General features: G+C 68.0%; 107 protein-coding genes and 2 pseudogenes (1 of these 109 cut by a window edge). 54 read left to right on the top strand and 55 right to left on the bottom strand.

What is annotated here, in order from left to right; genetic code table 11:
* The 5 genes in view from dprE2 to BMZ18_RS05020 are tightly spaced (at most 49 nt apart) and all read left to right on the top strand, a layout consistent with a single transcriptional unit that may run on beyond the window.
* Positions 1–18: the final stretch of a decaprenylphospho-beta-D-erythro-pentofuranosid-2-ulose 2-reductase gene (gene dprE2, locus BMZ18_RS05000; RefSeq protein WP_068104228.1), read on the top strand. 747 nt of this gene lie to the left of the window's left edge; 18 of the gene's 765 nt are visible here — the last part of the coding sequence; the start codon falls outside the window, past its left edge; it ends in the stop codon at positions 16–18.
* Positions 15–1,928 carry a galactan 5-O-arabinofuranosyltransferase gene (locus tag BMZ18_RS05005; RefSeq protein ID WP_082894952.1) on the top strand — a complete coding sequence of 638 codons (1,914 nt, stop codon included), beginning with the start codon at positions 15–17 and terminating at the stop codon, positions 1,926–1,928. The genes dprE2 and BMZ18_RS05005 overlap by 4 nt, the downstream gene beginning before the upstream one ends.
* Positions 1,925–3,697 carry a hypothetical protein gene (locus tag BMZ18_RS05010; RefSeq protein ID WP_082894951.1) on the top strand — a complete coding sequence of 591 codons (1,773 nt, stop codon included), beginning with the start codon at positions 1,925–1,927 and terminating at the stop codon, positions 3,695–3,697. Before BMZ18_RS05005 ends, BMZ18_RS05010 begins: the two co-directional genes overlap by 4 nt.
* A complete protein-coding gene (locus BMZ18_RS05015; RefSeq protein ID WP_082894950.1) occupies positions 3,694–6,948 on the top strand; it encodes an arabinosyltransferase domain-containing protein in 3,255 nt (1,084 codons plus the stop codon). The genes BMZ18_RS05010 and BMZ18_RS05015 overlap by 4 nt, the downstream gene beginning before the upstream one ends.
* Before the next feature lie 49 nt (positions 6,949–6,997).
* On the top strand, positions 6,998–10,330 hold the full coding sequence (locus BMZ18_RS05020) for an arabinosyltransferase domain-containing protein (protein ID WP_082894949.1): 3,333 nt from the start codon (positions 6,998–7,000) through the stop codon (positions 10,328–10,330).
* Positions 10,331–10,520: 190 nt separating this feature from the next.
* On the opposite strand, the gene BMZ18_RS05025 is transcribed toward BMZ18_RS05020, so the two are convergent.
* The 5 genes and pseudogenes from BMZ18_RS05025 to BMZ18_RS05045 form a co-directional block, all read right to left on the bottom strand.
* Complete coding sequence (locus BMZ18_RS05025) at positions 10,521–11,156, bottom strand: Fic/DOC family protein (protein ID WP_074921814.1); 636 nt, start codon at positions 11,154–11,156, stop codon at positions 10,521–10,523.
* Between the two features lie 18 nt (positions 11,157–11,174).
* Positions 11,175–11,360, bottom strand: a complete 186-nt coding sequence (locus BMZ18_RS05030) for an antitoxin VbhA family protein (RefSeq protein ID WP_068361921.1) — start codon at positions 11,358–11,360, stop codon at positions 11,175–11,177.
* A gap of 208 nt (positions 11,361–11,568) precedes the next feature.
* Positions 11,569–13,113 carry an acyl-CoA carboxylase subunit beta gene (locus BMZ18_RS05035; RefSeq protein ID WP_068361918.1) on the bottom strand — a complete coding sequence of 515 codons (1,545 nt, stop codon included), beginning with the start codon at positions 13,111–13,113 and terminating at the stop codon, positions 11,569–11,571.
* The gene (gene pks13, locus BMZ18_RS05040) at positions 13,110–18,257 is read right to left on the bottom strand and encodes a polyketide synthase Pks13 (RefSeq protein WP_068362022.1); all 5,148 of its coding nucleotides are present in this window, start codon (positions 18,255–18,257) and stop codon (positions 13,110–13,112) included. Before pks13 ends, BMZ18_RS05035 begins: the two co-directional genes overlap by 4 nt.
* 143 nt (positions 18,258–18,400) lie before the next feature.
* A pseudogene (locus BMZ18_RS05045) lies at positions 18,401–19,231 on the bottom strand (fatty-acid--CoA ligase); the annotation flags it as partial.
* On the opposite strand from BMZ18_RS05045, the gene BMZ18_RS05050 reads away from it, so the two are divergent.
* Positions 19,197–19,655: a universal stress protein gene (locus BMZ18_RS05050; RefSeq protein ID WP_244516430.1), complete on the top strand. Its 459-nt coding sequence runs from the start codon at positions 19,197–19,199 to the stop codon at positions 19,653–19,655. The pseudogene BMZ18_RS05045 and the gene BMZ18_RS05050 overlap by 35 nt on opposite strands.
* Positions 19,656–19,779: 124 nt before the next feature.
* Positions 19,780–20,277 (top strand): hypothetical protein, encoded by a 498-nt coding sequence (locus BMZ18_RS05055; RefSeq protein WP_074921816.1) that lies wholly within the window; start codon positions 19,780–19,782, stop codon positions 20,275–20,277.
* An 82-nt stretch (positions 20,278–20,359) separates the two neighbouring features.
* Here the strand turns inward: BMZ18_RS05055 and BMZ18_RS05060 are convergent, their stop codons facing one another.
* Entirely contained in the window at positions 20,360–20,980 is a 621-nt protein-coding gene (locus BMZ18_RS05060; RefSeq protein WP_244516414.1) for an RES family NAD+ phosphorylase, read from the bottom strand.
* Entirely contained in the window at positions 20,977–21,501 is a 525-nt protein-coding gene (locus BMZ18_RS20010) for a hypothetical protein (protein ID WP_342028274.1), read from the bottom strand. The genes BMZ18_RS05060 and BMZ18_RS20010 overlap by 4 nt, the downstream gene beginning before the upstream one ends.
* 169 nt (positions 21,502–21,670) lie before the next feature.
* On the opposite strand from BMZ18_RS20010, the gene BMZ18_RS05070 reads away from it, so the two are divergent.
* Positions 21,671–22,537, top strand: a complete 867-nt coding sequence (locus tag BMZ18_RS05070; RefSeq protein ID WP_074921820.1) for a hypothetical protein — start codon at positions 21,671–21,673, stop codon at positions 22,535–22,537.
* A gap of 229 nt (positions 22,538–22,766) precedes the next feature.
* On the opposite strand, the gene BMZ18_RS05075 is transcribed toward BMZ18_RS05070, so the two are convergent.
* From BMZ18_RS05075 to BMZ18_RS05095, 4 genes are all read right to left on the bottom strand, one after another.
* On the bottom strand, positions 22,767–23,084 hold the full coding sequence (locus BMZ18_RS05075; RefSeq protein ID WP_074921822.1) for a histone-like nucleoid-structuring protein Lsr2: 318 nt from the start codon (positions 23,082–23,084) through the stop codon (positions 22,767–22,769).
* 611 nt (positions 23,085–23,695) lie between these two features.
* A complete protein-coding gene (locus BMZ18_RS05080) occupies positions 23,696–24,469 on the bottom strand; it encodes a GAF and ANTAR domain-containing protein (protein WP_074921824.1) in 774 nt (257 codons plus the stop codon).
* Positions 24,470–24,812: 343 nt separating this feature from the next.
* The gene (locus BMZ18_RS05090; RefSeq protein ID WP_212634868.1) at positions 24,813–26,564 is read right to left on the bottom strand and encodes a relaxase/mobilization nuclease domain-containing protein; all 1,752 of its coding nucleotides are present in this window, start codon (positions 26,562–26,564) and stop codon (positions 24,813–24,815) included.
* The gene (locus tag BMZ18_RS05095) at positions 26,561–26,941 is read right to left on the bottom strand and encodes a plasmid mobilization protein (protein ID WP_244516415.1); all 381 of its coding nucleotides are present in this window, start codon (positions 26,939–26,941) and stop codon (positions 26,561–26,563) included. Before BMZ18_RS05095 ends, BMZ18_RS05090 begins: the two co-directional genes overlap by 4 nt.
* 499 nt (positions 26,942–27,440) lie before the next feature.
* Here BMZ18_RS05095 and BMZ18_RS05100 point away from each other — a divergent pair, with 499 nt between their 5' ends.
* The 4 genes from BMZ18_RS05100 (at position 27,441) to BMZ18_RS20295 (ending at position 31,245) form a co-directional block, all read left to right on the top strand.
* Positions 27,441–29,132: a restriction endonuclease gene (locus tag BMZ18_RS05100; RefSeq protein WP_170851452.1), complete on the top strand. Its 1,692-nt coding sequence runs from the start codon at positions 27,441–27,443 to the stop codon at positions 29,130–29,132.
* Between the two features lie 191 nt (positions 29,133–29,323).
* On the top strand, positions 29,324–29,767 hold the full coding sequence (locus BMZ18_RS05105; RefSeq protein ID WP_074921830.1) for a hypothetical protein: 444 nt from the start codon (positions 29,324–29,326) through the stop codon (positions 29,765–29,767).
* A complete protein-coding gene (locus BMZ18_RS05110; protein WP_074921832.1) occupies positions 29,764–30,843 on the top strand; it encodes a hypothetical protein in 1,080 nt (359 codons plus the stop codon). The genes BMZ18_RS05105 and BMZ18_RS05110 overlap by 4 nt, the downstream gene beginning before the upstream one ends.
* Before the next feature lie 9 nt (positions 30,844–30,852).
* A complete protein-coding gene (locus BMZ18_RS20295) occupies positions 30,853–31,245 on the top strand; it encodes a DUF732 domain-containing protein (RefSeq protein WP_083400160.1) in 393 nt (130 codons plus the stop codon).
* A gap of 89 nt (positions 31,246–31,334) precedes the next feature.
* On the opposite strand, the gene BMZ18_RS05120 is transcribed toward BMZ18_RS20295, so the two are convergent.
* From BMZ18_RS05120 to BMZ18_RS05145, 6 genes are all read right to left on the bottom strand, one after another.
* Positions 31,335–31,556, bottom strand: coding sequence for a hypothetical protein (locus tag BMZ18_RS05120; protein WP_074921836.1), 222 nt, complete (start codon positions 31,554–31,556; stop codon positions 31,335–31,337).
* Positions 31,553–32,005 carry a hypothetical protein gene (locus tag BMZ18_RS05125; protein ID WP_074921838.1) on the bottom strand — a complete coding sequence of 151 codons (453 nt, stop codon included), beginning with the start codon at positions 32,003–32,005 and terminating at the stop codon, positions 31,553–31,555. The genes BMZ18_RS05120 and BMZ18_RS05125 overlap by 4 nt, the downstream gene beginning before the upstream one ends.
* Entirely contained in the window at positions 32,002–32,640 is a 639-nt protein-coding gene (locus BMZ18_RS05130; RefSeq protein WP_074921840.1) for a DnaB-like helicase N-terminal domain-containing protein, read from the bottom strand. The genes BMZ18_RS05125 and BMZ18_RS05130 overlap by 4 nt, the downstream gene beginning before the upstream one ends.
* A 134-nt stretch (positions 32,641–32,774) precedes the next feature.
* A complete protein-coding gene (locus BMZ18_RS05135) occupies positions 32,775–32,987 on the bottom strand; it encodes a hypothetical protein (RefSeq protein ID WP_074921842.1) in 213 nt (70 codons plus the stop codon).
* 30 nt (positions 32,988–33,017) lie between these two features.
* Positions 33,018–33,251, bottom strand: coding sequence for a glutaredoxin-like protein NrdH (nrdH, locus tag BMZ18_RS05140; protein ID WP_074921844.1), 234 nt, complete (start codon positions 33,249–33,251; stop codon positions 33,018–33,020).
* 208 nt (positions 33,252–33,459) lie between these two features.
* Positions 33,460–33,690 carry a hypothetical protein gene (locus tag BMZ18_RS05145; RefSeq protein WP_074921846.1) on the bottom strand — a complete coding sequence of 77 codons (231 nt, stop codon included), beginning with the start codon at positions 33,688–33,690 and terminating at the stop codon, positions 33,460–33,462.
* 392 nt (positions 33,691–34,082) lie between these two features.
* Here BMZ18_RS05145 and BMZ18_RS19625 point away from each other — a divergent pair, with 392 nt between their 5' ends.
* Entirely contained in the window at positions 34,083–34,253 is a 171-nt protein-coding gene (locus BMZ18_RS19625; protein ID WP_170851453.1) for a hypothetical protein, read from the top strand.
* 174 nt (positions 34,254–34,427) lie between these two features.
* Here BMZ18_RS19625 and BMZ18_RS05155 read toward each other — a convergent pair whose 3' ends face one another.
* From BMZ18_RS05155 to BMZ18_RS19635, 4 genes are all read right to left on the bottom strand, one after another.
* Positions 34,428–35,387, bottom strand: coding sequence for a DUF4192 family protein (locus BMZ18_RS05155; RefSeq protein WP_074921850.1), 960 nt, complete (start codon positions 35,385–35,387; stop codon positions 34,428–34,430).
* A gap of 46 nt (positions 35,388–35,433) precedes the next feature.
* A complete protein-coding gene (locus BMZ18_RS19630; RefSeq protein ID WP_170851454.1) occupies positions 35,434–35,574 on the bottom strand; it encodes a hypothetical protein in 141 nt (46 codons plus the stop codon).
* A 495-nt stretch (positions 35,575–36,069) separates the two neighbouring features.
* Complete coding sequence (locus BMZ18_RS05160; protein ID WP_083400161.1) at positions 36,070–37,077, bottom strand: pentapeptide repeat-containing protein; 1,008 nt, start codon at positions 37,075–37,077, stop codon at positions 36,070–36,072.
* A gap of 108 nt (positions 37,078–37,185) precedes the next feature.
* Positions 37,186–37,350 (bottom strand): hypothetical protein, encoded by a 165-nt coding sequence (locus BMZ18_RS19635; protein WP_170851455.1) that lies wholly within the window; start codon positions 37,348–37,350, stop codon positions 37,186–37,188.
* A 292-nt stretch (positions 37,351–37,642) separates the two neighbouring features.
* Here BMZ18_RS19635 and BMZ18_RS05165 point away from each other — a divergent pair, with 292 nt between their 5' ends.
* From BMZ18_RS05165 to BMZ18_RS05190, 6 genes are all read left to right on the top strand, one after another.
* Positions 37,643–38,842 (top strand): tyrosine-type recombinase/integrase, encoded by a 1,200-nt coding sequence (locus tag BMZ18_RS05165; protein ID WP_074921854.1) that lies wholly within the window; start codon positions 37,643–37,645, stop codon positions 38,840–38,842.
* A 130-nt stretch (positions 38,843–38,972) separates the two neighbouring features.
* Positions 38,973–40,340, top strand: a complete 1,368-nt coding sequence (locus BMZ18_RS20015; RefSeq protein WP_244516416.1) for a hypothetical protein — start codon at positions 38,973–38,975, stop codon at positions 40,338–40,340.
* A gap of 38 nt (positions 40,341–40,378) precedes the next feature.
* On the top strand, positions 40,379–41,251 hold the full coding sequence (locus BMZ18_RS05175; protein ID WP_074921858.1) for a tyrosine-type recombinase/integrase: 873 nt from the start codon (positions 40,379–40,381) through the stop codon (positions 41,249–41,251).
* A 127-nt stretch (positions 41,252–41,378) separates the two neighbouring features.
* On the top strand, positions 41,379–42,332 hold the full coding sequence (locus tag BMZ18_RS05180) for a LysR family transcriptional regulator (RefSeq protein WP_074921859.1): 954 nt from the start codon (positions 41,379–41,381) through the stop codon (positions 42,330–42,332).
* Between the two features lie 220 nt (positions 42,333–42,552).
* Entirely contained in the window at positions 42,553–43,524 is a 972-nt protein-coding gene (locus BMZ18_RS05185) for a putative oxygenase MesX (protein WP_074921861.1), read from the top strand.
* 31 nt (positions 43,525–43,555) lie between these two features.
* Positions 43,556–44,581 (top strand): methionine synthase, encoded by a 1,026-nt coding sequence (locus BMZ18_RS05190; protein ID WP_074921863.1) that lies wholly within the window; start codon positions 43,556–43,558, stop codon positions 44,579–44,581.
* A gap of 243 nt (positions 44,582–44,824) precedes the next feature.
* Here the strand turns inward: BMZ18_RS05190 and BMZ18_RS05195 are convergent, their stop codons facing one another.
* From BMZ18_RS05195 to prpD, 3 genes are read right to left on the bottom strand one after another with little or no spacing between them, the layout of a single operon-like run.
* Positions 44,825–45,949 carry a bifunctional 2-methylcitrate synthase/citrate synthase gene (locus tag BMZ18_RS05195; RefSeq protein WP_074921865.1) on the bottom strand — a complete coding sequence of 375 codons (1,125 nt, stop codon included), beginning with the start codon at positions 45,947–45,949 and terminating at the stop codon, positions 44,825–44,827.
* Positions 45,949–46,863: a methylisocitrate lyase gene (gene prpB, locus BMZ18_RS05200; protein ID WP_074921866.1), complete on the bottom strand. Its 915-nt coding sequence runs from the start codon at positions 46,861–46,863 to the stop codon at positions 45,949–45,951. The genes BMZ18_RS05195 and prpB overlap by 1 nt, the downstream gene beginning before the upstream one ends.
* Entirely contained in the window at positions 46,860–48,365 is a 1,506-nt protein-coding gene (prpD, locus tag BMZ18_RS05205) for a 2-methylcitrate dehydratase PrpD (RefSeq protein WP_074921868.1), read from the bottom strand. Before prpD ends, prpB begins: the two co-directional genes overlap by 4 nt.
* A gap of 214 nt (positions 48,366–48,579) precedes the next feature.
* Between prpD and BMZ18_RS05210 the strand changes: the two genes are divergently transcribed.
* Positions 48,580–50,013, top strand: coding sequence for a short-chain fatty acyl-CoA regulator family protein (locus BMZ18_RS05210; RefSeq protein WP_074921986.1), 1,434 nt, complete (start codon positions 48,580–48,582; stop codon positions 50,011–50,013).
* Between the two features lie 58 nt (positions 50,014–50,071).
* On the opposite strand, the gene BMZ18_RS05215 is transcribed toward BMZ18_RS05210, so the two are convergent.
* The 8 genes from BMZ18_RS05215 to BMZ18_RS05245 all read right to left on the bottom strand — a co-directional run bounded on the left by BMZ18_RS05215 (position 50,072) and on the right by BMZ18_RS05245 (position 55,218).
* Positions 50,072–50,299 (bottom strand): hypothetical protein, encoded by a 228-nt coding sequence (locus tag BMZ18_RS05215; protein WP_074921870.1) that lies wholly within the window; start codon positions 50,297–50,299, stop codon positions 50,072–50,074.
* Between the two features lie 152 nt (positions 50,300–50,451).
* Positions 50,452–50,664: a hypothetical protein gene (locus BMZ18_RS05220; RefSeq protein ID WP_074921872.1), complete on the bottom strand. Its 213-nt coding sequence runs from the start codon at positions 50,662–50,664 to the stop codon at positions 50,452–50,454.
* Positions 50,661–50,933: a hypothetical protein gene (locus BMZ18_RS05225; RefSeq protein ID WP_074921873.1), complete on the bottom strand. Its 273-nt coding sequence runs from the start codon at positions 50,931–50,933 to the stop codon at positions 50,661–50,663. The genes BMZ18_RS05220 and BMZ18_RS05225 overlap by 4 nt, the downstream gene beginning before the upstream one ends.
* Before the next feature lie 243 nt (positions 50,934–51,176).
* Complete coding sequence (locus tag BMZ18_RS05230) at positions 51,177–52,874, bottom strand: ParB/RepB/Spo0J family partition protein (RefSeq protein WP_083400164.1); 1,698 nt, start codon at positions 52,872–52,874, stop codon at positions 51,177–51,179.
* 139 nt (positions 52,875–53,013) lie between these two features.
* Positions 53,014–53,283 (bottom strand): hypothetical protein, encoded by a 270-nt coding sequence (locus BMZ18_RS05235; RefSeq protein ID WP_139203844.1) that lies wholly within the window; start codon positions 53,281–53,283, stop codon positions 53,014–53,016.
* Between the two features lie 453 nt (positions 53,284–53,736).
* Positions 53,737–53,907, bottom strand: coding sequence for a hypothetical protein (locus tag BMZ18_RS19640; RefSeq protein WP_170851456.1), 171 nt, complete (start codon positions 53,905–53,907; stop codon positions 53,737–53,739).
* The gene (locus BMZ18_RS05240) at positions 53,904–54,236 is read right to left on the bottom strand and encodes a hypothetical protein (RefSeq protein ID WP_074921877.1); all 333 of its coding nucleotides are present in this window, start codon (positions 54,234–54,236) and stop codon (positions 53,904–53,906) included. Before BMZ18_RS05240 ends, BMZ18_RS19640 begins: the two co-directional genes overlap by 4 nt.
* A 31-nt stretch (positions 54,237–54,267) precedes the next feature.
* Entirely contained in the window at positions 54,268–55,218 is a 951-nt protein-coding gene (locus BMZ18_RS05245) for an ArdC-like ssDNA-binding domain-containing protein (RefSeq protein WP_074921879.1), read from the bottom strand.
* Positions 55,219–55,846: 628 nt separating this feature from the next.
* On the opposite strand from BMZ18_RS05245, the gene BMZ18_RS05250 reads away from it, so the two are divergent.
* Positions 55,847–56,659, top strand: a complete 813-nt coding sequence (locus BMZ18_RS05250; RefSeq protein WP_074921881.1) for a hypothetical protein — start codon at positions 55,847–55,849, stop codon at positions 56,657–56,659.
* Positions 56,660–56,690: 31 nt separating this feature from the next.
* Here the strand turns inward: BMZ18_RS05250 and BMZ18_RS05255 are convergent, their stop codons facing one another.
* The 4 genes from BMZ18_RS05255 to BMZ18_RS05265 all read right to left on the bottom strand — a co-directional run bounded on the left by BMZ18_RS05255 (position 56,691) and on the right by BMZ18_RS05265 (position 59,841).
* Positions 56,691–57,089 (bottom strand): hypothetical protein, encoded by a 399-nt coding sequence (locus tag BMZ18_RS05255; RefSeq protein WP_074921883.1) that lies wholly within the window; start codon positions 57,087–57,089, stop codon positions 56,691–56,693.
* 342 nt (positions 57,090–57,431) lie between these two features.
* Positions 57,432–58,259 carry a hypothetical protein gene (locus tag BMZ18_RS19325; protein ID WP_139203845.1) on the bottom strand — a complete coding sequence of 276 codons (828 nt, stop codon included), beginning with the start codon at positions 58,257–58,259 and terminating at the stop codon, positions 57,432–57,434.
* A 235-nt stretch (positions 58,260–58,494) separates the two neighbouring features.
* A complete protein-coding gene (locus tag BMZ18_RS05260; protein ID WP_244516417.1) occupies positions 58,495–59,061 on the bottom strand; it encodes a recombinase family protein in 567 nt (188 codons plus the stop codon).
* Between the two features lie 75 nt (positions 59,062–59,136).
* Complete coding sequence (locus BMZ18_RS05265) at positions 59,137–59,841, bottom strand: TetR/AcrR family transcriptional regulator (protein WP_074921990.1); 705 nt, start codon at positions 59,839–59,841, stop codon at positions 59,137–59,139.
* 204 nt (positions 59,842–60,045) lie between these two features.
* Here BMZ18_RS05265 and BMZ18_RS05270 point away from each other — a divergent pair, with 204 nt between their 5' ends.
* On the top strand, positions 60,046–61,521 hold the full coding sequence (locus tag BMZ18_RS05270; protein ID WP_371828483.1) for an MFS transporter: 1,476 nt from the start codon (positions 60,046–60,048) through the stop codon (positions 61,519–61,521).
* 16 nt (positions 61,522–61,537) lie between these two features.
* Here the strand turns inward: BMZ18_RS05270 and BMZ18_RS05275 are convergent, their stop codons facing one another.
* On the bottom strand, positions 61,538–62,092 hold the full coding sequence (locus tag BMZ18_RS05275; protein WP_032364186.1) for a PaaI family thioesterase: 555 nt from the start codon (positions 62,090–62,092) through the stop codon (positions 61,538–61,540).
* A gap of 242 nt (positions 62,093–62,334) precedes the next feature.
* Here BMZ18_RS05275 and BMZ18_RS20020 point away from each other — a divergent pair.
* Positions 62,335–62,454: pseudogene (locus BMZ18_RS20020) on the top strand (transposase); the annotation flags it as partial.
* Positions 62,455–62,509: 55 nt separating this feature from the next.
* On the opposite strand, the gene BMZ18_RS05285 reads toward BMZ18_RS20020, so the two are convergent.
* From BMZ18_RS05285 to BMZ18_RS05310, 6 genes are all read right to left on the bottom strand, one after another.
* Positions 62,510–63,574, bottom strand: a complete 1,065-nt coding sequence (locus BMZ18_RS05285; RefSeq protein ID WP_032382558.1) for a BtrH N-terminal domain-containing protein — start codon at positions 63,572–63,574, stop codon at positions 62,510–62,512.
* A gap of 46 nt (positions 63,575–63,620) precedes the next feature.
* A complete protein-coding gene (locus BMZ18_RS05290) occupies positions 63,621–64,457 on the bottom strand; it encodes an SDR family oxidoreductase (RefSeq protein WP_032364247.1) in 837 nt (278 codons plus the stop codon).
* Positions 64,458–64,853: 396 nt separating this feature from the next.
* On the bottom strand, positions 64,854–65,594 hold the full coding sequence (locus tag BMZ18_RS05295) for a transglutaminase-like domain-containing protein (protein WP_032370982.1): 741 nt from the start codon (positions 65,592–65,594) through the stop codon (positions 64,854–64,856).
* A gap of 69 nt (positions 65,595–65,663) precedes the next feature.
* Positions 65,664–66,872 (bottom strand): NAD(P)/FAD-dependent oxidoreductase, encoded by a 1,209-nt coding sequence (locus BMZ18_RS05300; RefSeq protein ID WP_032370840.1) that lies wholly within the window; start codon positions 66,870–66,872, stop codon positions 65,664–65,666.
* The gene (locus BMZ18_RS05305; RefSeq protein ID WP_074921888.1) at positions 66,869–68,257 is read right to left on the bottom strand and encodes a cytochrome P450; all 1,389 of its coding nucleotides are present in this window, start codon (positions 68,255–68,257) and stop codon (positions 66,869–66,871) included. The genes BMZ18_RS05300 and BMZ18_RS05305 overlap by 4 nt, the downstream gene beginning before the upstream one ends.
* 29 nt (positions 68,258–68,286) lie before the next feature.
* A complete protein-coding gene (locus tag BMZ18_RS05310) occupies positions 68,287–68,607 on the bottom strand; it encodes a 2Fe-2S iron-sulfur cluster-binding protein (RefSeq protein ID WP_074921890.1) in 321 nt (106 codons plus the stop codon).
* A gap of 110 nt (positions 68,608–68,717) precedes the next feature.
* On the opposite strand from BMZ18_RS05310, the gene BMZ18_RS05315 reads away from it, so the two are divergent.
* Positions 68,718–69,746, top strand: coding sequence for a helix-turn-helix domain-containing protein (locus tag BMZ18_RS05315; RefSeq protein ID WP_074921892.1), 1,029 nt, complete (start codon positions 68,718–68,720; stop codon positions 69,744–69,746).
* Positions 69,747–69,883: 137 nt separating this feature from the next.
* On the opposite strand, the gene BMZ18_RS05320 is transcribed toward BMZ18_RS05315, so the two are convergent.
* The 9 genes from BMZ18_RS05320 to BMZ18_RS05360 form a co-directional block, all read right to left on the bottom strand.
* Entirely contained in the window at positions 69,884–70,738 is an 855-nt protein-coding gene (locus BMZ18_RS05320; RefSeq protein WP_244516418.1) for a recombinase, read from the bottom strand.
* Between the two features lie 257 nt (positions 70,739–70,995).
* Complete coding sequence (locus BMZ18_RS05325; protein ID WP_032364181.1) at positions 70,996–72,162, bottom strand: site-specific integrase; 1,167 nt, start codon at positions 72,160–72,162, stop codon at positions 70,996–70,998.
* A gap of 214 nt (positions 72,163–72,376) precedes the next feature.
* On the bottom strand, positions 72,377–73,582 hold the full coding sequence (locus BMZ18_RS05330; RefSeq protein ID WP_244516419.1) for a TniQ family protein: 1,206 nt from the start codon (positions 73,580–73,582) through the stop codon (positions 72,377–72,379).
* Positions 73,579–74,520 (bottom strand): TniB family NTP-binding protein, encoded by a 942-nt coding sequence (locus tag BMZ18_RS05335; RefSeq protein WP_139203846.1) that lies wholly within the window; start codon positions 74,518–74,520, stop codon positions 73,579–73,581. Before BMZ18_RS05335 ends, BMZ18_RS05330 begins: the two co-directional genes overlap by 4 nt.
* 4 nt (positions 74,521–74,524) lie before the next feature.
* Positions 74,525–76,198, bottom strand: coding sequence for a TnsB C-terminal domain-containing protein (locus tag BMZ18_RS05340; RefSeq protein ID WP_074921893.1), 1,674 nt, complete (start codon positions 76,196–76,198; stop codon positions 74,525–74,527).
* Between the two features lie 833 nt (positions 76,199–77,031).
* Entirely contained in the window at positions 77,032–77,274 is a 243-nt protein-coding gene (locus BMZ18_RS05345; RefSeq protein ID WP_074921895.1) for a plasmid partition protein ParG, read from the bottom strand.
* A complete protein-coding gene (locus BMZ18_RS05350) occupies positions 77,271–77,855 on the bottom strand; it encodes a ParA family protein (protein ID WP_074921897.1) in 585 nt (194 codons plus the stop codon). Before BMZ18_RS05350 ends, BMZ18_RS05345 begins: the two co-directional genes overlap by 4 nt.
* A gap of 586 nt (positions 77,856–78,441) precedes the next feature.
* On the bottom strand, positions 78,442–78,636 hold the full coding sequence (locus BMZ18_RS05355; protein ID WP_074921898.1) for a hypothetical protein: 195 nt from the start codon (positions 78,634–78,636) through the stop codon (positions 78,442–78,444).
* 74 nt (positions 78,637–78,710) lie between these two features.
* Positions 78,711–80,639, bottom strand: coding sequence for a hypothetical protein (locus BMZ18_RS05360; protein WP_074921900.1), 1,929 nt, complete (start codon positions 80,637–80,639; stop codon positions 78,711–78,713).
* Between the two features lie 778 nt (positions 80,640–81,417).
* Here BMZ18_RS05360 and BMZ18_RS05365 point away from each other — a divergent pair.
* Together BMZ18_RS05365 and BMZ18_RS05370 are read left to right on the top strand one after the other, a co-directional pair.
* A complete protein-coding gene (locus BMZ18_RS05365; RefSeq protein WP_170851458.1) occupies positions 81,418–82,302 on the top strand; it encodes an MBL fold metallo-hydrolase in 885 nt (294 codons plus the stop codon).
* Positions 82,299–83,375, top strand: a complete 1,077-nt coding sequence (locus BMZ18_RS05370; protein ID WP_074921902.1) for a GAF domain-containing protein — start codon at positions 82,299–82,301, stop codon at positions 83,373–83,375. Before BMZ18_RS05365 ends, BMZ18_RS05370 begins: the two co-directional genes overlap by 4 nt.
* Before the next feature lie 53 nt (positions 83,376–83,428).
* Here the strand turns inward: BMZ18_RS05370 and BMZ18_RS05375 are convergent, their stop codons facing one another.
* Positions 83,429–83,875: a helix-turn-helix domain-containing protein gene (locus tag BMZ18_RS05375; protein WP_342028275.1), complete on the bottom strand. Its 447-nt coding sequence runs from the start codon at positions 83,873–83,875 to the stop codon at positions 83,429–83,431.
* Between the two features lie 793 nt (positions 83,876–84,668).
* Here BMZ18_RS05375 and BMZ18_RS05380 point away from each other — a divergent pair.
* The 19 genes from BMZ18_RS05380 to BMZ18_RS05470 all read left to right on the top strand — a co-directional run bounded on the left by BMZ18_RS05380 (position 84,669) and on the right by BMZ18_RS05470 (position 103,809).
* Positions 84,669–85,826, top strand: coding sequence for a hypothetical protein (locus BMZ18_RS05380; RefSeq protein ID WP_083400167.1), 1,158 nt, complete (start codon positions 84,669–84,671; stop codon positions 85,824–85,826).
* A gap of 106 nt (positions 85,827–85,932) precedes the next feature.
* Positions 85,933–86,793 (top strand): DUF8176 domain-containing protein, encoded by an 861-nt coding sequence (locus tag BMZ18_RS05385; RefSeq protein ID WP_074921908.1) that lies wholly within the window; start codon positions 85,933–85,935, stop codon positions 86,791–86,793.
* On the top strand, positions 86,790–87,644 hold the full coding sequence (locus BMZ18_RS05390; protein ID WP_074921910.1) for a hypothetical protein: 855 nt from the start codon (positions 86,790–86,792) through the stop codon (positions 87,642–87,644). Before BMZ18_RS05385 ends, BMZ18_RS05390 begins: the two co-directional genes overlap by 4 nt.
* Entirely contained in the window at positions 87,641–89,251 is a 1,611-nt protein-coding gene (locus BMZ18_RS05395; protein WP_083400168.1) for a cutinase family protein, read from the top strand. The genes BMZ18_RS05390 and BMZ18_RS05395 overlap by 4 nt, the downstream gene beginning before the upstream one ends.
* A 48-nt stretch (positions 89,252–89,299) precedes the next feature.
* The gene (locus BMZ18_RS05400) at positions 89,300–90,988 is read left to right on the top strand and encodes a peptidoglycan DD-metalloendopeptidase family protein (RefSeq protein WP_074921912.1); all 1,689 of its coding nucleotides are present in this window, start codon (positions 89,300–89,302) and stop codon (positions 90,986–90,988) included.
* On the top strand, positions 90,985–91,611 hold the full coding sequence (locus BMZ18_RS05405; protein WP_074921914.1) for a hypothetical protein: 627 nt from the start codon (positions 90,985–90,987) through the stop codon (positions 91,609–91,611). The genes BMZ18_RS05400 and BMZ18_RS05405 overlap by 4 nt, the downstream gene beginning before the upstream one ends.
* Positions 91,608–92,267 (top strand): hypothetical protein, encoded by a 660-nt coding sequence (locus BMZ18_RS05410; RefSeq protein ID WP_074921916.1) that lies wholly within the window; start codon positions 91,608–91,610, stop codon positions 92,265–92,267. The genes BMZ18_RS05405 and BMZ18_RS05410 overlap by 4 nt, the downstream gene beginning before the upstream one ends.
* A gap of 107 nt (positions 92,268–92,374) precedes the next feature.
* Positions 92,375–92,662: a hypothetical protein gene (locus BMZ18_RS05415; RefSeq protein ID WP_074921918.1), complete on the top strand. Its 288-nt coding sequence runs from the start codon at positions 92,375–92,377 to the stop codon at positions 92,660–92,662.
* 2 nt (positions 92,663–92,664) lie between these two features.
* On the top strand, positions 92,665–92,955 hold the full coding sequence (locus BMZ18_RS05420) for a hypothetical protein (protein WP_139203847.1): 291 nt from the start codon (positions 92,665–92,667) through the stop codon (positions 92,953–92,955).
* The gene (locus BMZ18_RS05425; RefSeq protein ID WP_074921922.1) at positions 92,952–93,623 is read left to right on the top strand and encodes a DUF8175 domain-containg protein; all 672 of its coding nucleotides are present in this window, start codon (positions 92,952–92,954) and stop codon (positions 93,621–93,623) included. The genes BMZ18_RS05420 and BMZ18_RS05425 overlap by 4 nt, the downstream gene beginning before the upstream one ends.
* A gap of 70 nt (positions 93,624–93,693) precedes the next feature.
* Positions 93,694–94,560: a DUF8175 domain-containg protein gene (locus tag BMZ18_RS19330; RefSeq protein ID WP_074921924.1), complete on the top strand. Its 867-nt coding sequence runs from the start codon at positions 93,694–93,696 to the stop codon at positions 94,558–94,560.
* Positions 94,554–96,047 (top strand): hypothetical protein, encoded by a 1,494-nt coding sequence (locus tag BMZ18_RS05435; RefSeq protein WP_139203849.1) that lies wholly within the window; start codon positions 94,554–94,556, stop codon positions 96,045–96,047. Before BMZ18_RS19330 ends, BMZ18_RS05435 begins: the two co-directional genes overlap by 7 nt.
* Positions 96,048–96,147: 100 nt before the next feature.
* Positions 96,148–97,644: an SCO6880 family protein gene (locus tag BMZ18_RS05440; RefSeq protein ID WP_074921928.1), complete on the top strand. Its 1,497-nt coding sequence runs from the start codon at positions 96,148–96,150 to the stop codon at positions 97,642–97,644.
* 32 nt (positions 97,645–97,676) lie between these two features.
* On the top strand, positions 97,677–99,404 hold the full coding sequence (locus tag BMZ18_RS05445; protein WP_083400169.1) for a putative type IV secretion/conjugal transfer ATPase: 1,728 nt from the start codon (positions 97,677–97,679) through the stop codon (positions 99,402–99,404).
* Positions 99,401–99,739 (top strand): transposase, encoded by a 339-nt coding sequence (locus tag BMZ18_RS05450; RefSeq protein ID WP_139203850.1) that lies wholly within the window; start codon positions 99,401–99,403, stop codon positions 99,737–99,739. Before BMZ18_RS05445 ends, BMZ18_RS05450 begins: the two co-directional genes overlap by 4 nt.
* Positions 99,736–101,727, top strand: coding sequence for a type IV secretory system conjugative DNA transfer family protein (locus tag BMZ18_RS05455; RefSeq protein ID WP_083400170.1), 1,992 nt, complete (start codon positions 99,736–99,738; stop codon positions 101,725–101,727). Before BMZ18_RS05450 ends, BMZ18_RS05455 begins: the two co-directional genes overlap by 4 nt.
* Positions 101,724–102,362: a DUF4913 domain-containing protein gene (locus BMZ18_RS05460; protein ID WP_244516420.1), complete on the top strand. Its 639-nt coding sequence runs from the start codon at positions 101,724–101,726 to the stop codon at positions 102,360–102,362. The genes BMZ18_RS05455 and BMZ18_RS05460 overlap by 4 nt, the downstream gene beginning before the upstream one ends.
* Before the next feature lie 32 nt (positions 102,363–102,394).
* Complete coding sequence (locus tag BMZ18_RS05465; RefSeq protein WP_074921934.1) at positions 102,395–103,147, top strand: hypothetical protein; 753 nt, start codon at positions 102,395–102,397, stop codon at positions 103,145–103,147.
* 143 nt (positions 103,148–103,290) lie between these two features.
* Complete coding sequence (locus BMZ18_RS05470) at positions 103,291–103,809, top strand: hypothetical protein (protein WP_074921936.1); 519 nt, start codon at positions 103,291–103,293, stop codon at positions 103,807–103,809.
* Between the two features lie 41 nt (positions 103,810–103,850).
* On the opposite strand, the gene BMZ18_RS05475 is transcribed toward BMZ18_RS05470, so the two are convergent.
* On the bottom strand, positions 103,851–104,219 hold the full coding sequence (locus tag BMZ18_RS05475; RefSeq protein WP_074921938.1) for a histone-like nucleoid-structuring protein Lsr2: 369 nt from the start codon (positions 104,217–104,219) through the stop codon (positions 103,851–103,853).
* 871 nt (positions 104,220–105,090) lie between these two features.
* Entirely contained in the window at positions 105,091–106,626 is a 1,536-nt protein-coding gene (locus tag BMZ18_RS05480) for an adenylate/guanylate cyclase domain-containing protein (RefSeq protein ID WP_170851459.1), read from the bottom strand.
* 121 nt (positions 106,627–106,747) lie between these two features.
* Between BMZ18_RS05480 and BMZ18_RS05485 the strand changes: the two genes are divergently transcribed.
* The 9 genes from BMZ18_RS05485 (at position 106,748) to BMZ18_RS05525 (ending at position 114,703) form a co-directional block, all read left to right on the top strand.
* Positions 106,748–108,019: a molybdopterin-dependent oxidoreductase gene (locus BMZ18_RS05485; protein ID WP_074921942.1), complete on the top strand. Its 1,272-nt coding sequence runs from the start codon at positions 106,748–106,750 to the stop codon at positions 108,017–108,019.
* The gene (locus tag BMZ18_RS05490; RefSeq protein ID WP_074921944.1) at positions 108,016–108,510 is read left to right on the top strand and encodes a hypothetical protein; all 495 of its coding nucleotides are present in this window, start codon (positions 108,016–108,018) and stop codon (positions 108,508–108,510) included. Before BMZ18_RS05485 ends, BMZ18_RS05490 begins: the two co-directional genes overlap by 4 nt.
* 503 nt (positions 108,511–109,013) lie before the next feature.
* Entirely contained in the window at positions 109,014–109,604 is a 591-nt protein-coding gene (locus BMZ18_RS05495; RefSeq protein ID WP_139203851.1) for a class I SAM-dependent methyltransferase, read from the top strand.
* Between the two features lie 41 nt (positions 109,605–109,645).
* Positions 109,646–111,001 carry a hypothetical protein gene (locus tag BMZ18_RS05500; RefSeq protein ID WP_074922007.1) on the top strand — a complete coding sequence of 452 codons (1,356 nt, stop codon included), beginning with the start codon at positions 109,646–109,648 and terminating at the stop codon, positions 110,999–111,001.
* A gap of 40 nt (positions 111,002–111,041) precedes the next feature.
* Complete coding sequence (locus BMZ18_RS05505; RefSeq protein WP_074921947.1) at positions 111,042–112,103, top strand: NAD-dependent epimerase/dehydratase family protein; 1,062 nt, start codon at positions 111,042–111,044, stop codon at positions 112,101–112,103.
* Between the two features lie 2 nt (positions 112,104–112,105).
* A complete protein-coding gene (locus tag BMZ18_RS05510; RefSeq protein WP_068103251.1) occupies positions 112,106–112,762 on the top strand; it encodes a glycosyltransferase family 2 protein in 657 nt (218 codons plus the stop codon).
* Positions 112,759–113,451 carry a TIGR04282 family arsenosugar biosynthesis glycosyltransferase gene (locus BMZ18_RS05515; RefSeq protein ID WP_074921949.1) on the top strand — a complete coding sequence of 231 codons (693 nt, stop codon included), beginning with the start codon at positions 112,759–112,761 and terminating at the stop codon, positions 113,449–113,451. Before BMZ18_RS05510 ends, BMZ18_RS05515 begins: the two co-directional genes overlap by 4 nt.
* Positions 113,448–113,846 carry a GtrA family protein gene (locus BMZ18_RS05520; RefSeq protein ID WP_074921951.1) on the top strand — a complete coding sequence of 133 codons (399 nt, stop codon included), beginning with the start codon at positions 113,448–113,450 and terminating at the stop codon, positions 113,844–113,846. The genes BMZ18_RS05515 and BMZ18_RS05520 overlap by 4 nt, the downstream gene beginning before the upstream one ends.
* A gap of 416 nt (positions 113,847–114,262) precedes the next feature.
* Positions 114,263–114,703, top strand: coding sequence for a hypothetical protein (locus BMZ18_RS05525; RefSeq protein ID WP_074921953.1), 441 nt, complete (start codon positions 114,263–114,265; stop codon positions 114,701–114,703).
* Positions 114,704–115,343: the final 640 nt, after the last annotated feature.

Here is a 115,343-nt window from a genome sequence, read left to right on the forward strand (position 1 = left end):
CGCAAACTCCCCATTTGACGGTGCGGGCGGCAGCGCCGGCGCGGACGGCTCTCACCGTCGCCGCCGAAGCACTGGCGGCCGTGGTGGTGGCCGCGCTGGTCGTGGCGGTGGGCCTGACGGCCTTCTCCGTGGTGCAGTGGCCGGCGTTCAACTCCTCCAACGTCACTCGGGCCGTCACCACCGTGGGCCAAGTGATCGCGATGGGGATCCTCGCCGTCGCGGTGGTGCTGGCGCGCCGTGACTCGCGGCCGCTGCTGTGGAAGCCGCTGTCCTGGATCGGGCTGTCCGGCTTCGTCACCGTCACCCTCGGCATGCCGCTGGCAGCGACGAAGCTCTACCTGTTCGGCGTCTCCGTCGATCAGGAGTTCCGCACCGAGTATCTGACGCGCCTGACGGATTCGCCGGCGCTGCAGGACATGACGTACGCGGACCTGCCGCCGTACTACCCCGCGGGCTGGTTCTGGGTGGGCGGACGGCTCGCGGACGCGCTCGGCCTCGCGGGCTGGGAGGCGTACAAGCCCTGGGCCATCGGCTCGCTCGCGATCGCGGCCGTGATCGGCCTCGTGCTCTGGTCCGCCCTGGTGCGGCGGGATCTCGCGATCCTCGCCGCGCTGGGCGTGACGGCCCTGATCCTGGCGTACGCCTCGCCCGAGGCGTACGGGGCGGTGATCGCCGTGCTGATCCCCCCGATGCTGGTGCTCGCCTGGGGCGGCCTGCATCGTCCCGGCGCCACCCGCGGCGCCGGCTGGGGCGCCGTCGTCGCCACCGGACTGTTCCTGGGGATCTCGGCGACCGTCTACACGCTCTATCTCGGCTTCACCGCCTTCGCGGTCACGATCATGGCCCTGACGTCGGCAGTCCTGCGCTACCGCGCGACGAGATCCGCACGCGCGGTGCTGGATCCCGCCCTCCGCCTCGTCGTGATCGCGGCGCTGTCCGGGCTTCTCGCCCTCACCGTCTGGGCGCCCTATCTGTCGGCAGCGCTGACCGGCCGCACCGCCGAGTCCGGCACGGCCCTGCACTACCTCCCCGCCACCGGCGCCGAACTGCCGCTGCCGATGACGCAGTTCACCCTGCTCGGCGCCCTGTGTCTCGTCGGCTCCGTGTGGATCCTGGTCCGGCTGAAGGATTCCCGACGCGCACAGGCCCTCGGGATCGGTGTGGTGTCGGTCTACCTGTGGTCCCTGCTGTCGATGCTCGCGACCGTCGCCGGCACCACCCTGCTGGGATTCCGGCTCGAACCCGTCCTCCTCGCCCTGCTCGGCGCGGCCGGGGTGTTCGGCGTGGTCGACGGTGCCCGCGTGCTCTACCTCGTCACCTCCGAATCGCCCCGGGTCCGGACGGCGTCGGTGGCCGTCGCCGTGGTCGGGGCCGTCGCGTTCGCTCAGGACATTCCCCACGTGCTGCAGAACGAGATCACCGTCGCGTACACGGACACGGACGGTAACGGCGACCGCGCGGACCGTCGTCCGCCCGGCGTCGCGTCCTACTACGGCGAGGTGGACGCCGCACTGCAGGCGGCTCGCCCGGGGCCGCGGACCGACACCGTCGTCCTCACCTCGGACACGTCCTTCCTGGCCTTCCTGCCCTACTTCGGATTCCAGGGACTCACCAGCCATTACGCCAATCCCCTCGCCGAGTTCGCGGCGCGGGCGGACGCCATCGAGTCCTGGAGCGAGCTCACCACCCCGGACGAGCTCGTCGCCGCGCTCGACGCCGCGCCGTGGCGCGCACCGGACGCGTTCCTGTTCCGGCGCGGCGCCGACGGCTACACGCTCCGCCTCGCCGAGGACGTCTACCCGAACGACCCGAACGTCCGCCGCTACACCGTCACGTTCCCCGAATCCCTCTTCGACGACCCGCGATTCGACGTCCAGGAGATCGGCCCGTTCGTGCTCGTGGTCCGCGCGTCGGGCGACGCCCCGTGACCGCCGTCGCGGTCGCCCCGTCCGCCGACGACGAGACGGTCGCGTCCCGACGCCGTCGTCCGGACGTCGTGGCCGCCGCGGTCTACCTCGCCCTCGCGTTCGTCGTCCTCGGCAACCAGTGGCGCCATCTCGGCACGGGGTACCTGCGGTACTCCGGTCAGGACCAGACCATGTGGGAGTGGTTCTTCGCCGTCACCGCGAAATCGGTGGCCTCGCTGCAGAATCCGCTGTTCTCGGATCTGCAGAACGCCCCGGCCGGGGTGAACATGATGGCGAACACCGCCATGTTGGGCCTGTCGGTTCCTCTGACTCCCGTGACGCTCGTCGTCGGACCCACGGTGACGTTCGCACTCGCTCTGACGCTCGGACTCGCCACCACCGCCTTCGGGTGGTACTTCCTGTTCTCCCGCACGGTGATTCGCTCACCGCTGGCAGCCGGTCTCGGTGGCCTGATCGCGGGTTTCGCGCCGGGCATGATCAGCCACGCCTCGGCCCACCCCAACTTCACGGTGCTCGGTGTCCTCCCCGTCCTGCTGTTCTGCCTGATCCGGCTGGGGCAGGGCCGGAGCGTGCGTCGACACACCGTGGTCCTCGGTCTGCTGACGGCGTGGCAGGTGCTCCTCGGCGAGGAACCCCTGCTGATCTTCGCCATCGCGGTCGCGCTGATGCTGCTCGCCCACACCGTCGTCGCGCCACGCAGCACGCTCGCCGCGGTGCGCCGGGCCGCCGGCCCCGTCGTCGTCGCCGCCGTGCTCGCGGGCGTCCTGGTCGCCGGTCCGCTCTGGTGGCAGTTCCGGGGACCCCAGAGTTACAGCCACCTCGACCACCAGTTGCCGGGAAACTCGCTCTTGTCGTTCGTCGCGTTTCCTCCCCAGTCGCTGGGCGGGCTCGTCGTCCCGGTGCAGGATGTCGCTCTGAACCCGACGGAACAGAACGCCTACTTCGGCGTTCCCCTGCTGCTGCTCGTCGTGGCGTGCGTCGTCGTGCTGCGGCGTCTGCCGCTCGTCCGCGCCGCGGCCGCGACGATCCTGGTGCTCGCGGTCCTGTCCATCGGAACCGAACTCGCGATCACCGAGGACCCCGTCGCACGGTGGGCTCCGGGCGAGTGGCTCGACCGCACTCCCCTGCTCGAGTCGGTCCTCGAGACCCGATTCGTCCTCGCCGCCGTCCCCCTCGTGGCGATGCTCGTCGCCCTGGTGACCGATCGCGTCCTCGCCGACCGCTCGTCCGGCGGGCGTCGGCGCGTCGGCCTCTGGGCGGGCGCCGTCGCCGTCGCGCTCGTCCCGCTTGTTCCCGTTCCGTTGCCCACGGCCGAGCGCACCCCCGCCCCGACGGTCCTCGCCGACGGCACCTGGCGTGGGCTCGTGGGGAACGACGGCACCGTCGTCACGGTGCCGATCCCGAGCCCCGGCAACGCCGATGCTCTCCGCTGGCAGGTCGACGCCGGCCTCGAGTACCGGATCGCCGGCGGCTACTTCGTCGGCCCCAGCGGAGAAGCCGACGGCGAAGCGAAATACGGTGCCGTCGACCGGCCCACCGCACTCCTGCTCGGCCGGGTCGCGCGGACCGGGGACGTCCCGGACATCTCGGACGTCGATCGCTCCCGCGCGCGCGAGGACCTCGCCTACTGGAACGCCGACGTCGTCGTCCTTCCCGACGACGCCCCGGACGCCGTCGCCCTGCGCCGCACCGTCGCGGCCCTTCTCGACGACCCCGGTGCACGGGCCGGCGACGCCGTCGTCTGGGACGTGCGCGGCGTGCGGGAATGACGGGACGCGAGGGGCCGTCGCCTAGCATCGGGGCCGTGTCGAACGCTGTTGCCGAGCCTCCCTCCACCGTCCACCCGGCAGCACGGTCGGTCCGCACGGCTCGTCTCGTGGCGGTGGTCACAGGCGTTCTCGGCACCCTGCTCGCACTCGTCACCCCGTTCCTGCCGGTCGAGCAGGACGCCGCGACCATCTCGTGGCCGAGCGGCGACTTCGAGTCGGTCTCCGCCCCGCTCGTGTCCTACCGGCCCCTCGCGCTGGACGCGACCATCCCCTGCTCGGCACTCGCCGACGCACCGGCCGACAGCACGGTGCTCGCCACCGCGGCACCGGGTGCGCCCGACGCGCGTCGGGTCGGCCTGGTGGTGTCGACCGACGCCGACCGCACCCTGTCGGTGGTGCTGCGGGACCAGTTGCTGCTCTCGGCCCCGGCCGACGCGCTCGCCGCGTGCGACGCCCTCACCGTCACCTCGACGGAGGACGGCACCACGGTCACGGTCGGCGACCGCATCGGCGAGATCGCCGGTGACCAGCGCCCGCAGACCGTGGGACTGTTCACCACACTGAGCGGTCCGGCGCCCGACGGCACCTCGGCCACGGTCGACGTCGACTCCCGCTTCTCGTCGTCGCCGTCCGCCCTCAAGCTCGTCGCGATGATCGTGGGCGCCCTCCTCACCGTCGCATCCCTGGTGGCGCTGCATCGACTGGACGGCTCCGACGGCCGTCGATCCCGCCGGTTCCTGCCCGCGCACTGGCTCCGCCTCACCGGTGCCGACGCCGTGGTGCTCGGCACTCTCGTCGTCTGGCACGTCATCGGTGCCAACACCTCGGACGACGGCTACCTGCTCAACATGGCCCGCGTCTCCGAGAACGCGGGATACATGGCCAATTACTACCGCTGGTTCGGCGTCCCCGAGGCGCCGTTCGGCATGCCGTACTACGACATGCTCGCGGCGTTGACCAAGGTCTCCACGGCCAGCCCGTGGATGCGCCTGCCCGCCCTCATCGCCGGCATCCTCTGCTGGCTCGTCATCAGCCGCGAGGTCATCCCGCGGCTCGGCCGTGCGGTCCGCACCCGTCCCGTCGCGGTGTGGACGGCGGGCCTGGTCTTCCTCGCCTTCTGGCTGCCGTACGACAACGGCCTGCGTCCCGAGCCCGTCATCGCACTCGGCGCGCTCGTGACGTGGTGCTCGATGGAGCGAGCCATCGCGACGGGCCGGTTGCTGCCCGCCGCGGTCGCCGTCGTCGTCGCCGCGTTCTCGCTCGCCGCCGGCCCGACGGGCCTCATCGCCATCGCGGCCCTGCTCGCCGGATCGCGTCCGGTCCTGCAGATCGTCGTGCGACGACGCCACACGCTGGGTCTTCCGGCGATGATCGCGCCGGTACTCGCGGCCGGCACGGTGGTGCTGGTGGCGGTGTTCGCCGACCAGACCGTGGCCTCCGTGCTCGAGGCGACGCGCGTGCGGTCCGCCGTCGGCCCCAACGTCGCGTGGTTCGACGAGCGATACCGCTGGGATGCGCTCCTCAACATCTCGCCCGACGGGTCGCTCGCTCGCCGGTTCGCGGTGTTCGCCATGCTGCTGTGCCTGGTGACGTGCGTCGTCGTCATGCTGCGCCGCGGCGGTCGGATCCCAGGCACCTCGCTGGGCCCGTCGCGCCGCATCCTCGGCATCGTGGTCGGCGCACTCGCCCTCATGATGTTCACCCCCACCAAGTGGACCCACCACTTCGGCGTCTACGCCGGGCTCGCCGGATCCCTCGCCGCCCTGGGCGCGATCGCCGTCATCTCTGCCACCGAACGCTCACCGCGCAACCGCACGCTGTTCGGCGCGGCGGTGCTGTTCCTCACGGCGCTCGCCTTCACCGGCTCCAACGGCTGGTGGTACGTCTCGAGCTACGGCGTGCCGTGGTTCGACAAACCGCCGTCCATCGCCGGCAAGGGCTTCGCGACGGTCCTGCTGGGCCTGACGGTCCTGGCACTCGCCGTGGCCGCATGGCAGCACTTCCGTGCGCCGTTCCGGCCGCCGCAGCCCACCCGGCTGCGTCGATGGAGCGGAGCTCCGCTGACCGTCGTCGCGGCCGCCGTCGTCCTGTTCGAGATCCTCTCGCTGGTCAAGGGCGCCGTGTCGCAGTACCCGGCCTACTCCGTGGCGCGCTCGAACCTGAACGCCCTCACCGGCGAGACGTGCGGCCTCGCCCGCGACGTGTTGGTGGAGTCCGACCCGAACGCCTCGATGCTGCAGCCGCTGGACCCGACACCGGGCGTCGATCCGCTGGCCGGCACGTCGACCGTCGGCTTCACGCCCGACGGCGTCGCGAGCGACCTCTCCGCGGATCGGGAGACCTCGGGCACCACCGGCGGCGCGAACTCCGTCGACCCGTCCGACACCGACCAGACCAGCACTGCGAACACCGCCGGCACCGGCGGCGGCACCACCGCGGGCACGGGAGTGAACGGCTCGCGTGTCGCGCTGCCGTTCGGACTCGACCCCGCGACGACGCCGGTCCTCGGCAGCTTCGGGTCCGGCGACGCCGCCCCTGCGACTCTCGAGTCGAGCTGGTACGCGCTGCCGCAGACCGACGACTTCCTGGCGATCACGGCGGCCGGACGCATTCGGTCCGTGGACGCCGACGGCATCGTCACCCCCGGCGCGTCCCTGGAGGTCGAATTCGGTGTGGTCCGAGGCGACGACGAGCAGGTGCTCGGCCGGGTCACCCCGATCGACATCGGCCCCGCACCGTCCTGGCGCACGCTGCGGGTCGCCCCGGCGGACATCCCCCGCGAGGCGAACGCGGTGCGGTTGGTGGCCACCGACGACGACCTCGCCGGGGATCAGTGGCTGGCCGTCACGCCTCCGCGGTTGCCGCAGACCGAGACGCTGAACACCGTCGTCGGGCCGACCGCGCCGGTCCTGCTGGACTGGTCCGTCGGGCTGGCCTTCCCGTGCCAGCGGCCGTTCGACCACCGCTTCGGGGTCGCGGAGCTGCCGGAGTGGCGCATCCTGCCCGACCGCACCGGCGCCGAGTCGACCAACGCGTGGCAGGACTCCATCGGCGGTGGGCCGCTCGGCTGGACCCCGCTCGTCCTGCGGGCGGACACGGTGCCGACCTACCTCGCCGACGACCTGCGTCGGGACTGGGGGTCGCTGGAGCGGTACACGCCGATCGACCCGGATGCGTCACCGGCCGACGTGGACGTCACCACTGTGACGCGATCCGGTCTCTGGTCGCCCGGTTCCATCGGCTACCAGTAGGTAACCGGCGATTCGGGTGCGGCGTCACGGTCGCATAACATCGGTAGCCGTGCCTGACGCTCCTTCCGTGCCGCCCGCGCCGACACCCGACCGCGAAAGCAAGGCAGTCGTCTCGGGAACGGACCGCCGGAACGACGTCCGAGCGCAGTACCGCACCACCCGGCTGATCGCCGTCGTCGCCGGTCTGCTGGGCACGCTGTTCGCCGTTCTGACGCCGTTCCTGCCGGTCACGCAGGACGACGCGTCGATCGGCTGGCCCCAGAACGGCACGCTCGACAGCGTCGACGCGCCGCTGATGTCGCAGGTCCCGCAGTCGATGAGCGTGACGGTGCCGTGCACGGCGGTGGCCGCGCTCCCCGCCGGCGGCGGACTACTGCTCTCGACGGCACCGGCCCGCGGCGAAGGCGCGGCGCTCAACGCGATGTTCGTCCGCGTCTCCGACACGTCGGTGGACGTGCTGGACCGCAACGTCGCGATCGCCTCGGCGCCGCGGTCGCAGGTCGAGTCGTCCGCCTGCACGGCCATCCGGTTCGACTCCGACATCACCGCCACCACCGCCGCGTTCGAGGGACTGACCGACGACGCCGGCGTGCCTCGCGTCGGTCGGCTCGACGGGGACTTCCGGCCCCAGGTGGTGGGCATCTACTCCGATCTGTCCGGACCGGCGTCGGCATTCCCCGGCCTGTCGGTGGACATCGCGGTCGACTCGCGGTTCTCGTCGTCGCCGACCCTGCTCAAGCTGCTCGTCATGGTGGGCGCGGTCGGCACCACCGCCCTCGCGCTCGGCGCGTTGGCGCGGCTCGACGGCATCGACGGGCGGACGCACCGCCGCTTCTTCCCGGCCGGGTGGTGGAAGCCCTCCGGTATCGACGGCGTCGTGGTCGGTGCGTTGGTCGGCTGGCACTTCTTCGGCGCGAACACGTCCGACGACGGTTACCTCCTCACCATGGCCCGTGTCTCGGAGAACGCCGGGTACATGGCCAACTACTTCCGCTGGTTCGGCGTCCCCGAGGCGCCCTTCGGCTGGTACTACGACGTGCTGGCCGCGTTCGCGAAGGTCTCCACGGCGAGCCCGTGGATGCGTCTGCCCGCGTTGATCGCGGGCGTGCTCTGCTGGCTGGTCATCAGCCGCGAGGTGGTTCCGCGGCTCGGCCGCGCCGTCCGCACCAACTCGGTGGCTGTATGGACCGGCGGCCTGGTCTTCCTCGCGTTCTGGCTGCCGTACGACAACGGTCTGCGTCCCGAGCCCATCGTCGCGCTCGGCGCCCTGCTCACGTGGTGCTCGGTGGAGCGGGCCATCGCCACCGGACGCCTGCTGCCCGCCGCGGTCGCCGCGATCGTCGGGGCGTTCACGCTCGCGTCGGCGCCGACCGGATTGATGTGTGTCGCGGCCATTCTCGCCGGCATCCGACCGCTGACCCGCATCGTGGTCAAGCGGCACCGGGCCGTGGGTACGCTGCCCCTGCTCGCGCCCATCCTGAGCGCCGGTCTGCTGGTGCTCATCGTCGTCTTCGCGGACCAGACGTTCGCCGCCGTGCGGGAATCCACCCGCGTCCGGACGCTGATCGGCCCGAACCTGCCCTGGTACAACGACTTCCTGCGGTACTACTACCTCTTCGTCCAGACGGTCGACGGCTCGCTCGCGCGCCGCTTCGCGTTCCTGGTGATGCTGCTGTGCCTGTTCACCACGCTCGTGGTGCTGTTGCGCCGCAAGCGGATTCCGGGTGTGCCGTCCGGACCGGCGTGGCGGTTGATCGCCGTCGTGTTCGGCACGATCTTCTTCATGATGTTCAACCCCACCAAGTGGACCCACCACTTCGGGGTGTACGCCGGCATCGCCGGTTCGCTCGCCGCGCTCACCGCCGTCGCGGTGTCCGCGAGCGCCTTGCGGTCCCGACGTAATCGCACCGTCTTCGTCGTCGGGCTCGTCTTCGTTCTCGCCCTGTCCTTCTCGGGCATCAACGGCTACTGGTACGTCTCGAGCTACGGCGTTCCGTGGTTCGACAAGGTGGTCTCCGTCAGCGGCATCCAGTCCAACACCGTGCTGCTCGGACTGTTCTTCGTCGCCGTCGCACTGGCCGGCTGGCACTACCTCCGTGAGGGCTTCGCCGCCCCGCAGCCGAAACCCGGCACAGTCCGCGGGCGTCGCATCCGAAAGTTCGCCGCGGCGCCGCTCACCGTGGTCGCCGGCCTCATGGTGCTCTTCGCGCTGGCGTCCCTGCTCAAGGGCGCGGTATCGCAGTACCCCGCGTACTCGCTGGGCCGCTCGAACGTCCAGGCTCTCGCCGGCAACTCCTGCGGTCTCGCCCGCGACGTCCTGGTCGAGTCCGACCCGAATCAAGGCATCCTGCAGCCGCTTCCGGGTCCCGTCGATCCCGAGATCGGCCCCCTGGGCGGCGAGGACCCCGTCGGCTTCAGCGCCAACGGCGTGCCCACCGACCTCAGTGCGGACGCGGTGGAGGTCAAGCCCGGCCAGGGCAACACCGACTCCCAGTCCGTCGGTGCCTCGTTCGAGGAGGGCCAGTCGTCCGGTACTGCGGGCGGTGTCGGCGCGGTCGGCGTGAACGGCTCCACCGCGGCGTTGCCGTTCGGCCTGAACCCCGCCACCACCCCGGTGCTGGGTTCGTACCAGCCCGGTGTGCAGACGCCGGCCCGCGCCGCGTCCAGCTGGTACGGCCTGCCCGCGGCATCCGACGACGCCCCCCTGATCGTCGTCTCGGCCGCCGGCCGCATCTGGTCCGAGGACCCGGTCGCCGGCACCACCACCTACGGGCAGTCCCTCCGCGTCGAGTACGGCCGCACCCAGCCCGACGGCACCGTCGCCGTGCAGGGCGACTACCTGCCCAAGGACATCGGCCCCGCACCGTCGTGGCGCAACCTACGCATCCCCCGCGCGGACCTGCCCGCCGACACCGACGCCGTCCGCATCGTCGCCAACGATCCCAACCTCACCGGGGACCAGTGGCTGGCCTTCACCCCTCCGCGGGTGCCCGTGGTGACCACGCTGCAGGACGAGATCGGCTCCGAGCAGCCCGTGCTGCTGGACTGGGCCGTGGGTCTGCAGTTCCCGTGCCAGCGACCCTTCGACCACCGCGTCGGCGTCGCCGAGGTGCCCGGCTACCGGATCCTGCCGGACCGCGGGCTGGCCGTGTCCTCCACCGACACGTGGCAGGCGGGCGAGAACGGCGGCCCGCTCGGGTTCACGGAGATGCTCGCTGCTCCCGTCGCGATTCCGACGTACCTGAACCACGACTGGGGCCGGGACTGGGGATCGCTCGAGCGCTACGACCGCTTCGACCCCTCGGCGACCGCCGCGGACGTCGAGGTCACCGAGCGCACCCGCTCGGGTCTGTGGTCGCCGGGGACGCTGCGGGTGTACTGATGCGCGGGAGATCCTCCCGAGCGACGTTTCGGGCTCGGCACCGGGGCGCCGCTCATCGAACGGTTCTGAAGGCGGACTGCTTCAAAGACTGGTCAGACTGGTCGCAGACAGAATCAGGACCGTTGCCCGCATTCCCGATTTGCAACTGAACCGAGCGGGCACGGAGGATGTCTGAATAGTTTGCAGCAATTCAGTACGCTGGATTGTCGTCCACAATGGTTTCGAAAATTTCAGTCAAACCGTTCAAGTTTCCGACTTCTCGCGCTTCGTGACATGCAGCATGAAGTTCCTCGGAGTCGACACGCTCCCAATCGAGACCTAAACCTCCCTCTGCCAACAGTTGGTCGAAAAACTCGCGCGTGCTGCGCCCGTTACCCTCCCGAAAAGGGTGGGCATAGTTGACGTAGTCATAGAGGTAGGCAATCTTGGCAGTGAGTTCGGACGGCGCAACGTTCCGCAGGTGCCCACTCTGCAGGATTTCATCCCTGACGTGGCGCATAGCTTGATCGATGTTGCCGGGCGGGCAGAACGACACACCGCCCTTTTTCAACCCGACGGTCCGTACCTCACCAGCCCATTCATACACGTCTTGAAATAGCTGCTTGTGGATTGCGCGAATGTGACGCAGGTCGTAGGAGCGCACTGCCATAATGCCGGGGTTTTCCCGAAGTTCGAGTAGCCGGTACTCGCTGAGGTCCACTTCGGCGTCGGTCAACTCCTCCTGGGTGACCGCTCCTACCAGATTTCGCAAAATACTGGAACCGCCGAGGAAGTAGCCTTCCCAATTGTGCTGCGGATCGTCGTTTTCCCAGGGCTTTCTTGTCACGAACAGCGACCAACCGGACTAGGTCAGATTGTAGCGCCGACGCACACGTTCACCGAGACTGCCCAGGTCGATGTCGCCCTTGACGTAAGCGAGCTGGTCGGCGCGCGTGGCATCTGTGCTGCGAGCTCCTTCCAGTGCAGTGGTACGGCGAATCGCGCGCACGCGTCGCACACGACGCGAGACTTCGTTGCTTCGCACAGTCATGATCCCACCGCCTTCGTCGGAATGTTCTCATTCTAGACCCCGGGCTTGCGGGGCGTCGTAAACCGACCCCGCAGCGATGCGCTCGGCCCGTCGCGCATCCCGTGCGCTCGAACAGGCACGGGCCGCGCGTTGCAGCCAGGCGTCGTCTCACGGACACGCGCGGAACGCTGACCCACCCGTGCCGCGGACCACCGCGGAAACGGCAGGATCAGATGGGGAACAAGTGCTGCTTGCGCGGGCGACGCTCGGGCGCCCGGTCACGCAGCAACCGCAGCGCCTTGCGGATCTCGAGGCGCGTCGTCGACGGCTCGATGACGGCATCGATGTAGCCGCGCTCGGCGGCGATCCACGGCGTCGCGACGTGCTCGTTGTAGAAGTCGATGAACTGCTGGCGGATCGCCGGCGCGTTCTCGCCCGCCTCGGCGAGCTGCTTGCGCGCCATGATCGACACGGCCCCCTCGGCGCCCATCACCGCGATCCGCGCCGTCGGCCAGGCGAAGTTGATGTCCGCGCCGAGCTGCTTCGAACCCATCACGGCGTACCCGCCGCCGTAGGACTTGCGGACCACCACCGTCACCTTCGGCACACTGGCGCAGACGTACGAGAAGATGAAGCGCCCACCACGCTTGATGACGCCGATCTTCTCCTGCTCGAGTCCCGGCAGGAAGCCCGGCGTGTCGGTGACCAGCACGAGCGGGATGTCGAAGGCGTTGCAGATGTTGATGAAGTGCGACGCCTTGTCCGAACTGGCCGCGTCCAACGCACCCGAGAGCACCATCGGCTGATTGGCCACGACACCCACCGGTCGACCGTCGACGCGGGCGAAGCCGACGATGACGTTGCCCGCGGTCTGCGCGGTGAGTTCGTGGAACTCCCCGTCGTCGAAGATGCGCAGCAGGATCTCGTGCATGTCGTACCCGGCGTTGTCCGAGTCCGGCATGAACACGTCGAGCGCGCGATCGTCCTCGGTGACCTCCGGTTCGAGGCCGGGGTTGATCACCGGCGGCGCCGAGTTGCAATTGGACGGCATGTACGACAGGTACTTGCGCACCCACTCGAACGCGGCCTTCTCGTCCGCCGCCACGTGGTGGACGTTGCCGTACTCGGCTTGCTTCCGCGCACTGCCGAGATCGTGCAGGCTGACGTCCTCGCCGGTGACCGACTTGATGACGTCGGGACCGGTCACGAACATGTAGGCCTCTTCGGTGGCCACGACGATGTCGGTGTTGATCGGGGCATACACCGCGCCGCCGGCGCACTTGCCCAGGATCACCGAGATCTGCGGGCACATGCCGGACAGCGGTTCCTGGCGACGGCCGAGCTCGGCGTACCAGGCGAGCGAGGTCACGGCGTCCTGCACGCGAGCGCCACCGGAATCGTTGATACCGATGCAGGGGCAACCGATGTCGGCCGCGAACTCCATGATGTGCGCGACCTTGCGGCCGAACATCTCGCCCACCGTGCCGCCGAACACCGTCTGATCGTGCGAGAAGACGGCCACGGGCCGGCCGTCGATCAGCCCGTGCCCGGTGACGACGCCGTCGCCGTAGAGCGCGTTCGGGTCACCGGGGGCGCGCACCAGGGCGCCGATCTCGACGAAGGTGCCCGGATCGAGCAGCATGTCGATGCGCTGGCGTGCGCTCGGAATGCCCTTCTTGGCGCGCTTGGCGATGGCCTTCTCGCCCGCCGGCTCCTTCGCCTGATCGAGTTTCTCTCGGAGCTCGGCGAGCTTGGCGGCGGTGGTCGACGTCACGTGTGCGACTCGCTTTCCTTCGGCGTGGATGCTGCCGAGATCGTCTGCAACTTCTTCGTCAGGTCCGCCGCGATCGCCGAGATGTACGGCTCGTCGATCACGGCCAGGTGGTCACCGCCGATGTGCACGATGTCCAGGTTCGGTGCGTACGGGCCCCACCCGCCGTGCTCCTCGCGCCTACCCAGTCGCGGCTCGAGGGCAATGGCGTCGTCGTGGTACTTGTCCGCCATGTACAGCGTGACGTCGCCGTCGTAGTGCTCCGGCTGCGCCGTCTGGATGGCGCGGTTGTCGAGCCACGACGTCCGCTGGTGCTCGATGATGCCACTCGGAATCTTGGCGCTGGACATCTTCAGCAGATCCATGATGATGGCGATCTGACCGTCGTCGTCGGCCTTCGCCAACCGCTCGTACGGCAGCGGGTAGTCCACGTTGTAGAGCTTCTTGCCCACCTGCGCGTACCGCTTCCAGCGCAGCTCGATCTCCTCCGGGGTGTCGGGAATCGGCTCGTACGGCATCACGGTGTCGATGAGACCGACGTAGCGCACGTCCGCCCCCTCCGCCCGCAGCAGCGTCGCCACGGCGTAGGACAGCACGCCCCCGAGGGACCAGCCCATGAGCACGTACGGGCCGTCGCCCTGGATCTCCCGCAGGATCGGAAGGTACTCGCGAGCCCGCTCCTCGATGGGACCCTCGGTGCGCTCGAGCCCGTACATCGGGGTGTCGGTCGGCAGGCGGCGCAACAGCGGCTCGTACACCACGCACGAGCTGCCCGCCGGGTGGAAAACGAACACCGGCACGGCGGTCGACCCCTCGGGACGCGCCCGCAGGGTCCGCACCAGACCGGTGACGTCGCCGGCTTCGAGGAACGGCCGCACGACGTCGGCGAGCTGCTCGATGGTCTCGGAGTCGAGGATGTCGTCGAACGTCACCTCGCCCTTGGCGCGCTCGCTGAGCCGCTCGGCCAGCTTCTCCGCGGTGGGGTCGTCCAGGACCGGCAGCGGGTTGAAGATGCCCTTCGCGGACTGGCCCGTGACGGTCGCCCAGGTGGCGAACGTCAGTCGCTCGGCCGCGTCGCGCGGGGCGACGTCGGTACCCGTGGCCTCGGCGAAGCTCTTCGCATCCGACGCATCGCTGCTCGGGGCGACCGCCGGTTCCGGCACGGCCGGGGCCGTATCGGTGACCGGTGCCTCGAACGCCGTCGCGACGGACGGTCCGGAGGCCTCCGGTTCCGGGGTGGACTCGGTGGTGTCCGGCGCCGCGGTGGCCGCCGCCGTGGTGTCCGGAGCCGCCGTGGCCGCCGCTTCCCGGGCCTCCTCCGCCTCGCGCTCGCGGCGCTGCTCCTCGGCGAGCGCCTCGACCTCCTCGCGGTTCTCCAGGGCGTAGCGGAGGTACTTCTCCACCTCGCGCAGGCTGGCGTCACGCACCGCCTGCAACTGCACCTGGGGAATGTCGAACTCGAACTCCACGCGGTTCTTGATCCGCACGGCCATGAGCGAGTCGAGGCCCAGTTCGATCAGCGGAATTTCGGCCGGCAGGTCCTCGGGTGCGTAGCCCATGGACTCGGCGACGATGATCGCGAGCCGCTCCTCCATGGTCTGGGTGCCCTCGGGATCCCAGCGGTTGCCGAAGTCCTCGACCACCTCGGGCTCGTACTCGACGCCGTCCCCGACGGTGGCGTCGGCGACACTCGGGGCGGCTGCGGACGCCGGAACGCCGGCGGACACCGCTGCGGCACCGGACGTCACGACGGCCTCGGCCCAGGGGCGGAAGGTCCCGCCGTCGTTCCACTGCAGCTGCAGGGCAGCACCGCCCGGATGCGGGGTCAGCACCGTGGTGATCGACCCCGTGGTCGGCACACTGTCGACGACGTCGGCACCGCCGACACCGCCGACGACCGCACCGACGGCGACGTCGGACAGCACCTCGGACGCCAGCCGTCGGACCAGGTCGTCCGCGGAGGCGACGCGCGCGACGGGGGTCTCCCACACGGTGCGCCCGTCCGGAAGAGCGACGCGGGCGGGCGACCCGCCGAGGGAGACGTCGGCGTGCAGCCAGTGCTCCTTGCGCAGGAACGCGGTGCGCGGGATGGGCGCGTACTCGCCGGGGCCGATCACCGCGGCCAGGTCGACCGGGTGTCCGTGCACGTACAGCTCGGCCAGCGCGGCCCGGAACGTCGCCGGCTCGCTCTCTTTGCGCTTGAGCGTGGCGATCAGCGTGGCGTCGGGAACGCCCGCGGCCCACGCGGTGGCCGCGACGGACATGAGCGCCACCGGGTTCGGTGCCAGCTCGACGAACGTGGTGTAGCCGGAGTCGACGGCCGTCTTCACCGCCTGGGTGAACCAGACCGCGTGGCGCATGCCCTTGGTCCAGTAGTCCACCCCGTGGATCGGGTCGTGGCCGGCGCGGTAGAACGCCTCCTTGTCGACCGACGAGAACACGGCGGTGTCCAGCGGGTGCGGCTCGATACCCATCAGTTCGGCGGCCAACTCACCGAGGAGCGGATCGACGGCCGACGTGTGGCCGGCTCCGCGCACGTCGAGCACACGACCCATCTTGCCGAGCGACTCCGCGTGCTCCACCAGCTTCTGCACCGGCTCGGCCGGACCGCCGACGGTGGTGTGCGTGGGGGCGGCGTAGACGCTGGGCTCGACGCCGGGGAAGCGCTCCGCCAGCTCCGCCACCTCGGCGGCGGAGAACTCCACCAGGGCCATGGCGCCGGCCTCGGCGTCGCCGAGACCTTGCTGCCCCTCGCCCAACAGGCGGGAGCGGGCGACGATGATGCGGACGGCGTCCTCGAGACCGAGACCACCCGCCGCGTACGCCGCGGCGACCTCGCCCATCGAATGGCCCACGACCGCAGCGGGAGTCGCGCCGTAGGCACGCAGGGTCTCCACCAGTGCCACCTGGATGGCGAAGATGGCGACCTGGGAGTTCTCGAACTCGTACGTCTGCGCGTCGTCGGCGACGATCGCGCGAATCGAGTAGCCGGACTCGTCCTCGATCAGCTCGTCGACGCGGTCCAGCGCGGCGGCGAACAGTGGCTCGGCCGCGTAGAGCTCCTTCGCCATCTTGCGGTGCTGGGCTCCGAACCCGGAGAACACCCACACCGCACCGTTGGCGGCGGGGCTGTCGGACGACAGGACGCCCGTGCCCGGCTTGCCGGCCGCGACCGCGCGCAGACCGGTGATCGCCTCGGCCCGCGTGGTGGCCAGGACCACCGCGCGTGACCGACCGTGATTGCGCTTGGCGAGGGCGCGCGCGACGGACTCCAGATCCGTCGTGCTGCCCGCTTCGGTCTCGAGCCAGTCGGCGAGCTCCGCAGCGGTGCGACGACGCCGCGACGGCATCGACGCGGACACCGCCAGCAGCACCGGCAGCGCGGGCTCGGCAGCGGCGTCGGACGGCGCGTTCCCGGTGGGGTCGGCACCGCCGGTCACCTCTGCGAGCACCTCGCGCACCTCGGCGTCGGTCTCCTCCGGCGCGCCCACGGGCTCGCCGACCAATGCCTCGGGGTCGACGGCGGTCGCATCGAACGCGACGACACCGTCGGTGGCGGCGTCGGCCTCGGCGGCGCCGGGGACGTACTCCGCGACAACGACGTGGGCGTTGGTGCCGCCGAAGCCGAATCCGGAGACGCCGGCGACGGCCGATCCGGAGTACCGGGGCCAGGCCGTGGGGGTGTCGATCACCTGGAGGTGCGCGGCGTCGAACGGGATGTACGGGTTGGGCCCGGCGTAGTTGAGCGACGCCGGCAGCCGGTCCTCGCGCATCGCGAGGACCACCTTGATCAGACCCGCTGCGCCCGCCGCACTCTCGAGGTGGCCGAAGTTGGTCTTGGCCGATCCGAGCAGGGCCGGGGCCTCGGCGGACCGTCCGCGGCCGACGACACGGCCGAGCGCGTCGGCCTCGATCGGATCGCCCAGGATGGTGCCGGTGCCGTGTGCCTCGATGTAATCGACGGTCGACGGCAGGATGCCGGCGTCCCGGTAGGCCGCCCGCAGGACGTCGGCCTGGGCGTCGGGGTTCGGGGCGGCGAGACCGTTGGACCGGCCGTCCTGGTTGACCGCGCTGCCCTTGATGACGGCGAGGATGTCGTCGCCGTCGCGCTCGGCGTCCTCGAGACGCTTCAGCACCAACAGGCCGCCGCCCTCGGATCGAATCATGCCGTCGGCGTCCGAGGAGAAGGCCTTGATGCGTCCGTCCGGCGCCAGCACGCCCGTCTGCCCGAAGCCGAGGGTTGCCGCCGGCGCGAGGATCATGTTCACGCCGCCGGCCAGGGCGACGGTGGATTCGCCGCTGCGCAGGCTCCGCACGGCCTGGTGCACGGCCACGAGCGAGGACGAGCAGGCGGTGTCCAGCGCGACCGAGGGACCGCGGAAGTCGAAGTAGTACGAGATGCGGTTGGCGACGATCGACGTCGACGTCCCCGTCAGGGCATAGGGATGCGGGTCCGTGTCGCTGATCGCGATCATCTGGTAGTCGTTGGTCGACGTGCCGACGAACACGCCCACCGGCGCGCCCTTCAGACCGCTGGCCGGGATCCGCGCGTGCTCTAGCGCTTCCCACGCCAGCTCCAGCGCGAGCCGCTGCTGCGGATCGACGTTCGCGGCCTCGCGCGGCGACATCGCGAAGAACTCCGCGTCGAAACCCTTGACGTCGTCGAGGTAGCCACCCTTGGTGACGGTGGTCCGCACGGCCTCGGCGATGCGGGCGTCGCCGAGGAACTCCGACCAGCGACCCTCGGGGAGGTCGCCGATGCCGTCGCGGCCCTCGATGAGCAGCTCCCACGTCGACTCGGGGGTGTGCCCGGCACCGGGCAGTCGGGTCGAGAGACCGACGACCGCGACGTCGTGACCCGTGCCCGCTCCGAGGTAGAAGGCGTCGTCCGCGGCGCCCTCCGGGACGTCGGGTTCGCCCTCGATGATGCGCGTGGCCAGCGACGCGATGGTGGGGTGCTGGTAGGCGACCGTCGCGGTCAGCGTGACGCCGACCAGTTCCTCGATCTCACCGCTCAGCGCGACGGCGTCACGGGACGAGAGGCCGAACTCCTCCATCGGACGATCGTCGGAGATCTGCGAGACCGGTTGCCCGGTGACCTCGGCGACCCAGTTGCGCAGCCAGTCACGCAACTGGGCCACGGTCATGTCCGACGACCCGTCGGCTCCCACCGTGCTCGCCGTCTCGTCGGTCCCCACGGAATCACCGGTGATCTCGGCGTCCCCGGTGCGGGTGTCCACGGTCGTCTCTTCTTCAGCCATCGAATCGCCAAACTACCCGCGGGGGGTGATCATGCTTCGGGAGCGGTCTCGTCTACGACCTCGGGAGCGTCGGGGAACGCGGTCTGCTGGTATCCACCGCGCAGCGTCCCCTCGATGTACGCCGCCTTGCAGGCGCGACGGGCGATCTTGCCGCTGGAGGTGCGCGGAATCGACCCCGCGGGCACCAGCAGCACGTCGCGTGCGGTGACGCCGTGGCGAGCGGAGATCGCGGCCCGCACGGTGTCGGCGATCGGCTGCGGGTCGGCCTTGCCGGCACCCGGCGCACGCTCGGCGACGATGACGAGCTGCTCGGACGCGTCGCCCGGATCGCGGCTCAGACCGCCCGCGCCGAACTCGAAGACGACGTCGGGGAGCTGGTTCGCCGGGACGGCGAACGCCGCGACGAAGCCCGGACGCAGGGCCGAGCTCGACTCCTGGGCCGAGTACTCGAGGTCCTGCGGGTAGTGATTGCGACCGTCGACGATCACCAGGTCCTTCACGCGACCGGTGATGTAGAGCTCGCCGTCCACGTAGACGCCGTAGTCGCCGGTCCGCATCCAGTTCGCGTCCTCGGCGACGCCGTCGGCGTGGCTGCCCTCGGAGAGCCGGGAGACGAGCTTGTTGTGGAACGTCTCCGACGTCTCCTTGCTCCGGCCCCAGTACCCGCGTCCGATGTTCTCCCCGTGCAGCCAGATCTCACCGACGTGACCGTCGGCCACCTCGGCGGCGGCGTCGGCGTCGACGATCGCGGCCTACTGGCTCCGCGCGACGTAGCCGCAGGACACCTGCGGAATGGCGTTGGGGGCCGACTCGTCCACGCGGACGATGCGGCCGGCGTTGAGTTCCGTGCGGTCGACGTGTCAACGACGAACCACGGAGTCCCCTGTGAACATTGCTGTCCTCCATGCACCCACCCCCGAAGGCGACGCCGCACTCACGGCAGCGTCCCAACGCGCCCGCGAGACCTCCGCACCTCTGACAGTGCTGATCGTTCACCACGAGTCACCCGCCACCGAGGTAGCCGCCGCGGCAGTGCGAGAGTCCGTCGCAGACAGTGTGCGAGCGACCGTCGGTGACACCGAAACCCGCTATCGCGAGCTCGGTCCCAGCAACGGCGCGGACGCCATCGCCACCCTCATCGACCACATCGACGACGCGAACTACGACCTGATCGTCCTGGGCACCAAACGCCGATCGACCGTCGGAAAGCTGCTCCTGGGTCGCGACATTCAACGCATCGTCCTCGAAGTCACCGCACCCATCCTGCTGGTCAAACCCCGCTGACTACATGCGGGGCGGCACCCCGAGCTGATGCGGGAGTTCCCACCATCGCGAGAATGCCATTACGCGTGATAGATCCCGTTCCGGGAGACATCGGAGTGATGGAACGGGAGAAGGGACCGCCGCGATGACGGCACTGTTCATGCTGGACGACATGGAACCGTGGCCGGACGACCCGGCGCCGGGCGTGCTCTGCACTCCCACCACCTACTGGGCGAGCCCGCCGGAATTTGGACTGCCATCGGAGGTGACGTCCGAGATCGACGCCTCGATCGTCGCGGTCGACACCGACCAGGGTGTCGAGCGCATCGCTCACCTCGGGAGCGGATTCACCACTCTGGTCGGCACGGGCAACGCACCCACCGGGGTCACAGTTCTGACGGGGTGCCTGGTGTGGGACCGCTACCTGTGGATGGACTACCGCACACCACCGACCGGACGGATCCGTGTCCTCGACCTCGCGGGTTACGTGGTGCAGCAGGTCAGACGGCTCGCCACAGCGCACCCCGGGTGGACCGTCCCAGAGCCGCAGGGGCCACTTGAGTTCCGACGGATCTACACCGGCACCGACGTTGTTGTGCGGTGGAGGGTATGGCGCGCAGAACTGATCAAGAACCGCGCCTGAGCCGACGCCTAAACAACCAGATCGACACTAATAGCCAATGGGTCGTCGGGTACGGGCGATCTGCTACAGGTACCGAAGCAAGTTAGGGCGTCGGCGGCAACACGACCCGCACCGATCGCGGCGCACTCGCCACGGCGATACCGTGCCGCCGGGCCGCTGTCGTCAACGGCTCCGGATCCAGGTCGACAGGCCAAGGCGACTCGCCGGCGCCGGAGAAGAGCGCGACGGCGTTCGGCGTCGGTCCGGTAGTGAACCGGGTTTGATATTGCAGACCGTCGAAAGTGGCATCGAAGGTTGAAGCCCACTCCTGCGGCACTGCGTACGGAGTCATGGACACCAACTCCCTGGTGATGCCGTAGTTCGCGGCCTCCGCCGACGACGTGTCGGCCAGGTGGTGACCGTGCGGCACTGCCAGCGCGGAGAGTTGCCGTTCCGCGGCGAACTCTGCACTGATCACTCCGCTCGCGGCGAGGGGAGCGCCGACGGTCTCCCGAATAGCGGTGACCTCGTCGTAGGCGAGGTAGCACGTTCCGCGCGGCGGGGTGAGGTCAAAACGGCCACCGCCCGAGGACGAGAACCACCATGGCCCGTTCGAGACTCTGTGCCCACGGTGCAGTACCTGCGCCGCGGTGAGCTCACAGGACGGGAATCCGTCCAGCGGCCGCGACGGCGGAGCCAAAGCGACCTGATCGCGGCCGGTCACGCCGCCCACCGACGTGCGTCGGCGCGCGCGAGCTCGAGCACCGGCTCGATGGGGCGCCCCTCGGCGACCCAACTCGCTGCACTGCAGTCGTCGAGATCGGCGAGCGGACTGCGCAGCCAGCTTGCGCAGGTCCAGGCGTCCGCTTCGGCGCGCAGCGTCGACCACAGGGCGAGGAGGTCGGGGTAGACCGTTCCCGAGTCGGTGAACTGCCAGGTGGGGTACACCCAGCCGCCGCCGTCGAGTTGGCATGCGATCACGGCCCCGGTCGAGACGGCCTTGGCGACGGCCTGCCGGCTCACCCCCCACCACCGGGTGAGGCCCGAGGTGTCGTAGAACGGGCCGACGAGCTGGTCGTAGATATGACTCGTCGGCAGCGCCGAGGTCATCGAGCGCACGATCGACTCGACGTCCGCGAACACGTCGGCAGGAACACCCGATGCGCGAGCATCGGCGAACGTCCGGTGGACCGAGTGGGTGAGCAGGTCGAGCAGCTTGCGCTCCTGTTCGGCGAGTGTGCTCACGAGCAGCCCTCCAATGCGGTCAACCAAGTCAACCTCATTGTTGTCGGTAGGGTCAACCTTGTCAACGCTCGATAGATCACTGAGGCGGCGTTCGATGATGCATCGTCCATCAAGGTCGCCACGCCAGGGGACACGATGCCCGCAGGGAAACGAATGGAACACTTAGTCTGTGATTGCCGAGGACTTCTTCAAGCCTGTCGCATCGTCCAGTTCGTCTCCCTCGTTCGGGGACCCGTGGGGAGAGTCCGCCCGGCAGAAGTTCGACACGGCGATGATGACCCAGTTGCGACGTGGCTCCGTGGCGGGGAAGTCCGACGTGGAGGTCGCGATCGCTCTGTCGGACCTGCTCCAGGACGAGCTCACTGCGTACGGAACCGGCGGCGGTGAGCAGTTGGACGACAAGGAGATGTCGGCGGCTCTGACCGCGATGAAGGCTGTGTGCGGCCGCCTGAGCGTTACTTTCGAACCGCCGTTCCGCAACTTCACGACGTTCCGGACGTACTGGAACAGAAATGACGGGTACGGGTCCTGGCAGGCGAGACGGGACATGGTCGCGGAGCTTTTCGACCCGGTACACACAAAGCTGATCGCGTTGGAGGACCGCAGCTTCGACGCGCTCGCCGAGCCTGCGTCACCGCGGGCCGCGACGGGATGGCCGGCGGTGGACGAGGAAGTCAGAGAGCTACGCCGGCGATTCCAGATGGCCTCGACACCGCAGGACTACCGCGCCCTGGGAACGAACTGCGTCGGGGTGCTGGAGGCATTGTCCCGAACTGTCTACGACGCGGAGGTACATCTGCGCGAGGGCGAGACCGAGCCGCCGGTCGACAAGACGAACATGCGGATCGAGCGCTACATCGAGGACACGCTGCCGGGGAAAGACAACGAGGACATCCGCGGCCTGACCAAGAAGTCGGCCGTAGTGGCTCACCGGGTGAAGCACTCGGCGACGGCGACCCGACGTGACGCGGGGATCGCCGCCGACGCGGTGATCCTGTTGGCCAACATCATCCGTCGGCTCGACCAGGACGAATAGCGGAACCTCCGGAACGAATCGGTTACGTGATGGCACCGCCTCCGTGGTGGTACTAGGTCTCGAAGCTGGTTCGCGCAGACACGCCTTTTGAACCTCGTCGGGCCATCACCGGCCGACAATCAGCAACGAAGATTATTGTCGATAATTTGTCTTATGTCGTTCAAGAGTGTGAACGCCCAGTTCAGGCGTCTGCGCGGACGTTCGCCTGCCACTGCACCCGCACCGGTCGTCACCTGTTGTCGAACGCGTCGACCACGTCGTTGGGCAGTCGTCCCCGCGACGCGAGGTCCCACCCGTTCTCTCGGGCCCAGGCTCGGATCTCCGCGCTCCGGAGACGACTTTCGGCGGTGCGAGAGGCGGCAGGCGTCTCCGTCGTCACCTCGCGCCCCCGGTCCATCCAGTCGGCGAGAAGTCCCTCGATCCGGGCGGCGTTGACCTCGGTCAGGTCGAGTTCGAACCACCGCGCACCGAACCCGAACACCACGGTGCGTTCGGCCGCCTCACCGGTGAAATCGTCGAGCGTCTCCACGCTGAACTTCTTCGCCACTCCCGCCCCTCGTCGCGCGTCCGCGGCCTCACCGCGGCCGCGCGTCCGGTTTCGATTCTACGGAGTCGGCGTCGACGACGCCGAGCCGGCGAGCTTCTCACGACCAGCCGGTGGCTGCTCTGAGACCTCGACCCTGTCCGTCCGATGGTGCGGCCCCACTCCCCACCGGGAGAGCGCCTACCGCCGCCCCGCCGGCCCGTAGCCGGTTATGCCGATGCGGCCCGCTCCACCATGCAGAATTTCCACCAGCCGTCCTCTTTGACGAGACCAAGGGTGACGGTCGACGGCGCGGACGGTGGGACCCCGTCGTCGATAGACAGCGCCACCGGCACGGTCGCGGAGTCCCCCGAGATGTCCGCGACCCCGACCTCCCGCACAACGGTCGCCAGCTGCGGCTGGGCTGCTCGGCGGCGTTGCGCCGCGGCGCAACGCCTCGTTCAAATCTTCCAGGTCACCGGCGTTGACCGCATCGAAGTAGCGTCGTACGACGTCGTCGATCTCGGCTTGGATGTCGGCCACCGATCCGCCGCTCGGCACGCCGGAGGGCTCAGCGGTGCACCCGATCCGAGGTCTCCTCGCCCGCCGCGAGTCGATGTCCCCATGTCGGTGCGTCAGCGGTGCAGTGGGTCGGCCGGTGCGTCGGCGAGGAGGCCGGGGATCGGTGCGGCGGTGCTGACGGCGTGCACGAATTCCGCCGCGACGGTGCGTAGTTTGCGGTTGGTGCGTTGCGATTCGGTCGACAGTGCGGCGAAAGCTGCGTCGGCGTCGATGCTGTGCAGGGCCATCAGGATGCCCTTGGCCTGTTCGATGGGTGCGCGGTGGTCTATCGCTTCCCGTAGACCGGCGATCGTCGCTTCCAGGGTTCGGAGGCGGCGGTGACGACTCAGCGCGTCGCCTACGGCGTCCGCCAGAAGCTCGAGCGCCTGCTCGTCGGTCGCGGTGAGCAGATCGGTGTCTCGGAAGAACAGTGTCAACGACCCGACGGCGGCGTCGTCGACCCGGACGGGTGCGCAGAGCATCGAGCGCACACCGACTGCGCGGGCGGCGGCGCCGAAGCGCGGCCACCGTGGGTCGACCTCGTGGCAGTCCGCCTCGACGCCGTGCCCAGTCTTCGCGGCGTGCAGACACGGCCCGTGCCCCACCGTGAACTGTTCGGTGGTGATCGGTTCGACCGCAGGGTCGGACGCGGCCGCGGTGAAGGTGGCGCCGTCGACGGCGATGGTGATGCCACAGTGGGCCGCGCCCGCGATGCTAATGCGGATGTCGCGGGCGGATCGGTCGAGAAGCTCGGCGAGGTGATCGTCGCCGTCGCCGAGACGGGCGATGTCGCGGACCACGGCGGCGATACGCAGGTCCGCCACGGCGTACCCGTCGCGCGTAGTCATTCGGTCATTCCATCACGGCTGCTGACACTGCTGACACTGCTGACACTGCTGACACTGCTGACACTGCTGACACATATTCGAGGCGGCGCCGAGTACGCGGAGACCTACGAGCTCGACATCGCGGCCATGACGGCAGTGAGTCCCGTGCCGACCGACGGGCCGCGGCGGTCCGGAAGCGGAAACGAACTTGCGGACATCGACCACGCTCTGCGCGCGCATGCGGGCCACGTCGGCGAATTGCGTCGGTAGTCGCGTTCCAGATCGAAGATCACTGCCCCGCAACACCGCGATCGGGCAGAGACCGACAGGTTCCGGGTCGATCGACGATTCGGCGACGACGGCTCTACCTCTCGTGGTCCTCGCCGACCCCCCGTGCACCTCTGTCGGTCCTGTCCGCCACGTCACCCGATGACGCGGTCGGTGCGTGTGCGGGACCGTCCCGATGGGAAGCGCCGCTGGTGTTGCCCAGGCCGGTCAACCGGGCTGCTTCCCACGCTTCCGCCGACACACCGTCGGGGCGACCGCCGTCGCGAGCGGTCACCGCTCGCGGCGCCGCGTCCGGTGCGAGCGCGACCGCACCGCGGTCAGCAGCGGACGTGCGCACGAGCTGGGTGTGCAGCGTTGTGAGTTCGCGTTCGCGTACTCGAACGAGTGCGTGCGCCTGTCGTGCGTTCCCGGCGGCGCGTTCGGCGTCGGCGACCGCTTCCATGGTGCGCATCATCTGGCGGAGCAACAGAGCGTTCGCTGTGGCGCCGCCGCGTGCCGTGAGCGCGGTCTGCATCACGATCAGCGCGGCCCCGCCTGCGTGCCGACGATCCGGGTCCGGGGTGATGCGTTGGTGCGCCGGGATTTGCGCGGACCGGGACAACGCTGTCGCCGCTTTCGCCAGTGGCCCCGGCGTCGGCTCGGTGCGCGCCGACCACGCGGCGAACACTCCCGCGGTGCGTCCTGCGGCGCGTGCCCATTGCGCGGTGTCCGAGGCCGGAATCGAGGACAGGTAGGTGTTCCACTTGTCGATGTCCTCGGCCGCCCGCTCTATCAGGCCGGCGTCGAGCTGCGTGCGTTCGCGACCGGTCGTGATGGTCACCGCCGCGCCGCGCCGGGCCGCCGACCATTCCGCCGCTGCGTCCTGTTGCGCGGTCCCGGTGGTCTCCCACTCGTCGCGCAGACGCGGCAACGTCAGGTCCTTCGCCAACCGGCCGCCGCCGAACCACACCGGCTTGCCTCCGGCCGCACGTTCAGCTGCTGTCGGCGTCGTAGCAACGGAGTAGCCGACCACCTTTCCGGCGGTTCCCGTGTCGTAGCGAGGCCGAACGAGCACCTTCTCCGCCCGCAGGCGCCGCACGAACTCGCCTTCGGTTTTCGACGCCGTGGCGCACGCCCGCACGGTGCGCTCGAGACGCACGCGGGCGGTCTCCGCCGCGCCGGAACGTGCAGCGACGCCGGCCTCCGCTGGTTTGACGCCGCGTGTTCCGCGGTCGTTCTCGCGCGAGGTCAGCACAACGAGTCCGTGAGCGTGTTCGAGCGTTCCGCACGCAGCCTGGGCCCGCTTGAAGTCGTTGAACGTGTCGACCTTCGTTCCGTCCTCACGGACGGCGGAAGCAGCGATGTGAATGTGGTCCCCACCCGCGGTGGTCTTACCGTGCCGGATCGCGACCCACCGCGCCGCCGCCCGAGGGGAGTACGGGTCGTCGAAACCCATCTCCCGCATGAAGTCGGCCGCGATAGCGCCCCACGTGGCGTCCGACAACTCCCCCTCGTCGGGGTTCAGCGAGAGCGAACAGTGCCAGACGTTGCGGTCGCTGGTGGCGTCGGCTAGCGCCACCGAGCGCGGGGTGCCGTCGTCGATCGCAGCGTTCATCTTCCGACGGTTGGTGTAGGAAACCTCGGTGCCGAACACGACCCTTGCCGTGTCGATCTCGTGCGCCAGCTCGATCGCATCGGAATGCGACAACTCCCCCGCCGGTGCAGCGAACAGCACCGCCTCGTGACCGGCGACAACGTGCGGGTTCTCGTGCTCGTTCGACCGTCCGGGACCGGCGAGGTACGACACCAGCCCCGTCATCTTCGCACCGCGCGTGATGTTCGGAATCACGTTCCGGTCAGCTCCCGCGGCAACGTGCGCACCCGGTCGAACACCCGGCGAACAGCGGCCAGCGTTGCGGCCGTCTCGGGCACCAACTCCCCCGTCGAGTTCGCCACCTTCGCGATCTGATTGAGGTTGTTTCCGAGCGCGCCGATCAGTCGCGTCGTCTCGAACAACTCCGTCAGGTCCTCACGCGAGACAGACGCCCGCGGAGCCTTCAGCGCCGAGTCCGCCAGCAACCGCGCCACCGTCACACCCTGCACCCGGGCAGCGGCCTGCACGGCAAGTTCCTGCTCGTCGGTCAGCTTCACCACGTGCCGATGCACTCGGCCGCCGACGACGTTCGACTGGCGGCTACGCAGCCACCCAGCCTTGCTCTCGCTCACCGCCCACTCCCCCGTCCCGACCGTCCTGACATGCCCAGCGCAGCGACCCCGACCGGGGACCCACACGACCCAGTGTGGCAGGGGCCCGCCCGAACCGCTACGGTTAGGGCACCCAAGTAATAGCTTGCTCCGCCCGGGGCACGAACGCGGTCCGCGGAGCCTGCGGAGCGGGGCGCGTTCCAAGCGGCTCAGGACGAGCGCCGCGAGTGCCGTTTCGGCCACGTGATCTACGCGGCCGGCGGTTGTCCCCGGTGGTGGGTCCGACCTGACTGTGAGTGCCTGAGATGAAGCGCAGTGACCGGGAAATCCTGAACCTTCGGACATGAGGCCGGCCCGCGCGGGCTTCACCAAGCCGTGGCGTACGCGCGCCTCTGATCAGGTGAACGAAAGCCCGGTGGTCCGGTCGAGTGCGTGTCGAAGGAGGGCGCCAAGTCCGTTACGGCCTACAGTCGACGTTCGGCGCAGGGAGAGCAGAACAGTGCAAGTTGACTGGCCCGCGATGGGACGAGACCAGTTCGAGACCATCGTCGAGTTGCTGATCCGGCGACAGTGGGACGACTACGCGAACGTGACCGTGCCGAACGGGAGTGGCGGGGACGACGGCATCGACATCAACGTCGAAAAGCCCAACCAGCACCGGCGGATCTACCAACTCAAGTACTTCCGTGACGGCTTCTCCGGTGACAAAAAGACGACCCGTCAGAAACAGATCCGCAAGTCGTACATCAGCGCGACGAAGCATCAGCCCGACGAGTGGCTGTTGGTGGTACCCACCAAGCTGACGCCCGGCGAGCGCGAGTTCGTTCTCGGACTGGGCGACCCCGACGGGCCTCGCATTGAGATCGTCGATCAAGTCGAACTAGACACCCTGATGATTAACTTCCCCGACGTCTATCGCTACCTCGACCGCGACGCCCTGCGCGCCAGCGCGATCCTGTACGGGCAGGAGGTCGCCGCGCTCCTGGGCGGGGTCACGGACGTCGTAAACCGCGTGAAGGCCTTGGGCGAACTCGCGGACACGATGGACCTGCACTGGGGCCTCGATTTCCGTCGAGTAGGCGACCACGTCACATACTCCGCGCGACCCAAAACTGCCGACGCGCACCTCAAAAGTCCGATCACATTCACCGTCGACGGGCGCCTGGGACCGGACGATGCTGCGCTCCGTTCGGCGATGCGCAGCACGTTCGGTTTCGGTGCCTCCGACCCCGTACTTCTCCCCGCTGGCGCAGTACAGAGGCTGACAATCAATGGCCCCTCCTTCATTGCGGGTGTGCACCACAACATCGAAATGCAGTTCAACCCGATCAGCAGCAATCCGAACATCGGCGCCGCCGCGCAGTTGACGTTCGAGTCCCCCACCGGGTCGATGCTGGGCCAGTTCGAGGGCGAGGTCACGCACATTGGCCACGGCGCCGAAGGTGGGTCACTCGAGTTGGCTTTCAACGACCGTCACCTCGAGCTGCGGATCATGTTCCCGTTGGCCGAAGAGTCGTCCGACCCCGTCGACGTGAGGGTGGGTTACAGCCTGCAGAAGATCCGCCCGCACGATGCCGTCGAGGTGCTGTCTGTCAATGAGATGCTGCGCTCGCCGGATCTTGTGCTGAAGGTGGCCCTGGAGGACCAACACCTGCTCACGGTGCAGCAGCAGGACCCGGGCATGACACCACCTCTCGACCCGGACGTGCCGATCATCAAGGCGATCGCGGAGGACCTTCTTGTCGTACAGTCCCACTGCAAACAATCCTTCCAGCTACCGCTGACCGTCACTCAGAACGAACGAATTGATCTGCGTGTAGCACGATTGCTGGTCGAGGGACACGCGGTGGAATCCCCGGCTATTGCAAACGTCACGGGGGTACTGAGCGGTTCCGACTCTCCCGAACTGCGAACCATGCTGTCCGACATCTCGTGCCCGCGATTTCCGTTGGAGTACGAATTCACCATCGGCAGGAAGACGATGAACATCGGGGCAGTGTTCGTGTCCGATCCCGAGACGAGCGTCTTGAACCCCGCTGTTGCAATCGAGCATCTGGATCGCGGTACCGCGGAGGGGGTCCAGATCACGTTCGTGCCTGGCTCTACTGCCTATTTCCGCGCCGTGCTCGTCGAGCGCGCACAGGACCGGCACTTCGTGGACCCGCCGACCCGATGGAACTTGGAAGGGATCACCCAGCCAATCAAGTCCTGAGTAACCGAGGGCTTGCGCCGAGTTGTATACGAGCAGCCAAGTTCGTACAGTCGCAGGCGGATCGAGACGCCGTGCGGGTCGCCTCGGTCGTTCCCAGCACTCCATGGGTGAGTCGAGCAGCGGTGCGCGCGTCAGCGTGCGACCGGGTGCGGTGACTCACCGGGACCGACCGTCTCGAAAGGCCAGATTCCATGTCCGCACCCACTGTCACCCCTGTCGACCCGACCGCTGTTCGCGCCGCCGCACAAGCTGCGCTCGAGAACCGCCTGGTGCACATCGACACCATCGTCGCCGCGCAGAACACCCGCGCCGAGACCACCGAGAACGTCCGCGCCGCGCAGCAAGCGGACGCCGACGCCGCCGCCGCGGAAGAGGCCGCGTTCCGCGCGGCCGTCGCCGGCGGATGGAGCGTCGCCGAACTGCGACGCGCGGGCCTGGCCGTGCCCGATGCTGTCGCGCGGCCGGGAGCGAAGCGAACCGGCCGCAGCGCACCCACCGGCCGCCGCGGTCGACGCGCCGCTGCGGCGACCGTCGACACCGACTCCCCCGCCGTCGACACCGCGTCCAACGACAGGACCGGCTCGGCCGGCGACACTGGGTCACGCACCGACGGCGGTGCGGAGGTCCACCAGTGACGCCGCAGACGGTGGTCGAGGCGGTGATCGCCGACCGGCGGAGCGACGGCAGCGGCCCGCGCAGTGTGCACGCGCACGGGGTGTTCGTCGACGAAGCCGCGGCGACCTGCTTCGTGCGCCACCAGCTCGCCGCGCTCCCCGCTCGCGGGGTCACCGACGTGCACGTGAGCCTGACCGCGCTCGGCGGAGACGACACCGCGCGGCCGCTGCGCGACGTCTCCGGTGAGGTGGCCACCGTCGCGACCGAGTTCGACACTCCCCCGGCCGTCGAACGGGACCTCGCCGCAACACTGACCCGCGCCGCCCGCAGTCGCCGCGTCGACGTCGCCGCCGTCCTCGAACGGGCGGCGGCGACCGCGGCGGCGAACGTCGGCGGCGCCGACCTGCTGCTCGCGGCCTCGCCGGAATCGGTGGCAGCGCATCACGTGTCCGCGTTGGCCGGCCTGGGCACCGATCCGGAACTGCCGCTGCTGCGGCGCACCGAACCGGTGGTGCTCTATTTCGAAACCCGCGACCAACAGCTCGACGACTACGGCATCCGCGAGCTGTGCACGCGCGACACCGTCGCCATTCGGGCGGAGCTGCGCCGCGCCGACCGTGACGGCAACCCGCGGGCGGAGTTGGAGGCGGAGCTGGCGGCAGTGCAGACGCTGTACGAGGCGGACGTCGAGGCGTACGTGGCGACGTGGATCGCAGCGGCGACGTCGCGGGCCCGCGACCTCGGACTGCCCGACGACGTGCCGGTGCTCCTGTCGACCGACGAAACCGAGAGCTACGACGACGGGGATCTCGAACCGCTCTACGACTACGCCTTCGCCACCGTCGCGTTGCCGGGGTGCGGGTACACCCCGACCACCTACCCGCACCGCGACACCAGCGGGATGCCCGACGTCGAGGCGTTCGTCGACGCCGAACGCACCGCACACCGTTCGTACCGGGACCGTGTCGCCCGGACCTACCGGCGGCCGGCGGGTTCCTATGCAACGTTGCACACAGGAAGGACCGCCGCGGTCTGTAGGTCTAGTTCGCCACCGGACGATCACTCGATTGATCTACAGAGTGAACCAAGTACCTAAGCTCTGCTGATGCAACGAACTCTTGCTCTGTCGCTGCTCACCGTGGCAGCCACAACCGCTCTTTCGGCCTGTGGTTCCAGTGTTGAGGGCGAAGCTTCGTCAGTCGCGACCTCTACGACGACCCCCTCAACTGTGAGCGAGTCCCGCCCGCCCACACCGTCTGCCGAACCCGAAAAGGTCGATACGGGGAACCTCGTCGAACGATTGTCCGCGGCATTCGGTGGAGTGCCAATAACCGATGCAGAGGCAGAACAGGTCGCAGACGGAGTGTGTTCGCAGTTCAGCGAGCTCGGTTCGTCTCGAGAGGAAGTTGTCGCCAACGTAGCTCGAACCGAGGGCCTTTCGTCCGACTTCGCGGGGGAGATTGTTGACATCGCGGTCGATACGACTTGTCCGCAATGACGGGCGGACGCATGCGACCGGTTCCGCAGCGGGGATCGTGCAGCCACGGCCGCTAGGCGCGGTCGCCGGCGGCGACGGCGCGAGGGAGGTCATCGCCGGCGCACCCGGTTGACCCCGATCACGACCAGGACCACGGGGCACAGGATGAGCACCACGGCCGGGACGCTGGTGGCGCGGACAGCGAGCGGCAGAACGACGGCGAACAGCAGCACGGCGGCGGCGATGGCGGCGAGGCCGGGGCCGCCGAGGTAGGTGCGGACGCGGCGGTCGGCGGCGGCGATCCGCTGACCGATCGGTCGGTGGTCGGTCATCGTGTCCTCCGGTTCCGGGCGGGGCGGGTGAGGTGGTCGGGTGCGGGCACCCAGGTGCCGGTGTGACCGTCGTAGACGCGGCCGTCGGCGGTGACGTGGCGGGTGTCGTGGTCGGGTCGGTTGGCGGTGCGGGTGGCGGGGTCGTCGACGTCGAGGGGTGTGCCGCGTGTGCTGTAGGCGCGGCCGGCCCACACCATCCCAGCCAGCTCGGGCACGGTCCCATCTGATCGGCGGCCGACGGCGGTGATCTCGTCGCGGCGGGCGCGGCAGGCGTCGATGATCGGGCACAGGGTGCGGCATTCGCGGACGGCGATGCGGATCTCGTGGATCGGGGCGCGGTCGGTGTCCCACAGTCGGGGGTCGATCCGGCACGGCGCCTCCACCATGCGCCCGTCCTCGTCGTGGGCGAACCACCCGGCGGGGAGCGCTGCCGCGGCGTCGCCGGTCACGACCGCTCCCCCTCACCCTCCGCGACCGTGCCGGACCGGAAGGTGTTGAGGCGGTTCCACGCGGCGCGCTGCTGGCGGCCGAGCTGCACCATGTAGTCGAACAACTCGTCCTCCGGTCCCTGTTCGGCGGCCTGGGTGATCCGCTGGCCGGCGATGTGGAACGACCGCCGGTAGGACTGGGAGAGCACGATGTCGGCGTAGTGCACGGCGGCGACGGCGGGGGCGTCGGCGGTGACGACGTCGGCGAGCACCCGCCGCAGCGGGGCGTCCTTCTGCCCTCCCCCGGCGCGGTGGATCACCGCAGCGACGGAGGCGGGGTCGTGCGGCCGGTTCTCGGTGATGAGGGCGGCAATGATGGTGAACAGTTCCGCGTGCGCGGGGCTGGCGAAGTCGCCGGGAGTGAGGGCGGCGGCAACGCGGGTCGTGTCGGCGGACTCGGCGGACCACATGAGGGCGCAGAGGGTGAGCGATTCCGGGTCGGTACGCGGGTCCAGCTCGTCGAGCTCTTGGGCGGTGGGGTCACCGGCCGGTGCGGCGACGGGCGCAGTGTCGGGTGCGAGGTCGAGGACCGCAGCGTCGTGGCCGGCTGCATCATCGTCGGGGCCTTCAGTGGGGACGGCTCGGAGTGCATTCACGGCTCTCACCTACTCTCGGGTCGGATCGGGCGGGGGTCTCTGGTTGGGGGTCGGAAATCGGTGAACCGGTCCGCCCCTCGTTGCCAGCGGAGGAAGCTCTCGCCACGGGGCATCTGGCCCCGGCGACCGCAGTGCTAGCGGCCCCGACTGCTCTTGTCGGCCTCAAGTGCGGCGTAGAACATGGTGATCTCGTCCCCGTCGCTCTCCATCACATCGGGGTAGCGCTCGGCGAACTCCTCGAGCGTGTCGGGCAACGGGTCTTCCCTGCGGAACGGGCTGAACAGCCAGCCCCAGATTGCAACGCAGACGAGCAGCGCGAACGCGACAGCGAAGTAGTTGAGGGGCATTGCCGGGTCCTTTCGGTGGTGGGGTTGTGGTCAGGCGGCGGCGAGTGCGGCGATGCGGGTGTCGCGGAAGCCGGACCAGTGAATGCCGTCGTCGACCACGACGACGGGGGCGGCGAGGTAGCCGAGGGCCATCACGTAGTCGCGGGCGTCGGTGTCGAGGGTGATGTCGACGGCGGTGTAGTCGATGCCGGCCTTGTCCAGCGCGCGGAAGGTGGCCTTGCACTGGACGCAATTCGGCTTGGTGTAGACGGTCACTGCGGACATTTCTCGGGCCCTTTCGGTATTCGCTGGGATTGCGTCCATTCTATTTCAGCGGCGGATATTCGGCCAGTCGTGCGTGAGTTTATTCGGTAACGATTTCGGCGCTGCGCGGTGTTCATTCTCGTAATCACATTTCGCTTCGTGGCGACATTTCGCATTCGGAGGGGGCGGTCCGACGCTGTGTGCGTGGCCGCCCCCGTCGGGCGGGTGGTCAGTCCTCGTCCCATCGTTCGCCGGCGTAGGTGGGGTCGAAGTCGGCCGGCTGGTGCTGGGGGTAGCGTCGCCGGATTTCTTCCTCGCGGTCGAGGCGGTCGTTCCAGTGCCGGTCACACCGGGAGAACGGCATTCCGCTGCCGCTGAGCGACATTCGTGGCTCGACGGTGCCGTGGCAGGGTGTGGTCCCGCGCTCGATGCAGTCGGTGTGGGCGGTGGTGTCGGGCACGGCTTCTCCTGTGGTCGGCGGTGGTGGGTGACCCCCTTGTCGGTGGCCTTCCCCTCGTTCTTTCGCCGTCATCCGGCGTGGCGCCCGAGTCGGCGGTGCGAGTGGCCGTGCGCCATTGTTCGAGACGACAAAGTTTTCGGTCGCCGGAGCGCAGCGCAGGTATGGGTGCCCGAAAAGTTTTCGGACCCCGTAGGGGCCGGTAGGTCGGATAGTGGCGTGTGCGGCCGGGAGTGCCGCAGAATCGGAATGCGCCGGATGTGCCGAGAGAACAGTGTTTCTTCTTTTCTGCACGGAGCGCAGCGGAGTTCCGCTTGTGGGGTTTGCCTTGTCGCCGGCCCGCCAGGGGCCGGCGATACGACGGAAAGTCGGTGGTGCGGTTCTACGATCGGGGTATGGAGCGTTCGTCGGTGGAGTCGAGGTTGTCGGAGCTGGTGCACGCGGCGGTGCCGCCGTCGGATTTGGCGGTCGCGGCGATCGTGGCGGGTGTTCCGGTGGAGGCGACCCGGCCGGCGGGGCTGCGGAACGCCGATCTGGGGTGGACGGACCGCAACGTCCAGGAGTAGGCGCGGGCACCGCTGGTAGTGGGGTTTCGGTCCCCCGCCACCTCGGGTGGTGAGCCCGGCTGCGGTGGGTGAGTCCAGTGGTGGCGCCGGGTGGGGCTCGATGCCCCGCCCGGCGCGTCCCGCCCCGGTACGCCCGGGGGCGACCCCCTCGGTGGGGCCGCCCCGGGCGCGGGGTCAGTCGCGGTCGGGCGCCCCGGGCAGGTGCGCCCCGGTGTGTTCGCGGACGGTGGCGGGGTCGAGGTCGAGCAGCGCCATTTCGGCGGGGGTAACGGCGTTCTCGAGCGAAGCCTGCAACAGGGTGAGCAGTTTCGGGTGCGGGGTGCCGGTGGTGAGGGCTTCGGTGGTGGCGGCGTCGTAGGCGATGTTGGCGGCGGCTCCGTCTCCGGCGCGGTGGTTGAGCCAGCCGACGATGCACAGGGCGTGCACGCGCGAGGCGGCGGCGGTGCGCCGGGCGACGGTGGTCATGACGGCGTGGGCGGAGGCGCTGCCGTAGGCGGGGAGCCGGAACATCGCATCGCGGACGGCCGGGGTGGTGATGACGGCGGCGGTGCGGGCGATCAGGTCCACGCTGGGCAGCTCGTCGGCGTAGACGACGGCGGCGAGTTCTTCGAGCACTCCGGCGGGGTCGGCGTGCTCGGCGGGGGTGATGGTGTCGGTGCGGGTGTAGCGGTCGGCGATGGCGTCGCGGTTGCGTTCGATCCGCTGACCGGCCTCGACGGCGGCGGCGACGGCGACGAGTGAGGCGGTGGGGTCGACGGCGATGGCCTCGAGGGTGTCGAGGTTCTGCGCGGTGGCCGGTTCGGCGAGCGTGGGGATCCAGTAGTTGCCCTGCACGCGGGCCACGTCGTAGAGGCGGTGGGCGAGGATCAGGTGCTCGGTGGTCGCGGCGCGCTTGTCGGCGTGGTCGCTGACGCTGACGATGTGCACCGCGGTGGCGCGGTGGCGGGTGAGGGCGTCGACGATGCGGTCGGTCTGGGTGTCGACGGCGGTGCGGTCGATGCGAACCGTGAACGTCGCGGCGGTCCCGGTGAGGGCGATGACCACGATGGAGTCGGTGGGGACGAACCGGACCAGGGCGGGGACGGCGGCGATGAGGTCTGCGGCGGTGCTGATGGTGATGCGGCGTTGCGTCATGGTTCGGGCCTTTCGAGTGGGTGGGTGTTCGTCGGTGGGTGGTGTGTCAGGACCGGAGGGCGCGGCGGGCGGCGCGGCGGTCGTAGCGGGCGCTGGCCTTCTTGACCGTGCGCCGGATCTTCGGTGAGCCCTGCTTGTGAACGAGGTGGTCGATTTCGTCGGCGGTGGTGGTGTGCTGTGCGCGCATCACGGGTGCTCCCCTTCCGAAACTGGTGTCGGTGCGGAGTCGGTGGCCCTTCCCCGCGTTCTTTCGCCGTCATCTGGCGTGGCGTAGAGGAGGCGGTGCGAGTGACCGGCGCCAGCATTCGAGCCGGGAAGTTTTCGGGGGCCGGAGCGCAGCGGAGGACCGTGGGCCGAAAAGTTTTCGGACCCCGTAGGGGCCGGAGCGCAGCGGAGGTCGGGTGTTGGCGGTCGAGGGAGGGAGTGCCGCAGCATCGGAGTAGCCAGATGTGCCGAAAGAACGATGCTCTTCGACAGGGCGGAGCGCAGCGGAGCTCCGATCAGGGGACGCCCGCAGGGTGTCCGGCGCCCGGCCGGCCAGCGATACCCGACCGTCGGTCACAGCACCCGAGTTGCCACCTTCCACCCGTGGGGTACGCAGCGGTGTTGTGCGGGAGCGACGGAGACCGGCCACGTCCCGCGGGTCGCGGTAGCGCGATGAACACGGCGTACGCCGTTTGTCCTAGTTCGTCGCCGAGCCTTCAAACTTGTCGCACGTCGCTGGATTATTTGGTGGCGGCGTAAAATTCGTAGGCCAAATTGTCTCAGAGTTATAGCATATGTCGACGAGTTTCGTTTCACCCACAAGCACGTTGTTCTTGTAAAACTCAGAATTGCCCCTGTGCGGGTCGTCAAGTATGACGTTTTCGACGCCTACTTGGTCGATAAAGTAACTTATGAGCGCAACTTTTTGACTAGCCAAACCGTCCGTAACTACGACACCAAATTCTACGTCGGCAAGGTTTGCGCCAGAAAGATTGGCCCCGCTGAGGTCGCTACCGCCATAAGAGGGAGTGAGGTTCCTTGCAAATCTGGCGTTGTGTAGGTCTTTGTTCTCCAAGTTCACGCCCCTCAAGTCACTTGCACTGAAGTCAATGTCTGCCGGTAACGAGGCTCTTCGGAGGTCGACGTCAAGCATTCGGACATGCATCATATTTCGCGGCAACGATGCATTTCTGAACTTGGCGCGCGAAAAATCAGTCTGGTGCAAGATGGCGAACTCCATTTCGGACATGTCGAAAGTCGCGTCGCGCGCCGATGTGCGTGCGAATATCGCGAGTTCGAGATCCGATGAAGAGAAAGAACTTCCATCTAGGTTTGCGTCGGAAAAATTCGCTCCCACCAGTTGTAGACCGCTCATGTTCTGGCCACTCAGGTCGAAGGAGTTGAATGGCTTCAGCTCTTGTCCGTCCCCGGACGACTTGTCTCTGACGAAGTTCAGGTTAGCAGCGCGGAGTTCACGGGCTGCCCGGTCCTCGTCAATCCGGTACTGCACGAATATTGTTGATGCGCTGACTATTGCGGCGATGACGAGGGCGATAAGGCCGTCGCGCCAGAGCCATTCGGGAATGACGGGGTGCGGCCGAGGCGTCACTGGCCGACCAAGAGGCTGGGGCTGGGGCGCGATCCTCTGGGTTCGATAGACGCTGTTCGCGCCTGAGGAACGTCGGCGTGGCATGGGCTGCGTCACGGCGCCAGGCTATTGGCCGATGGGTGCTGGTGGGGCGTCATGGTGCTGTTTCACCGAGCGGAGCTCGATGCCTTTGGGTCGGCCGCGGAGCGGCCGACCTCCGGGGGGTCAGGTGGCGGTGAGGTGTGTGCGGGGGACGCGGAAGGTGTAGGCGCCGGGGGCTGCGGCGTCGGTTCCGGTGGGTGTGACGGTGGCGTGGGTGTCGTCGAGGTCGACGATTTCGAAGGTGCTGGTTCCGCTGGGATGGAGGGTGATGTGGTCGCCTGGTTGCACGACCGGTCACGGTAGCGCGGGGCACCGACAGCGCCGTTTCCATGCAGGTGCACCCGCACGGCAGCGTGTGGTCAGGCGCGCGCGTCGCGTTCGCGGCCGGTGGCCTGGCCGCCGGCGGGGTCGGTGGTGGGGGTGATGGCGTTGCTGGGGCACCACTGTTGGACGTGGAGGGTGCCGTGTCCGTTGCCGGTGTGCAGTTCGATGTCGCAGAGGCCGATCCAGTCGCCGGCGGGCCTGTTAACTGCACTTGTGCAGGGGAATTGGCCTCAGCCGGAGGTATCGGGGGTACACGATGAACGACGTCAGGGCACAGATCTTCGCTGGGTCGGTCACTTTACCCACCGTGGGCGAGGTCCTGTATGCGGGTGAGCACAACACTCCACCGTTCGTGGTGACCATCGGTGGAACAGAGCTGTCGGTGGTCACATCGTTTCTGACCGACCTGACGGTGTCCGACATGCGGGCGTCCACTGTCCGTTCCTACGCGTATGACGTACTGCGCTGGTGGCGGGTGCTGATCGCAGTGGGAGTGCGTTGGGACCAGGCGACGCGTGCGGAGACCGAACTGATGGTGGGGTGGTTTCGGTCGGCGCCGAATCCGCAGCGGATGCGTCGGCATGATGCAGTCACGCCGCCGGGGTCGGTGAACGTCCGCACCGGCAAGCCCGTTCTCGGCACCGGGTATGCGCCGGCCACGATCAACCACGCACTCACGGTCGTGTCGGCCTTCTACGGATTCCACGCCGAACGAGGACACGGTCCGGTGTCCAATCCTGTTCCCGGGCCCGCCGATCGGCGGCGAATGCTGCTGCGCCCGAGCCCCTTCGACACCACGTTCCGGCCTCGGCGTGCACCCCTTCGGCAGAGGCAATCGCGTCGTGGGCCACGGTCGATCCCGGACCGCATGTGGGACGAACTCGTCGCAGCGATGACCCACGACCGGGATCGCGCGATATTGAGTCTGGCGGTCTCGTCCGGTGCCCGCGCGAGTGAACTGCTCGGGGTCGTTGGTGGTCGGGTGGACTGGGGAATGCGGCGAGTGTGGGTCGTCGGCAAAGGCACCGACGATCTCGTGGCGGTGCCGGGATCACCGGACGCGTTCGTGGATCTCGCTCGGTACTACGACCGGTGCGGCGTGCCGGGTGCGAACGAACACATCTGGAGGACCACCCGCGGGGTGCCGCGCCCGTTGACGTATTGGGCGTTGCGGCGAGTCCTACAACGCGCCAATGATGCTCTCGCGACGAACTGGACCTTCCACGACATCCGCCATACCGCGGCGTGCCGCATGGCGGACGATCCGAATCTGACGTTGCCGGAGGTGCAGGCCGTGCTGCGGCACCGGCACATCACCACCACACAGGCCTACCTCGTGCCGCGGGTGGAGCAACTACACGACAAGCTGCAGGAGCACTACGGGCGGCCGCGGACGAGTGAGACCTTCGCCGCGGAGTACGCCGCCGAGGATCTGCGGACGGTGTTCGGTGAGTGAGGCAGGGCCGGGGCGGAGAAACGCCGTCGCGTCGATTCCCGACACGACAGGGCTGCGTCCCCTGCGATATTCACGGCCGGCAGTCGATGCTGAACCTGCGACGCCGCGCGCCCTGCACCGTCATGGGGACTTGTCGGCATCAACGGTCGACGAGCTGAGTACGGTCGCCGCCGCGCTCTGGCAGACATCGGACTCGGCACACTACAACCGCACCGCCGGATTGCGGCGGATGCACCGCTACCTTGACGCGTATCCGGGGTCGACATGGCAACAACGATGGGACGCATCGCCGTTGGCGACCGGCATGGTCGCGGCCGCCGAGGCGGTCGCCGTCGACGCCGTGACACGCGGTGCCCGTGACGAGGTCGCTTCGGCTGTCAAAGCCCTGTTCGCCCTCCGCGTGGTGCGCCCGTCCGTCGCTGCGTTCAAACGCAACAAGTTCTTGAATTTCGCACACTATTTCCTCGTCGCCGAGTCGGATGCTGATCTCGCTCGTTTCGTGGCCGCAGTGGGAGAGTCCGAACTCGCCGGCCACTTCACCCGCGCCGCGATCTACGACGTCTGCGCGGCCCTCACCACCCAGGGCATTCCGTTCGCGGACCTCACTGCGTCGGCGCTCATGCACTTCGCGAGCGAAGTCCGGCAGACCACGACCCGCAGCGGATTACACACCAACAAGTACGCAGGTCATCTCGCGTGGCAGGTGATGCACTCGATGGGCCACTTCCCCACCGCGACTCCCCCGACGCTACGAGCGGCACTGCGCTCACCACAGCTGACCATCGTCGAGATGGTCGATCGACACCCGATCGCCGACGGCGCAGTCCGGCAGTTGTTCATCGACTACCTCGAACGACGCTCCGTGCAACTCGAGTACGTCTCCCTCTCCGCGCAAGCCGACATCATAGTGCGGGTGTTCTGGCGGGCGGTGGTAGAGCTGAACCCCAACCAGAGCACCCTGCAGCTGTCCGACGAGGTGTACCAGCAGTGGCGAACGGGGCTCAGAACCGCGAAGAACGGGACCGCCCGATCCGACCAGTCGGCGGTGCTGATGTGGGTGCGGGCACTGTACTTCGACATCCAGGCATGGGCGGTCCACGAACCCGAACGGTGGGCCCAGTGGGTCGCACCGTGCCCGATCTCCAACTCGGAGCGGCGCACCGTCGGCAAACACAAACGGCGAGTACGTGAACGAACGCACGACACCGTGCGCAGACTGCAACCGCTGCTACCGGTGCTCATCGAACACATCGACGAACGCGCCGAGCACTGGCGCACGCTCCTCGCCCTGGCGACGACAGCGGCGGATCGGGGACAGTTCATCCACAACGGTGTGCAGTACACCCGCGTACACACCAAGGGCGACAAAACTCTGATCCGGACCGGTCACCCGCCGAACGTACGAGTCACCACCCCAGCGGCCCCCCGCTCCATCGACGTCAAAGTACAAGAGGACGCCGCCTTCTGGACCTGGGCAATCGTGAGACACTGCGCCTAAGCGGTCTGCGAGTCGAAGAGCTGACGGAGCTGACACAAATGTCGGTGCGCCGGTACCGCCGAACCAACGGAGAGACCGTCCCCCTGTTGGTCGTGGCCCCTTCCAAGAGCGACCGCGAACGCGTGATCCCGATGTCACCGGAGTTGTTCCACGTCATCGCGTCCATCATCCGCCGGATCTCCACAGGCCGCACCGCCGTTCCACTGGCCACCCGATACGACGACTACGACCGCACCACCACCGAACCTCAACCCTTCCTGTTCCAACGCCGCATTGGCCAACGTCTCGAAGTCATGACCGGCAACGGCATCGGGACGCGACTGCGGTCCGTGTGCACTCGCCTCGCCAAAACCGACTCACGTTTCGTCGGCATCCACTTCCGACCCCACGACTTCCGGCGTCTGTTCGCCACCGACCTGGTCAACAACGGTCTGCCCATCCACATCGGAGCTGCACTCCTCGGACACCTCGACCTCGAAACCACCCGCGGCTACGTCGCAGTCTTCGACGACGAAGTCACCCGCCACTACCAAGCACACCTCAAACGCCGACGGGCGCTCCGCCCCGACCACGAGTACGCGGCGGTCACGGACCGAGAATGGGCCGAGTTCGACGAGCATTTCGACCGCCGCAAAGTAGAGCTCGGCGGCTGCGGCCGCCCCTACGCCACTCCGTGCACCCACGAACACGCGTGTATCCGCTGTCCCATGCTCCACGTCGACCCCACTATGGTCACGCGTCTCGACTCGATTGAGTCCGACCTCCATGCGCGGCGCGAAGAGGCGCAGAAGCAAGGTTGGGTCGGGGAGATCGAAGGCATCGACCTGACACTCGACGCCCTCCGAGCAAAACGTCGAGATGTCGGGCGAATCGCGACGCGACTCGTCGATCTCGGCATTCCACGAACCTGACCGCCGATCATCGGCCCTTGTTTCGCGACTGGCCCACCGCATGGGAAGTTCCGGATCCTCGACAGTCGTCGGCACCGTGCTGTCCATGACCCGAGTGACCGTGTCGACGGTGGGATAGGTTCTCGTCATGGCACGTGGCACCACGGGAACGGTGCGTGGGATCACCCTCCAGCAGTTGCGATACTTCGTCGAAGTGGCCGCCGAGGGATCAATCAGTGCCGCGGCGGATCTGCTCTACATCGCGCAACCGACCTTGTCGTCGGCACTGAAAGACCTCGAAAGCCGAGTGGGACGGACACTCCTCGTTCGTTCTACCCGGGGAGCGACACTCACCGAGGACGGGGCGGAGTTTCTCGGCTATGCGCGTCAGGTGGTCGAGCAAGCCGAACTTCTAGAGCAACGGTATCTGGGCCGCGGCCCCTCGCGCCGGCTTCTGGGGGTGTCTACCCAGCACTACTCGTTCGTCGTCGACGCCTTCGCCCGCATGGTGAGAGCGTCTGATACCCCCGAGTACGCCTTTAGTCTTCGCGAGACCCGAACCTGGGACATCATCGAAGACGTCCGCACACTGCGCAGCGAGCTGGGCGTGCTCTACCGCAACGAGTTCAACGCTAAGGTGATCGACAAACTGATTCGCGAAGCGGGGTTGGCCTTCACGCCCCTGTTCGTGGCGTCGCCGCACATCTTCGTCGCCCGTACGAACCCACTCGCAGGCCGACGGACGGTGACGCTCGACGATCTCGAGGATCTGCCGCGGCTGACGTTCGATCAGGGCGCGAACAATTCGTTCTATTTCGCCGAGGAGATCCTCTCCACCCGCTCGTCGAAGCAGGACATACGGGTAAGCGATCGAGCGACCATCTTCAACCTCATGATCGGTCTAGGTGGATACACCATCTCTACCGGCATCGTCTCCGATGATCTCGATCCGTCCATCGTCGCTGTTCCACTCGACGTCGACGAGCGCATCGAGATCGGATGGATCGGACACGCGTCGGTGTCGCTGACCGCTCAGGCGCAGCGTTTCGTGGCGGAGATGCGCGCTGTCGTGTCGGGGTACGGCGTCGAACTGTTGGAATAGCAAAAGGCTATATCTGGCTATCAAAAAAGCAAATTAGGCTATGGCAACTGGTCTCACTACTCTGGTCCGTGCGCCACTTCCTGCAATCGGGTCACGGATCTCACGGCTCCGATCGCGCCGCCCGCACTCGGGTGGAAGTGCTGCGCATCATCGGGCAGTGACCGTGCGGCGACGCGTTCGTCACTGCGTTCTTTGCACGTGAACGGGGCGGCGGATCGGCATGGCACACGACTGGGTTTTCAGTATCGGCACGACACGCTTCGACGAGGACTACACCCCGTCGACGAGTTCGCGCACTACGACCAACTTCGCGAATCTCGCACGGGGAGAGGGCCGTCGGCGCAATCTGCGCAACGCGGTGACGATGATGAACACCCGCGTCAACGAGTTGGTGCACTGGGACAATCCGCGGGGTGATCGCTACGCCCTCGACCTCGACATCGTCTCGGTGGACCTGCGCCGCGCGGCGGCCGCAGACGAGGCGTCGTTTCCGGTGATCGAAGTGCTCGACGTCGACATCGTCGACACCACCACGGGCACCCGCACGGAGGGCATCGTCGGCAACAACTTCTCCTCGTACATTCGAGACTACGATTTCGGCGTTCGACTGGCCGAGCACCGCGCGGGGTGCATCCCCGACGACTTCGGCGATCTGCACGGGCGGGTTTTTCGGCGCTTCGTCGAGTCGGAGGAGTACAGGGAACGGTTCGCGCAACTACCGGTCATCTGTATCAGCGTGTCGACGTCGAGGACGTACCGCCGACTGACCAATCACCACCCGATCCTGGGGGTGGAGTACGAGGCGGACGAAAGCTCGCTGACCGACCGATACTTCGAGAAGATGGGTCTGCGGGTGCGGTACTTCATGCCGCGTGGATCGGTTGCGCCGCTGGCGTTCTATCACGGCGCGGACTTGCTCACCGACTACTCGTTTCTCGCACTCGCTGGGACGATCGCGACGATGGAGACGTTCCAGAAGATCTATCGCCCGGAGATCTACAACGCGAACACCGCTGCGGCGGAGGTCTATCGGCCCCGACTCGACAACGGTGACTTCTCGCTCCCGCAGGTGAGCTACGACCGCGAGGAACGCGCCCGGTTGGCGACCACGCAGGGGCGGTTCACCGAGGTCAACCTCATCGCACCGTACGGGGCTGCGCTCGAGCGGTGGGCTGCCCAGCCGTCCGCATGACCCGCCGACACCCGAAGAGAGAACTGCACGGATGACCTCACTTCTTCCCACCTCGATCGTCGGCAGCCTGCCCAAACCTTCCTGGCTTTCGGAACCGGAGAAGCTCTGGTCCCCGTGGAAGCTGCGGGGCGGCGAACTGCTCGATGGGAAACTCGACGCCCAGGCCCTCGCGGCACATGAGCAGCACCGTGCGGGGCTCGACATCGTCAGCGACGGTGAACAGACGCGTCAGCATTTCGTGACCACCTTCGTCGAGCAGCTCGGGGGCGTCGACTTCGATCGGCGCGAGACCGTCCGGATTCGTGACCGCTACGACGCGAGTGTGCCCACGGTGGTCGGCGCGGTGAGCTACGAGGGAGCGGTGTTCGCGGCCGACGCGGCGCATCTTCGAGCGGCGACCGAGCGGCCGATCAAGTGGGCCTTGCCTGGTCCGATGACGATGATCGACACCCTCTACGACGACTATTACCGGAGCCGTGAGCGTTTGGCGTGGGAGTTCGCGTCCGTCCTGAACCTGGAGGCGAAGGCCCTGGAAGCGGCTGGGGTCGACATCATCCAGATCGACGAGCCCGCGTTCAACGTGTTCTTCGACGAGCTCGAGGACTGGGGCGTCGCGACGCTCGAGCGGGCGATCGAGGGGCTGCGCTGCGATACCGCCGTGCACATCTGCTACGGCTACGGCATCGAGGCCAACACCGCCTGGAAGGCGACGCTCGGGACCGAATGGCGACAGTACGAAAGGTCGTTTCCTCTCCTGCAGGGGTCGTCGATCGACATCGTGTCGCTCGAGAGCCACCATTCTCGGGTGCCGGTCGAGCTGATCGACCTGCTCCGCGGGAAGAAGGTCATGCTGGGAGCGATCGACGTGGCCAGCGACACCATCGAGACGCCCGACGAGGTCGCCGCCACCCTTCGACGCGCACTGCCTTTCGTCGACGCGGGCGACCTGATGCCGAGCACCAACTGCGGCATGGCGCCGCTCGACCGTCGCGTGGCACGGGAGAAGATGATCGCCCTCGCCGCCGGCACCGAACTCGTCCGGCGTGAGTTGTCCTGACGTCGCCGACGGTTCCGGTTGCAACAGGAGGGGTTCGACGGCGACGCGGTCGCCTCGACCGGCGACCGTCGTCAGGTCACTACTTTCGACGTGTTCCGACCACTGCAGAGTCGCCGTGTCGAACGGGGCGGAAGACGCCGCCGGTGCCGTTCGGGTGGGGAACCCCCGGCGCACGATGCAGCGGCGAGTCGAAGAGCCGCGCACACGGGCGGACGGGGTCACGGCCCGGTCCGTGCGGTGGGCTCAGGCGACGACCGAGCGTTGCGGAACGCCGGTGTACTCGCTGAGAGGCCGGATGAGGGCGTTGGATTCGCCTTGCTCGATGATGTGGGCGGTCCATCCGGTGATGCGGCTCATCACGAAGAGGGGTGTGAACATCTCGATGTCGAAGCCCATCAGGTAGTAGGTGGGCCCTGTCGGGAAGTCGAGGTTCGGTTCGATTCCGGTGGCATCTCGCATGGTGCGTTCGAGGATGTCGTACATCGCTTTCCACTTGTGCCCACCGGTGTGGGCGGCGACGTCGAGGAACGCCGCGTGCATGGTGGGGACGCGGGAATCGCCGTGCTTGTAGACGCGGTGGCCGAACCCCATCACCTTGTCCCCACGGGCGAGTTTGTCGCGCAGCCACTGCTCGGCGTTCTCGGGGTCGCCGATGGCGAGCATGTCGTGCATCACGGCCTCGTTGGCGCCGCCGTGCAGTGGCCCCTTGAGGGTGCCGATGGCGGCGGTGACGGCGCTGTAGATGTCGGACAGTGTCGAGGTGACGACACGCGCGGCGAAGGTGGAGGCGTTGAAGCTGTGCTCGGCGTAGAGGATTAACGAGGTTTCGAACGCGCTGACGATGGTGCTGTCGGGCATGGACCCGAAGCACATGGTCAGGAAGTTCTCGGCGAAACCGAGGTGGCTGTGCGGCGCGATGGGGTCGAGGCCGCGGCGGCGCCGGTGGTCGGCCGCGATGATGGTCGGGAGTACGGCCATCATGCGTAGAGACTTCTCGCGCAGCGCTGCCGGGTCGTTGTCCCATTCCTGCGGGTCTTCCGCGCCGAGGTAGCTGATCGCGGTGCGGACCACGTCCATGGGGTGGCAGTTCTCGGGCATCTTCGCCACCAGCGTCAGCAACGACCGGTCGACGCGGCGGTTGGCCCGTTCCCGTTGGAGGAAGTGCTCGAGTTGAGTGTCGGTGGGTAGTTCGCCGTTCCAGAGCAGGTACGCGACCTGCTCGAAGCTGCAGTGCGCAGCGAGGTCCTGGACGGCATAGCCGCGGTAGGTCAGGGAGTTGGTCTCGGGAACGACCTTGGAGATGGCGGTGGTGTCGACGACGACACCGGCCAGGCCCTTGCAGATGGTGGGGGTGGTGGTCTCGGTCATCACTGGTTCCTGTCGAGTGCGAAGTTGAAGATTCCGGAGTCGAAGTCGTTGTAGCGCTCGTACTCGAGCACCTCGTACAGCCGCGAGCGGGTCTGCATCCGGTCGAGAAGTCCCGCTTGCGTTCCCGTGTCGTGGATTTCGCGGAGACCTGCCTCGATGGCGCCCATGGCGAGCCGCAGGGTGGTCACCGGGTAGATCACCGCGTTGTAGCCGATGTCCTGCAGGGTGTGGGCCGGGATCAGCGCCGACTTGCCGAATTCGGTCATGTTCGCCAGCAGCGGGGTGTCCACGGCGCGGCGGAACGCCGCGAAGTCGGCTGCGGTGTGCAGGGCCTCGGTGAAGATCAGGTCGGCCCCGGCGTCGGCATACGCCTTCGCCCGGTCGATCGCGGCGCCGAGACCGTCGATACCGGCGGCGTCGGTGCGGGCGCAGATCACGAAGTTCGGGTCGCGGCGGGCAGTCACCGCGGCCCGCAGCCGACGGACCATCTCCTCGGTGGGCACGATGGCCTTGCCGTCGAGATGCCCACACCGCTTCGGGTTGACCTGGTCCTCGAGGTGCAGGCCGGCGATCCCGGCGTCCTCGGCGGCGAGAACGGTGCGCGCGGCGGACATCGGTTCCCCGAATCCGGTGTCGGCGTCGATCAGGACGGGCAGGTCGGTGACCCGAGCGATCTGCTCGCTGTGCGAGACGACTTCGGTAAGCGTGGTCAGCCCGATGTCGGGTAGGCCGAGGCCGGCGGAGAACGCGCCGCCCGAGACGTAGACACCCTCGAAGCCGATCTCCTGGATCAGCTTCGCTGTCAGCGGATTGATCGCCCCCGGTAGGCGGGTGACGGTCTCCGACGTCAGGGCAGCGCGGAGGCCGGCCCGCTTGTCGGAGGCGGACGCCGCGGCGGCGATGAGCCCGGTCACCGGAACAGGCCCCCGGGGGAGCGCGGTGACCGGCCGAGCACCTCGTCCGACACCGCGAAGGTGAGCTCGTTCAACTCGCCGGCCCGCAGGTCCGGGGTGCGCTGCGCGGCGTCGAGGAAGCGGTCCTGCTCGGCCGGGGCCACCACGCCCTCGGCGAGGGTGCGGAATTTCGCGATGTACTGCTCCCGAGCGAACGGGCGGGCGCCCAGCGGGTGCGCATCGGCGACGGCGAGTTCGTCGACGATGACCTCGCCGCTGTCGAGGGTGACTTCGGCGCGGGCACCGAAGGCTTTTTCGTTCGGATCGGTGGAGTGATAGCGGCGAGTCCAGTCCGGGTCTTCCGCGGTGGAGATCTTCTTCCACAACGCGACCGTGTCGGGACGTTGTGCACGCTCGGGAGCGTAGGAGCGTTCGTGGTGCCAGGTGCCGTCCTGCAGTGCGACGGCGAAGATGTACATGATCGAGTGGTCGAGGGTCTCGCGGGAGGCGCGCGGGTCGAACTTCTGCGGGTCGTTCGAGCCGGTACCGATCACGTAGTGGGTGTGGTGACTGGTGTGCAGCACGATCGACGCGATCCGGTCCACGTCGCCGATACGCTCACGCAGCCGGAACGCGAGGTCGATCGGGGCCTGGCTCTGATACTCGGCCGAGTGTTCCTTGGTGTAGGTGTCGAGGATTCCCCGCTTGGCCTCACCGGGACCGGGAAGCGGCACCGCGTACTCCGCCTTCGGGCCGCCGAGCAGCCATGCGATGACACCGTCCTCGCCCTCCCAGATCGGAGCCGGCGCCCCTTCGCCGCGCATGGCGCGGTCGACCGCTTCGACGGCCATTTTCCCGGCGAAGGCCGGTGCGTAGGCCTTCCAACTGGAGATCTCTCCCTTGCGGGACTGCCGGGTCGCGGTGGTGGTGTGCAGCGCCTGGCCGATCGCCTGGTAGACGGTTTCGGTGTCGAGTCCGAGCAGCGTGCCGATGCCGGCGGCGGCGGACGGGCCGAGGTGCGCGACATGGTCGATCTTGTGCTCGTGTAGGCAGATGGCGCGCACCAGGTCCACCTGGATCTCGTAACCGGTCGCGAGTCCGCGAATCAGATCCGCGCCGCTGCGGCCGGTGTGCTGCGCGGCCGCGAGGATCGGCGGAATGTTGTCACCCGGGTGCGAGTATTCGGCGGCGAGGAACGTGTCGTGAAAATCGAGTTCGCGCACCGCGACACCGTTGGCCCACGCCGCCCATTCCGGTGAGAACGTGCCGCCGATCCCGAACACGGTCGCTCCGGGGCTGTACGGATGCGCCTGCGCTTGAGCACGGGCGTTGGCGACCGGGCGGCGGGTCAGGGATGCCGCTGCGACCGCGGCGTTGTCGATGATGCGGTTGATCACCATCTCGGTGGTGTCCTGCGGGACCTCGACCGGGTCGGTTGCGACCGCGGCGATCTTCCATGCGAGGTGCTCCTCGCGGGGGAGGTCCTCGGCGGAACGGTGGGTGCGAAGGGGGTGGGTCTTCAACTCTGTTCTCCTCCGAGAGGTCTCAGGTCGTGTCGTCGGACGACCGACCGGTCCAGTAGTTGCAGCGTATGCAGACCACCACGAGCCTGGAATGGAGTGCTCATGCGTATTTTTGCGGCATGAGTCGGTCGACTTTGCGAATGGTGCGAATCCGCGCGGTCGTGATTGGGTGCACCGAGAAGGTGTCGGTGAGAGCAGCCGAGGAGCAGTGACGATGCAGAAGATCTACGGCGGCCCGCGGCTTCGGCGGTTGAGGGAGGAGCGGGGCCTGACCCAGCTTCAACTCGCCCGGACGCTGGATCTGTCGGCGAGTTACGTCAATCAGATCGAGAACGGTCAACGTCCGCTCACGGTGCCGGTTCTGCTGAAACTCAATGCCACGTTCGACCTCGACGCCCAGTTCTTCGCGGCCGAGGACGACGCCCGGCTCGCCGCCGACCTGCAGGAAGTTCTCACCGCGGTGGGGTCGGCGCCGCCGAACCCCACTGTGGTCGAGGAGTGCGTGGCCCGGATGCCGGACATCGGCACCGCACTGGTGGCCGTGCACCGCCGGCTACGAGCGGCGACGGAACAGCTCGAGCAATACAGCGTCCATCTTGCCGCACCACCCGGATCCGGTGCCGGCCCGGTGGTCCCGATGCCGTTCGAAGAAGTACGAGACTTTTTCTACGACAAGCACAACCACGTCCCCGAACTCGACAGCGCCGCCGAACAGTTGTTCGTCGATCACGCCTTACAGCCTGGCTCGCTCGACATCCAACTGGCAGCACTGCTCGCCTCCGAGCACGGTATCGCTGTCCGTCTGCGCACCGATCCCCCGGAGCGTCCTGGCCCCAAACGGGTGTTCGACGCACCGAATCGGACCCTGACCTTGGCCCGTCACCTGAGCTCGGGTCAACGCGCGTTCCAGATCGCCACCCAACTGGCGTTTCTTACCCAACGCGAGGAGATCGACCGTCAGGTAGCGGCCGCGAGCGGGCTCAGCACCGACGCGCGGGAGCTGGCGAAAATCGGTCTGGCGAACTACTTCGCCGGTGCACTCGTCCTGCCGTACAACCGATTTCTCGACGCCGCGGAACACCTGAACTACGACATCGAGATGCTCGCGTTGCAGTTCGAGGTCGGCTTCGAAACCGTGTGCCACCGCCTGTCGACGCTGCAGCGGCCGACACGGCGCGGGGTACCGTTCTTCTTCGTCCGTACCGACCGGGCTGGAAACATCTCGAAACGTCAGTCCGCGACCGCGTTTCACTTCTCCCGAGTCGGCGGAAGTTGCCCGTTGTGGGTGGTACACGACGCCTTCGGCACCCCCGGCCGCATACTCACCCAGGTCGCGCAGATGCCCGACGGACGCACCTACCTGTGGATCGCCCGCACCACGGACGACGGCCCCCGACCGTACGGGGCACCGCACCGTAGCTTCGCCGTCGGACTCGGCTGCGACATCACGCACGCCTCACGCCTGATCTACTCGCAGGGGATTCGGCTGGACGAGCAAATCTCACCCGTTCCCATCGGCGCCGGATGCAAGGTCTGCGAACGGAGGGACTGCGAACAACGCGCTTTCCCTCAGATCGGGCGCCCAGTCCGCGTCGACATCGATTTCAGCAGCCGACTGCCCTACCCTCCCGATCGGCCAGTCGGATAGGAACCTCACGTTCGACGTCATCGACCGGCCCGAACCCTCGAAGGCCCGCCGGGACTTTTCATCGACTTGACTGGTGCAGAGAAGTGGTGCGGATCCACACCCGTAGGAGGCCGGGGGCGTCGCCGACGAGGGCGATGCCTTCGGCTTTGACGCGCAGGGCGAGTCCTTGGCGCATGGAGCGGGGTGTGCGGGCGAAGGCGCGGCCGAGGTCGATGGTGACCGGGAGGGGTGGTTCGAAGGTCTTGCGGGGTTCGGGGGTGTGGCGGACGGGCCAGTCCTGAAACATGTCCGCTCCCCTGCCCTACCTGCATCGTTCCCGGGTTGGGTGTGTGCGGGGCCGAACGCTTCCCGTGACGACCGGGGGGTGGTGCGCCACCGCCCGGCCCCGCGGGTCGACTGTAGCAGAGCATCGAACGCACGTTCGATTCTCTGCCGGTGTCAGTGGCGGGTGCGGCGCAGCGGTGTGGTGTCACGCCAGGTGGCGAGGGGCCCGTCGCCGGTGGTCAGGTGCCGGTGCTGGCGCAGGAGCGCGGCGACGTCGGCGTGCTCGCGGCGTAGCTGCGGGTCGTCGGGGTCGTGGCCGTCGGCGATGAGGGCGTAGCGGGCGTCGGTGTCGACGTCGTAGTCCGGCGCCCCCGGGTGGTCGGTCACGCTTGGTCGCTGGGCGTGGTGCGGGCGAGGTGGATTGCGACGCGGGTGCCGGCGAGGGCGATGACGGCGGCGAGGACGGTGACGGTGCCGCCGACGATCCAGTGGGTGAGGTTGTGCGGGTCGTCGAAGCGGGCGAGGAGGCCGGCGGCGCCGAGGACGACGCCGGCGACGATGGCCGCGAAGGCGGCGGCGCGGTGTCGGGGTGCGGTGAGCCGGGTGGTGGCGTAGGCGGCGGCGACGATCAGTGCGAGGCCGAGGTAGGTCAGCATGGTTCCCCCCTGGGTGCTGGTCTTTTCGTGGTGGTGGTCAGTGTGCCGTAGGGGTGCGACAGGGGTGCCGCGTCGAGGACGTGCGCCCCGGCGGGTGGTGCGCCTCGGGGGGAGCCCGAGGGGGACCGCCCCCTCGGCCCGGTCGGGGACGGCTCCCCACGGGTGCGACTCTCCGGTGCGGTGCACCTCGGGTGGTGCGGGTGCCCCCTGTTGTGGGGGCACCCGCAACCGGGTGACCGGGTGCTACTCCTCGTCGGTGTCGGCGGTGAGTTGCTGGTGGGCCTGCTCGGGGGTGACCTCGGCGGCTGCGGCCTGTTCGGTCGGGGTCAGGTGGTGCCCGTGCCGGTGGAGGAACCCGAGGTAGTTGTCGAGGTTGCCGTAGTGGGTGCGCCGCCACGAGTCGTGGCCCTTGCCGCTCATCCGCGCTTCGTAGGCGGCGAGGATCTGCGCCAGGGTGAGCACCTGGGCGCGCCCGTCGCTGGCCTTGTCGAGCACCGCCTCGAGGGCGATGCGTGCGGCCCGGTCCTTCGCGTGCGGGTATCCGGCTTCGGGGCCGGTCGGGTCGGGCACGGTGACCCCGAGCAGTTGGGCGAGGTACTGCGGGGCCTTGTTCTCCCCGAGTAGTGCGGGCTCGTCGATCAGGGTTTCCGCGATCCACTTCCCGGCGTCCTTCGGCAACGTCTTGCGGGTGAGGAACTTCGTCAGCCACTCGATCCGCACCTCGGTCGCGGCGGCGGAGGCCTTGTTCAGCTCCACCGTCCGGCGTCGCTCGATCCTGGCCTGCTCCTTCGCGGCCAACTCGGCGGCGGCGCGGGCCTGCTCTCGCGCCTGCGCCTGCGCGTCGGGGTCACCGTCGGCGGCGGGTGCGGCCAGGGCGGCGGCGAGGACCGCGTTCGGTGTGACCCCGGCGGCGGCGGGGTCGGCGGTGACGTACTCCGCCGTCCACACCATCGCGGCGGTGACGCTGCCGTGGTGGCGGAACCCGTCCTCCGGTTCGGCGTCGGGTTCGCCCTCGGTGGACCAGTCGATCTCCTCGGCGTCGACGACCTCGCCGGTGGCGGTGTCGGTGAACTGCTCCTCGTGGGTCAGCCACACCGCCCAGTGCGCGGCGGTGGCCTCGATGTGCTCGGCGGTGACCTCGCTCCCGCCGTCGACGGTGACCAGGTCCTCGGCGCGCAGGTACCCGTCGCCGTGGGTGGGTTCGGTGGTCAGGACGGTGAATCCGCGCTCGGCCCACGTGGTTCCGGCGTCGGCGCGTGCGGTCCGCTCGGCCTTCTCGGTCAGCAGTCGCCGGGCGGTGAAGTCGAAACCCCACCGGCCCCGTTCGAGCAGTTCCTCGACGGCGTCGGTGTCGCCGTCCGCGTCGAACTCGGCCACGATCGCGGCCTGCTCGAGGGTGAGCTGTCCGGCGTCGACGGCCTCGCGGGCGGTCTCCGACCGTCCGGCGGCGGCGGCGGTCTTGACCAGCGCCCTCGGCATCTGAACGGCCTTGCCGACCTTCGTCGCCGAGACACCGAGGTCGAGCATGTCCGCGACGGCTTTCGCCCGCTGGGACACCGTCAGCCCGATGCGGCGGTCGTTGGCGACGACCTGGTGGGAAAGTCGTTCGATTTCCGCCGCCGCACCGTCGGTGCCGGTCTGGGTGACGATGACCGGGACCGTGTCGACGTCGGCGGTGATCGCGGCGAGGGTGCGGACCTGGCCGTCGATGACGGTGACCTCGTTGCCGGTGCGGCGGGCGAGGATCGGCAGCAGCACCCCGTGCTCGCGGATCGAGTCGACCACGGCGCGGAACTGGTCGGTGTCGGTGTCGACCGCATCGCGCACGTTCGGCCCGAGGACGAGGGCGGTCGGGGCGAGACGGATCAACGCCTCCCCCACCACCGCGTCGGCGGCGGCGGTTTCGGTTGCGGGGGTGGCGTTCTGGGTTGGTGCGTTCATGGTGGGTGTCTCTCCTGCTAGGGTTTTCGGTGAGACACCGGGCAGATTGGAGCTGTCCGGTGTTTTTCTTCTCTGGGTGGTGCTGGTCGGGGTGATGCGCCCGCCGGTGGTGGGCCTCTCCCCCGCCCGTAGCGGTGCGTCACCGGACGAGCCTCGGTGCGGCCTGCTCGGCGGCGGTGATCTGCTCCTCGGTGGCCCCGTTCTCACGGGCGGTGCACGCCCAGTAGGCGACTCCGTCGCGGTGGGCGGCTTCGGTTGACGACTCCGGATCGGCAGCGGCCTGCTCGGCGCGTGCGGTGTAGGCGGTGACCTGGCGTAGTGCGTGCTCGCGGACCCGCAGCGCGGCGGCGGCGACGGCAGCGCGGGCGGCGGTCTCGAAATCCCCTGTGACAGTGACGGTGCGGCTCATGGTGAGCACTCCCCTTTCTCCCTTGGCGTTCTTTCGCCGTGCATCCGGCGTGGCGTAGAGGAGGCGGTGCGAGTGACCGATGCCAGCACCCGAGCCGAAAAGTTCTCGGGGCCGGAGCGCAGCGGAGGCCCACGGGCCGAGAAGTTTTCGGACCCCGCAGGGGACGGAGCGCAGCGGAGGTCGGGCGTTGGCGATGAGGGAGGGAGTGCCGCAGCATCGGAGGTAGCCGGATGTGACGAAAGAACGTCTCTGCTTGTCACAGGGCGGAGCGCAGCGGAGCTCCGATCAGGGACGCCCGCAGGGTGGCCGGCGCCCGGCCCCCGGGCCGGCCACCTCACATGACCGGTGGCCGCCGACACCGACAGGGAGCGACACCCGCCGGCCGCGACCCGACCCCGGACACGAGGAAGGCCCGCACCCTGGTGGGTGCGGGCCTTGTCGGGGCGTGCGGTTCTACCGGCTGGCCGCCGGTGGTGCGGAGTCCTTGCCTGCGGCGACGTCGCGGAGCCACTGCGGTACGGGCTTGTTGTCGTACTCGCGGAGCTTGATCGATGCGCGAGCGGCGGCGGATCGGACCTGCATCGACCGCGCCTTGCGGGGCGTGGGGTTCTCGGTGGTCGTCATCGCGGGCCCTCCTCGTCGGTGTCGGTACCAGTGTCGTCGGTGTCGTCCGGTTGCGCCAGGCCTGCCGGTCCAGCGGCGTAGTCGGCGATGGTCTGCAGAGTGTCTCGGTCGGTGGCCGCGATGAACGGCGTTCGGGCCACTGTCCCGAACACTTCCCATCCGAGCGTCGCTTCGTCGTCGTCCTTGCTGACGGTGCGCTCGAGACACCAGGTGATGCGTTGCCAGGACTGGGCGCGGTTGTCGGCGCGGGTGCGTTGGCGGACGGTGAGGGCGACCCCGACGACGGCGAGGACGCCGACGATCAGGGTCACCCAGGCTTGAGCGGGCATCGGGTGGGGGTTCCTTCCAGGTCAGGGCCGGTCAGGCCGCGGCCGTCTCGGCCGTGTCGCCGTCATCGACGGCACTGTCGGCGGTGTCGGTGTCGGTGTCGGTGGGGTCGAGGGCGTCGGCGAGCTCGTGCACCGTAGCGAGGACGGCGCGGGCGGTGTCGGCGATAGCGGCGGTGTCGCCGTTCGCCCATCCGGCGACGTAGCCGACGCTGTAGGCGGCGGTGTCGAGTCCGAGAATCCCGGCCAGGACGTAGGCGACGGATTCGGCTTCGACTTCCATCCGCCCGCGGTGCAGGTCTCGCCGGTCCTCGGCGGTGAGGGTGTCGGCGGCGTGCATGAGGGCGTGCGCGGCTTCGTGCAGCATCGTTTTGGCGGCCTGGGCGGGGGCGAGGCGGGCGTCGACGACGATGCGGCGGGTGCCGTCGGTGGTGGTGTAGCCGTTGGTCTCGCCTTCGATGATTTCGCGGGTGACGGTCCACCCTCGGGCGGTCATGACGGCGGCGGTGCGGTCGTAGATCGCGGCGGGGTCGTCGCCGGTGAGGCGGTGGGCGACCGGCTCGGGCTGCGGGTGGCCTTCGATGGGGTCGGTTTGTCCTTGGTCGAAGACGGACAGGATCGGGAACGTGGGGACCTTGCGGGTGCTTTCGTCGCCGGTGTCGGGGTCGGTGTCGGTGACGGTGCGGGTGCTGTAGCCGTAGATGCGGATCGCCTTTTCACCCTTGCGGACCTGGCGGCCGAGTTTCTGCCAGGCGCGGAACCCGGCGACCTGGGTTGCGGTGGGGCGTTGGGCGAGGATCAGCAGGACGTTGTTGAAGCTGTAGGAGTGGAACGCGGCCATGTGGTCGAGGTACGCCCGCCACGCATCCGAATCCACCAGTGCGGCGACCTGGTCGGTGATGGAGGCGTGCAGCTGCTCGGCCAACTCGCGGCGGGCGGCGGCCTTGTCCTCGGCGGACTTCGCGGTGGTGCGGCGTGTGGTCATGGTGATCGGTCCCCTTCTCCCCTGGCGTTCTTTCGCCGTCATCTGGCGTGGGGAGAGAAGGGCGGTGCACGGGAACGGCGTCCTGCACCCGAGTCGAAAAGTTTCCAGCCGGAGGCGCTCTGGAAAGTTTTCGGACCCTGTGGGCCGGAGCGCAGCGGAGGTCGGGTGTAGGTAAGCCGAGCACGGGTGACGCACGCTCGGAGAAGCCAGATGTGCCGAAAGAACGATGCTCTTCATGGGTGCGGAGCGCAGCGGAGCTCCGATCAGGGGACACCCGCAGGGTGGCCGGCGCCCGGCCGGCCACGGCCTGGCCTGCGATACGCGACCGTCGGTCACAGCACCCCGAGCTGCCACCTTCCACCGGTGAAGCACGCAGCGGTGTTGTGCGGGAGCGACGGGAACCGGCCACGTCCCGGGTCGCGGTAGTTCCGAAAAGGGTTTGTCTGTGCGGGATGCGAGTTCGGGACGACCGCGGTAGATTGGGCCGTAGAGCCGCTTCGCGTGGCTGTACCCGAGTCATATGACGTGCCCGTGTCGCGTCGGACGTTCGAGGGCAAGGTCCTCTGGATCCGCGAAATTCCGTTCACCGTTCATCGATGGTGGGCACGGGGCGCTGTCGAGTGATCGTGTGAAGGACCTGATTATGGTCAAGAACTCAGCTCAGAAGCGCGCGGCGCGTGCTCATCAGAAGTCGCGTCCCGGCACCTCGTTGCCGGAAGCTCTGCGCGCAGTGGACACCCGCGGGACGGCGGTCTTGCCGCCGGTAGCGGCCGATCCCGCGGTTCCCTGGTTTCAGTCGGTCCCGCGGAGGCGTACCACCTGCTTGCTCTGCGGTAAGCGGGAAACTGTTCTGTCCTACTCCAATGACCCGTCTGACTTGGGCAGGGTTGCGGTGTACTGCGACAACGAGCGGTGCGATGTGCGGACGGTCGAGGTGGTGGTGGTGCGGGATGGCGACTTAGCAACCAGGCAGCGGGCGGACGTTCGGGTGCTCGAGCATTTCGTGGGTGGTCCGCTTCATGACCCGGCGGTGGTGTCCGAGCACGACGATTGGATTCCCGGTGCGGTGCCTTGGATTCGGCATGGAGAACACAGGTACGTCGAGTGCCTGTGGTGTGGAGACGAAACTTCGCGACGGTCGGCGACCGACTTGCTGGCGGATACCGGCCGCGTCCAGATGTACTGCGAGAACGCTGATTGCAGGGTCCGGGAGACTGAGCATGTCGTTCTGCGGGATGGTACGTGGCAGACGGACGAGCGGCCGGACGTGCGATCGCTGAGGTACATCGACGAGCCACCGATTTTCAGGCGGGGCCCGGACGGGCGGTCTCGGGGGTTCGTATATCCCCGTGACAGTGCGATTTTCGCCGAGGACGACAAGGTTGCTCGTCGAGTCTCGACCGACCCTGTCGATTGGGAGGCTGCCGCTTTCGTCCGCTGACCGACGGCGGCGGACGAGACCCATTGACGAATCACCCGCGCATCGCCCAGGCGTCGTCTTCGGATGGGTGATCCCAGCGGTTTCTGTTCGGCGACGGCTCGCGTTGGAGGCGTTGCTGCCCGCGAGGGCGGAAATAGATCGGGATGGCCACCGCCATGGCAGTGGCCATCCCGGTGCCGAGGAGCGTGGTGATGGTTACGCCCTCGGTGGGATTGGGGGTCTTGTCGTCGTCGTAGCGGACGAACTGCATCGGGTTCCAGAGCAGGACGAGGTAGAGGGCGAGGCCGACGAGGCTTCCCGCGATGCCGAGCCAGACCGCCAGTCGAGCGATACGGGCGCTTCGGTAGGCCGGCAAGCCGGCGACTGCGGCGACGGTGAGCGAGACCGTGACCAGGGTGACGACGAGCAGGATGAGCGCGGTGGATGTCACGGGTCCCCTCTCCGTGGCGTCGTGTGTCCACATACGGCGTGAGGTGATGAAGTGCCCACTCACCTCGCGCGGCCAACGTACCTGCGTCCAGGGATGAGAGGGAAACAAGAAAGGCACCCCGCTGGGAGGTTGGAACTCCCTTGGGGTGCCTCTCGGCCACTACCGTTTCGGGGGCAGGAGCCCACGTAGTCGCGTCCAGTGGACTTGTCCGGTGGGCTTGACCCCACCCCCTTGTGGTTCCCCACCCTGTTTCCAGGATTGGCGCCCCGGGGGCAGTCGACCCGATAGTGACACGGGCCAAGACCCGCGGAGAGAGTGTAACACAGCTCACCCGACTAGTTGTCACCGGGTCGCAGTTGCCCTCTTGCCCTCTTGGGTAGAGGCTGGCACGGCGAAGGCTCCCGCGTCGGCGTTCGGTGGCGTCCACGGCTCAGGTTGCTGGAACTGCTTCGCGAGTCGATAGACGTTTCGGCGGACTGTGCGGTAGGTGATGGGGTTCTGCGACTCTTCCGTTCGTACGGTCAGCACCCCCTTCTCGACCAGCTCACTGAGGCCGCGTTTGCGACTTGATCGCGAAATCCCGTATCGCTCGTCGAAGTAGCTCGATGCGATGAAGAACTCGGGTTCGTCGGGTCTGGTCAGGGCCAAGCTGCACAAGTACATGGCAATGCCAGCTCCGGACAGGTCACCTGCGAGCCCTCGTGTCCAGAACGCCCTCGGAACGCTGATGTAAGGCTCGGTGTTGTACGGCGGCACGTACAAATTGGGTTCACCGTTGAGGACGGGCCGCGATTCGTCTCGCAGCACGATGACGAGCTTCGGACCAACGTTGTGCAGCTCCAGTGCCCCTCTGTCCGCGAGTTCGTGCAGTGCGTCTCGTACTGCGCGCGCCCCGTCAGATCTGGGGTCGTCACTGCGACCCACGAGCCCTGACCAGTACGCAGCGACTCGCGTCGTGGTGTAGGGAGGTCGCGCGGTCACCCAGATGAGCGACAACAGTAGAGCGATCCTGAGAGCTCCGCCTTGACCTCCGGACGCCCCTTGGGTTCTGAGCAAGCTGGCGAGCGGGGTCAACGTGTCGTCACCCTCCGCACGCTCCACGAACGAACGACGCAACGGACAGCGGTCCCGCTTGACCGCATCGGCAAGAGTCTCGCCCATCAAAAGCACCGCCTTTCTATCCCAATTTGCGTGCGCTATCGTGAAGCAACGTAGTGCTGACGCGACTTGTACGGAGTTCCTCTACTGGGGTCCCGTTAAGGCTACCAAAGAGGTCCCGTTGAGGCCATTTAAGAGGTTCCGAAAAATCTAGCTGCTGTCCAGCCCGCGCGACGGGCTGCCGTGGTCGCCCGCACTCTCCGCCTGTGATCGTCACCGGAAGCCACCCTCCATCGAAGCTGTTGGCTTACCCGGCGTGCCGGCCAGCATGCGCCGCAAAGTGTCGGTACAGGGTGCGTTTGCTGACACCGAGGACGTCGGCGATGTCGCCGACGGTGCTGCCCTGGTTGCGCATCCGGGTGGCTTCCCGCTTCTTGGCCGGGGTGAGGGCGGCGGGGCGCCCCCCGACCTTGCCGCGTTCGCGGGCGGCGGCGAGGCCGGCGGCGGTGCGTTCGCGGAGGAGCTGACGTTCGAAGGCAGCGAGGGCGCCGAAGATGTGGAAGATGAGTTCTCCGCCGGCGGTGGTGGTGTCGATCTGTTCGGTGACCGAGGCGAATCCCACTCCCCTGCTCTTGAGGTCGGTGACGAGCTCGATCAGGTGTGGGAGGTTGCGGCCGAGTCGGTCGAGTCGCCAGACGCAGACGGTGTCGCCGGGTAGGACGACGGCCAGGAGCTCGTCGAGGGCGGGGCGGGTGGTGGAGGCTCCGCTGGCGGTGTCGGTGAAGATGCGTGCGCAGCCGAACGCTGTCAGTTTCAGAAGACGGCTGCACGATGTCAGAAGTGCACTGCAGTGCAACTCTGAGTTCTCGAGCACACGTCCGGCCTTATCCAGTGAGCGCTGCGATCCCTGACTGGATAGCGCATTGATGGTGAAATTTCCCATCAAGTTTTACTGGCCGTCGGTGAGCTGCGGGTCTAGCGCCGCGGCCGGCCATGGACGGCTGTTGTCGCGCGAAGTGCTCGATCGGACACTTGCGGCATGGGCGGCGAGAAAGTTGTCGACGATTTGGATGCAGTCGTCGGCGTGGATGTGGCGCAGTCCTGTGAGGCGAGCGAACACTATCGGTCCGAGGAGCTGAATGAGGGCGAAGGTGGTGTCGATCTCGCCGAGCACAGCGCGAGCGTCAGGCGCCGTCAGGATCTGATCCAGGGACCTGCGGTATTGCTCTATGACACGGGCCCGAAGCGAGACCACCGCGCCAGGATCGAGATCGCGCCGGCTGGCGTCGCCGCTGTTGACGGGCCCCATTGCCAGCCAGGCCAGCGTGGTCATCTGCACCGGAGCTTGGTCGATGAGGTCGGCTTGGGTGGTGAGCAACGAAATCAGACGTTCACGTAGCGGACCGGTATCGATATCGGTGTCGACTGGGGGTAATAGTCGCTCGAAGGTTGCAGCGAGCAGGTCAGTGGTACTTCCGAAGTGGCGGTACAGAGTGGCACGTGCAACCTTCGACATGCGGGTGACCGCCTCCACGGTGACCGCCTCGACACCGCCGGTGGACAGCAGCTGGCCCGCCGCTTCGAGCAACCGGTTACGTGAGCGCGCCAGCCGGGGGTCGGCCGGGCCCTCGGCTGCAACGAGAGGGTCGACCATGAACGGGCTCCGCTCCATTTTGACTGACAAAACATGTCCTCGCTTGACCATTCTGTCACACCCGCAAAGTTATGATACTAATAGTCTCACACCGAGACGATCAGTCTCGAACTGGGAGGCTGGCCGTTGAACGAACGTAGATCCGACTCTGCCAGCGTCGCTCGATGGAGCGGTGCCCAGTGGTGGATGTTGATTGTGTCGTGCATGGCGGTCGCGTTGGTGGTGGCCGCAATGGCGGCATTGTATTCAGCGTTGCCACAGATCGCGGTCGCGACAGGGGCGACGCAAGCTCAACTGACCTGGATAGTCGACGGTTATACGCTGGTATTGGCGTGCTTGGTTCTGCCTGCCGGTGCGATCGGTGACCGGTACGGTCGCCGCGGGGTGCTCGTGGCGGGGTTGGCGTTGTTCGCTTTCGCGTCGGCCTTGCCCTTGTTTCTCGCCGACCCGGCGTGGCTGATCGCTGCTCGCGCGTTGGCTGGGGCGGGTGCGGCGCTGGTCATGCCCTCGACGCTGTCGATACTGACCGCGGGATTTCCACCGGCGCATCGCGGCCGCGCTGTAGGTGTGTGGGCCGGGGTTGCTGGATCCGGGGCGGTCCTGGGCATCCTCGGGGCTGGTGTGTTGCTCGAACAGTGGTCGTGGACCTCGGTGTTCGTCGGGTTGACCGTCGCCGGAGCGGTTCTGGCCGGGTTGGCATGCAGTATCGCGGAGTCCCGCCAGCAGGAGCATCCACCGGTCGATTGGGTGGGCGCGGTGACCGTAGTTGTCGCGGTCGGGGCGATCGTCTTCGCTGTGATCGAGGTTCCGGCCCGTGGCTGGTCGGATTCGCTCGTCGCCATCAGCACTGCGGTGGGCTTGTTCGCAGTTGTGGTGTTCGTCGTCGTAGAACTACGTTCCTCGGCACCCCTACTCGATGTCCGGTTGTTCGCCCGCCGTGGCTTCGGTGCCGGCGCGCTGTCGGTCTGTATCCAATTTCTGGTGACCTTCGGGGTGTTCTTGCTGTTGGTGCAGTATCTGCAGTTGATTCTCGGTTATGGACCGCTCACCGCCGCGTTGGCGTTGACCCCTATGGTCGTGCCGCTCATCGTGATCTCGGTGATTGCACCCTGGCTGTCGAACATTGTTGGCCTGCGGGTGATGACCACTGTAGGTCTGCTCACCATCGCGGCGGGACTGGTGATGGTGAGCAGACTGACCGTCGCGGCAACTTACCCTGACCTGCTGTGGCCCTTGCTCATCATGAGCGCGGGTTTGGGGTTGTGTACCGCCCCTGCGACTTTCGCCATCGTCTCGGACACTCCTGAGGCCAAGCACGGGGTGGCTGCCGCAGTCAACGACGCAGCTCGCGAAATCGGTGCCGCGATTGGGATTGCGGTAGCCGGTAGCGTGCTCGCGGCCGGTTACGTTCAGCAAATTCAACCGGCTCTGCCCCAGCTACCCGAGCCTGCCCGTGGTCCGGTGGCCGATTCTCTGGCCGCCGCGTTACAGGTCGCCGACCGCGCAGGACCAGCTGGTCAGCCGCTGGCCGAGTTCGCCAGAGCCGCATTCGTACACGGAAGTGGTCAGGCGACACTGGCGTTGGCGGCGCTGACCGCCGCTGGGGCACTCGTCCTCGCCGTCTTTGCGCCAGGTAGACGCAGCCGTACGACAGCCACCGCGGGTGATGGACGTCGGTGAAGGTCGGCCAGGGTGTCTATTCTTCGGTGTGATTCGTGTCCGTGGCCCGGAGTTGGGCTCGGGCTTGGGACTGCATGAAGTGTTCGACCTCGACCACCACGAACAGGGCAGTAGCGGTGGCTACCGAGCGGCCCTGCGCATCGTCCATCGTGGCCGTGAGATCCAGTTTGCGCCCATCACGAGACCGAACGGCAGCACGCAATACGTATGGAGTGCCGAGCAGAACCGGCGCCAGGTAGTCGAGCTCGAGACGCCGCGTCACGGCGAGCTCACCCACTGTGTAGAGCAGGAAGCCGAACAGATCGTCGAGAACGGTCGCCACCGCGCCTCCGTGTGCTATCCCGGGTGCCCCGACATGACGTTGATCGAACACATGGTGAGCCACCACGCCGTTCTCGTCACGCTGGACCGACAGGGCGTGGCCGTGCGGGTTCTGCGGCCCACAACCAAGACAGTCGGGGTGGTGGGGCGGTAGATCAGGCGAGTCGAAACTCGTGCTCCAGAACGAGCGCGCCCAGTTCTCGACAGCCGGGCCGGCCGACCCGCTGACCTCGTCCGGAACTCTTTTCATGGTCGGACCTCTCTGTCGTGAAAAAAAATTGTGCCGAGTCTGTCGCGTCATCGTGCGCTCGGCCTGCACCGCTGTTAGTTTCGATAGATAAACTGCACTATGTCAGAAGTGAACCGCGCGTTGAAAACGTCGGCGAGGTTGCAGATGAGGGTCATCCACCCCGCAGCCCAGTGGCTGGCGTCGTGATCTGATCGGCCCAGGGATTCGGACACTAGACCCGCTTGGAATAGGGATCTACAAGCATGAGCAGATCGCGTCGATCTTTCAGCACCGAGTTCAAAGACGAACTGTGCCGAGAGGTCATCGACTCTTCCAAGCCGATCAGTGAGGTCGCCAGGGCGTACGGTGTCGGCGACGACAGCTGCAGCACAGTGCGATGCGCCCCGTGTACCGCGCGCCATCGAACGACGGTGGGCATCATCTCGTGATGGCGGACAGCGAGCGTGAAGCAGACTCCAGGGACTCCACCAGGATCAGCTCGAGTTCCGACAGTCTGGCAGCCGACACGGCCACCGCAGCTGCGCGTGTTCGTACATCGAGACCGCGTTGTGTTCCGGCGCGGGCAGTTTCGGTCCAGGCCTGGGCGCAGTGATCGGCGGCCACCGCGAGGTCTGCGGTAGCGGGATCACCGGTCAGACGTGCAATCTCGGTACAGCCGTCGGCGAGAAGCCGACGAAAGAGCCCGCCTCCGGTTCCGGCCTTTTCGATGAAGATACCGAGACTGAACAGCAGCGTCTCGAGGTCATCGGGCGGAAGGTCGACCCAGCTCTTGACGTCGGTTGCCAGCTGGTCGACCGCGGCCAAACCGTCGGCACCGGCTGCTGGTATGTGGTCGGCTATTCCCGGTGTCGATGGGGCGTGCATGCTGGCGGCGGATCGGGCGAAGGCCGCGGCCGCGGCAGTCGACACGGGCGGCAGTGTCTGCGGCCACGTGATTCGGTACGTGCAGTGACGTGTCGGTTGCGGGAACGAGGTGGAAGATCGCGCCCGAGCCAGCGCGTCGAGCGGGATCTTCTGCACGTCGGCCCGATCGTTGTCGACGACCGAGGCAGTCCCCCCGATCTCGTCGTAGCCGATCACCACGATGTCGTGGCGACTCATCTGCAGTTTCACCCGTAAGTAGGGCAGCTCAGCGATATCGGCCCAGACCAGACTGGGTCTTCCCGCATCGATGTCGTCGCGAACCCATGACCATCCCTCACCGGGATCGTCGGTCGTGAGAACCTCGACTTGTCCGCCGAGCCTGCGCGGTAAGTCGATCTCGAAGTCGGCACCGCGGCCGACCAGGTACATCGGTGGGACCAGGTCGTCCGATCGCAGGTAGGACAAACCGAGATCACCACCCAGTGCGAACACCAACCCCTCGTCGGGTGGTCCGTCCCATCCCAGACCGTGCCACTGGAGAAGGTCTCGCATTGCACCTGACCCGCAGTGCCCTCCCATCCGGTGGGGATAGTTCTCGATCAGAGTCGTGGGGGTCACTGTGGCTGCCTTTCGGGTGGTTGGTCGAGCGCGCGTGTCGGCATGCTCAGCTGTTCTGGATTCTGTCGAGATACGTTCGGCGAGCAGTCATGTCGACGTCCGCGAGGAACACCGAATCTGTGTTCAGGGCCGCACCCAGTCCGGTCGCCAGCCGCCGGGGGACGAATTTCACCGCCGCGACCATTGCGCCTGCGAGACGGGTGACGCGGACGAAGGGGCGTGGATTCTCGATCAGATCTGCTGTCGCGCGGGCGATTTCCTCCGGCTCGGCGTTGCGTAATCCCTTTGCGCCGGCGGTTCCGGCGACGAGTTCGGTGTTGGTGAACGTCGGGCGGACTGTGGACAGTCGAACCCCTGACTTGCGGTACTCCAGTCGTGCGGCCTCTGTGAATCCGATGACTGCGAACTTGGTAGCGCAGTAGGTCGCCAAACCAGGTACCGCGAGCTCGCCGGCCAATGACGCAGTGTTGATGATGTGTCCGGTGCGGCGCGGCAGCATGCGCTGAAGAGCCAGTTTGGTCCCGAAGATGACACCCAGGACGTTGATCTCGACTTGACGCCGGGTTACTGCATCGTCCTCTTCGTGGGCGTGGCCGGTAGGCATGATGCCCGCGTTGTTGATCAGGATGTCGAGGGGTCCGAGTTCACGTTCGACCAGGTCCAGAAACGTTGTGAACGAGTCAGGTTCGGTGACGTCGAGTCGGGTGACGACCTTCACCCCGAGTTCGGCGGCGGCCTCCTTCGCACGTGCCTCGTCGATGTCGCCGATGGCGACCCGGTGGCCTCGTCGAATCAACTCCTTCGCTGTCTGATAGCCGATGCCGCGAGCTCCACCTGTGATCGCCACGGTCCTGGCGGGGGTGTGAGGTGCGTTGTTTGTCATCTGCTGCGCTCCTTGCATAGATGAGAGACATCGGTAGACGCCTGTCGGCCCGCTCTCGCGGTAGCGGCTGCGCACACGGGAGAGGGATATGGGTATCGCGCGTCGTCTCGTGCCCGGGGAGGCGTTCGGATCGGTCGTTCATCGCCCGCAGCCGCAATTCCAGCGGCAGAGCGAGTCTCGTCTGTTCGGTGCAACTTCCGGTGTCGGCCTTACCACGGCCGCGGCGACGAGACAGTCATGTGGCACAGCTCTGCCAGCAGGTATCGGCTCACCCGATTCGAAGGTGTCCGAGGCGGTCCGAGTGTTCACGATCGCGATTGTTCGCGGAGAGAGCTCCGACCGATCGGCAGTCGGCCGCGATACGGGGTTCGGCGCGTATGTTCTCACCGCTTGTGTTCATCGAGACTCCCGCGGAAGGTTTCGATCCCCGGGAGTTTCGTCCGGCCGGGTGCGGCCGGTGAAAACATCATCGAGTGGGTGAGCGCCCGTGAAGATCGTGGGGCCGTAGGCGTGCCGAAGCACCGTCAAGATCGCGTTCAAGGGTAGGTCGTCGAAGACTCCTCGCTCGCGGACATACTCCATGTGCTGGGCTCCGTCTGCGGTGAAGGCATGCATGAGAGCATCGCGATCGCCGTCGAATTCCACTGGCGGCACGCCGAAACGAGCGCACAACTCGACATTGAATGCCGGCGTGGCCTTCAACCACCGGCCCTCGATGTAGAGGCGACTGTAGCCGTGGTAGACGAACAGGTCGGTGCCGCCCATCAGCGTGCGCAACGTCTCGGTCTGCAGGTGATTTCGGACGTCGGCGAAGCCGAGCAGTGCTGGGATACCCGCCGCCCGGCACACTGCGGTCAACAGCACCGCCTTCGGGACGCAGTAAGCGCGCCCGGCCTCGAGGACGAAGCTCGCTCGATAGTGGGCCGGATCGTCCGACACGGTGTATGGGTCGTACCAGATTCGGTCGCGGACGGCGGCGAAGAGGCGTCTGGCCTTGTCACGGTCGCTGCTCGCATCTCCGATTGCCGCGGCGGTGAACGCCCGCACGGATTCGTGCTCGATGTCGAGGAAGTCCGTTGCTCCCAGGTATGCGTGTGGTGGCTGCGTAGTATGTGCTCCGGGCGGGCGGTCTGTCATGGTCATCGCTGATGTTCCCTTCTCTGAGCAAACCGGTTGCTGTTGTGTGCACAACGACCGAAGGATCGGTCAGTTGCGCGCGAGTCCGCCGAGCATCAGGTCTTCGCGTTGGACGGGGAGTCGCTGGGCGATCACCCGTTTGCTGTACATGAACTCGCGCGGGCGACCTATGCAGTCGGCGGCAATGAGCTCACCGGCCTGGAGATAGAAGCAACTGAAATCACTGTCGCGGGTGGGGTCACCGCTGAGAACCACTTCGTCGTATCCAGTGTTGAGGCCGGCGATCTGCAGCTTGAAGTGATACTGATCCGACCAGAACCACGGCAACGCTTCGATTTTTCTGGACTTCCCGCAGGCGGTCGACGCAGCGACTTTGGCCTGCTCTCCTGCGCTCGAGACGGACTCCAACCGTAGTCGACGGCCGTAACGGGCCATGTCGTGGCTCGCGCAGTCCCCCGCCGCCATGATGTCGGGGTCGTTGGTCCGAGTGTGATCGTCGATCACGATGCCGTTGTCGATGACAAGACCCGCATCGGCGGCGAGGTCGGTGTTCGGCTCGACGCCGACACCGACGATGACCAGATCTGCGGGGATCGATTCTCCGCTGGCCAAGGTGATTTCACGAACCTCACGGTCACCGGACAGGCCCTGAACCATCGCGTTCGTTCTGATGTCGACTCCCTGTTCGCGATGTATCCGCTCGAAGAACGTCGATACCTCGGGAGCAGTGACCCGCTCGAGCACACGCCCAGTTGCCTCGAGGACTGTGACCTGTACGCCCAGTGCGCGCAGCGATGCCGCTGTCTCGAGTCCGATGTAGCCGCCTCCGACGATCACCACCCGCTGGCCAGGGCCGGTGGCCATACGTATCCTCTCGACGTCCGCTGCGGTGCGCAGGTAGTAGACCCCGTGGAGATCGGCCCCGGGAACGGTGAGCCGACGAGGGCGGGCTCCCGTGCACAGCGCGAGCTTGTCGTAGGCCAGCTTCTCCCCGGTGTCGAGAACGACGTTGCCTTCCGACCGAACGATGGTCTCCACCTGCGCGTTCAGGAGCTGAATACCTTGCTTGGAGTAGAAGTCCGTGCTGCGAATGGCGATATCGTCGAGTACGCATTTGCCCGCCAGGTATGCCTTCGACAGCGGGGGGCGTTGATAGGGAGCGGCAGACTCGTTACCGATGAGGACGATGTCGCCTGTCCAACCTTCTTGGCGCAAACTAGCTGCCAGTTGTGCCCCAGCATGGCTTGCGCCGACGATGATCGCCCGTTGCGATGTCATACGCTGGAAGTAGGCGTCAGGCGCACCATCATCTTGCTGATGCCCCGCACGAAATTCGACTGAACATACTCGGGGTCGCCGACGACCTCGATGTTCTCGAAGCGGGGAAGCAACTCCTCCCACAGAATCCGCAGCTGCATTTCGGCCAGCCGATTGCCCATACACCGGTGCACACCGAATCCGAACGCGATGTGATTGCGCGCATTGGCACGATCGATGATGAAATCATCAGGATTCTCGAAAACGCGTTCGTCGCGGTTACCCGAGGCATACCACATCACCACCTTGTCGCCCTTGCGAATGAATTGTCCGTTCAGCACAGTGTCGGCTTTGGCGATTCGGCGCATGTACGCCAACGGTGTCTGCCACCTGATGATCTCCGAGACCATGTTGGGAATGAGACCAGGGTTGATCTTCAATTTCTCGAACTGGTCGGGGGATTTGTTCAACGCAAGAACGCCACCGCTCATCGAGTTGCGCGTCGTGTCGTTTCCACCGACGATCAGCAACACAAGGTTGCCCATGAATTCCATCGGACGATCGATCAGATCCTTCGTGTCGTCGTTCTGCTGCAACATGGTGATCAGATCGAAACCAGGTTCTCCTCCTCCAGACCTTTCGGCGGCCTTGTCATGCCAAAGAGCACTGAGACCACGCGCCATGTCACGCATGCCGTCGAACACCTCGTCGATGTTCGAGGGGCCACCGTTGGCTTGCTCCATCGCGGTCGCGAGATCGGACCACTCGACGAGCTTGCGGCGCTGCTCGTACGGAAAGTCCAGCAGAGTTGCCAACATGCGAGCTGTCAACTCGATCGAGACATTCTGCACCCAGTCGAACGGCTCATTCAAGGGAAGGTCGTCCAGCACCTCCTGCACGCGTGATCGAATAAGACCCTCCATCTCCCGCAGATTCTTCGGCGCGACCACGCCTTGGACGGCAGCCCTCTGTCTGTCGTGGCGAGGCGGATCCATCGCGATGAACATCTCGATATCGAGAAAACGCGGCGGGACACCGATAACAATGAACGGCTCGGCGGAAAACAGCGCATGATTTTTGTCGACGGCCACAATATCGGCATGACGCGTGACCGACCAGAACGGACCGAACGGACTGTTGGGTTGGTAGTGAACCGGCGCCTCGTTCCGCACCCGTTCGAAGTACGACTGCCACCGCCCTTGTCTGTAAAGGAAAGGGTTACTGAGGTCGATGTCGGCGAGCTCGACATCCTCGACCGGTGGGATCGGACTCTCGACGAACAACTTGGTGCCATTCGTTCCAGTCACCCAACGCCGGGTCTTGTCGTAGAGGTGTGCACCCCGGATCTGCAGGTCCATCGGGATAGCCGACTTCACCTTGTCGCCGATCGTCTCGGAAACCTTCATCGCCTTGCTACTCTGCCTTCCGACGATTTTCATAGCTGAAACTCGGGCGTTTGTACGCGCAGGCCGTCCCACGCTTCCGAGGCCACCATCTGACAGGACAGCCGGGAGGTGTGTTGCCGTTCGGGGTTCATCGCGAGCATCTCCTCTTCATCGGCGCCGGAAAGACCCACTTCCCCGGACCACTGTGGGTCGACGATCACATGACAGGTACCGCACGCCGTCTCCCCGCCACAGTCACCGTCGATCCCGGGCACAGCATTGTCGGTAGCAATCTGCATGAGCGATCGACCTTCGACCAAAGCCGCCTCGTGCTCCTCGCCGTCGTGCGCGACGAAAGTTACAACTGCCATGTCAACTCCTCGTTTTCTGGCGTGATTGAACGAAAGTGTCGTCGCAAACGTGGGTGACGGCTATGTTCGGTGGAGTCAGAAACTTGTGAATTCGGGTCAAGGGGATCATCGTGAAGCTGAACGACGAGGGTGTGCCACCGCTTGCGTTCGTTCAGTTGCTCGAACGCCGCGCACTCGACCCTGACGCCGCCGCGCGGCTTCGTGCGATCATGCACCGCGAAGGAACCAGTGAAGCGACGCTCATTCAGCATGACGTTCAGGCACCGATACGGTGGTTTCGGGAGGTCTACCCCGAACTCGATATCGCCCAGGCCACTCGACTCGGATTTGCGTTTGCCGAACAGGCCCAGTTGACATCATTCGGGCCCCTGAGTTCACCTTTGATCAGCGCTGGCTCGGTCGCCGAGATCGTCGATCTCCTCACATACCTGCCATTGATCTCCACGGCTTTGAAGTCGCAGTTCCACACTGGCGACTACGGCCTGATCGTCGGGCTCACTGCGCATACAGGCGATTCGGCACTGGACTGCTTGGTCGTCACCTACGGCGGGTCGGCGTTACTACGGCTGCTGGACATGCTCGCCGGGGACATATCGCCGGTCACACTCCATCTGAGTTGGCCAGAGCCGACCGAGGTGAGCCACGACGAAAGTCCGGCGGCGAATCGCCGGATCTTCGACGCTCCGATTTCCTTCGTCCACGTACCCGAGGACACCCTCAACAAGGCTTGCCGGTTCTCGGACCCTCTCGCATATCGACTCGCTATCGCTGATCTGCAGCGAACACTCGCCCAGCGGAGTGGGTCCATGTCATCCACCGAGAAGGTGAGGCAGCTGCTGGAGAAGGACCTCGGACAGCGAACCAACCATGATGTTGCACAAGCGTTGTCGATGTCGAGCAGCACGTTGAAACGGCGGCTTGCCGAAGAAGGCACCACCTATAGCAAGGTGCGCCAGTCGCTTCTGTACGAGCGCGCGATGCTACGGCTCCTCGACCGATCGGTTTCGGTCAGCGAGATCGCTACCGAACTCGGATACAGCGACCTCGCCAACTTCTCTCACGCCTTCAAACGCTGGACCGGACGCTCTCCGAAAGATTTCCGAAATCCCCGACTCTCAGACGACCCGGATTCGACGTAGACCCCGCAGAACGGGGTCGAGATCGATGCCTCGTTCGTTCGCGGCCTGATCGATCTTCATCTCGGAGATTTCTGAGACGTCACCGCCTCCCTGCCGTGAGAAGAAGAGTGTGTGCAAACCCGAGTACCAACCACTAGTCACTCGACGGTGTCGGCCGGCACGCGTGCGGTCTCCGATTCGAGAAAGTCGACGAGAGCTTCCAACAGGCTGTCCGCGCGGGTTTCGACATCGGCCAGGACAGAGTCCACGTCGTCGAGAAGACCGTGGGCGTGTCTACGCGCAAGCGTTCCGCGTTCGTAGTAGCCGGGGTCGAGTAGAACCCGCGGTACTGGATCCGGTGCCGCGATCTGCTCCGGATGTTGTGACCGCGCAGTGGGCTGCAGGTGGGTGGGTGCCCTTCCGTCCCAGTGCATTCGCACGATGCCCGCTACCGCACGGGCGGTCAGCGGGGTCGCAGCCAACGGGGTGTGGCCCCACCGGTCGATCGCAGTCGACAGCGGATGTTGACCGGCCGGGTCGAAATACCGGTCGTATCCGCCGAGCCCGGTGCCGTCCACGGCATCGAAAGCGTCGGCGAGCATTCGGGTGCTCGGATACCGGGCCTGATGGCCGAGCACCTCACACCAGCGCTGGTACACCGTGCGCGGAGAAATGCCCGTCCCCGCCAGCGCGAGGGAGGTGAGGGTATGAACGCCGCGGCCTGTCTCGATGCGAAGGGCGTCGAGACCCGCATCGGCGGTGACATCGCATGCCCGCAGGGCCGCGATCTGCGTGTACGGCAGACCTGTCGTAGCGAGCGTGAGGATCAGCGCGTCTCTGCGCGCGAACAACGCTGACGGCCAACCGTATTCGGGGAGTCGGGCGATGATTCCGCCGATCACGGCTGCCACCTCCTGCAGGCGCGACGTGCGGGCCCCATCCAGCGCAGCCCGGACGGTCTCAGCGCGCCCTGGAGGAGGTAATAGATGCCGATGATGAGCGGAGTCGATCACCGCGATCCGGCGGCGTTGGGTCGTCGGCGCGGCGGGGTGCGCATACAGGAACCGAGCAAGTGACTCAGGAGAGGCCGCCAATGGGGGTTCGCCATGGGCGGTGCACCAGTCCTCGAACAGTGACCACGTGTGCCGATCCCGCCTCGGTATCGACGTGTTCGTGATGTCCGATGCACGTATCGGACAAGGGCGGTCGTCGTGGTCAGCATCTACCCCTGTCGTCCCGTCGCCGCTCACTGGTTCGGTCGGGTGCCTGGTCATAGGCCGAGCTCGGTGACGGCGTTGCCGACCAGTGGCGCATTCTCGTGAGCGTATGTTTCGACCATTGCGGGTGTGGTGTGCCCGGTTTGGCGCATGATCGCATGCGCGTCGGCACCGTTGCGGAAGGCCTGCGTGACGAAGCCGGAACGGAGGGAATGCCCGCCGAGCTGGGCGACGGTGTCGGGGCCGTATCCAGCTCGAGTAGCGCGGCGGCGGATCGCCGCGTGCACCGCGGCTCCGGACAGGGCTGTGTCGGAGAGGTTGCCGTTCTTGCGGACGGACCGAAACAGAGGGGACCGTTTCTCGACTACAGGAAGGGTGCCGCGGCAGATATGGGAGTCGAATTCCACTGCGCGGGAAAGTATTCGGATGACAGCAACTCTGCCGCCGGTGTCGAACGCTGCGACGATCTGCAGCCATCGCACCCACGCGCAGACCGGACATGACTCGTGGCGGTCGGTGAACGGGAGTGCTTTCACGGTTCCGGTGCCGTCCTGGTCGGTCTTCGATTTGCGGATACGTACGTGCGCGCCGTCGAGGCGGTCGCGGTGGACATCGCGGCATTCGAGCGCTACGAGTTCGCTGCGGCGGAATGCGCCGGTGTAGCCCATCAGGAGCAGCGCAGTGTCGCGGCGTTCGAGGACCTCCGACGCCCACCCGGCCCCACCTCGACGCGCGTAATCGACGATCGTAGTGATGTCGGAGGTCAGCAGCGGTGCGCGCGGGTTACGGGGCCGCTCCCCCGCAGACGCGTAATCCCGCCGAATACCCGAGAGAGTGGCGCGCACCATCTCGTGCCCGCACGGGTTGTCGTAGCCGGTAGCGCGGTGGCGGTCCGCGACCGCCGCGATCCATTTGCCGAACGTCGACGGCGCATACGCCCGCGTCCCGTCGACGGTGAGCGTGTCGGCAGCCGCAACGAGATAGGCCGCCACCGTAGCGGGATGCGCCGGCAACGCGTGGTGCCCGGCGACGGTGCACCAGGTCTCGAAGCGTCGCCACGCCGAATCGTAGGCGCGGCGGGTAGCACCGGACCGTGCCGACGCCATCGACCGTTCGATCCGAGCGGCGACCTCGCCCGACAGGTCCGGAAACACCTCCGCACTCCTCACCGGGACGACTGAATCCGTGTCCAGGACCTCACCTAGCTGCCGATCTGCCATGACAGGGACTGTAGCGAGCACCCCCGACAGCTCTTTCGAGTTGAAACGCGCTGAGCAGGGATTTAGACGAAGACGGTGCGGGAACGGAAATTCTCGTCGGTCATCGCTCGAATCCGGTGAGTGACTGTGCACAGCCGCCGGCGAGTGGCGCTCCGGAGACCGCGCACGCCTATGTCTGTGCTCGATCGCTGCCGCGCCGACGCGCACCCATCGGTCAGGGGGGAAGACGAATGCCCAGGTCGGCGAACACCTTCTCCAGTCGGGCAGTGCCTTCAGGCGTGTGACATCCGGTGCGCAGGAACGCAAACAGCGACGCGGCCGCAGCGATGTCGCTTCGTGCCACCTCGACGGCGGCGTCGATGGCGTCCTGCACTCCGTCCCACGCGCTTCGTTCGCTAGCTGGGAAGCACGAGCGGGTGGGAGCGGTTCCCGGGTCCACCGGCTCGTCCGGGATCGGGGCGAGCAGACGGGCGTGAGCGCCTCCGGCCGGGAGGTCGCCGTGTTCGATCGCGGAGACGGCCGACGCGGCGGCAGCGACGACACGTTCTCGCTCGGTCCATCGCAGGTGTTCGAACACCACTCGCGACGCCTGCGGCGGCCGCGGATGCCCGGTGGAGTTCCAGATGGCGGACAACACCGTCGACCACCGACCCGCTCGACACAACGGGGTGCAGACGTCGTCGACGACGCTGCGCAGTAAGCGGAACCACACCGCGGCGTGGACCCGGTCGCGGTCGAGCTGCACCCACCCGGACGTCAGAGCTCGGGCGCTGCGCCGGTCGAGTCGGGCGACTTCCTGCGAAACAGGGATTGGCCGCAACCTCTCGTCCGATGCGGTGCGATCCCACAGAACGGCCCGCCCGGGTAGGACGGTGCAGAATTCGAGCCGGCAGACGTGCACGGGACAACTGGTCAGCAACGACAGTTGGTGCACCAGCGTCACGCCGATGTCGGCGGTGCATTCGAGCTCGTCGACGCACACCGGGCACGCCCTGGTGCGCTGCTCACTGACCCACGGGAGCCAGGTACCGCCCTCTGGTGTGCGGCAGAGGCGGTCGTGGACCGCCAGGTCGGCCGGCAGCAGGACCGAGAACTGGTGAACGTAGGTGTCGAAGTCGCACCGCGCCGGATCGGTGTCGTCGAGCAGCCACGGAATCCATCCCGACAGCGTCATCGACCGCAACCTCGGGACCGGAACGATGCTGCGAGCGGCCAGGTGCGCCAGCAGCGGTTCGGGGACGTACCGGTCCATGTCGAGACCGGAGATGTCGAAGCCCGGCAGCAGGTCCGCCGGTCTGGCGAGTCCGTAGTACGCACAGGTACGCCGCATCCACGAGGTCAGTGCTTCCTGTGGGCGGGGCGGCGGATGCAGTGGCCACGGCGGGATGTCGAGCTCTGCCGCAGTCCCGAGGCTGCTCACGGGAGGTGGCGTTCGAACTGTCGGCGCCGCTCGGTTGGGCCGAGATACTCGGTGCGTTCGAGCACGCCGGGGGTGATTGCTTCTGCGCCGGTGTCGACGGCCAGCACAGCTGCCGAGGTCAGCAGGGTCGACAGTTCGCCGATGGTGCCCTCGCAGCGGGTGAGGAGATAGTCGGTCATCTCCGGTGATGCGAGGTGCGAGGGTTGTCGCAGCGGATAGCTGGCGGCGAAGCTGGCCATGAGCGAGCGGGCCTGCGGGGTGTTGGTCCACGTCGGTAGGGTCATCGGCGCGAACCGGTTCTCGAGCTGCGGGTCGGTACGGATAGCGAGGTACGCGTCACGGGTGCCGACGCCGACAAGCGGGATGCGCAGGTCGTTGCCCAGGAACCGCAGCATGTTCAGAAATTCCCGTCGGGCATTGTCGCGTCCGGCGAGAACGTTGTGGAGCTCGTCGACGATGAGCATCCGCACCTTGGTCGCTCGCAGCAGCATCAGTGCTTGTCGTTCCAGGTCCGGAACACGACTGTGCGGCCTGATCGGTGTTCCCAGTGCGGCGAGCACCGCGAGGTAGAACCGACTCGGCGAGGGTTCCGGGGGCATCTGGACGCACAACACCGGGATCTGTTCGCGGTCACTGAGACTGGTCGGAGGGTGCGTGCGTCGGAACTTCTCGATGATCATCGACTTGCCGTTGTTCGTCGAGCCGAGCAGCAGCAGGTTCGGCATACGTTGACGGTCCGGCCACGACAGCAGCGTCTCGAGGTGCCCGAGGACGGACCGTGCCTGCGGGTAGCCGATCCAGCGCTCGGAGCGTATCGACCGAATTCGGGCGGCGTCATCGAGTTCGACGAGCGGCCGCGTCGACTCCGTCAGGTGCCCGAAGTCGGTGCCCGGCAGCGCAGTCGATCCCCCGGCGGTCGGCCGCGATCTCGGTGTCATCTGCTCACCACTGCTCGATGTCGTCGAAGATCGACACGTCCGTGTCCGGTTCGCGCTGGTGCGGCGGCGGCGACACCGGAGTGGTCGAAGAAGGTCTGTCGGCGAGGTGGTTCCGGCGTTGGCGGTTGCGGCGAGCTCTGCGGGTGTCCGTCTGTGCACGGTCGGTGAGGTCGCGCATCTGCTCGATCATCGAGAACACGGCGCTTTCGTCGACGCTCGACCGTCCCTGCTCTCGTAGGCGGGCAGTCGCGGCGCGGTGCTCCCACAGTGTCACCGCAGGGTTCGCCATCATCCGGTACGGCACCTCGACGTAACCGGCTCCGTCGGGTTCGAGCACCCAGATGCGGCTCAGATCGCGGGGGTCACGCCGGATGACGAACGCACCCAGGTGCTCTCGGCGCGCGACCCACGGCTTCAGTGCGTTGCAGAAGTAGCGCACATGGTCGACGACGAATCCGGTGCGCGAAAGCCGGCGGCGGATCACCGGAAGGAAGTCGATCAGGAACGCGGTCTCGTCGACCACCACCGATGGTGGTTTGGTCGCAGCGCCGACTCCGGTGCCCCACTTGGTCGCCGGGGTCTGACCGAGGCCGGTGTGGATCCTCTCGTGGTAGGTCGCGATCGACAGCATCAGCCACCGTTCCAGCTCGCGCAGCGTCAACGCAGCGTGTGCATCCGAGTCGTAGCTGCCACGCCGGTCCGGGTTCGAGAACGTGGTTCCGGGGAGCTCGTGCACCGCCGTCATCGTGGTTCCGATGACGCGTTCGACTATCCCGCCGTAGTGCGGTCGCCCCGATGGTCGGTAGTCGAGGGCGACGCCGTGTTGGGCGCATCCGCGGCGCAGCGCCTCGCTCTTGAATTCGGTGGCGTTGTCCAGGTACAAGCGGTGCGGCTTGCCCGCCATGGGCCACCGAACCTCACCCGCCAGACCGTGGACCTGCAACCATGCCTGTTTCTCGCTGCACACGCGTCCCAAGCACAGGCCCACCGACACGGCGGACGGTGGTTCCAACGTCACCACGAAACCGAGTACGGCTCGGCTGAAGACATCGATCGCAATCGTCAGGTACGGGCGGCCGATCGGTCTGCGCTCGTGGTCGTCGACGACCATGACGTCGACGACGGTGTGGTCGATCTGAACCACGTCGAGAATCTCCCGAGTCGGCGGTGCAACGCCGCCGAACGCCTGACGCGGGCGGGCTGCGTCCGCTCCCCCACGCGCTCGGGCCACCACTGCGGGCTTCAGGGCCGCGATCCGTGCGGCGACCGTGTTCCGCGACGGCGACGGAAGGCCCGCACCGTGGCATACAACAGCGATGCGGCGATGCACCGCAGCGACACTCAATTTCTGGCGGCGGAGAAAGTGCCGTCCCACCTGCTCCGCGATGATCTCCTCGACAGCGTCGGACACCCGGCTTCGACCTCGACCACCCGACGACGGGCGAACCAGGAGATCCGCCACGGTCCCTGTCCCGTTCTCCAGCTTGTCGAGCAGGGCGTACACCTGCCGACGGGACACGCCCAACCGTTCGGCTGCGTCGTCGACCACCGCCAAGCCCACTGGGTGCATCTCGAGCAGCGGAGCGAGCACCGAGAAGCGGAATTCCGCCTGCTTCCACCTCTCCGGTGACGCAGTCAGAACCCCGCTCTCGATCACGTCCAGCTTGTCTACGTCCACCTCGCCCCCAAGGTCACCCAGGTTCGCGACAGTGCTGCGCTCTTCTGAACCCAGAATCGCAGAACTCGACCGCACTCACCCGGAAAACGCGACGATCGAGCGCAGTGCGCTTCTGACCCTGACAACGGATCCGCCCTCGGGGTGCCTCGATAGACGGTCGTCAATCCGGACCGCCGCACTGCGGTCTGGGACCGCTTGATCAGCACACCTATTAGATTCAGCCCTATGCAGTGGCCGCGACTCTCCCTGGGCCGCCACCGGCCTGTCGGTGGAGCCGTTCGCCGTACTCCGACGGGCGGGTGACGCGGGGATGCCGCACGGCGGCGACCGTTGGCGCTGCGGGTCTGACTTACGTGCGGGCCGCGGGGCTACTGCGCTACCCGAGCTTCCGCTTCACACCAGTGATCGCCATCGTGCCCGGTTCTGAGACGGCAGCGCACACCTCCAAGTTGCTTGCGGCCATAGGGGTAATACAGCGCGTCGCACCACATATCCTTTTCGATCACTTCGTCCTCGGGGGCGAAGTGTCCATGAGGGTCTAGCAAGTCGGCGTCAGCCTCTTCTCCACATACTGGACAAGACCAGCTAGCCATTGAGGTTCCCTTTCGTCAGTCTGGTCGTGAGCTGCCAAGCTCGAACCGATGCCACGTCCAGAAGCAGGATCGGGGCTCAGATGAATAGTGCCCGTCACACCGTCCCGACTCCAGGCAGGCTCGCGGCGATACCTGCCGGTGCGGTCACTGGTCCCGTTCGCGCTGTATGCGGATGGATCACAGTTCGTTCCACCGCCTCACCGGCGCAGCCCTCAGCAGGCGCAAAAAGCTCGCTTAGAGCTATTTGTGGTCGTCGATCCACTTCTCGATCAATTCCTCGACCACGTCGCGCATCGTCGTGCCTTCCTTCGCGACAGTGGCCTTAAAGCTGCGGTGTAACGGCGTGTGGATCAGAGTGGTCATCTTCGTCAGGTCGGCACTGGAATCGACAAAAGTTGTCTCCACCGACGGTGCGGGCGCGGCGCCCTGCGTCGGCGCCGCCGAACGGCGCGGACCCAAGGAACTCGACTTGTTGAGGCTCATGACATGGACTCCTCGATCTCGCGGACCACGTCGCTGTAGCCCTCGTCGTGGCGTGGCGTGGTACCGAATGTCGACCTGACTCGCTCTTTCATCGGGATCACGGTGTCGAATCGGGGGACGTCGTTGTCGTCGAACACCTGCTTGGCTTCGTCCAAAAGCCTGGTTCCGAGGCGCGCGGCGGTGATGAGGACGCCGAAGGGAAGCCGGCCTTGGATCGAGGGGAGCGTCTCCCACACTCGGGCTGTGTCCAGGCCCGTCGCTTGGGTCGGAAGGATAACGAAATCCGATGCGGCGATGGCGGCGTCGATGACCTGCCCGTCGCCGGGCGGGGTATCGATGATGACGACTTGCCCCTCCCCCGCGGTGTACTTGGTCAGCCTCTTCATGTTGGCCACTTCGACCTTGAACGGCAACGGATCGCCACTTTCGGCGGCCCGGTCGGCCCAATCGGTCGCTGATCCCTGCTTGTCCAGGTCGAGCATCACAACTTTGTCGCCGCGTTTGCTGTACGCGGCAGCTAGGTAGATCGCGCTTGTCGTCTTGGCGGTGCCACCTTTGGTGTTCACCATGCTGATGATCATGCCTCTGCCCCTCCTCCGGTCCAGTACTACCAGCAAGCTGTGTATACAGCTGTACGGCACACGGTTCTACGGAAACCCGGATAGCTGTATCTACAGCAAACCGGCAGCCGTGTACCTGTAATGCCGTGTAACCATACAACCAGTAAACCGTGTTGCTGTATACCGCATTCACGGTATCACAGCTAACCGTGTACCTGTATATGCAGAAGCCTGTATCTACAGCTTGCTGTATGCGGCGCCCGGTAATACAGCTATACAGTTTAGGCGTACGCTGGCTCGGACGCCGGTGCACTCCGGATAGCCAACTCGCTCACTAAAAGGGGCGAGCCGCCGGCGGCGCTCGGGGCCGGGCTCAAACGGCGCACGCGGAGAGACCTCCGTCCGTACTGACCTCAGTACGTGCGGCTAGTTGCAGTCGCGACTTGCCAACCGACCGCCAACGCCGTCGAAGAACGCAGACGTACGGGGAAAGCCCGCGGCGGCGTCAGTGGGGCCGTCGAGCATGCCGAGTAAGCGGTTGGCAAGCTGTTCGGTAGCAGTGTCACGGGTTTCGCCGAGGGCGTGCAGGACGCGTTCCGCCCACGGATCAGGGTTGGGGGGAGTGGAGGATTGCCGCCGCGGCGGCCCGTAACTGCGCTATGGATGCGGTCGCCGTGAAGGAGCCTTCCGGTGCGGTTGCCATGAACGAGTTGGTGCGAATGTCGTCGAGGACAGCGCGGGCGTAGGTCTCGACTTCGGCGGCCGCGATCGTCAGGTGCTCCTCGGGGACGCCGGTGAACATGGTCTGTAACGGGCTGTGGGGTGCGGTCGCGGGTTCCTCCTGTGGGTTAGTGGGTTTCGGTGCGGTCGAGGGTGTCAGAGATGGTCGGCAGGTGCAGGACTCGTTGCTGCTCCAAGCTGTACGGCACTACGTCTCGGCGACGCCGTGACCGCGTCGAGCAGTTCGGGCAGGGCCGCGTAGGGGTCGTGTTCGGGTCTGTAGCGGTGTTCGTCGGCCATGATGGCGTCCCAGAGCCCTTCGTCCGGTGGGGTGCGGCCGTCGTCGACCGTGACCAGCGGTGGGGGTGGGGGAGCGGTGCGAGCTTCCTCGTGGGCGTCGAGCCATTCGCGCCAGACGATGCGTTCGGCGCGGTGACGAACGATGCGGGTGTGGACGGCCGAGGCGAGGCCGTGTCGAGCGGCGAGGGTGTCGAGGTCGGTGGGGCCGCGCTGCACCAGGCCGTCGCCCGTGACGGTGAGAAGGCCGGCAGTGCGCAGATCCAGGAGGGTTTCGTACCCGCTGCTGCGTCCGATCCGTATGCGCTCGAACAGTGCGTCGACAGTCATAGGGGACTCCGCCGCTAGGACGGCGTCGTAGAGAACGCGGTGGCGGTACCCGACGACGCTCCACACCGGGTGCACCGCTCCGATCGGCGGAAACGCCGTACTGACCGCTGATTCGCCTCCTGCGCCCTCGACCCCCTTCGCGGGCACTAGGGCATACCGATCCGCATTCTGGCCGGCCCCGCGCTCGATCAACAGCAGCGGTGAACCAGGGATGTCGCGCATACGAGCCAGGGTGTCCCACACCGTCGTCTCCGGAAGCAAGCCGGCCGCCGTGGACAACGACCGCCCACCCAATGCCACCACGGGAACACCGTCGACGACCTCCCCACCGACGGCAGCCCCCCACGCCAGTGCCTGCACCACAGCGTGTGTGGTCCAGCGATCCCGTCGACCCGAATACACCGAGGACACCCACCGTTGAGCGAGAGCAAGCCAGGCCGTCGTTGCCGGATCAACAATGCCCCCGACTTCGTACCCCCCTGTGTGCTTTAACTTGTGCCCGATATCCCGGACTGGGTCGGGGAGTGTCGATGCGGCCCAGCTCAGGGCGCGGGCGCAGTCACGAGCGATCGCCGCTGCGGGGGCGCGGTAATGCTCGTACGCCCGACGTATGCCGGCCCAACCGTCGTCGGTCAAAACACGATCGGTGATGACGGCCGCGGTGTCGCCGGCCAGGACGGCGTGGGTGATGACCGACTGACGCGCCTCGGACCGCGACGGCCACCGGGTGGTGTCGAGGCGGCCGGTGGCGGCGAACGCGGCGACCGCCGCCGGCGGGGGAGCGGTGCGGCACAGCCGTGGATGCAGGCGCGCCGAGCTGCCGGCGCCGACGATGCGCTCGCTCGCCGTGATCGCCGCGACCTCCGCCCGGACCGCCCGACGGTGCGAGCTGGCGGCACGGGTGTTCGCCGACGTCTCCGTGGCGGCGCAGGAGAGTGGGGCGGTACCGGCGCCGCCGAGAAGTGCGCCCAGACGAGGGAGGAACGCCGGGTCCGAGCCCACGGTCAGCGTGTCGATCGCATCGTGGAGCTCGCCCGCCAGCTCGCGGACGCCACCTTCCCTGCACGCAGCTCCGGGGACGGTGATGCATCCGGTGGCAGGGTTGGTCATCGGAACGATGTCGAGCGTCGGAAGCCGAGCGGCGAGCAAGCCCAGCAGCGGACGAACCTCATCGACGCCGACCGACTGGCCAGCAGCGAGCGGAACCAGGACGTGGGCGCCGCCGCTGGTGGACGTATCGACCACCGGACGGCCACCGCACTCGCCCAACCAGCCCAACGCTCGGGCGACGTCGGCTTTCACCGCGTCGCCGCCTCGGGTCTTGGCGTCGAAATCCAACGCCAGCACACGCGCACGACCGCGAACGAACAGCGGAACAGCTGCCGGAACCGGCGGACGTTTCGTCGTCAACGGCCGCGCCTCGGTGAAACCCTTCGCCACCGAGTCGTACAGGCGCATAGACCGACGAGCAGCCAGCATCGGGGCCAACCGCCGCCACACCACATCGGGTGTCGGCCGCGCCGGTTCCGGGGACGCGACACGTGCGGAGCTTCTTGGAGCTGCGTCAGGGCGCGATGTATCCTGAGACCTGTCCAGCAAGACAGTCCCTTCGGGGTCATGCAGTACCGGGAAACGAGTTGGTACCTCGTCTCTCACCAAACTCGAGAACCCTCGCCCTCTGCCAAGGGTGGGGGTTTTTCGGTGAATGGCCTTCGGCGCTGCGTTATGCGTTTATGTGCAGTGCTCTTTCCATCAGACGGCCAGTTTCAGCTCCTCCTGGTTCAGCTCTCGTACGAGATCGGGCCGGTTGTGCGCGACCGCGATGAGGTCGGCCAAGTACTGACTCACCGACGAACATCCCCGGTCACGCGCAGCTTGCTCAACGAGCGCACTGAGCTCAGGGGCCACTCTCGTGCCCATGAGCCGCCGCTCGCCCTTCGACGGCAATGGCATCGTTCAGCCTCTCCGCGGACTCCCAATCCGTGTCGCTCATCCTGTTACAGATCGGCGAGATTTGGCGGACCGACACGCCGGGGCACGTGGTTGCTCTCGTCCACCACTCCCGATCCACCGCGCTTTCGGGTCAAGACCCACGTGTGAGCTACAACACGACCGCCGCACAACGTGAGCTCGGCCGCAACCGATGCCTCAATGGCGTGCAAACAATGGACAAGCAGGCACGCGCGGCTTAGTGTCCTCCAACAGACCAGAGCGCGCTCTGGCTATTCCCCGGTTCGTGGGCTTCCCCGTATCGGATGACAAAGCTCCGCGCAGCCGCAAGGCACCGCGCTTCGTCATCGACCGGGAGGTGCCCGAAGTGACCGTGACAACCGTGCACCACCTGAACTGCGGCACTTTCAAGCCACTCGGTGTACAGATGGTCACGCACGTGCTGCTCTGCGAAACAGCCGATGATGGTCTGGTTCTGGTGGATACGGGCATCGGGATGTCCGACGCGGCCGATCCGTCCACCCTAGGTGCCGCCGCAAACCTGTTGTCTCCAGACCTCACCACGGGGTCCAGCGCATACTGCCAAATCCGAGCCTTGGGCCTCGACCCTGCGGATGTAACCAACATCGTGGCAACCCATCTCGACTACGACCACATCAGCGGGGCATCGGACTTCCCGCACGCGATGGTCCACCTCACCGAAGTCGAGTTGACGGCTGCGCTGGGGGCCCCGCAGCCGCGCTATCGCCGCGCGCACATCGATGCTCTGACGGGAGGTCGGTTCAAGGCCTACGCCGGAACGTGCGATGCGCTGCTGGGCTTCTCCGGCGCATACCCCCTCGCCGGTCTGGACGGCCTGTGGCTTGTTCCCCTGCAAGGCCACAGCGCCGGGCACGCCGCTGTCGCGGTACGAATCGGCAACCGGTGGATCCTCCACGCCGGCGACGCGTTCTTCCATCACAGTGCGATAGGACCTAGCGCACCCACTCACGCCTCGGGCCGCCGCCGGACGAGTTTGCTCGAGAAGCTTCTGGCGGCGGACCGCTCGAGAATCGGCACAAACCACCGAAGGCTGTCGGAGTTGGCAGCATCGCACGAGCACGACGTCCAAGTGTTGTGCTCCCACGACCGGTATCTGTTCGACCAATCAACAACGGAGAGCGCCCCGTGAGCACCGCCAAGCCCGACTGGCTGCTGATCGAAACACTGGGGGCGACTCGCTGCACGACGGACGGCCCCGAAAACACCTGCGCACCAACCGTCATCGCAACTGGGATCGAACCCCGCGACTTCGTGGGCATGATCCGTCGTATCAAGGCTGCGTTCACTGACTCGGCAGTTGAGTCGGTCACAGACGCTATAGACGCCGTGCTCGTCAATGCCGCTTCCTACGTCGAGCCCGTCGCCGAACCCGGCGCAGCCCGGGCCGTCCATGCTCACCCCGTGCTCGGTCCCGACGGAACCGTGTTCGGAATCGAGGTCTGGGTGGGGCGGGGCACACCGCCGCCGCGACTGTCGGTGGGCACATTCGACTTCGACTGTTCCACCGATATACCCCGACACGGCAACGGGCTCGACCAATCCGTACTGGGTGCGGACAGGACGAACGACGGCGTTCCCCTCACCGTGGCGTCGGTGTGGTCGCGGTTCAGCGTGTTCGAGAACGAAGCCGGCTACTTCGAGTACGTCCGCGACATCAAGGACGGAGAGAGCTCTTACGGGCGCACTTTTCACACACCGATCCGTCTGGTGGGCCTGGACGGCGACGACCGCGATGTTCAGATGAGCACCAGGAGTCTTGGAACTCGAATCAACGGAATTGTTCAGGTTCTCCACCGATACGAGGGCAGCGCCGTGACCGACCGCCTGATTACCCGAACTGTCGCGGCCCGGTTCAAGCTCGCGACAGGAGCAACGCTGGCGCGTATCGACCTCGACACCGGCATCGTCAAGGAGTGGTTGTCGGAGTTCAGTAGTCCGTTCGCAGCCGCTCAGGTGAATCCGCTCGATGTCGAGCCTGCCAGCCAAGACCGTTACCGAGTTGCCCTTGATCAGATCGCAACCGGAGTTGAGCAGCAGACCGAGTTGCAGTTGTTCGTCAGGTTGGACGCGGCGACCCCGTACTCGCCCGTTCAGATCACCCTCTCCGGCGTCGAAGCCGGCGCACGAGACGCCTCGCGGAACCGGCTCAAGGAAGGACTTCTCGAAGTACACGCCCCACTCGAGGTCGGCGGTGCTTGGTGATCAAGACACACGCCTACCGGCCGCAAGACCGTTTCACACCGTCAGGGCTGCTTTCAGGCGAGGGTTCCGGCAGGTCGGCGACGCGCCCGTTCGTAAGCGGCCCGGTAGACGGGCTGTTCGACTCCCACCAGCTTCGACAGCACTTCGAGCTTGTCGTCAGTCAGCGGTATGTCTGCTCGCTCGATGCGGCCAACCACGGCGGTCGGCAGCTCTGCCATCTGGCCGAGTTGAGGTTGCGTCAAACCTCGAAGAACGCGCAGGTCCGAAGGAAATCGTTCATCGAGCGGGACATTCACGACGTCCTCGATGCGGATGTCGAGAACCGCTGTGACGGCGGCCAACACGTCTACCTGGGGCGTCCTGATGCCGCTTTCCCACTGGTAGATCGTTGCGGCCGACACGCCAGCAGCACGCGCCGTCTCCGCAATCGTCAGACCAGCGCCGGAGCGTGCAGCGAGTCGCGACTCCCTGAGGCGCGAGGGGTCGAAACCTCTCAGCACCCGCCGACTCATTCTATTCCTGCGCTCATCAGTGGACACTTTGCCGCATCCCTTCTAGAGTGTTTATCTGACAGTCTCATATCGACTGTCTCATAACGACAGACCAGAGGAGTCCGACAAGACTTTCAGAACCCCCGTGGCTGCGCTCGCTGATTGGGAGTCCGCACGCGCAACCACGGGAGCCACCACAACCAGAAGGCGCTAGGCGCCGGTCCAGTCGGGCTATTCCAGCCTAAAGGACCGCATCGTTGCCTGACGCCCAGCGAGAGGCGAAGCCCTGATGCACTCGTCCGACCTAGCTGGTCACCCGCTCTACCATGTCACCTCATCTCAGCTGTGCACGTCGATATACGAAGGCGCTTCGTCCTTCGACCTGTTGGTGTGCAGCTTGCCGGTACATGGACCTGGCATCGACCACGCGTGCGTCGGAGACGACGGCAGCGTGCTCGCGATATGGCCAGTCGAGCGTGGAGCCCGCCAGTTGTTCGGAGAATCCGCTACTCCCGTAGGCCGCGCTTCCTGACCGTTTGCGCCCGGCATGTCCGACGCGGTCCGGCTCTCTGCATGGACGGCGAATGGACACCTACACCGCACCGCCGCGTCCACCGGAAGGGGGTCACTACTCCAACTGAATTCACCTGTGCTGGACCGGAAGCCGCACCTTCCGGTCCTCACACGCAAGAACCGATCCGCAATCCGATTCCGAAGCGTTGAGTTGAAAGGCAGAATGTTGAACAGTGACAACAGATCTGGGCGACACCGTAAGCAGAAGACGGTAGCCCGTTCCTCTTTGGTGGTCGCGTCTGCGGCCGCGGTGGCGGTGGCGTTCGCCGGCCCGGCCTCGGCCGATGAGGTGCAGCCGGGACTGAGCACGACCACCCCGCAGCAGCCGGGATTGTCGACCGCCCCGGCTCCGGCTCCGACGTACCAGCGTGAGTTCCTGCCAGGGTTCACCCCGTCACCGCAGGTCCAGCAGTCGCAGTGGCGCAGCTACGACGACTACCAGTCCGGCCGCCAGCAGTCCTCGACCACCACCGCGCCGGTCTACTACGCCCCGGCCCCGCAGCAATCCGCCCCGGCCGCGCCCGCACCGTTCGTCCCGCCGACCCCGCCGCCCCCGCCGACGGTGCAGCGCACCGTCATCGCCCCGGTCGACGCACCGGAAGGCACCATCCTCATCGGCAGCCAGGCCGTCGCCCGCCCGGACTTCATCGACGCCCGCACAGCCGAGCAGTTCAACAACTCCGCCTCCGCACTCCAAGCCGACGGCGCGAACGCCCTGGTGAACGCCGGCCTGGTCGACGCACCGCAGGCCGACCGCGTCGCGGCCGGCGCCGCGACCGGCATCGTCGTCGGCGGCGCGATCGGTGCCGCCGCACTCGGTGTCCCCGCCACCGCCGTCGGCGCGGTCGGCGGCGGCCTGGTCGGACTCGGAATCGGCTCCGCCACAGTGCCGTTCGTGTGGTGGGCACCGGGCATCGGCTGGGTCTTCGGCCCCGGCGTCGGTGCCGCCATCGGCGCCGGTGTCGGTGCCGCCGCGCTCGGTGTCCCCGCCGCAGTGGTCGGTGCGGGCATCGGCGGGGCGATCGGTGGTGCCATCGGCGCGACCGCGTTGGGTGGCGAGCAAACCACCATCACCGAACCCGTCCCCGCGCCGCAGCCCGCTCCCTCGCCGGTCACCGAGCAGGTCTCCGACGCGCTCGCCCCGATTCCCGGTGCGCGCGAGGCGGTGTCCGCTGCCGCTCCGCAGCTCGACTCGGTGGTGGCGTCGATCGACGCCGCCCCCACGGCGGTCGAGACGGTGGCACCGGCACTCGATCAGGCCCGCTCGGCCGTGCAGTCGATCCCCGGCGGTGCCGACGCAGTAGCGGCGGCGGCCCCGGTCATCGAGCAAGCCGCCTCGTCCGTCGACGCCGCTGTTGCTGCGGCGCTCGGCTCGTTCGCCGGCTGACTTCCTGGTGCGGCCGGACCGTGAGCACGACGCGATCCGGCCGCATCCGAAAGTCCGCCGACCACAAACACTGCCGACCACGAGGCGACGCGAAGGAACGCACCCGATGGCCCGATCCGACCACCGCGACGACGAATGGTTCGCGGCCCTACCGCCCGCGCCGACCGCCGTCTCGTCGATTCAGACACCAGCTCCAACCGCCGATGATGCCGATGACGCCGATGCGGACACCGGGCGCATCCTGACCCTGCCCGACCCCGCACCCACCGCCCCGGCGTGGCAGTCCGCACTGGCGAGCCTCCCCGCCGCCCCTACAGCGTGGTCGGACGACCCGCAGCTCACACCCGAAACGAAGAGCACCCAGTCGACCGATCGGCCGGGACGGCTACGCCGCCACCGCTCGTCGCTCGCCGTGGCAGCCTCGATCGGCGCACTCGCCACCATGATCGGCGCGGGCGCCGTCCTCGTGCTGCCGTCCGCTCCGACCGGCGAAACCGAGGCTGGCCTGGCCGCAGAACTGTCGTCCGCCGGGGTCGACCCGACTGCGGACCCGGCGACGTCGACCCCCGACCCCGAGCCGACAGGGCCACTGCCGTTCGAGCAGTGGTGCACCGGTCAGCCGGGCGGAACCGTCGCCGACACCGGCTCGGCGGACCCGGATCTCGCGGCCATCGCCCGCATCGAGGAGGCGTACTACGGCAGCCGCGACGTCGCCGCCGCTCGCGCCGTCCTCGCCTCCGGTGTCGAGCTGGACGCGGCCGCCTTCGACGCCGCGGTCGCCGCGATCCCCGTCGGCACCGAGCACTGCGTGCTCACCGCGCCCCGGGGCGCCCCGTCGCAGTACCGAGTCACCGTCGTCGAACGGCGACCCGACGGCACCGAGAAACGCTTCGTCAGCTCCATGACCACCGCACCCGCCGCCGACGGGTCCGCCTCGGTCATCGCCGCGATAGGCCCGGCGTCGTGACCGACCGGGGAGCGTTCCTGGACTGGCTGGGCCCCGCCCCGGATCAGCCCACCGCACCCGCCGACCCTGGCGCCGCTGAGTCGAGTCCTGCACCCGAGGGAGACACCTCGATCGATCCGCCCCGGGCCGCCGGCCGCGTGGTGACGGTCGCCGGGGCACACGGCGGCTCCGGAACCACCGTGGTCGCGGTCCTGCTGTCGATGGTCGCCGGAACCACCGGGACCGCCGCGGTGCTCGACGGCACCGTGATCGGCGGGGACCTGCTGCACCGGGCGCCCGCGGACATCGACGTCGGCTGCACCTGGCACCACTGGGTCACCGACCCGCACCGCACACCGCCGCCCGGCCGGTGGGTGGCCCTGGGCCGTGACCGCGCCGCTGCCCCTCACGGGTTGCCGCTGGCGGCCGCGGCGGGGGAGCTGGCCGCCGCGGGACGCACCGTTGTCGTCGACGCCGGAGCGTGCGTCGGGTCTGCGTGGTTCGACGAGCTCGCCGCGGTGACCGACCACCTGCTCCTCACCGTCGACGACCGACCCGGCGCCGCGAACGCCTCACGGCCGGTGCTCTCGATGGTGCGGTCCCGACTGGGGTCCTCGCAGATGGGGCGGTCGGTGCAGATCGTCGTGACCTCCCAACGTCCCGGCGTCGACCACGTCACCGGACCCCTCACCGACGCCCTGGCCGGCCGCGTCGCAGGCGTGCACCACGTGCCCTACGACCCCGAACTCGCCGCCGGTGTCGAGATCGACACCGCCCTGCTGTCGGCGGCGTCGATCGATCTCGCCCACGCCGTCCTGGCCCACACCGACCCGATCACCGAGACCCCTGCGCACCGGAAGGCCCGACCATGACCGACTCCACCACCCGCCCGCGACCGGTCACGGTGTCGCTGCTTGCCGCCCCGCTGGCGGCGGCGGTGCTGCTGACCTCGGCCGGGACCGCCGCCGCCGCACCCACCACGTCGTCGGCGGGCAGCGGGTGCGACGTGCTGCACGTGTTCGGGCTGCAAGGCACCGGTCAGTCCGGCGACGCCGCCGCCACCGACGTCGATTCCGGGTTCCTCGGCTCCGCGATCACCATTCCGCTGTCGCTGGCCGCCGACAACGTCGGACGGACATTGATCCCGTACGCGGCGAGTTTCGGCGGTAAGCCCGGCGACAGCACCGACCTGCCCTACGCGCAGTCCATCGCCGACGGCCTCGACGCCGGGGCGAAGTTCCTCGCCGACTACGCCGCACGGTGCCCCGGCGCGAAGATCGCCCTGACCGGCTACTCCCAGGGCGCTCAGGTCGCGTCCGAGCTGGCCCGTCGAATCGGCGCCGGCGACGGGCCCGTTCCCGCCGCCGACGTCGCGGCGGTCTCACTGTTCTCCGACCCCACCCGCCCCGCGAACTCCCCGGCGTTCCCCGGCTCCCCGACCGGCGAGCGACCCACCCCGCCGCCCGGTGTCGCGGCCGACCTCGATGGACTCGATGTCACCGCCCCGCCCGCCGACGGCTCCGGCGTGGCCCCGGTCATCAGTGCCGACAGCGCAGCGACTGCCGGTGCTGCTGCTCGGTCGACGTTCGGGTCGCTCAGTGGCCGCGTCGCGCAGTTCTGCACCGCCGGTGACCTCGCGTGCTCACTGCCCGCCAAGTCCACCATCGCCCGCGTCGTGACGAACATTTCCGGGCAGCTGCACCTGCAGGAGCAGGACCCGCAGCGCACCCTGATCGACCTCGCCGGCGCGGTCGGTGGAACCACACTGCGCACGGCCGCCGACGTCGTCAACGACGACGTGAACTTCACCGGAGGACAGTTCCGCGTCTCCTCGGGCGGCGACACCGTCCTCGGCCGTCTCGCGGAGAACTCTCAGGCGACCTCCGACACTCCGGAAGCCGACGCGAAGATCGTGCGCGCCGTCGTCAAAGCCGGGGTCATGGGGTTCGGCGCCGCGGTGACCGTGGCGAAAAAGGTCCTCACCCCGGCGACCATCACCGAACTCGCCACCGTCGGACTGGCCAACCCCCCGGCGGCCCTGGCGGTCCTCGGCACCAAGCTCACCGCCGCCGTCGCCTCCCTCGTCCCCCCGGCGACCATCTCCTCGGTCCAGCGGCGCATCTATTCCGAGGTCACCAAAGGGGTCCAGGAGAACGAGGGACTGCTGACTCTCGCCACCGACGTCCGCTACTGGGACACCGTGCGCCTGCACGGCACCTACGACCAGGTGCCGGTCACCGCCGACGGACAAACCCCCGCGAAGTTCACCGTCGAGTGGTTCACCCGCCTCGCCGCCGCTCTCACCGACGACCGCACCAGCTCGTCCCCGACCGGATCGACCACATCGACCGCGCCGACGGTGCCCTCCGGTGCGGCCCGATCGCAGCTCACGCCGTCCACCACGGCCGGAACCGTCACCACCCGCACGTCGCCCCCGGTCACCTCGTCCACACCGGCGGACCCTGTCGCCGGTTCCTGACCACCCTCACCGTCACTGCCCGGCCACCGCAGAAAGGAGGACGCACCCGTGTCGTCGACCCCCAGCACTCGCACCGCCGCCACCACCGCCGCCGCGGCCGTACTCGCCGTCCTCCTCGTGGTGGTGGCGGTCGCGGTGGTGCTGACCCGCCCGGACGATCAGTGCGCACTCCCCAACGGTGCGGGCGGCGGACCGGTACCCGCTGGTACACACGTCAAGCCGACCGACCCGGCTGCGACCACGCTGACATCCGGGTTCGGTCCACGGTGGGGCACCGAGCACCGCGGCGTCGACTACGCCGGACCGATCGGCACGCCGATCTACGCCTTCACCGACGGAACCGTGCGAGAAGCCGGACCGGCCAGCGGTTTCGGCAACTGGATCATCGTCGACCACATCATCGACGGAAAGCCCTACTCGACCGTCTACGGCCACATGGAGAGCGACGGAGTACTCGTCACGACCGGCCAGCAGGTCACTGCCGGCCAGGAAATCGGCCGGATCGGCAACGCCGGTCAGTCCACCGGTGCGCACCTGCACTTCGAGCTCTGGGACGGCGGACGACTACCGGACGGAGCGGGCACGGCAATCGACCCCGCGCCGTGGACCTCGGCCGCCGTCACGCCGGGCGCAGCCCCGGCTCCGACCGCACCGAACCCGAACTCCGCCCCCGGCGCCGGTGCGTCCGGGGCGACTACCGGCGGTCTGAACGACAAGCAGCTCGCGATCGCCAAGCAGACCGTCGCCATCGGCGAGGCGATGAACGTCCCCGAACAAGGCATCGTCGTCGCCCTGGCAACGGTGTCGCGGGAGTCGACGTTCCAGATGTACGCCAGCTCCAACGTCCCGGACTCGCTGAACTACCCGCACGACGCCGTCGGCTCGGATCACCTGTCGGTCAACCAGTTCCAGCAACAGGTCACCATCTGGGGCGACACCGCCACCCTGATGAACCCCGTCACCGCCAACCGCCTGTTCTACGAGCACCTCCTGGCCGTCCCCGGGTGGAAGTCGATGCCCACCGCCGCCGCCGCGCAGGCCGTGCAGAACTCGGGTCTACCCGGCGCCTACGCCGAACACGAACCCCTCGCCCGCGCCCTGTACGCGCAGTTCGAAGGCGCAGGCCGCGACCTGTCACCGGCCGAGAAGGCCGCACTGGCCGGAGCCGGGTCCTCCGCCTCGGCCACCGCCGTCGTCGACGGCGGATCGGCACCGGACTGCGCGCAGGCCGGGTCGGCGTCCGGCGGCCCACAGTTCCGCCCCGGCGGACCGTTCGGGGCCAACGTCATCGCCGCCGCGATGCGCTGGCTCGGCACCCCCTACGCCTGGGGCGGCGGAGACCAGAACGGACCCACGGGCGGCATCAGTGACGGCGGCGGCGCCGCGGACGCACACGGCGACACCGGAAAAGTCGGCTTCGACTGCTCCGGACTGACCCTGTACGCGGTCTTCCAAGCCTCCGGCGGCGCGATCAGCCTGCCGCACTTCACCGGCGACACCTCCAACCCCGGCCAGCTCTACGACCCACGGGGACAGGACATTCCGTTCGACCAGAAACAACCCGGCGACCTGATCTTCTTCGGGTCCGCAGGCAACACCCACCACGTCGGCATCTTCTACGGCGCCCGGAACGGCACCGAAATGCTGCTCAACGCACCGCAATCGGGCGACGTGGTCTCCATTGCACCGCTCTCGGGATGGGCGGGCGAACAGATGTACGTCAGGAGATTCGGATGACCCCCACCACCGCCACCCGCACCTTCGGCCGCGGCCGAAGCCGCGGTGTCGCCGCGGCGCTGACCGCGATCACGCTCGCTGCCGCGGCCTCGGGATGTGGAACAACCACCGACACCCCACCCGCCCCCGACGGCGGGTCCATGCCGACCTCCACCTCGGCGGCGCCCCCGACGGTGTGCACCGACCTCATCGACCAGTTCACCCGCACCGACCTCTGCGACGTCGACGCGGTCCTGTCCGACGCCGCCGCCGCCCTCTACTCCTACCGACCCGCCGAGCAAACCCAGAAGGGCGTGAACATCGACTCCGCCGCCACGCTGCTCAACCCTGCCTGGGTCCGCGACCTCGGGGTGTCCTACTCCGCTCTCGCCCCGGTCACCGGCGCCGACTGGGACCGCTGGGCCGCCGCCGGCACCGTCGTCGACGCCGACGCCGCCGTAACCGCGGACGATCACCCGGCCGACACCGACACCCTCGTCCGCCGCGTCGTCGCCGTGCACCAGAGCCTGATCGCCCCGGACAGCACCGTCATCGGCGAGTTGCCCCCGATCGCGCTGTACATGACCGCCACCCGCGCCAACCGTCTCGCCGGCTGGGCTGTCTCCGGGGTGACCGTCCGATGACCGCCGCCCACAACCCCGGCCACGCGGGAGACGACAACGCCGCCCCGGCGCCGCGTCTGCCGCTTCCAGGCGCACTCGCGCCGCCGCCGGAGCGGCGGGCCGCCATCTGGGACGCGCCGGTTCACCGCACCGCCCTGTGCGCCGCCGACCCACTGGTGTGGCTGCTCGGAGCGCACGGCGGCGCCGCGGTGTCCACCCTGACCGCCTCCCTCGCCTGGGCAGGAGAGACCGGCGGAGCGTGGCCGTCCGGTGGCCACGGCGATTCCCCCCTGGTCGCCGTCGTCGCCCGCACCCACGTCCGCGGTCTACGCGCTGCCCACGACCGCGCGATGGAATACCGCGCCGCGCTCACCCCGCCCGGGGTGCACCTGCTCGGGCTGATCCTCGTCGTCGACACCGACCGGCGCCCGGGCACCGACCTCACACGCGAGATCACCCGCGTGTCCTCGGTGTTCGACAACGTCTGGCGTCTCGGGTGGATCGAACCCTGGCGGCACCTGCTGCCCGAAGAACTGCCGGCCTGGGCACCGACCTCGGAGCTGCCCTCCGACCGCCGCGCCGCCGCAGACGTTCGCCGCGTCCCGGTCCCCCCGGTGCGCGCGCTGCACGACAGCCTGCTCACCGCCGCCGCCGCAGCCCTACGGAACCCGCAGTGACCGCCCGCGACAGCGGCGGTGGCCGCGCACCACCGGCTTCGGACCTACCACCTGCTCACTCGACGTCCCCACGGGCCACACGCTCACCCACCGACAAGGAACAAGCCATGTTGCTGCACAGCCTCACTGCCACCACCGACTACCTCGCTCAGGTCGGCCCCAACGGGGTCGACGCCCCGCCCGGGGCGGACAAGTACCAGCTGCTGATGAACATCGGTCTGTGGGTCGCCACCGGCCTGCTCGCCGTGATCGGCGTGTTCGCCGGCGTCAAGTTCGCCATGGGCCACATGGACGGCACCAACACCCGCGGACAGCAATTCGCGCTCGCCGCGGTCGCGATCGGCGCGGTGTTCTCCGGCACCGCCACCGGCCTCGTCAACACCTTGATGGTGTGAACGTGGCGGCCACCGTGACCGCAGCCGCCGAGCTGCTGGCTCAGATTCCGCCGGACACCGGCCCCATCACCCCGCCCACCGAGGTGACCGCCGACCTCGAACAGGTCGGCCGCTGGTTCTTCTGGTCGGCCATCGCGGCATTGTCGATGCTCGGCGTGGCCGCCGGGGTCTACCTCGCCGTCTCGTTCCGCCGTCACGGAGAGCTCAGTGAGGGCGAACGCCGAGTCGCGTTCGTCGCGGTGGGGGCGTTGCTCGCCGCGACGTCCGGTGGCTGGGCGGCGGTGATCCTGTGAGCACCGTCGTCCGCCGCCGACTGGCGCCCGCGGTCCTCGCCGCTGCTGTTCTGACCGCCGCCGGGTGCGGCTCCGGCAGCCAGAACCACGACCCCGAGACCGACGGCGCACGGCCGGTGGACCTGTCCGCCGCACCCGCCGAGGTGACCTGGCGGCCGTATCAGGGCGTGCAGGTGCCCTATTCCGCCGCCGACGGGCCCACGGCCGACGCCTACTCCGCGGCACCTCGCGGCTACACCGACACCCCCCAGGGTGCGGTGCTGGCGGCGATGCAGGGCCAAACGCGCCTGGCCCTCGCCCCGGATGGGGTGTGGACCACGGCGGCCGCCGCGCTGCTTGCCCCGGGGCCGGGCCGCGACGCCTACGCCGTCGCCCGCGCTGCGGCGTCCATCCGCACCGCCGCCGACCCCGCTACCACCGCCGCGTTCACCGGATTCCGCGTCAACGCCTACGGCGACGGCCGCGCCGTGGTCGACCTCGCTACGACCATGCCCGGCGGACAGGTCACCGCCGTTGCGGTGACCCTGACCCGCCGCAGCGGTGACTGGCAGATCGACCTGCCGTCCCCGGAACCCGATGCGGGAGCCGACGACCCGACCGCCCCGGCACCCACCGATCCGGTCCCGCTGTCGTCGCTGGACGGGTTCACCGCGTTCTCCGCCCCCTGACCGACCTCTGCCACCCGCACTGCCCGCACCACCGCCACCGCCGCCGCCGCCGCCGCCGAAAGGATCGACCGTGAAGACCTCGCCGACCCCACCGCCCGAGGACGGGTTCCTCGACGAGCACCCGAAGATCAAGTGGCTCGCCACCTCCCGTACCACCGGCGTCGCGGCGGTGGCGTTCGTCGGGATCGTGGCGTTGCTCGTCGCGGTGATCGTCGTCCGCGCCAACATCGGCACCGACGACCGCGGGCAGGGAACCGCCCAACTGGCCACCACGCCCTCGGCTGCGGCGCCGATAACGCCGTCCGCGCCCGGAGGCTCCGGGTTCGGGCCGTCCATCGCCGACGGCTTGGGTCGCGAGATCGCCATGCCTGTCGACGAGCAGGGTCAGATCCTGCCGCAGACCCCGCCGCCGGACCGCCCGGCGTTCGATCCGGCGGTGCCGGTGCCCGCCCCGGAGGGCGTGATGTGGCAACGCATCGGCGCCACCGTCGCCCCGTTCTCCACCTCAGACGGACCCACCCGCATCGACGGGCGACTCGCATTCGGGTTCGCCCACACCCCGCAGGGAGCAGCGCTGGCGGGGTGGCAGATCACCGCGCGCATGCTGCGCAGCGGCGACGACGTCCGCGAGGCCTACGCACGTCAGATCGTGGCCGATCCCGGCCGGGAAGCCGCGACCATGAACCGGTTGGAGGCGAGCGGCGAGAGTGATTTCCGGACCGGTAAGGCGCTGATCTTCCCCGAGGCGTTCCGCGTCGCGTCCTACAACGAGAACGGCACCTTCGCTGTCGTGCGCTACGCCACCCCCCTCGGCGGCGGAACCTGGTCGGCCGGACAAGCGGCGCTGACCTGGGACGACGGGCAATGGAAGCTGCGCGACACCCCCGCCCCGGCGACCACGACAATCTCCTCCCTCGCCGGGTGGACCCGATGGTGACGCCGATCCTGCGCCGAGCGCTCCGGACCGCGGCCGCACTGCTGGTCGCCGTCGCGGTACTTCTGCTCGCCGGTACGGCCACCGCGCTGGCGCAGGAACCGGACACCACCGAGACCGCGGAGGACGGCGGCGGCCTGCTCGACGCCTGCAACTCCCTCTCCGACGGCATCGGCAACATCGGACCGATTCCGGGGATCATCGACGTGCAGAACGGTTGTCGAGCACTGGCCACCGTCGCCGATCCCTCGGGCGCTGCCGAAGCCGCTGTCGACTGGGCCGCGTCCGGCGCGGTCGGTGAAGCCGCGGAGGCGTTCCTCGAAGGGTTCGGGCAGGCGGTGAACCTGATGTTCACCTGGTGGCTCGACATTCCGTTGCCCGAGCTGGCGAACCCCGAATCGGTCGGGGTGTTCCACTCGTACTTCTACTGGTTCAACGCCTCCCTGGTGGCGGTGTCGATCACCGTCGCCGGAATCCGGCTGGCGGGGGCGTCGGCCGCAGCCCGCGATCAACGCGCCACCGAAGCCGGGAAGATCCTCGTCCGCACCGTGTTCGCGGCGTCGACGTTCGCCCCAGTCCTCGTCGTCACGCACGCCGCGACCGTCGCGATGGGCCGGTGGATCGTCGACGAAGCCGCCGGCGGCGAGGTCGCCGACGTGCTCGGCAACCTCTTCGACATCACCGCCGTCTCCGGCACTCTCGCCGCCGGGCTGGTGTTCGTGTTCGCCCTGCTCGGCATCGTCGGCGCGATCGTCCAGGCGGTGTTCATCGTCGTCCAGTACGCCATGCTCATCCTCGTCGTCGGGTTCCTGCCCACGGCCGCTGCCGGGTCGGGCACCGCCGCCGGTGAGCAGGCGTATCGCAAGATGCTCGGGTTCGCCCTGGCAACGGTGCTGTTCCCGCTGCTTTCGGCCGGCGTCTACGCCCTCGCGCTGTGGTCGGCGGGCAGCGACGACGCCATGAGCATCCTGTGCGGAATGGCCTTGCTCGCCCTGTCGTGCCTGTGCCTTCCGGTGCTGGTGCGCCTGATCGTCCCGGCCGTCGCGGCATCCGGTGGCGCGTCGGGGGCCGCTGCTCTCGGCGGTATCGCTCTCGGCACCGGCGCCGTCGCCGGAATGGCCATGAAGGCCGCCAGCCCCGGCGCCGCCGGCACCGCGGGAGCTGCCGCACCCGCCGCGGGCGGCCAGTCACCGGACCGCCCGACCGGGGCGATGACCAACCCGCCGTCCGCACCCGGGCCACGCGGCGGCGGCGCTGCCGGAGCGGCCGGTAGCGGCGGCGCTGGCGCCGGGGGCCGGGCGGCGACCGGCGGCCTCGCATCCGGAGCCGCCGCGGCCACCGCGGGGCCGGTCGGGGCCATCGCCGCCGGAGCCAAAGCCGGCGCCGCCGCCGTGTCGGGCGCCGTGCAGAGCGTCGAGAGGGCCACCGGAGCCGCTGCCGGCGAAGGCGAACGCGACTCGCACGGCCGAGCCGGGGGCCGCAGCCGATGACCGGCGCCCATCCACACCGAACTTCCCACCCGCGAACCGGAGGACCTGCCATGACCTCACTGCCGAGAACCACCCACCGCACCGTGTCGGCGGCCGGGCGATGAGCGCCCCGCAAGCCGAGCGGACCGTCCGCACCTACGCCGGGTACATCGACGAGCGCCGCACCTACGCCTTCGGACTCACTCCCGTGGCGTTCGGCGCTCTGGCGGCGATCGTCGTGCTCACTCTGGCGGTGATGTTCCTGGCCGGATCGCCTTTCGTGGCGCTGGTACTCGGCGGTGTCGGTGTGCTGGCGTGGCTTCCGCTGGCGATCCGTGGGCCGCAGGGCAAGTCGGCGTACGAGCTGGCGTTGCTCGGTCGGCAATGGGGTGCCCAGCGCAGCGCCGGCCGCCACATCTATCGGGCCGGGTCGCTGTCGAATCAAGCCGGGGGCCGCACCCGGTTGCCGGGCATCGGCGCCGAAACCGAGATGTGGTGGGCCCTCGACGTCAACGGTCACCGCTTCGGGATGATGCGGATGCCCAGCACGCACCAGTACACGGTGCTGCTGCGCTGCCGGATCGGCGGCGCCGCGGGCAACGACCAGGACGTCATCGACGGTTTCGTCGGCTCGTGGGCGAACTTCCAGACCATGCTCGGGCAGGTCACCAACATCGCCGCCGTCGCGGTGACCGTGGAAACCCTGCCCGACACCGGCGAGCGGGCACGCGCCAACGTCGAGTCCATCACCGACGCCCTCGCCCCGGCCGATGCTCGGGCGATCCTGCTCGAACGCCTCTCGGCCGCATCGGAATCGGGTTTTCGGGTGCATGCGCGTGTGGCGATCACCTTCGACGCCGCGACCCCCGCCCAGCGCAAGGACCCGATGGCGGCCGCCGAGATGATCGGCGCGCAGCTGCCGGTGCTCTACACCCAGCTCGGGCACACCAACGTTCTCGCGACACCGATGACCGACAGCGAGTACGCCGCCGTCGTGCGCCGCGCGTACGACCCTGCCGCCGAGCCGGACATCGAACGTGCCCTCGCGCTCGGGGAGCACGTCTGCGACTGGGCCGACGCCGGCCCGGTCACCGCCGAGGAGGACAAGACCACCTACGTCCACGACTCCGGCGTCTCGCGGGTGTGGACGATGACCCGCCCGCCGTCCGGGTTCCCCACCGAGCGGGTGTTGGTGGGACTGCTCTCGCCGAACTCGCAGATCCCCCGCAAGCGCATCACGCTGCTGCTGCGCCCGTACGCGCCGGGCGATGCCGCCAAAACGGTCGAGGGCGACTTCAAATCCGCTGTGGGCGCGGTCAACACCGCCCGCGGTATCGGATCCGCCGCCGCCGACATCGCATTGCAGAACGCCGGGGCAGCGCGGGTCGCCGAAGCCCGCGGACACGGGGTGGTGTCGGTGTCGATGATCGTCACCGCCACCGGCGAGAGCGAGGACCAACTCGACACGCTCGACCCGGAGATGGCGTCCCTGATCTCCGGTGCACGCATCACCGCCCGCCCGGCATACCGGTACCAAGCCGCCGCCTGGCTCGCCGGCCTCGGCATCGGGGTGCTCCTGCCCGATCACGCCACCATCCCGAAGTCGCTGCGCGGCTGACCCGTTCACCCCCGATCTGAGGAGGAAATCCGATGATGCTCCGCTCACCGCTCGGACCGGTGTCGCTGCGCCGACGCCTGTCGGACCTGACCGGCTCCGGCCAGCTCCGCGCCCCCAAGCACTCCCGCTCGGTCACCGACCCGATGAAGTCGGCCGCCGACCGCCGCCGCGCCGCCGCGGCCGCAGCCCGCAAAGCCGAACGGGAAGAAGCCAGACGTGCTGCCCGCGAACGTGATCCGTCCCGTAAGGACCGGAAGGAGTTCCCGTGGCGCTCGGCGCCGCGGCTCGAGGCGCGCGGGTTCGCCGGTCGCGGCGGTGGCCGCATGGGGGTGGTGGACCGGCCGGCCAGTTTCCGCGCCACCACCGATCAGGCGTGCGGAATGTGGCCGTTCTACGTCGGCACCGGACAGCCGCAGTCCGGGACTCCTCTCGGCATCGACCCCGCCACCCGACAAGCGGTCTGCTACGACCCGGTCTCGGCGACCTACCGGCGACCCATCCAGCAGAACACCCCCTCGGCGTTCATCCTGGGCCTGCCCTCACTGGGGAAGTCGACCGTCGCCCGCATCATCACCAGCGGCGCGATCGCCCAAGGGCAGATCCCGATCATTCCCGCCGACCTCAAGCCCGATCAGGCCAAACTCGTCGAATCCCTCGGCGGCCTGGTCATCCGCCTCGGGCACGGCGAGGGCTTCGTCAACCCCCTCGACGTCGGCGCGCTCGGCACCATCGTCCCGCTTCTGGGCGAGTTCCCCGACGCCCAGCGCAAGGTGATCGCTCAGGTCCGCCAGCGCCGCCGCCGCATGGTGCTCGGACTGTGCGAGCTCGAACGCGGCGGGCCGCTCACCCAGGCCGAGACGAACGTCGTGGCGGCCGCGCTGCGGGTGCTCGAGGACGATCCGCGGTTCACCCCGGCGGCGCCGCCGCTGTTGTCCGACCTGCACGCCCTCATCGAGCACGGCTCGCCGGAGCTGCACCGCAAGACCGTCAGCACCGACAATCCCGAGAAGTACGCCGCCAAGGTCGAAGGGCTGCTCGAGACCCTCATCGGCCTGCTCGACGGCGAACTCGGGGAGGTGTTCTCCCGGCAGACCACCGTCCGCCTCGACCTCGCCGGCGACCGGCCCCCGGTCGCGGTGTGCGTCGACGTCTCCTCCATCGGCACCGAGGACCCCACCCTGGAAGCGGCGATCATGCTCGCGTGCTGGTCGGATGCGTTCGGCGCCGTCGAAGCCGCCCACGTCCTCGCCGACGTCGGACTGCGCCCGCAACGCACGTTCCTCGTCGTCCTCGACGAGCTGTGGCGGGTACTGGCCGGCGGGTCGCAGATGGTGCTGCGCGTCGACCAGCTCACCCGCCTGACCCGCACCCTCGGTACCGCGCTGCTGATGATCACCCACACCGTCGCGGACCTGGAAACCCTCGCCAACGCCGTCGACATCAACCGCGCCAAAGGGTTCATCGAACGCGCCGGAGCCGTCATCGTCGGCGGCCTGCCCGCACAGGAGATGGACAAGCTCGACGGCATCATCCCCTTCACCCGCCAGGACCGAGACCTGGTGTCGTCGTGGTCGTCGAAAGCGGGAATCGACGACGCCGGCAACGAACTACCGCCGCCCGGACGGGGGAAGTTCCTGCTGCGCATCGGCACCGCCCGTAGTCCCGGTGTCGAGTTCGAGACCGTCATCACCGACACCGAACGTCGGCTGAACTACCACGACACCAACGCCCGGTTCTCCCACATCGGAGCCCGGGCGTGAGGGGCCGACCGTTCCCGGAGGAAGTGCGCACCGCCGCCGCCCGCATGGTCGCCGACCGCGTCCCGCAGTCCCGCTCAACCTGGGCCGCCGTCGAAGCCGTCGCCGACCACCTCGGTCTGCATCCGAACACCGTCCGCTCCTGGTACCGCCGCCACCAAGGCGTCACCGACGCCCGGCCGCTCATGCCCCACGAACAGAACGCCGAAATCACCCGCCTCCGAGCGGAACTCGCCGCCGCACAACAACTGCTTTCGGCCCTCGTCGACACCGCCCACCCCATCCCTCGCTCCGCCGCCGCGGTGGGCGAGGCCACCACCACCAGGAGCACACCATGAGCACACGAGGCGCGAAGAACCCGGACGCCGGGATCGATCCGATGCTGGCCATCGCCGGCACCGCGATCACCGTCGCGGCCCTCGCCTACGGCGGCGCCGAAGCGGCCCTGCACCTCGGCGGACCGCTGTCGGGTCTCGAGCAGGACGTGCCGGGATCACCGTTCGCCCTCGCGAAGGGCCTGGCGAACGGGACCATCGTGTGGCCGACCGGGGCGACGATCATCGCCGCCGCCTTCGGCCTGCTCGGGTTGGTCGTCATCGTCGCCGGCACCGTGTGGGCGATGAAACGGCGGCGACGGGTCACCCGCGTCGACGACGCCGGGCGCTACCTCGCCCGCCCGCGGGAGATGGCGCGGCTGACGGAGACGGCGCTGCGCCGGGAGATCGAACGCCTCGGCACACCGTTGGTGGCAGGTCAGCTGCCGGGCGCTCCCCTCGGCCGCGTGGTGTTGGGGCCGAACCGATTCGGAATCACCCTCTATGCCGGGCCGGAGGACTGCGCAGTCCACGTCTGGGGACCGCGGATGGGCAAGACGAGCTGCGTGGTCATCCCGCAGGTTCTCGCCGCACGGGGAGCTGTGCTGACCACCTCCAACAAGCGTGACGTCGTCGACGAAACACGCGCCTACCGAGCCGAGAAGGGTTCGGTGTGGGTGTTCGACCCGCAGGGCGTCGCCCAAGAAGTGCCCCGGTGGTTCTTCGACCCACTGTCCTGGGTGCGCGCGGCGAAGCCCTCCACGACGAAGGGTGTGCACGACGAACTCGTGGCGACCGAACGTGAAGCGGAGCTGACGCGCCTGCTCGGCCGCGACACCGTCGACCGGATGACCCAATCGGCTCAGGAGATGAAGGCCGCGACGCTCTCCGGGATCTTCGCCGACTCGATCAACGGCGACAGAGCACGTCGCGATGCGTTCTTCGACCCGACGGGCCAACGCCTGGTCACCGGGTTCATCCTCGCCGCGGCCATGGAACGGCTCCCCATGCCGGTCATCTACTCCTGGGCCACCAACGAAAACGATCAGACGCCGGTGGCACTGCTGCGCAAGCACAAGTTCGACGTGTGGGCGGACACGCTGCTCGCCCAGTACAACGCGCCCGACAAGCAACGCGGCGGCGTCTTCGCGACCGCCGTGAACCTGCTCGCCTGCTTGGCGTTCGCCGAGGCGCACCCGTGGATCGCCCGCATGGGTCCGCACGACACCCGTCCGGAGTTGGAGCCTGCGGAGTTCGCCGCCGAGGACTCTCCGACGCTCTACAGCCTGTCGATGGAAGATTCCGCGGGCGAATGCGGGGCGCTGGTGACGGTACTGACGATCGCGATCACCGACGCCCTGATCGACAAGGCCACCGCAACACCGGGCACGCCCTCACTGCCCGGTGGGCGTCTGCGGGTGCCGGCCACCTACGCCCTCGACGAAGCCGCGAACGTCGTGCGCTGGACGCAGCTACCGGGTCTGTACTCGCACTTCGGTTCTCGCGGAATCAACGTCACGACGATCCTGCAATCGTTCACCCAGGGAGAGGAATGCTGGGGCAAGGGCGGCATGACGAAACTGTGGGGCGCAGCAACGCTGCGTGTCTACGGCGGCGGCGGGACGACCGACGACAGCCACTTCATCGAGAACACCTCCCGCGCGCTCGGCGATCACTGGGAGATGAGTCGCTCGGTCTCGACGACGCAATCGGGCCGGTCGACCTCGCAGCAACGCCAGAAGGTTCGCACCTTGGAGGCCGGCGACCTCGAATCGATGCCCGCCGGGCGGTCAGTGCTGCGGTCGGCGAAATGCCCCCCGGTCGTACTCGAGACGATGCCCTGGTACACCGGCCCGTTCGCGGCGGAGGTCGCGGCGGCGAAGATCCGCGCCGGTCAGGACCCGACGGTCGCCCGCAACGACGACGACCCCGAGCCCGATGACACGTCGTCGCTGCTGCCGCGGCCGCCCAAGGCGGCGGTGGAATACCCGGCCTTGGAGACGGCGTCGTGAGCGACGAGTTCGACCTCACCGACCTCGACACCGCGTCCGCACGGCCCGGGGCACTGGACGCGGCGCCGCTGAGCGGACAGCTCGATGAGCTGGTCGAGCGTGCTGTCGGTGCGCGTCTGGCCGCCGAAGCGGAGGCGATCGCGCAAGCCCAGTTCGAAGAAATGCTCACCCCCGAGTTGCACACCGCGCTCGCCGACGCCGTCCGGCGGGCGCTGACCGCGGTGACGACACCGGAGGCAGAACCGGGGGAGCGGGGGAGCGTTGGGGAGGTGGGCCCGTACTACCCCAACGCCTACCGGTTCTTCACCGAGTTCCTCGCCCCGGCGTACCGACGCAAGACCGTCGACTACCCGGCGATGCGGTGGTGCCCGAGCTGGTTCTGCCACCCCGAAGCGCGGGCACGAGTCGACGCGCTGTGGCGGGCGTGGGAGTACCTGCGGCTCGACCCGGCCACCGGGATGAGCGTGTGGTGGAAAGACCACGCCGACCATCACATGGCCAAATTGCTCTCCCCGGACGGCACTTTCAAGGACTGCACCCCCCACCACCGGCAGGTGCACCCGCTCCCGAGCATCGACATCCCTACCGAGCTGCTGACGCTCGACGACGCCCACCCCGCTGCCACACGGCTCTGACCACCACCAGCCCACGCTCAGAAAGGCTCCGCATGTCCGACGAACATCAGACCCTCTCCCGCGACACCGGGATGGTCCTGCGCACCTCGCTGCAGGTCGCGATGCAGGTCGCCGAGGCCCTCGCCCGCCGCCGCGAGCAGAATCTGCGCGTCGCGGCCGCCGCCTCCGATGCCCGCGCCCGATCCCTTGCCGCGCGGCTGGCCGCCGAGCGGCGGTCGGCGGAAGCGTTCCTCCAGCGCGCGAACGACCGACGATGGTGGGCCACCGCCACCGATGATCAGATCGTCGACGTCGTCCGCGTCGCCCACACGTGGAAGGACACCTCGCCCGTAGCCGATCGCGCCGCTACCTCGATCAAGGAGCGGCTGCGGCTGGACAAGGGCGTCGAACTCCCCGGGCTGCATGACACCGTGGCCACCGCCGCGGTGGCAGCGGCCGTCGAACGCGAACTCGCCGACCGTGCCCGACACGAGACCGTCCTCGACGAGAGCGGACCGGACGGAGCCGTCGCCGACCGCGACGGCGCCGCCACGCCCTTGGAGAAACCAGCGGTTCCGCTCACGAGCATCGACTGGGACACCCCACAGCGCCGCGCCCACACCGCCTCGACCCTGACTGCGGCCGGCATCGACGGTGAGGCCGTCGATGCGCACCTGCTCACCGACACGGCCAACGCCGCCGCTCTGGACGCCGCCTCGATGCGGTCACCGTCGGCTGCGCCCGCAGCGACCTCAGGAGAGCGCAGCACGGACGTCGACCGGAGCATCGACCACGGCGGCCGGTAGCCCCGCAGGCAAACTCACCGGCCTGGCGGCAACACCCACCCCGTCCGCCCGGCCGTGCACAGGGTCGGTCACCGCATCCTGCGCTGAAACCCTGTGATCGACGACAATGAAACCCGGACGGCCGACGTGAAAGAGGGCGACCGATGCAGACCAGGCACACCGAACCGGGCCGATGCGACACCTCAGCCGTCGCCGCAGCCACCGCGGCGCTGCTGGCTGTGCCGTGGGGCGACGACCTCACCCCTGCGGACGTGCAGACGGTGGCGTTCGCGCTGCGGTTGGTGCACCGCACCGTCGACGCCGACCGGGAGTTGGCCGGTGCGCTCGATACCGCCCGCAATCAGGTGTGCCGGGCCGCGGAGAGCTGGTACGTCGCGCTCGGCCGCGACGCCGACACCGCGTCCTGGGAAGCGCGGGCCGCGTTCGACGACCTCTGCGACGTGCTGCGACTAGCCGACTGCACCTGCGAGGACCCGGCCACTGGGTATCGGGTGCTCGCCGCCGCGGTCGCCGACACTGTGGAGTCCATCGTGCGGTACCTGCGGGCGCGGTCCGGGCCGCCGGTGCCGTGGGAGGCCGGGCCCGATCAGACCACTGTGCTGCACCTTCGGCGCGCAGCGGCGGAGCTGACGACGGTCACCGGGGCGTTGAGCGCGCGTTGACCGGGCCACGAGCGCCCGATTCGGCGGGCCACTCGTCGTGGTCAGTTCGCGGCGTCGTAGGCCTCGACGATCTCGGCGGGAATGCGGCCGCGGGAGTTGACGGTGTAGCCGTTGGCGTTCGCCCATTCCCGGATGGCGCGGGTCTGCGCGGGGTCTCGTTTCGTGGGCGGCGTCGATTCAGTCGCTGCGGGCGGCTTGGGGGTGGCGGCCTTGCGCTTGCGGCCGCCCACCCGCTCAGCGTGCTGGATGTAGTAGTCGAGCTTGCGGTGGAACTCGGTGGCGTTCTTGTCCTTGAGGTCGATGCTGTAGTCGACTCCGCTGACGGAAAAGCTGATCGATTCTCCGGTTCCCTCGGCGATGGCGGTCCCGTCGATGTCGTCGGTCAATTCGATGACGTACTGCTTGGCCACGAGTGATTGTCCTGTTCGTCGTGATGAATGATGCTTCGTCGAGTTCTACCACGGCTTTTCGCGCACCCACGAAGGCCGACGCTGGTTGATGGATGCAACACCCACCGGATCAGAGGTCGCCGGGTCGATTAGTTCAGGATGACCGATACGAATACTTCGGCCCTGAAAGCAGGAATGCGTATGTCGGTGGGGGAGTGCACAGTGCAGTCATGCGAATCAGAACCCTTGCAGGCCCGCCTCTTCCTCACGAGATCGTCTCTGACACCTGCCGGGCAATAATGTTGGCGCACAGCACGAACGCCGTGGCGATGGGCGACCGGGACGAGCCGATGGCGACAATGGAAGAAACGTGGTGACCGGCCGTCCCGGCGTCCCGACGTCGGTCTCTGCCGCGGCAGTCACGGACGCGGCGACGGTGCTCCAAGATCGGGTCGATGTCCTCCTCGACCGGCTCACCGACCGCGTGGTGAGCGCACCGCAACCCGGCAGCGCCCGGTGGCTGACGGAGTTCCGCCGCCCGTCGATCTCGCCCCGAGAACGCCAGGCGGTGAGATCTGCGATATTGGCGGCTGCCGGTTACGCCCCGTCGTCGATCCGCGCCTCTGCCGGGCGGCGGGGTACACCGAGAGACCCCGCTCAATTGGCGATGTTCTGAGTTTGGCCGCATTGGTAGCAAGCTAGGCCGCTGTACAGCTAGCCGCGCGGGTGTGATCGCTGCAAGCTTTGCCGGCGCTCGCTCGACACCACTCAATGGTGCTGGGCGAAATCGCCCTGATCGAGCGATCAAGATCGTGGCCGATAGTGCGGATTATGTTGCTTTCGGGTGTCGACGCTTCAAGACGCGGTCGTCGAGTTACGAGCTTCGACCCCGTCATAGCTGGTCATTCCTGATCGGGGTCGCTGTTCGGGTGGGCCCTGAGCGTCCACGCAGCACGAGTTCGGCGTCCTTCGTCCATCGGGCCGCTTCGTCCGCATTCGCCGCGTCCAGTGCTTCTGATGACGCCAGAGCCCGCCGGTCCGTGGTCTTGGCGGCGTCACTGAGGCGGGCGGCCTCGTTCACCGGGTCGCCGATCACCGTGTACTCGAATCGTTTCGCCGCGCCGACGTTGCCGGCCAGGCAGGGTCCGTAGGTCACGCCGATGCCGACGTCGAGTCGCCCGCCGAAGGGCACCAGGCGCGCGAGGTCGCGGGCGGCTCGCATCGCCGCTCCGGCCGCGTCGGGATGGGGTATCGGAGCGCCGAAGATGACCAGCGCGGCGTCGCCCTGGAATTTGTTGACGAACCCGTCGTGGTCGGCCGCCACGTGGACGACGCGGTCGAAGAATCCGTTCAACAGGTCGACGACCTCTTCCGGCGACAGTCGTTGCGCCAGTGCGGTGGAGCCGACGACGTCGATGAACAGGACACCGACGGGCCGAATCTCACCGCCCAGGGTGGGCTCGTCGGCCAGCGCTCGCGCGGCGACGGCGTCGCCGACGTGCATGCCGAACAGTTCGCGGACGTGTTCGCGTTCACCGATCGTCGCGGCCATGCGGTTGAAGCCGACTTGGAGTCGGCCCACTTCGGAGCCGTCGTAGACCGGCACTCGGACGTCGTACGTGCCGTCCTCGACACGCGTCATGGCTGTGGTGATCTGGTCGACGGGATCGGCGATCGATTTCGCGGTGAGCGTCATGCCGCCGGCGCCCACGGCGAGGGAGATCAGGGACAGGGCCAGGACGGCGCCGGCGATGTCGTCGCCGGGTCGGATGACGATGTGCAGGATGCTCCCCAGCGCGATCAGCCCGGATCCGAGCAGCGGGATCACCGTCGACAGGCCCCACATCGCCAGCAGGCGGGTGGTGACACCGGGGGCGGTGGCGCGGCCCGGGACACCGCGCACCATGACCTCGGCGACGATCGGTCGCAGGGTCCGCTCCGCGACCACGTAACCCATCGCGCAGGTCGCCGCGCCGCCGAGGCCGACGGCGATCGCGATCACCACCAGCAGGTCGCGGCCTCCGCCGGCGGCGCCGTTGACGACGACGAACACCAGTACGCCGGCCACCCACAGTGTTCCGTTCACCGCCACCTGACGGATCGGCAGCCGCAGCGCGGTGCGGTACTCGCGCAGGTAAGGCTCACCGCCGCGGTCGAGCCAGCCGAACAGAGGCTTGGCCGCGCGGACACCGAGGGCGAATCCGATGACCACGGCGACGGGGAGGTACGCGGCGAAGGTGATGTAGTTGCGGGCCGACAGCACGTCCCGGTAGTCGATCGGCAGCGGGAGGACGAAGCGGATCAGCCCGAAGACGATGAACGCTCCGATGACGTTCGCCAGCACCATGCCGAGGGCGTAGAGCTGGACCGGCCTGCGGGTGAACACTGCTACCACCATGGCGCGCGTGGAAGCGCTCGATTCCGGCACGACACCGATCCTCACAGACATGCAGGTCGGCGTGGGACGAACGAGTTCGGCGTGGCCCCCTTCGTCGGCGGCCGGGCGGTCGTGGGACGCGTTCGAGCACCGTCCCGGTGGTCGTCGTGTTATGGTGGGACGATCGGCCGTCAGGGTTGTTCGAAGGGTGTCGTCCTTGCCTCATCTGCCCCCGTTTCGCAGCACGATTCGTGGTCCGTGGTTGACCTCGGTGTTCGGCGCAATCCTGCTGGTGGCCTTACCGGTGATCACGGTGACCGGGTTGCTGTCCTACATCGCTTACGGTCCCGAGTTCGGGCAGGCCCGCCCAGCCGAGGTGGGATGGTTGCGATTGCCGTCGTTCGCGTGGCCGACCGATCCGTCCTGGATCTACCGGCTGAATCAGGGCCTGCACGTCACGCTCGGCATCGTCGTCGTGCCGTTGGTGCTCGCGAAGTTGTGGTCGGTGATGCCGAGATTGGTGCAGTGGCCCCCGGTCCGGTCGCCGGCGCAGGCACTCGAACGACTCACCGTGCTGATGCTCGTGGGCGGTGTGCTTCTCGAGATTGTCACCGGAGTGCTGAACATTCAGTACGACTACATCTTCGGCTTCGATTTCTACGCGGCGCATTACTTCGGGGCCTGGGTGTTCATCGCGGGGTTTCTCTCCCACGTGGCGATCAAGGTTCCGGTGATGTGGAGGAGGCTGCGACAGACGTCGCTGTCGGACGTGCTCCGGGAGCGCAATGGTGCGGCCGAAACAAGACCGGACGACGAGGTGAGCGCGCCGGAGGGGATCTCCCGACGCGGTGCTCTCGCACTCGTCGCCGGCGGGAGTGGACTGCTGGCCGCGTTGACCATCGGGCAGACCGTCGACGGACCGTTGCGGTCTACGGCTCTGTTGCTGCCGCGGGGCCGATCGTACGGCGACGGGCCGAACGACTTCCAGATCAACCGCACCGCCGTCGCCGCGGGCATCGACCCGGGCACCACCGGTGATTCGTGGCGCGTGGAGCTGTCCGGCATGAGGGCCGTCGGTCTCGATCGCGCGGCACTGGAGGGCATGGAGCAGCACACCGCCGTGCTGCCGATCGCGTGCGTCGAGGGATGGTCGACCACGCAGGAATGGACCGGAGTGCGACTGCGTGACCTCGCGGCACTGGCCGGGGTGTCTGCAGGTCCCGCGACAGTGAGCTCTCTCGAACAGGACGGCGCGTTCGCCCGGGCAACGCTGGGGGAGCACCAGGTGTGGCATCCGGACTCGCTGCTCGCGCTGACCGTCAACGGTGAGACGTTGTCGCTCGATCACGGTTATCCGGCGCGGGTGATCGTTCCCGGCCTGCCGGGTGTGCACAACACCAAGTGGGTGGCGCGCATCGACTTCGCAGGCGGGGCCGCCCGATGACACGCCTGTACGGGGCCGGCGCCGCGCACGCCGCCGTCATGGCGGTGTCCTTCCTCCTCGCGGGTGCTGCCGTGTGGAGTCTCGGGGTGGAGGGGCTGTGGAACCCGGACAGGTGGTGGCAGTCGGTTGCCGTGTGGTTCGTTGGTGCGGCGGTCTTGCACGACGCCGTCCTGTACCCGTTGTACTCGTTGGCCGATCGAGCAACGCTCCCGACGCGGTCCTGGGCGGTGCGGCGAGTCCCCGTGCGGCAGCACATCAGGGTGCCGGCCCTCGGCGCCGCGCTGACCTTACTGATTTTCTTCCCGGGGATCCTGCGCACCGACGACACGGCCATCGTCGCGGCCACCGGCATGAATCGCGATCCGTACCTCGAGCGGTGGCTGTGGCTCGTCGCCGCGATGATCGCGGCGAGCGCGGCGGTGTTCCTGCTGCGGGTGCTCCTGGCCGGGGGCAGTCCTCGCGCTGACGAGGCCGAATCCGAGCAACGTTGACAGTCCTGCCTCGTGCCGTGGCGTTCGGGCGACACCAGCGTGCGGTGCGCCGTTGTGGCGTGGGCGGGAGAACTGGGCCTGTCGGTTCCGCGAGCGGCCGCAGGCCCGAACGATTGCGGTCGAACACCATCCGCGGGAACGGTCGTCGCGAATATGCATTGCCCCTCCTCGACGGCAGGGACCTGCACCGGGCAGCGTGAGGCCCGGATTGCATGCGGGTGGAGCCAACGCCTGCAATCGCGCTGACCACACCGTCTGCGCAGCGGTCTCTGCCCAGGTTCAGGGCGCGTTCTCGGGGTTTGCCCGCGCGCCGAATGGGCACCGAAGACCATTCGAGCTGTGTGAGCCGCCGTATGTCGGCGTCGGGGTTCGATGATTCATGAAAGGGCATTGTGACGACGACATCGGCAGGTGAAGATCCCAGCTGTTTCGACGCGTTGTTCGATCCCGCGGTCACCGATGGCGCCTGGTGGGTGCGTCATCGAGACGGATCCCGACACCAGGTGCCGATCGACCGCTGGCTCGGCGGTGATCGTGCCAACGCGGACGACCGCGCCGTGGACGAGATGGTGCTCGGGTTGTGTGGGGGTCGGACGATCGACCTCGCGTGCGGACCCGGCCGGCTGGTCGAGGAACTGCGACGTCGAGGAATCTCGGCCATGGGGGTGGACACCTCACCGGCAGCGGTAGCGCTGGGCCGAGAGCGCGGAGCCAAAACGGTGCTGGCGAACATCTTCGACACGGTCCCGCACGAAGGGCACTGGGACACGGTGCTTCTCGTCGACGGCAACATCGGTATCGACGGCGACCCCGGCCGTGTCATCGGTCGGGCGTACGAGATCGCGTGCGACAGTGGCTCCGTGCTCGTCGAAGTCGACTCCCCGGGAACGGGTTCGGTCACCGAGTGCCTTCGTATCGAAGGCCATGGTTCGGTGGGGCCGTGGTACGACTGGGCCCGTATCGACGCCGCATCGCTGATCCCCCTTGCTGCCGCGGCCGGACTGGCGTACAGCGAATCCGTGTCGGTCTCCCGGCGGCACTTCGTTCGGTTCGTCAAGCCTCCTCACGACGCGGTCGGCGGAACCATCGCGTGACGGACGCCGACACCCGTACTCGGTCGAGCCGCGGTCTCGCAGTGCGCCGGGGGTGGACTCCGCGCGTTCCGGAGCTGATCGGTGCCGTCCTCGCCGCCGCGTTGGTCGTCGCTGCGGTCGTGGTGGCGCGACGGCGCAACGAGGTCGTCACCCCGCTGCTCGACGGGATGGGGTTCACCTTCGACGACTTCGCCGCGTTGGCACCGCTCTTCGGGCAGTGGGGCGCGCACGTGGGGCCGGGGACTCCGGTCGCGGTCGTCGTGGGCGTTCTGGTGGTGATCGCCGGTCCGTCGGTGGCGTCGCGTCTGTCGTGGTGGCCGCTCATGGCGTCGGCCTGGGCTGCGTCCCTGGTCTGGATCGTCGGCCTCGCAGCGGTGGACGGCTGGCAGCGGGGCTTCGTCGACCGGCTGACCTCCCGCGATGAGTACCTGTCCGAGGTCGGTGGGATCGACGACATCGGTGCGATGCTGCGCGGCTTCTCCGACCGCATCGTCGACGGCCAGTCCGACTCCTGGGCCACCCACGTCTCCGGTCACCCGCCCGGCGCGATTCTGACGTTCGTGTGGCTGGACCGTCTCGGACTCGGGGGAGGCGCGGCGGCAGCGTGGTTGTGCGTGATCGTCGGGTCGTCGGCTGCTGTCGCCACTGCCGTCGCGGTGGCCGCACTCGTTGGCCGCGATCGTGCTCGGCGGCTGATCCCGTTCACCGTGGTTGCGCCGAGTGCGATCTGGATCGGTGTCTCCGCGGACGGGTTCTTCACGGGCGTCTCTGCCTGGGGCGTCGCGCTTCTCGCCGTCGCAGCCACCGGGCGACGCCCGCGACACGATGCCGCGGCCGCCGCGGCGGGTGTCCTGCTCGGGTTCTCGGTCTATCTGAATTACGGGCTCACCTTGATGGCCCTACCGGCTCTGGCGGTTCTCATCGCCTCCCGCCGCGTCCGCCCCCTGATACCGGCAGTCGGCGGCGCACTCGTCGTCGCCGCCGTCTTCACCGCGGCGGGTTTCTGGTGGTTCGACGGGTACGTGGCGGTCCAGGAGCGGTACTGGCAGGGAATCGCCTCGGCACGCCCGTTCCAGTACTGGAGTTGGGCCAACATCGCAGCCCTGGTGTGCGCCGTCGGGCTCGCGGTGCCCGCGGCGCTGTCGCGGGTGGTGTCCCTGCCCCGCCTGCGACGGGCCGAGCCGGTGACGCTGCTCGTGGCTGCGGCACTGCTGGCGGTGGCCTTCGCCGATCTCAGCAGGCTGAGCAAGGCGGAGACCGAGCGTATTTGGTTGCCGTTCCAGGTGTGGCTGACGGTCGCCGCGGTCTCGATCGGGGACCGTTCCGTGCGGTTCTGGTTGACGGCTCAGGTTGCGCTGAGCTTGGCGATCAACCATCTGACGTACACGAACTGGTGATCAGCGCCGCCGCTTCCCCGAACGAGAACAGGAGCACACAGTGCACGTATTACTGACCGGTGCAGCCGGTTTCATCGGTGAACACATCCACGAGGCCCTTCTCGCCGCCGGGCACGACGTCACGGCGGTCGATGCGTTCCTGCCCTCGGCGCACGGCTCGGCGCCGCGCCGGACGTCGACGGTCACGACGGTCGACGTCCGTGACCCCGACGCTCTGGACGGGGTCATGGTGGGGGTCGACGCGGTGTGCCATCAGGCCGCCGTCGTCGGCGCCGGTGTGAGCATGGCCGATGCCCCCGCCTACGCCAGCCACAACGATCTGGGCACCGCCGAAGTGCTCGCCGCCATGACCCGAGCCCAGTGCCGGAAACTCGTGCTGGCCTCGTCCATGGTCGTCTACGGGGAAGGTCGCTACCGCTGCCCGACGCACGGCATCGTCCGACCACGGCACCGGCAACCGTCCGATCTGCGCAACGGCGTCTTCGACGCGACATGTCCGGAGGGCGGCGAGCAGGTGACGTGGGAGACCGTCGACGAGAGCGCGCCCCTCGAACCCCGGAGTCTCTACGCAGCAAGCAAACTCGCGCAGGAGAACTACGCCCTCGCCTGGTCCCTGGCGACGGGTGGAACGGTCACGGCGCTGCGCTACCACAACGTCTACGGCGACCGAATGCCCCGCGACACACCGTATTCGGGGGTGGCAGCGATGTTCCGGTCCTCGCTCGAATCCGGAGAGCCGCCGACCGTGTACGAGGACGGAGCGCAGATGCGCGATTTCGTCGATGTCCGAGACGTCGCCGCCGCCAACGTCGCCGCACTCGACAGGGCCGGCGAGGGGTTCGTGGCCTGCAACGTCTGTTCGGGACACCCGGTCTCGATCGGCGACGTGGCTCGTATCCTCTGCCGCGCGCACGGCGGGGGCATCGAACCGAAGGTGACCGGACAGTTCCGGCCCGGGGACGTGCGCCACATCGTGGCCGGCGCCGACCTGGCCGACGACGTTCTCGGTTTCCGAGCCGCCATCGGTCCAGAGGAGGGGCTGACGCGTTTCGCCTTCGCCCCGCTCCGTGCGGCGTCCGACGGCTCGGCTCCGGTGGTGTGACGATGACCGATCCGTCCGATGTCACCGTCGTGTTCCCGTGCCGCAACGAAGCGCAGTCCCTACCGGGTGTTCTCGGCGCCGTGCCCGACGGCTATCACCGATTGGTGGTCGACAACGGTTCCACCGACGGCACCGCAGACGTGGCCCGCGCACACGGGGCCGACGTGGTCGCGGAGGCGGTGCCCGGGTACGGCTCCGCCGTGCACGCCGGCGTCACCGCCGCGCGAACGACGGTCGTGGCCGTCATGGACGGGGACGGGTCGATGGACCCGGCGGAACTGCCCGACCTCGTGGCGGCGCTGGGTGCCGCGCAGCTCGTGGTCGGGCGGCGCCGCCCGGTGCACCGCAGCGGGTGGCCCTGGCACGCCCGCCTGGGCAATGCGGTGATCGCTCGGCGTCTGCGCTCGCGACTGCACATCGATGTCCACGACATCGGCGCTGTTCGGGTGGCCCGCCGCGACGATCTGCTCGCCCTCGACATTCGCGACCGACGTTCCGGCTATCCGCTGCAGCTGCTGGTCCTTGCTGCTCGCGCGGGGTGGGTGATCGCGGAACGCGACATCACCTACCGTCCTCGGACCGGGGGCGTGTCGAAGGTGTCGGGGTCCGTCCGCGGCACCGTCGTCGCCGTCTACGACTTCGCGAAGGTGATCCCGTGATCGACGCGACGCTGCTCGTCATCGCGAAAGCGCCGGTCCCGGGTTTCGCCAAGACTCGGCTGATGGCGTCGATGACCGCCGTGGACGCCGCATCCGTCGCGGCGGCCGCTCTGCTCGACACACTGGCAGCGGCGCGGCAGGCCCCGTTCGCTCGTAAGGTCGTCGCGATGACCGGCAACCTCGACGACGCCGTACGCAGCCGGGACATCAGGAAGTCGCTGGCCGACTTCCATGTCGTCGATCAGCGCGGGGACGACTTCGCGGAACGGCTGATCCATGCGCACCACGACGCCGCCGGGTCCGGCCCCGTCGTGCAGATCGGTATGGACACCCCGCAGGTTCAGTCGGCGATGTTGGCCGGCGTCGGCGAAGCGCTGGCACCGTCGTCCGCAGTTCTGGGCCGCGCCGAGGACGGGGGGTGGTGGGTGCTCGGACTGCACGACGCATCCCGAGCACGCGCGTTGCGAGCTGTGCAGATGTCCACCGACCGGACCGGAGACGACACCGAGAACGCCTTGCAGCGAGCCGGACTCGTCGTCGGCGACGCACCGACTCTGCGCGACGCCGACGAACTCGACGATCTCGCCCCGATTGCACGACTGTGCCGCCCGGACAGCGAATTCGCCCGCTCCGTGGCCGCGCTGACCGGACCCCTCGTCGACGAGTCGCGATCAGTGGGAGATCGGTGACCGGCCCCTGGTACCGCAGCGTGCTGTTCCGGTTCTACCTCGTCGGTGGCGCGAGTGCAGTGGCGTACCTGGTGCTGTTCGTCGCGTTCCGCACCGTCATGTCGTCTCAGGTAGCGAACGTGCTCGCGCTCCTGCTTTCCGCGCTCGCGAACACCGCGGCCAATCGGCGATTCACCTTCGGAATACGGGGGACCGGCGGCATCGTCCGCCACTACGCCCAGGGGCTCGTCGTGTTCGCGCTCGGCCTGGCGGTGACCAGCGGCTCACTGGTTGCTCTGCACGGGTGGGTGCTCGACCCGTCACGTGCTGTGGAGGTGGCCGTCCTCGTTGCCGCGAACCTCATGGCCACGGTGGTGCGCTTCGTCGGTCTGCGGAGGGTGTTCACCGAGCACTGATCGGCCGGGCCCGAACAGGCCCGGATCGCACGGCGTCGGCACCGGCTACACCGCGGCGCGGTGTAGCCGCCGTTCGTGTCGGGAGCGAGCAGGAAGGCCGGCAACGACCGACCGTCGGCCGAAGGCGCAGTCGCCGTTCGGCGAAGCAGGCGCCTGGTTTCGTCGTCGACCGTAAGGTGGCACGCAGGACGCGACGTCGGGGGACGAGACCCCCGGCGCGCCGATTTCCCTGGAGGCCCGTGCCATGTCCTACATCCTGTTCGACACCTTGTTGCCGTATATCGGTGAGCACGCCGCGTCGTACTGGGCGCACCTTCTGGTGGTCTCACCCATCTGACCCCGGCCAGCGGCTGACGCCGGATGCGCTGACGTGTTGGCCAGAGTCGGAACACCCCCGACGTCGATATGGAGCACCTATGAGTCACGCACTGCAGGACCGTCGCCCACCCAAGTGGCTCGTCGACCGTGTCGCAAATCCCCTCGTGCGCCGACTCGCTCCCAGTCGGTTGGGGCGACACCTACCGGTAGCGGTGCTCACCGTCACCGGGCGGCGCACCGAGCGCCGCTCCACCGTGCCCGTGGGCGTGCACGAGATCGACCATCACCGCCTGGTTTTCACCGACGCGCCATGGAGGGTCAACTTTCGCGGCGGCGCACCCGCGCAGCTGCTCTACGCCGGTGAGCGCAGCACGGTGAACGTCACCCTGGTCGAGGATCCCACCGAAGTGGGCAACTTGTTCCGCGCTGCTTTCGCCGCCGGCATCACTCCCGCCCACATCGCCCTACGCATCCCCACCGGCCATACGCCCAGCGACGAAGAACTAGCCGCACAACGGAACGTCCTTCTGCTGAGTTGATAGACGCCACCGGCCGAGTTCATGGCCCTGCAGGGCGTCGACGGGCTGCGCCTGGTGGCCGTGGCTCCGCAACAGACGGAGCGCTCGGCGGCACCGCCGAAGCTGGTAACGGCGGAGTATGTCGGGCATCCCGCGGCGCCGGCGGCGACGCCTGGTTAAGACAGGTACCGGGTCGACCGCATCTCAGCTATCAGGAGCGAGTTGTTCGGTGGAGCCCCTTGCGGTCGTAGAGGCGCGCGGCTGGCGCGCCGAGGGCTGCACCGAGCAACAATCCGACGAGAATGTAGGTCACGCTCGACGGCGTCGGCTCGACCGCCGCAGACGGTTGAGCGTCAAAGCTGTACCGTCGTCCAGATTAGCGCCGTACCGGAGACCCCTTCGGTTTCGTTGAATGCGAAAAGCGGCAGCATCAGACTGGCCTGTATACCCCGCATCGCGCGGTTGCGACGATCACCGCCGCTACCTGTTCGGACACCACGTCGCCGCGTGACCCCACGCCGCGTGACCCCACGCCGCGTGACCCCACGCCGAGTCACCTCGGCGCGGTACACCGCCCGAGGACTGAAGCCGGAGGTCCCCTGCGTTGACCTGTGGACCGCCTGACCATGACGAGACGAAGAGACAAGGCAAGTCGCGGACG

It is taken from the genome of Rhodococcoides kroppenstedtii (genome assembly GCF_900111805.1).
In the GTDB taxonomy this organism is placed as follows: domain Bacteria; phylum Actinomycetota; class Actinomycetes; order Mycobacteriales; family Mycobacteriaceae; genus Rhodococcoides; species Rhodococcoides kroppenstedtii.

Excerpts from the sequence above, each read along its gene's own strand:
- BMZ18_RS05155 (WP_074921850.1), bottom strand. The coding sequence starts at position 35,387 with ATGACGCAACGCCGCATCACCATCAGCACCGCCGCAGACCTCATCGCC.
- BMZ18_RS05455 (WP_083400170.1), top strand. The coding sequence starts at position 99,736 with ATGAGCACACGAGGCGCGAAGAACCCGGACGCCGGGATCGATCCGATG.
- BMZ18_RS05185 (WP_074921861.1), top strand. The coding sequence starts at position 42,553 with ATGGCACACGACTGGGTTTTCAGTATCGGCACGACACGCTTCGACGAG.
- BMZ18_RS05195 (WP_074921865.1), bottom strand. The coding sequence starts at position 45,949 with ATGACCGAGACCACCACCCCCACCATCTGCAAGGGCCTGGCCGGTGTC.
- BMZ18_RS05395 (WP_083400168.1), top strand. The coding sequence starts at position 87,641 with ATGACCGACTCCACCACCCGCCCGCGACCGGTCACGGTGTCGCTGCTT.
- BMZ18_RS05485 (WP_074921942.1), top strand. The coding sequence starts at position 106,748 with ATGGTGGGACGATCGGCCGTCAGGGTTGTTCGAAGGGTGTCGTCCTTG.
- BMZ18_RS05360 (WP_074921900.1), bottom strand. The coding sequence starts at position 80,639 with ATGCGCCTGTACGACTCGGTGGCGAAGGGTTTCACCGAGGCGCGGCCG.
- BMZ18_RS05405 (WP_074921914.1), top strand. The coding sequence starts at position 90,985 with ATGACCCCCACCACCGCCACCCGCACCTTCGGCCGCGGCCGAAGCCGC.
- BMZ18_RS19640 (WP_170851456.1), bottom strand. The coding sequence starts at position 53,907 with ATGACGACCACCGAGAACCCCACGCCCCGCAAGGCGCGGTCGATGCAG.
- BMZ18_RS05135 (WP_074921842.1), bottom strand. The coding sequence starts at position 32,987 with ATGCCCCTCAACTACTTCGCTGTCGCGTTCGCGCTGCTCGTCTGCGTT.
- BMZ18_RS19630 (WP_170851454.1), bottom strand. The coding sequence starts at position 35,574 with ATGCGCGCACAGCACACCACCACCGCCGACGAAATCGACCACCTCGTT.
- BMZ18_RS05465 (WP_074921934.1), top strand. The coding sequence starts at position 102,395 with ATGTCCGACGAACATCAGACCCTCTCCCGCGACACCGGGATGGTCCTG.
- BMZ18_RS05525 (WP_074921953.1), top strand. The coding sequence starts at position 114,263 with ATGAGTCACGCACTGCAGGACCGTCGCCCACCCAAGTGGCTCGTCGAC.
- BMZ18_RS05080 (WP_074921824.1), bottom strand. The coding sequence starts at position 24,469 with ATGACTACGCGCGACGGGTACGCCGTGGCGGACCTGCGTATCGCCGCC.
- BMZ18_RS05240 (WP_074921877.1), bottom strand. The coding sequence starts at position 54,236 with ATGCCCGCTCAAGCCTGGGTGACCCTGATCGTCGGCGTCCTCGCCGTC.
- BMZ18_RS05225 (WP_074921873.1), bottom strand. The coding sequence starts at position 50,933 with ATGCTGACCTACCTCGGCCTCGCACTGATCGTCGCCGCCGCCTACGCC.
- BMZ18_RS05445 (WP_083400169.1), top strand. The coding sequence starts at position 97,677 with ATGATGCTCCGCTCACCGCTCGGACCGGTGTCGCTGCGCCGACGCCTG.
- BMZ18_RS05190 (WP_074921863.1), top strand. The coding sequence starts at position 43,556 with ATGACCTCACTTCTTCCCACCTCGATCGTCGGCAGCCTGCCCAAACCT.
- BMZ18_RS05295 (WP_032370982.1), bottom strand. The coding sequence starts at position 65,594 with ATGACAGACCGCCCGCCCGGAGCACATACTACGCAGCCACCACACGCA.
- BMZ18_RS05270 (WP_371828483.1), top strand. The coding sequence starts at position 60,046 with ATGGCGGTCGCGTTGGTGGTGGCCGCAATGGCGGCATTGTATTCAGCG.
- BMZ18_RS05235 (WP_139203844.1), bottom strand. The coding sequence starts at position 53,283 with ATGAGCCGCACCGTCACTGTCACAGGGGATTTCGAGACCGCCGCCCGC.
- BMZ18_RS05435 (WP_139203849.1), top strand. The coding sequence starts at position 94,554 with ATGGTGACGCCGATCCTGCGCCGAGCGCTCCGGACCGCGGCCGCACTG.
- BMZ18_RS05310 (WP_074921890.1), bottom strand. The coding sequence starts at position 68,607 with ATGGCAGTTGTAACTTTCGTCGCGCACGACGGCGAGGAGCACGAGGCG.
- BMZ18_RS05415 (WP_074921918.1), top strand. The coding sequence starts at position 92,375 with ATGTTGCTGCACAGCCTCACTGCCACCACCGACTACCTCGCTCAGGTC.
- BMZ18_RS05385 (WP_074921908.1), top strand. The coding sequence starts at position 85,933 with ATGGCCCGATCCGACCACCGCGACGACGAATGGTTCGCGGCCCTACCG.
- BMZ18_RS05510 (WP_068103251.1), top strand. The coding sequence starts at position 112,106 with ATGACCGATCCGTCCGATGTCACCGTCGTGTTCCCGTGCCGCAACGAA.
- BMZ18_RS05030 (WP_068361921.1), bottom strand. The coding sequence starts at position 11,360 with ATGACTGTGCGAAGCAACGAAGTCTCGCGTCGTGTGCGACGCGTGCGC.
- BMZ18_RS05015 (WP_082894950.1), top strand. The coding sequence starts at position 3,694 with ATGACGGGACGCGAGGGGCCGTCGCCTAGCATCGGGGCCGTGTCGAAC.
- BMZ18_RS05335 (WP_139203846.1), bottom strand. The coding sequence starts at position 74,520 with ATGACACCGAGATCGCGGCCGACCGCCGGGGGATCGACTGCGCTGCCG.
- BMZ18_RS05215 (WP_074921870.1), bottom strand. The coding sequence starts at position 50,299 with ATGTTTCAGGACTGGCCCGTCCGCCACACCCCCGAACCCCGCAAGACC.
- BMZ18_RS20295 (WP_083400160.1), top strand. The coding sequence starts at position 30,853 with ATGCAACGAACTCTTGCTCTGTCGCTGCTCACCGTGGCAGCCACAACC.
- BMZ18_RS05470 (WP_074921936.1), top strand. The coding sequence starts at position 103,291 with ATGCAGACCAGGCACACCGAACCGGGCCGATGCGACACCTCAGCCGTC.
- BMZ18_RS05055 (WP_074921816.1), top strand. The coding sequence starts at position 19,780 with ATGACGGCACTGTTCATGCTGGACGACATGGAACCGTGGCCGGACGAC.
- BMZ18_RS05100 (WP_170851452.1), top strand. The coding sequence starts at position 27,441 with ATGGGACGAGACCAGTTCGAGACCATCGTCGAGTTGCTGATCCGGCGA.
- BMZ18_RS05325 (WP_032364181.1), bottom strand. The coding sequence starts at position 72,162 with ATGGCAGATCGGCAGCTAGGTGAGGTCCTGGACACGGATTCAGTCGTC.
- BMZ18_RS05165 (WP_074921854.1), top strand. The coding sequence starts at position 37,643 with ATGAACGACGTCAGGGCACAGATCTTCGCTGGGTCGGTCACTTTACCC.
- BMZ18_RS05410 (WP_074921916.1), top strand. The coding sequence starts at position 91,608 with ATGACCGCCGCCCACAACCCCGGCCACGCGGGAGACGACAACGCCGCC.
- BMZ18_RS05210 (WP_074921986.1), top strand. The coding sequence starts at position 48,580 with ATGCAGAAGATCTACGGCGGCCCGCGGCTTCGGCGGTTGAGGGAGGAG.
- BMZ18_RS05230 (WP_083400164.1), bottom strand. The coding sequence starts at position 52,874 with ATGAACGCACCAACCCAGAACGCCACCCCCGCAACCGAAACCGCCGCC.
- BMZ18_RS05490 (WP_074921944.1), top strand. The coding sequence starts at position 108,016 with ATGACACGCCTGTACGGGGCCGGCGCCGCGCACGCCGCCGTCATGGCG.
- BMZ18_RS05180 (WP_074921859.1), top strand. The coding sequence starts at position 41,379 with ATGGCACGTGGCACCACGGGAACGGTGCGTGGGATCACCCTCCAGCAG.
- BMZ18_RS05345 (WP_074921895.1), bottom strand. The coding sequence starts at position 77,274 with ATGAGCCTCAACAAGTCGAGTTCCTTGGGTCCGCGCCGTTCGGCGGCG.
- BMZ18_RS05300 (WP_032370840.1), bottom strand. The coding sequence starts at position 66,872 with ATGACATCGCAACGGGCGATCATCGTCGGCGCAAGCCATGCTGGGGCA.
- BMZ18_RS05355 (WP_074921898.1), bottom strand. The coding sequence starts at position 78,636 with ATGTTCACCGGCGTCCCCGAGGAGCACCTGACGATCGCGGCCGCCGAA.
- BMZ18_RS05050 (WP_244516430.1), top strand. The coding sequence starts at position 19,197 with ATGCGGCCGGCGTTGAGTTCCGTGCGGTCGACGTGTCAACGACGAACC.
- BMZ18_RS05305 (WP_074921888.1), bottom strand. The coding sequence starts at position 68,257 with ATGAAGGTTTCCGAGACGATCGGCGACAAGGTGAAGTCGGCTATCCCG.
- BMZ18_RS05105 (WP_074921830.1), top strand. The coding sequence starts at position 29,324 with ATGTCCGCACCCACTGTCACCCCTGTCGACCCGACCGCTGTTCGCGCC.
- BMZ18_RS19625 (WP_170851453.1), top strand. The coding sequence starts at position 34,083 with ATGGAGCGTTCGTCGGTGGAGTCGAGGTTGTCGGAGCTGGTGCACGCG.
- BMZ18_RS05245 (WP_074921879.1), bottom strand. The coding sequence starts at position 55,218 with ATGACCACACGCCGCACCACCGCGAAGTCCGCCGAGGACAAGGCCGCC.
- BMZ18_RS05175 (WP_074921858.1), top strand. The coding sequence starts at position 40,379 with ATGTCGGTGCGCCGGTACCGCCGAACCAACGGAGAGACCGTCCCCCTG.
- BMZ18_RS05275 (WP_032364186.1), bottom strand. The coding sequence starts at position 62,092 with ATGAAAAGAGTTCCGGACGAGGTCAGCGGGTCGGCCGGCCCGGCTGTC.
- BMZ18_RS05120 (WP_074921836.1), bottom strand. The coding sequence starts at position 31,556 with ATGACCGACCACCGACCGATCGGTCAGCGGATCGCCGCCGCCGACCGC.
- pks13 (WP_068362022.1), bottom strand. The coding sequence starts at position 18,257 with ATGACCGTGGCCCAGTTGCGTGACTGGCTGCGCAACTGGGTCGCCGAG.
- BMZ18_RS05265 (WP_074921990.1), bottom strand. The coding sequence starts at position 59,841 with ATGGTCGACCCTCTCGTTGCAGCCGAGGGCCCGGCCGACCCCCGGCTG.
- BMZ18_RS05440 (WP_074921928.1), top strand. The coding sequence starts at position 96,148 with ATGAGCGCCCCGCAAGCCGAGCGGACCGTCCGCACCTACGCCGGGTAC.
- BMZ18_RS05290 (WP_032364247.1), bottom strand. The coding sequence starts at position 64,457 with ATGACAAACAACGCACCTCACACCCCCGCCAGGACCGTGGCGATCACA.
- BMZ18_RS05350 (WP_074921897.1), bottom strand. The coding sequence starts at position 77,855 with ATGATCATCAGCATGGTGAACACCAAAGGTGGCACCGCCAAGACGACA.
- nrdH (WP_074921844.1), bottom strand. The coding sequence starts at position 33,251 with ATGTCCGCAGTGACCGTCTACACCAAGCCGAATTGCGTCCAGTGCAAG.